This window comes from Agromyces sp. Y575 (assembly GCF_059445445.1).
This window is the reverse complement of sequence record NZ_JCAIUI010000003.1, coordinates 450,270-564,853: the sequence shown is the minus strand read 5'-3', so window position 1 is coordinate 564,853 and position 114,584 is coordinate 450,270. Positions and strand designations below refer to the sequence as shown.

Sequence of the window (114,584 nt, the reverse complement as noted above, 5' to 3'; positions counted from 1 at the left end):
CCGGCGACCGAGATCGCCGATGCGGGCTCGACGAAGATGCCGACCTCTGCGGAGAGGATGCGCTGCGCCTCGAGGATCTTGTCGTCGTCGATCGCGCCGAAGTAGCCGTCGGACTCGTCACGAGCCAGCAGGGCGAGCTCCCATGAGGCGGGGTTGCCGATGCGGATCGCGCTCGCGATGGTGTCGGGGTCCTTCACCGGCTCACCACGCACGATGGGTGCGGAACCCGAAGCCTGGAACCCGAACATACGCGGCAGTCGCGTCGCATTGCCGGCAGCGATATCTTCGCGGTATCCGCGGGTGTACGCGGTGTAGTTGCCCGCGTTGCCGACGGGCACGAAGTGGAAGTCGGGTGCATCCCCGAGCACCTCGACGACCTCGAATGCCGCAGTCTTCTGCCCCTCGATGCGGTCGTTGTTGACCGAGTTGACGAGGTGCACCGGATAGTTGTCGGCGAGATCGCGTGCGATGTCGAGGCACTCGTCGAAGTTGCCCTGCACCTGGATGAGCTGGGCGTTGTGCGCGATCGCCTGGCTCAGCTTGCCCATCGCGATCTTGCCCTCGGGCACGAGAACAGCCGCGGTGATGCCCGCGTGCGTCGCGTACGCAGCTGCCGACGCCGAGGTGTTGCCGGTCGACGCGCAGATGACGACCTTCGCGCCACGCTCGACGGCCTTCGTCACCGCCATCGTCATGCCGCGGTCTTTGAATGAGCCGGTTGGGTTCATGCCCTCGAACTTCACCCAGACGTCGGCCCCGGTGCGGGCCGACAGTGCCGGGGCGGGCAGGAGCGGCGTGCCGCCCTCGCCGAGGGTGACGACGGGAGTGGAGTCGGTGACGTCGAGCCGGTCGGCGTATTCGCGGATGACTCCGCGCCACTGACGAGAATTTGCCTTGGGGGTGGGCTGGTTCACTTACGTTCCTTCGACTCGGAGGACGGACGCGACGGATGCGACGACGGGGCTCTGGGCGAGGGCGGCGACGGTCTCGGCGAGCGCGGACTCCTTCGCCTCGTGCGTCCCGATGACCAGCGTAGCTCGCTCGGAGCCCTCGCTGACGGTCTGCTGCAACTGCTCGACGGAGACGCCGTGCTCGGCGAAGATGTGCGCGATCTGCTCGAGCACGCCCGGCTCGTCGGCGACCTCGAGCGTGATGGCGTAGCGGGTCGTGATGCGGCCGATGTCGAGCACCGGCAGTTCGGCGTGCGTCGATTCGGCCGTGCCGGGGCCGCCGATGACGTGGCGGCGGGCGATGGCGACGAGGTCGCCGAGCACTGCGGAAGCGGTCTGCACTCCCCCGGCACCTGCACCATAGAACATGAGCGGGCCGGCTGCGGATGCCTCGACGAACACGGCGTTGTTCGCGCCGTGCACCGCCGCGAGCGGGTGACTGCGCGGCACGAGGGCCGGGTAGACGCGCGCGGAGACGCCCTCTTCGCCGGTCTCGGCGTCGGTGAGGCGCTCGCAGATGGCGAGGAGCTTCACGACGTACCCGGCCCGTCGCGCGGAGTCGACCTGCTCGGCCGAGACACCCGTGATGCCCTCGCGGTGCACGGCCTCGACGGGCACGCTCGTGTGGAAGGCGAGGCTCGCGAGGATGGCGGCCTTCTGCGCCGCGTCGAACCCGCCGATGTCCGCAGTCGGGTCGGCTTCGGCGTAGCCGAGCTCGGTCGCGGTCGCGAGCGCGTCTTCGAGCGAGGCACCGGTCTGGTCCATGCGGTCGAGGATGAAGTTGGTCGTGCCGTTCACGATGCCGAGGATGCGTTCGACGCGGTCGCCGGCGAGGCTGTCGCGGAGCGGCCGGATGATCGGGATCGCCCCGGCGACGGCCGCTTCGTAGGAGAGCTGGGCACCCACCTGCTCGGCGGCGGCGAAGAGCTCTGGGCCGTGGTTGGCGAGCAGTGCCTTGTTGGCGGTCACGACGTCGGCGCCCGAGCCGATCGCCTGCAGCACGAGCGTGCGGGCCGGCTCGATGCCGCCCATGAGCTCGATGACGATGTCGGAGCCGAGGATGAGCGCGTCGGCGTCGGTCGTGAGCAGCTCGCGCGGCAGTTCGGCGTCGCGCTTGGCCTCGACGTCGCGCACGGCAATGCCGACGAGTTCGATGCGGGCGCCGATGCGCTGGGCGAGTTCATCGGAGTGCTCGAGCAGGAGGCGCGCCACCTGCGAACCGACCGAGCCAGCGCCGAGCAGGCCCACTCGAATGGAGCGGTACTCGATCATGCGGGGTTCCCTTCGGTGGCACGGTCGCCGGCGGCAGGGCCGCCGAGGGCATGGTCGTCGACGGCAGGGCCGCCGAGGGCATGGTCGTCGACGGCAGGGCCGCCGAGAGCACGGTCGACGGATGCATCGAGCCCCGCGTCGCGGGCGAGCAGCTGCTCTTCGGTCTCACCGTGCACGATGACACGAGCGCGCCCGTCACGCACGGCGACGACGGGTGGCCGGGGCACGTGGTTGTAGTTGGACGCGAGCGACCAGCAGTATGCGCCGGTCGCCGGCACGGCGAGCAGGTCGCCCGGGGCGACGTCTCCGGGCAAGTATTCGGCATCAACGACGATGTCGCCCGACTCGCAGTGCTTTCCCGCGACGCGCACGAGCGCCGGGGCCGCATCGGAAACCCGTGAGGCGATGCGAGCCGAGTACTCGGCGCCGTAGAGCGCGGTGCGGGCGTTGTCGCTCATGCCGCCGTCGACCGAGACGTAGTGACGCACGCCGCCTTCGATCGGTACGGGTTTGACGGTGCCCACGGTGTAGAGCGTGACGCCGGCGGGGCCGATGATCGAGCGGCCGGGCTCGAAGGCGAGCTTCGGCACGGGCACGTCGTGCTCGCGGCATCCGTTCGCGACCGCGCGCACGATGCCTGCGGCGATCTCCTCGATCGGCTCGGGCTCGTCGACGGAGGTGTAGGCGATGCCGAACCCGCCGCCGAGGTTCAACTCGGGCACCGGCGCGACCCGCGAGAGTTCGGCGTGCGCCGCGAGCAGGCGTTCGGCCGATTCGGCGAAGCCCGCCGAGTCGAATATCTGCGAGCCGATGTGGCAGTGCAACCCGAGGAAGTCGAGCGAGGCATGCGAGCGGATTCGGGTGCCGAGCTCGACCGCCCGGGCGAGGGAGACGCCGAACTTCTGGTCTTCATGGGCCGTCGCGAGGAACTCGTGCGTCGAGGCGTGCACCCCGCTGTTGACGCGGAGACGCACACGCTGCACCCGGCCCGCGCGTGCCGCGGCATCCGCGACCCGTTCGATCTCGACCTCGCTGTCGATGACGATGACCCCGACCCCGACGCCGACCGCGCGTTCGATCTCGGCGATCGACTTGTTGTTGCCGTGGAAGCCGAGACGCGCCGGATCGGCGCCCGCGGCGAGCGCGACCGCGAGCTCGCCGCCGGTGCACACATCGACCGCGAGGCCCTCGTCGGTGACCCAGCGCACGATCGCGCCCGAGAGGAACGCCTTTCCGGCGTAATAGACCGTCACAGTCGTGCCGATGGATGCCGCGGCGTCGTCGAACGCCCGCTTGATGCGCGCCGCGCGAGACCTCGCGTCGGCTTCGTCGACGACGTAGAGCGGCGTGCCGAACTCGACGGCGAGCGACGCGGCGTCGCGGCCGGCGATGACGAGCCCGCCGCCCCCGTCGCGGGCTGCGTTCGAGGGCCAGACCAGCGGCGCGAGCGCATTGGCGTCAGCGGGCACGCGGAGCCATCCGGGAACAGGTGCGGTGGATACCACGGGGAAACCTCACGGGACGGAGACGACGGCACGGATCGCTCGCGGCGAGCGAACCCGGATCGGTTCCTGAAGCCTGCAGTGCGCGCAGACCTTGTGGGTCGGCGTACCGCGAGTCTACCGAGGCTCGTATGCCGGGCCGAATCGACGACGCCCGGAGCTGCTCGACGCTACCCGCAGCTGCCGTGCTGCTCGAGGCTCTCGGCGTCGAGGGTGAGCCCGTCGGCCTGGAGCCCGATGATCGCGGTACCCGGCGTCACCGTGATCGACTCGAGCTGCACGCCGGCCGGCAACCGGTCGGCGACGCACACCTCGAGCGGGTCGCCGCCGAGCAGGCGATCGATCACGCCCGAGACGTCGATCGACGCGCCGCCGGCACCGACTTCGACCCCTGCGGGTTCGAGGAGCACCGAGTCGCCGGCCGCGATCGGCGCCGCCGTGATCTGGTAGCTGATCGGCACCCCGAAGAGCTCGAGCTCGCCCTCGTATCCGACTGTGCCGTCGCCGAGGCTGAACCCGGCCTCGATACCGGCGATGGAGACCAGCCGGTTGACCGACTCCTCATCGGCGGCGATCGTCGCCGTCAGGTGCTGCACCGGCGACTCGAAGTCCACCGGCAGGCCCTCGGCCACGACCGAGACATCGATGGGCGCACCGTCGACGTCCAGCTGCGGAGCGTCGAGCTCGACGCGCTCCATCGTGCCCGTCAAGTACTGGGCGATGATCGAGAACCCGCCGATCGTCACGTCGACGTCACCCTCGACGCCGTCGGGCAGAATCGACTCGATCTCTTCGGCGACGCGCTGTTCGGCGAGGTTCCGGGCGATGATGTCGGCGACGAGGAACAGCGCGATGAGGGCCACCAGCACCGCGGCCACGACGATCCATGCGCGGGCCGCACGACCGAGCGGCCGTCGGGTGCGTGCGGCAGGTACTCCGAGCGTCGCGGTACCGCTCGGATCGCGGTCGCCGCCGTTGTTCGCCATCTGCGCCTCCGGTTCGGGTTGGTCGGTCACATGCGCTCGGGGGCCGACACCCCGAGCAGATCGAGCCCGTTGCGGAGGACCTGCCCGGTCGCATCGTTCAGCCAGAGCCGCGTGTGGTGCAGCTCGCCGATCGGTTCTTCGCCGAGGGGAAGCACCCGGCAGTTGTCGTACCAGCGGTGGTAGAGGCCTGCGAGCTCTTCGATGTAGCGGGCGACGCGGTGCGGCTCGCGCAACTCGGCCGCCTGGGCCACGATGCGCGGGAAGTCCTGGAGGGCGCCGAGCAGCGCCGACTCAGTCTCGTGCGTCAACAGCTCGGGCGCGAACGACGAGCGATCGAGGCCGACGGATGCCGCATTGCGGTCGACCGCGCACGTGCGGGCATGCGCGTACTGCACGTAGAAGACGGGGTTGTCGTTCGTGCGGCGCTGCAGGATCTCGGGGTCGATCGTCAGCGGCGAGTCGGCGGGGTACCGGCCGAGCGTGTAACGCAGCGCGTCGGTGCCGAGCCAGGCCTGCAGGTCGTCGAGCTCGATGATGTTTCCGGCGCGCTTGGACAGCTTGGCGCCGTTGATCGAGACGAGCTGCCCGATGAGCACTTCGATGTCGCGCTCGGGGTCGTCGCCGGCGGCGCCCGCGAGGGCCTTCAGGCGGTGCACGTACCCATGGTGGTCGGCGCCGAGCAGGTAGATCTTGTGGTTGAAGCCGCGGTCGCCCTTGTCGAGGTAGTAGGCGGCGTCGGCCGCGAAGTAGGTGTAGACGCCGTTGCTGCGACGGACCACCCGGTCTTTGTCGTCGCCGAAGTCGGTCGTGCGCACCCATACTGCGCCGTCTTCGTCGAAGACGTGGCCTTGAGCGCGCAACCGCTCGACGGCCGTGTCGATGTCGGAGAGACCGTCGTCGCCCTTGACCTGCATGCGTCGCTCGCTCGTCCACACGTCGAAGTGCACGTTGAAGCGATCGAGCGAGGCGCGGATCTCGGCGAGCTGCAGCTCGTACGCGATCTCGGTGGCCGTGTGCAGCGCCACATCGTCGGCGAGCTCGAGCAGGTTCGGCTCGCGTTCGAGCACGCGCAGCGCCAGTTCGCCGATGTAGGCGCCCGGGTAGCCACCCTCAGGCGTCGGCTCGCCCTTCGCCGCCGCGAGCACCGAAGCCCCGAAGGTCTCCATCTGGTTGCCGGCGTCGTTGATGTAGTACTCGTTGGCGACCTCGGCACCGGCGGCCCGCAGCACGCGGCCGATGGAATCGCCGAGTGCTGCCCAGCGGGTGTGGCCGATGTGCAACGGCCCGGTCGGATTCGCCGAGACGAACTCGAGGTTGATGACGCTGCCCGCGAGCGAATCGCTGTGCCCGAACGACGGGCCGGCCTCGACGATCGTCTTGGCGAGCGCACCCGCGGCGGCGGCGTCGAGCCGGATGTTGATGAACCCCGGGCCCGCGACCTCGGCGCTCGCGACACCCTCGATCGCGGCGAGACCCGCGGCGAGTTCTGTGGCGATCTGGCGCGGGTTCGTGCCGAGCGGCTTCGCCACCCGCATCGCGATGCTCGAGGCCCAGTCGCCGTGCTCGCGGTTCTTCGGTCGCTCGAGCGTGACGTCGCCGGGCGCGAGCTCGAGCGCCACCTCGTCGCCCGCGGCACGACGTCGCTCGGCGAGGGCGAGGACGAGGTCGTACAGGGCACGCGAAAGATCGGCGGGAGTCACCCGCAAATCCTACCCGTCGCCATTGATAAGGTTCGTCACATGTCGCGCTCGTTCCAGCTGATCCGCACCCGCCCCGCCGCCGTCGTTCTCCTGGCCGTGGCATCCGTAATGCTGCTGAGCGGATGCACCGGCGAAAGCCCCGAACCCAGCGAGACTGCTGCACCCCCGACGACATCCGAGAGCCCGGTCGCCAGCGCCGAGCCGACCGAGACCGCGGCGCCGCTGGTGCCCTTCGAGATCGCGTGCGACGCGTTGCTCACCGCCGACCAGGTGTACGAGTTCAACCCGAACTACGGCGTCGCGCCCGACTTCGCCCCCTCGGGCGCCGGTGTCGTCGCCGTGGTCGACGAGGCGGGCACCGCGTGCGGCTGGCTGAACCAGACGAGCGGCGAGATCATCGAGATCGGTGTCGCGACTCCCCCGCCCGCCGCACTCGACGTCCACAAGAACGACGCGGCGATGGGCTCGAACCCCGTGCCCACCTACGGCACGCCGCCCGAGGTCGAGGGGTACTTCGGCCAGACCGCGGGCATCGGTCAGGCGCAGATCTTCACCGGCCCGTACTGGATCGTCATCGAGTCCACCGAACTCTTCGAACCCGGCGACGCGGGCCAGCTCGTCGCCGCCATGCTCGGGAATCTCCCCGCCGCCTGACGGCGGCGCACTCGCGATGAGATCGGCGCAGGGAACCCCGTCGTGGCTCGGCGCGGTCAACGACCGTGTCGGCCTCTCGGCTCTGCTCGACCACGGGCCGCTGACCCGCAACCGCATCTGCGAACTCGTCGGGGTCTCCAAGCCCACGGCCTCGATGATGATGTCCCGGCTGATCGCTGCAGGCGTCATCGAGGAACGCGGGCAGGTCGCCGGCAACCCCGGTCGCAGCGCCACGCTGTACGCCGCCCGCACCGACCGGCCGCTCGGCGTCGCGATCGCGATCGAGGCCGACGAGCTGCGGGCGTCGGTCGTCGACGCTGCCGGCGGCGAGCGCCCGGTGGTGCGCACAGTGCTGTCGCGCGACACCGCGAGCCGCGATGCCGTGCGCGAGGTCGACGCAGCGATCCGCGACGCGAGCGCCGCGGCCGGCACCGACCCGGCCGTCGTGCACTCCGTGTGCATCGGCACGGCCGGCTACGTCGATCCCGGCGAAGCGGGCACGCTCTTCAGCGAGACACTGCCGGGCTGGCCCGTCACCGGCTTGCGGCGCACCCTCGAGGCCGAGCTCGGCGTCGCGGCCTTCATCGAGAACGACGTGAACCTCGCCGCGATCGCCGAACGTGATGCAGGAGCGGGCGAAGGTCGGGACGTCTTCGCACTGCTCTGGCTCGGCAACGGTGTCGGCGCCTCGTTCGACGTGGCCGGCGACCTGCACCGCGGCAGTTTCGGCGGAGCGGGCGAGGTCGGCTTCCTGCCGCTCTCCGCCGCCGCGGCCGCACTCGACTCCCACGCCGTCACGAGCCAAGACCTCGCGGGCGCGGCGGCCGTTCGCCGCATCGCCGCCGCCCACGGCCTCGATGCGACCGACCACCGCTCGGCCCTGGAGGCCATCGCGGCGAGCGACGCCCGCGACGCGATCATCGAAGAGCTCGGCGAGCGCGTCGCCCACATCTCGCTGCCGCTGCTCGCGACTCTCGATCCTGGTCGGCTCGTACTCGCCGGGCCCACCGCGATCGTCGGTGGGCAACCGCTCGCAACGGCGGTGGAGCGGGGCATCCGTCGCCTCAGCCGCTGGTACCCCGAGGTCGTCGCGACCCGCATCGACCACGACCCCGTGCTGCACGGCGCACGTGCGTTCCTGACTGCGAAGGTGCGCGACGACCTGCTCGGCACGGTCGCCCGGCTCAGCATCTCCTGAGCCGCCAGAGCGCCCGCCCACGGGTCGGGACGCAGCGCTCGAAGTGGTAGTCTCTCTAGCTGTGCGCCTCCGTAGCTCAGGGGATAGAGCGCCGGTTTCCGGTACCGTAGGTCGGGGGTTCGAATCCCTCCGGGGGCACGTAGTGAGTGGTGGCACCGGCACTTCGAGCCGGTCGTCCATCACTTGAATCGAGAAGCCTCGGCCACCCACCGAGGCTTTTCTCGTCACGGCCCCCAACGAAACCGTCCACCCACTCGTCTGAACAGGTGACGGGGCGAACGCCGTCGTCGGGAGGAGCACGCGTGGGCGGGTCGTGGGACGCCGTGGCAACGTCGCTCGTCGTCGAGCGCGGCGATGCGCTCAGCCGCTACGCGTACCTGCTCACGGGAAGTGTCGACGACGCGGCCGACCTCGTGCAGGACGCCCTCGTTCGCACGTTCGGGCGCCCGCGCATGGCACTCACGCTTCCCCGTGCCGAGGCCTACGTGCGGCGGGCGATCCTGAACGCCGTCATCGACCGTTCGCGCCGCGACGGAACGTGGCGGCGCGTACGGCACCTCGCGCTCGCGCCGGTCTCCGTCGAGTCACCCGCCTCAGCGAGCGACGACCGGCTCGACCTCGCCGCCCGGGTGCGGCAGTTGGCGCCGCGCCAGGCGGCGTGCATCGTGCTGCGCTACTACGACGACCTGACGGTCGACGCGATCGCCGCGGTGCTCGGCATCAGCTCGGGCGCAGTCAAGCGGTACCTCAGCGACGGACTCACGGCCCTCTCCTCTGCGATCGATCCGGCGGGCGAGCGCACCGCGCGAACGGGAGGCAGTCATGTCGGCACCTGAGCGGAACGAAGCGGGCGAGCGCATCGGCGAGCGACTCACAGCCTCAGCGGATGCCGCGACGCCGCGCCCCATCGACGTCGACGCCGTGCTCGCGGCGAGCCGTGCACGCCGGCGCTCGCGGCGCACGGCGATCGCCGGCGGTGCAGCCGCGGTGGTGGTCGTGCTCGGCATCGGCGGTGTCGTGGTCGGCACTAGCGGGCTCGGCACGTCGACGACGGCCGGCGACTCGTCGCTCAGCGAGGCGCCGGCGGCCGCCACCGCACCCGAAACAGACATGGCGCCCGAGGTCGGCGGCGATTCGACGTCCGGCGACGCGCTCGGGCTGAAGCTCTCACCTCTCGAGAAGGTCAACCTGTGCGGCGCGCCCGTCGCAACGGCATCGGATGCCGCGGTGAGCCGGCTCACCGTGACCGTCGCCACCGTCGGGGCCGCCCCGGCCGGGGCATCCGTCGATGCACTGGTCACGGTGACCAACGCGGGCGAGACGCCGGTCAGCGGGCAGCTCGGGCTCTCCCCGGCGCTCACGGTCGCCGAGGCGGGCGTCACGGTGTGGCACACGAGCGGCGATTCCGACCCCGCGACCCGGTCGATCGAACTCGCACCGGGCGCGTCGATCGAACTCACGGGCACGTTCGAGACACGTCGCTGCTCGCCCGACGACGAGGTCGCCCCGACGTTGCCGGCCGACCTGCCCGCTCTCTCCCCCGGCGAATACGGGGTGAGCGCCGTCGTCATGTTCTCCGATCCGGTGGCGGGCGAGATCGACCACCTCGTCTCGCCGCCGACGGCGATCGTCGTCGGCTGAACCGGCCTGACCGGCCCGGGCCGTCGCCCGCGACGACGTCACCGGAACTCCGTCCTCCGTCGGCTGCTCGTTCGACCGTTCACGTTGATCGCCCCGGCCCGACATGGACGGGGCACGCAACGTCCCCATAGAATCGAGATCGTCCGCTCGGACGCTGAAAGGCACTGGTGCATGCGCGCAGTACGCAAATGGTCCGCGGCTCTCGCGATCGTCGCCGGGGCGGTGATCGGAGCAGGCGCCACCGGCATCGCATGGGCTGAAGACCCCGTCGCATTCGAAGCGGGCTCTCCCGTGGTCGACACCGTCGACGCCCTCGGCGGCGATACCGACGAGGTCGTGGCCGCACTCGACTCCGCCGCCGACCGCAGCGGTCGGCAGCTCTTCGTCGCCTACGTCAGCACCTTCACGAACCCCGCGACCGCTACGGCGTGGGCCGACGAAACCGCCATCGCCAACAACCTCGGCGCCGAAGACTACCTGCTCGCGGTCGCCGTCGACGGCGGCGCCTACTACCTCTCGGCGGCGAGTGACGCCGCACTCTCCGACGACGAACTCGACCGCATCAGCCTCGACGTCATCGAGCCGAAGCTCCGCGACGGCGACTGGGCGGGCGCGGCGATCGCGGGTGCCGACGCCATCGCCGGCGATTCCGGCGGCGGCGGATGGGGCTGGGGACTCGTCTGGTTCATCGTCATCGCCGCCGTCGTCATCGCGATCATCGCGATCGTGCTCGCCCGGCGCAAGAAGAAGCGTGCCTCGGGCACCGACGCCGGCCGAGTGCCGCTCCCCTCGATCGACGAGCTGCGCCGACAGGCCGGCAGCGCCCTCGTGCAGGCCGACGACGCAGTGAAGACGAGCGAGGAGGAACTCGGCTTCGCTGTCGCCTCCTACGGTGACGCCGCGACCGAGTCGTTCAAGACCGCCCTCGTCAGCGCGAAGGCCAAGCTCGCCGAAGCGTTCACACTGCAGCAGCAGCTCGACGATGCGACCCCCGACACCGACGAGCAGCGGCGCGAATGGTACGGCGGCATCATCAAGCTGGCCGACGAAGCCGACGCGCTCCTCGACGAACAGGCCGAGCAGTTCGACGAATTGCGCGCGCTCGAGCGCGACGCACCCGCGGCACTCGAGCGGGCGACGGCCGCCGCGACCGAGGCCGAAGCCGCGATTGCGCCGGCCGACCAGCGGCTCGCCGCACTCACGGCGCAGTACGCGGCATCCGCCATCGCACCTGTGACCGACAATCTCACGCAGGCGCAATCGCGCATCGGATTCGCCCGCGAGGCGCTCGCGGCCGCGAGCGCGGATCTCGCTGCGGGCGATGCCGCGCAGGCAGCCGTCAGCATCCGGGCCGCCGAAGAGGCCGTCGACCAGACCAAGCTGCTGACGGTCGCCGTCGAACGGTTGGCGGCAGATCTCGCCACCGCAGACAGCACTGTGGCGGCGGGCGTCGACGAGCTCGACCGCGACGTCGCAACGGCACGCGGACTCGCGAACGAGTCGGCGACGGCCGTCGCCGATCGGGTCGCCGCCGAGTCAGCCGCGATCCGAGCGGCGATCAGCGCTCCCGGGCGCGATCCCATCGCGTTGCAGGCACGGTTCGAGCAGGCCGACGGTGAGATCGACGCGACCATCCAGAGCGTTCGAGACGCTGCCGAGCAGGCCGCCCGCGCCCAAGCGCAACTCGGCCGGGCCCTCACGACCGCGCGATCCCAGGTGCAGGCGACCGAAGACTACCTCGTCGCCCGGCGCGGCGCGGTCGGCGCCGAGGCGCGCACGCGGCTCGCCGAGGCGGGCCGGCTGCTCGTCGAGGCCGAAGGAGCCGCAGCGACGAACCCCGCCGCCGCCCTCACTTCGGCCCAGCGGGCCGAACGCCTCGCATCCGAGGCCATGTCGTACGCGCAACGCGACGTCAACGGGTTCGGCGGCACCGGCGGCATGGGCGGCGGCTACGGCGGACCCACCGGTGGCGGCAGCTCCGGCGGCGACATCTTCGGTGCGGTGCTCGGCGGCATCCTCATCAATTCGGTTCTCGGCGGCGGCGGCGGCCGCCGAGGTGGCGGTTTCGGTGGCGGAGGCCGCTCCTCGGGCGGCTTCGGCGGCGGGCGGAGCAGCGGCCGCTCGGCAGGCAGCTTCGGCGGCTCCGCGACTCGTTCGCGGCGCGGAAGCGGGGGCCGATTCTGAGCCCCCTGACGCGCCGGAGCAAACCGCGCCAGAGCGCACGCTGAGTCCCCGACCGACCACGACCGTTACGACGGAACTTCGATCACCACGAAAGGAACGACCATGGCAAAACAGTCCATCTTCGGAAGGATCTCGCAGCTCGTGCGAGCCAACGTCAACAACCTCATCGACCAGGCGGAAGACCCGCAGTTGATGCTCGACCAGATGGTGCGCGACTTCACGAACGCGATCGCCGACGCCGAGGCCGCCATCGCCGAGACGATCGGCAATCTGCGTCTGCTCGAAGACGACCATCGCGAAGACGTCGAGGCCTCACGCGAGTGGGGCGAGAAGGCCGTCGCGGCGAGCCGCAAGGGGGACGAACTGCGCAGGGCGGGCGACCTTTCGGGTGCCGACAAGTTCGACAACCTCGCCAAGGTCGCCCTCAGTCGCCAGATCTCCTCAGAGAATGAGGCGAAGGCCGCAGAACCGCAGATTGCGGCGCAGACCGAGGTCGTCGACAAGCTGAAGGCCGGCCTGAACGGCATGAAGGAGAAGCTCGTCCAGCTGCAGAACAAGCGCTCCGAGCTCGTCGCCCGCTCGAAGACGGCCGCGGCCCAGAAGCAGGTGCACGACGCCGTCAAGTCGATCGACATCCTCGACCCGACGAGCGACATCGGTCGCTTCGAAGACAAGATCCGACGCGAGGAGGCCGTCGTTCGCGGACAGGCCGAGCTCGCCGCGTCGAGCCTCGACGCGCAGTTCAACGAGCTCGACGACCTCGGCGAGCTCTCCGAGGTCGACGCGCGCCTCGCCGCGCTGAAGGCCGGCGGCAGTTCGCAGGGCGCCATCGGCGGCTGAATGAACACCTCCGAGTGATCGGATGACACTTGGCCGTGTCGCGCTTGGTTCGCGCGGCACGGCCGTTTGCATGCGACTGCGGCGCCGCCGCGCGATACTGGAGGACATGCCAGCCACCTTCGTCGTCGTCCCCCTTTGGCAGGGGTCCGTCTCGTCCCGTGCCATGAGTCATGCCGACGGCGCGGACGCCATCCTCGGCGACCTGCCGGCATCGTCGACCATCGTCGTCGAAGTGCCGGTCGAAGCCGGTGAAGCCCTCGGCACGGGCGTGCTGCGCTACAGCACGCTCGTGCGGGTACGTGAACGCACAGCCGAAGCCCTCCGCCGAGTGCCTGACTGGGCGCTCACGATCGGCGGCGACTGCGGCGCCTCCCTCGCGTCGGTCACTCACGCCTCCGCGCGTGCAGGCGGCGACCTCGCGGTGCTCTGGCTCGACGCGCACCCCGACCTGAACACCCCCGAATCCTCGCCGTCCGGCGGGTTCGGCGGCATGACACTGCGTGCCATCGTCGGCGAGGGGGCCGAGGGTCTCGCGTTGGGTCCCGACACCCGTGTCGCTCCCGAGCGGCTCGTGCTCGGCGGCGTCCGCGCGATCGACGACGAAGAGCGCCGCTTCATCGACGCGCACGGCGTGTCGACGCTCACCGTGGAGGATCTCTCCGACCCCACGGTCGTGATCTCCGCGCTCGAAGCGACCGGCGCGTCGCAAGTGTTCGTGCACATCGATCTCGACGTGCTCGACCCTTCGGCGCTCGCCGGGCTCTCCTATCCGATGCCGTTCGGTATCGGTGCCACCGAGCTCGTGGCGCTCGTGCGCGCGGTCGTCGCCCGGTTCCCGCTCGCCGGCGCTGCGATCGCCGGCTTCGCCCCCGCATCGCCGCAGGCTGCCGACGACGACCTGCCGACGATCCTCCGCCTCGTGGCCGCGCTGACCTCTGGCGGAGCGGCCGAGCAACGCTGATTCCGGATGCCCCGGGGCGTCGTTCTGCCTAGGCTTGAGCCAGGCCGTCGGCGAGCGCCGGCACGCCGGAGGGGAACGGGATGGAACGCGAAGTCGACGTCATCGTCATCGGCGGAGGGCCGGTCGGAGAGAACGCGGCGGATCGAGCTCGAGCCGCAGGGCTCGAAGTCGTGCTCGTCGAACGAGAACTCGTGGGCGGCGAATGCTCCTACTGGGCGTGCGTTCCCTCGAAGACGCTGCTGCGAAGCGCCGCCGCACTGCGCGCGGCACAACGCGTCGGCGGCGCCAGGGAAGCGGTGACCGGGCTTCTCGATGTGTCGGCGGTGCTCGCCCGACGCGACTACTGGGTCTCCGACTGGAACGACCAGGGCGGTGCCGACTGGCTGGCGAGCGTCGACATCGGCCTCGAGCGCGGCCACGGCCGCCTCGACGGCGAACGTCGTGTCATCGTGGAACGTCCCGACGGCACCCGCATCACGCTCCTCGCCCGGCACGCGGTTATCGTGGCGACGGGATCGGACCCCGTCGTGCCACCGATCGACGGTCTGGCCGAAGCCCTCGCCTGGACGAGCCGCGAGGCAACGAGCGTCACCGATCCGCCCGCGCGACTCGCGATCATCGGCGGCGGCGTCGTCGCGGTCGAGATGGCGACCGCATACGCCGGATTCGGCACGGAGGTCACCGTGCTCGCCCGCAGCGGCCTGATCGGTGGCATGGAGCCGTTCGCCGGAGAGGCCGTCGCCGAAGGTCTGCGCGGGCTCGGGGCATCCGTTCGCCTCGGTGTGCAACCCTCGCGGGTCGAGCGCAATGATTCCGGCGAGGTCGTCATCACCCTCGACGACGGCGCGGTCGTGACGGCCGACGAAGTGCTCGTCGCCACCGGGCGCAAGCCCCGCACCGAGCAGCTCGGCCTCGAGACCGTCGGCCTCGAACCCGGCGCCTGGGTCGTCGTCGACGACACGATGCTCGCGGGCGGAGCGACCGGTAACGACGATGCGCCATGGCTCTACGCCGTGGGCGACATCAATCATCGGGCTCTGCTGACCCATCAGGGCAAGTATCAGGCGCGCGCGGTCGGCGACCTGATCACGGCGCGCGCGCTCGCACGGGAGCAGCAGACCGCGCCGTGGGGCGCGCACGTCGCGACCGCTGACCACTCCGCCGTGCCGCAGGTCGTGTTCGCCGAACCCGAGTGCGTGTCGGTCGGGCTCACGCTCGCCGCGGCCGAGCGCGAGAGGCGGCGTGTGCGCGTCGCCGACGTCTCGTTCGCCTCCGTCAGCGGTGCCGGCATCCTCGCCGACGACTACCGAGGTCAGGCACGACTCGTCGTCGACGCCGAACGCAACACGGTGGTCGGCGCGACCTTCGTCGGTCAAGACGTCGCAGAGCTGCTGCAGTCGGCGACCATCGCGATCGTCGGCGAGGTACCGATCGACCGGCTCTGGCACGCGGTGCCGGCCTTTCCGACGATGAGCGAGGTCTGGTTGCGATTGCTCGAAGCCCTCGGCAGGCCGGGGGCAGCGGATGTCGCGGATTCGGTGGATGCCGCGGCGTCGACGGACGCTGCAGCGACCGACGGCCCGATCGACGCATCGGAGGCGGCAGCGTGAGCGAGCCCGTCCTCCGCATCAGCCTCACGAGCTCGCCCATCAGTCGCCTCGGCTACTGGTGGGCGACCGCCGTCGGCTTCACCTGGGGCTTCATCTGGAGCACGGGTCCGATCGAGCGCAAGCACGGGCTCTTCATCTTCAGCGGCATGCCGAAGTGGACGTTCGGCCGTGGCGGCTCGTGCGTCGGCGGCTGCTATCTCACGAACCGCAACTCCGGCGACCGCGTGCTCGGTCACGAGGCAGTGCACAAGGAGCAGTGGCTGAAGTACGGGATGCTCTTCCCGCTGCTGTACCTCATCGCCGGGCGAGACCCCCTGAAGAACCGGTTCGAGATCGAAGCCGGGCTCGAGGCGGGCGGCTACCTGCCTACCCCTCGGCGCGGCCGAGCTTCCAGTACCCCATGAACGCGACGCGGCGACGGTCGACGCCGAGTCCCTTGACGAGATGCCGCCGAAGGGTCGTGATCGCCGAGGCCTCGCCCGCGAGCCAGGCGTAGAGTCCGCCGTCGTCGGCTGCCTCGGGCACCTCCCACACGACGTCCTCGTCGTCGAGCGCCGGCAGCTCACGAACCGCTGCGGGCGCGGCAGCCGGTACGGCGGCCGCGGCAGGTTCGGCGGCCACCCACGCGTCGGCCCACTCCGTGACCGCTGCCACGAGGCGAGCGCCGAACTCGACGCTCTGCTCGCCGCGCGGGAGCCAGTTCACCTCGACGCCGACCGGTGCGCGAAGCTCCAACGCGTCGTCGGCCTCGGGCACCTCGAGGAAGACCGCCCCGCGCGCATCGGCGGGCAGTTGCTCGAGAATCGCGCCCACCGCCGGAACGGCGGTCTCGTCACCGGCGATGAGGAGCGTGCGGGCGGCGCCCGGGTGCCACTCCCAGCCGCCCGACTCCTCGTCACTCGTGGCGTCGGGCGCGACGATCAGCATGCGGTCGTCGGGTCGGGCGCCAGCGATCCAGCGGGATGCAGGACCGCTGTCACCGTGGGCCACGAAGTCGACGTCGAGTTCGCCCGATTCGGGGCGAGCAGCGCGGATCGTGTACGTGCGGATCGGGTTGCGCCGCTCGTCGGGCAACGCCCGCCACGCGGCGTACCAGTCGGCCTCGATCGGCACCTCATCGAATCCGCTCGCCTCGAGGGGGAGCACGACCTTGATGCGTTGGTCGGGGCCGTCCCAGCCGAGCTCCCTGAGGTTGTCGGAGCGGAACGTCACGCGCGTGAAGTGCGGTGACATCCGCCTGATCTCACCGACCCGGGTGTCGAAGACGCGGTATCCGGACTTGGCCATGCGGGGTCTCTCCTGTCGAGTTCTCAGGCGGTGCGGCGCGAACGCCACAGCAGCCAGACGAAGTAGGGGGCGCCGACGATCGCCGTCAGCAGGCCGGCGGGCAGTTGGGCGGGGGCGATGAGCGTGCGGCCGAGAGTATCGGCGACGCACACGAGCAGCGCGCCGAGCAGTGCCGCGAGGGGCAGCACGAGGGCGTGACGCGAGCCCACGAGCGCCCGCGCCGCGTGCGGCGCGACGAGCCCGACGAAGCCGATGACGCCGACCGCCGCGACCGCCGTCGCCGCAAGTACGACGCTGACCGCGAGCAGACCGAGGCGTGCAGAACCGAGCCGCACGCCGAGAACGCGCGGCGTGTCGTCGTCGAAGGCCAGCAGGTCGAGCTCACGGCGGGCCGAGGCGAGCAGCGGCACCGAAGCGAGGATCACGAGCGCGAGCGGAATCAACTGCGGGAACGTTCGCCCGTACGTCGAGCCCGACAACCAGGTCAGTGCCTTGGCCCCGTTGTACGGGTCGGTCGCGATGATGAGCATCGAGGTGACGGCGCCCGCGGCTGCGGAGACGCCCAGCCCGATCAGGATGAGCCGCGTCGATGCGAGGCCGCCACGCATCGCGAGTCCGAAGACGATGAGGGCGGCGAGCGCCGCCCCGGCGAGGCCGCCGACCGTCACTCCGAGGAACGTCGCGAACGGCCAGAAGGTGATCACGACCACTGCGCCGACGCCCGCTCCCCCGGTGACGCCGAGGATCGCGGGTTCGGCGAGCGGGTTTCGCGAGACGGCCTGCACGACCGTACCCGCGAGCGCGAGCGCGGCGCCGGCGAGGATCGCCGCGGCGACGCGGGGAGCGCGGGTGTTCATCACGAACTCGACGAGCGGCCCGGCTTGGCCGGTGATCCAGTTGAGCACGTCGCCGCCGAGGAGCTTCGCGTCGCCGAGCAGGAGCGATACGAAGGCGAGCGCGAGGAGCAGCACTGCGGATGCCGCGATCACGAGCCCTCGACCACGCCGCGAGAGTCCGGCGCCGATCACGAAGCCGGTGCCGCTGTCCGACGATGCCCGAGCCCGCATCGCGAGCGCGATGAGGAAGACCGCGCCGAAGATCGTGGTGACGACGCCCGTCGGAACCTCCACTGCGGCCTGGCCGCCGAATGCGAGTCGCAACAGCACATCTGCACCGAGCACGACGATGACGCCCATCAGGGCGGCAGCGGGGATGAGCAGCACGTGCCGTTGCATGCCGGGCACCCGCACGGCGATGAGCCGAACGATCGCGGGTGCCGCGAGACCCACGAAGCCGATCGGCCCCGCGACGGTGACGGCGGCGGCCGAGAGCAGCACCGCGATCAGGATGCCGATGAGCCGCGTGCGACGCACCCGAACGCCGAGCACCGTGGCGGTGTCATCGCCGAGGGCGATGAGGTCGAACTGGCGGGCGAACAGGAAGAGGCCGGCGACGGCCAGCAGCACGACGGGTCCGAGCTGCAGCATCGGACCCATGCTCGTCTGGGCGAGGTTGCCGTTGCCCCAGGAGTAGAGCCCCTCGGTGCGTTCGGGGTAGAGCAGGATCAGCATCGTGGTGAGCGCCATGAGCGCCAGCGCGATGGCCGATCCGGCGAGCACGAGGCGCACCGTGCCCCCGCCGCGCCCACCGCCAGCCGAGAGCGCGAGCACGAGACCGGCCGCCGCGAGACCGCCGATGAAGGCGACGACCCCGCCGCCGACAACCGGCACCACGATGCCGAACGCTGCCACCGCGACGACGGCGAGATACGATCCGGCGTTCACCGCGAGGGTATCGGGCGAGGCGAGCACATTGCGTGAGACGCTCTGCATCACGAGCCCCGCGACGCCGAGCGCGACGCCCACCAGTACGCCGGCGGCGAGCCGAGGCATCCGCGAGGCGACGAGCACGGCTGCCGACTGATCGTCGGAACCGCCTCCGAGCAGTCCGAGCAGCTCAGGCAGCCCGACGCTCGCGGAGCCCTGCGTGACATGCACCGCCGCGAGCAGCGTCGCGATGACGAGGCCGACTGCGAGCAGGAGCACCGCGCCCAGGCGGGGCCGTGCGGCCCCGCCTGGCGCGGGAATCAACGATGCGGCCTGGTCAGCCGGCAAGGGTGGCGACGACGGCATCGATGTAGTCGTTCATCGACGAGGGGCCGCCGAACATCCAGACACCGTCGGGCAGGCGGTGCACCTTGCCACTCTGTACGAAGGGCAGCGACTGCCACACTGCGTTGCCGGCGAGCTCATTCTGGTACGGGTCGATGTCGCCGTTGGCGATGTAGAGGAACTCCACGTCGCCGACGCCGGTCAGGCCCTCGACGTCGGTGGTGTCGAGGCCGTAGTCGGCGTCACCCTCACCGGTCCAGGCGTTCTCGAGACCGAGTTCCTCGGCGACCGCGGCGAGCAGGGCACCCTCGGCGAACGGCCGGATCGAGACCTGACCGCCGCTGGGCCAGGCATCGCTCATCATGAACGGTGCGCCGGCGAGACCGGCGTCGGCGAGCGCCGCCGTGCCCTCTGCGAGCTTCTCCTGGAAACCGGCGAGCACCTCTTCACCCTCGGCCTCCTGACCGGTGGCGGTGGCGATGCGTTCGAGGTTCTTCTCCATCTGCCCGATGGGGTCCGAGGCGTCGGCGCCGCGCACCACGAGTACGGGCGCGAACTCCTCGATCTGGGCGATGACCGACTCCGACAGGTCGTTGGTGGTCAGCACGAGGTCGGGTGCGAGGCCCGCGACGGCGTCGACCGAGGGCTCACCGCGCATTCCGACATCCGTCACGCCCTCATCGAGGGGCTCCGACTTGACCCAGTCGCCATAGCCTTTGACATCGGCGACGCCGACGGGCATGACGCCGAGCGCGACCAGGTTCTCCGCGGTGTTCCATTCGAGCGCGACGATCTTCTCGGCCGGTGCCGCCAGTTCGATGTTCTCGCCGCGGTCATCGGTGATGACGATCGCGGCCTCGCCGCTCGCCTCACCGGCGTTCTCGGTGGTGCCGCAGCCGGTGAGCAGCAGCACGGATGCCGCGGCAATGGCGGTCAGGGCGATGGTCGGCCGATTCACGGCAGCTCTTCTCATGGTGTCCTTCGATGGGCGCGCGGGCATGGGAGTCCCACGCGCGGGGGTGGAGGGGTCGAGCCGACGCTAGGCGACGGCGAGTCGTTCGACGCGTTGACGGGTGTTGTACCGGCCGATGGGGCACGTTGTGATGCAGCCCCGGTCGTCGACCTCGACGTCGACGCGAATGCCGTAGGCCGAGCTCAGCACGTCGGAGACGAGCACCTGTGCGGGCGTGCCGACGGCGCGGATGCGGCCGGATTCGAGCAGCACCACCCGGTCGGCGACGGCAGCAGCCTGGTCGAGGTCGTGGAGCACGACGCCGATGGTCACACCGTGCTCGTCGGCGAGCTCGCGGATGAGGTCGAGGAGTTCGACCTGGTAGCGCAGGTCGAGGTAGGTGGTCGGCTCGTCGAGCAGGAGCACGCTCGTGTCTTGTGCGAGGCAGGAGGCGAGCCAGACACGCTGCATCTGCCCGCCCGAGAGCTGGTCGACGGGCTGGTCGGCGAATGCGGTGACGCCCGTGAGTTTCATGGCTCGGGCGACGATCTCGCCTCCTCCGGCGTCGCCGGCGATCCAGCGGCCGCGGTGCGGGTGACGCCCGAATTCCACGAGCTCGCGCACGGTGATGCCGCCCGGGGTGGGGCGGCTCTGGGCGAGCATCGTCACTCGGCGGGCGAAGTCGCGACCGTTCAATGTGGCGGCGTCGACGCCGTGCTCGAGGAGGTCGGCGGGTTCGGCGCCGGGCGCGCCTTCGCTGATCGTGTGACCGTTGTCGGCGGCGAGCAGCACCCGGCCGGCATCGGGCTGGTGAAGGCGGGCGAGGGCTCGAAGAAGCGTCGACTTGCCGCTGCCGTTCGGGCCGACGAGCGCGGTGACCTTGCCCGGTTCGAGGTGGATCTCCGCACCGTGCACGACTGGGGCACCGTTATAGGAGAGAGTGAGGTCGAGACCGAGCATGCCTCCACTATAGGTGAGGCTTACCTAAGCTCGTCAAGTCACGACACAACACTCGGTCAGGTCGCAGCCGGCGGGCTCACCAGATCGCCGGATGCCTCCCCGCGCGCCGCACCCGGCGCTCGAGTTGTGCGGCGAGCGCGAACAGCGTGGCCTCGCCGCCCGGGCGGCCGATGAGCTGCACACCCATCGGCACCCCCGCGTCGGTCTCGGACACGGGCACCGTGATCGCCGGCAGGCCTGCGACGTTGACGAACGAGGTGAACGGCGTGAACTGCACCTGCTGCGCGAAATTGTGTTCGCCGTCATCGGGGTCGTACCAGCCGACCGGCCTGGGCGTCATGGCGAGCGCCGGGGTGAGCACCGCGTCGAACGACGAGAACCGCCTGATCACGCGCTCTTCGAACGCCGTCAGCCACGAGAGCGCCTCCGCGAGCTCGCGCGCCGGAACCGCGCGGCCACGAGTCAGAAGCCAGCGGGTCAGCGGTTCGAGCAGCGCCTCGGCCTCGCCGTCGACGGGAATCGTGGCGGCACCCGCCTGCCAGATCGTGCGGAACGCGTCGGAGTACCCCGGCTCGGGTACGGGCGCCATCGCCTCGACGCCGTGCCCCAGCCCGTCGAGTGCCTCGATGCCGAGTTCCAGCGCCGCCCGGGCTTCCGGTGCAATGCCGATCTCGTACGCGTCGTCCCATGGCGAGTCGGTCATCACACCCACTTGGAAACGACCTTCGCCGCGAATGGCAGCACCGAGGTACGGCCCTTCGTCGCCCGGAGCCCGGACTGCGAAGCGATGCGCCGCCGGATAGCCCGTCGGCGCGATCAAGCCGTCGAGGAGGAGTGCGGCATCGGCGACGGTGCGAGCGATCGGGCCGGCCACGCTGAGCCCCGCAAGGCTCGTGAGCCCGGAACCGGCTGGCACGCGCCCGCGCGACGGCTTCACCCCGACGAGACCACAGGACGCCGCGGGGATGCGGATCGACCCGCCGCCGTCGGAGCCCGGCGCGAACGGCAGCATTCCGGATGCCACGGCTGCCGCCGCTCCCCCGCTCGAGCCCCCCGCGCCGAGCTCGAGCTGCCACGGGTTGCGCGTCGGCGGCGCGCTCAGGCTCTCGGTGTACGCCGGCAGCCCGAACTCGGGCGTCTGCGACTTGCCGAGACTCACGGCACCGGCCGCATCGACGGCCTGCACGAGCTCATCGGAGATGTCGGGCACGAAGTCGGCGAAGACCCGCGACCCGAACCGCACCGGCACCCGAGCCCTCTGGTACAGGTCTTTGTCGGCGAGCGGCAGACCCCAGAGCGGTGCAGCCTTCGGCACCTCGGCTTCGACCTGTCGCGCCCGCTCGAGTGCGGCCTCCGCCGTCACCGTCGCGAACGCACCCACCTCGGGGTTCAGCCGTTCGATGCGGCCGAGGTAGTGCTCGGCGAGTTCGACGGGCGAGATCTCACCCCCCTGCAGCAACTGGTGGAGTTCGAGAGCCGTGTAGTCGTGCAGCGCCGTCATGCTTCGAGCCTACGGCGATGCGCTGCGCGCCGGCACTAACGTGGGGCCATGCGCGCACGGGACGATTCGGCACGGCCGGGCACGGATGCGTCTGGAGCCGCCTCGAAGCTCAGCGCGTCGATCACAGCGCATCCGCTGGCCTGGGGCGCCGTATGGGCCGGCCTCATCGGCGCGATCATCGTCGTCGCTGCGTTGCTCGACTGGCCGACCTGGGCGTGGGCGCTGCTGCTCATCGTGCTGGTCGGACCGAGCCTCGTCGCCACGATCCTCGTGCTCCGAGCAACGCCGCGCGACCATCTCGCGCATCGTTCATCGGTCTTCGGGCACTTCTTCGCTCGCTACCTGACGCTCGTGCTCGCCTTCGTGGCGTGGTCGGGATCCGTCGTACTGGGCGCCGCGATCTCGACTTCCATCCAGCTCGCCGCCGAAGGCAAAGAAGACGAACTGACCGGAATCGGCTTCCAGGTGCTCGCGGCCCTGACCCCGGTCGCCGCCGGAGTGCTCTGGGCGGCACTCATCGTGCGCTGCTCGTGGTTCCTCGCGCGCCTGCGGGGCTGGCAGGAGGCTCCCGCGACGAGCGAAGTGCCGGTCGCGTTGCTCGGCGCCCGCCCGAGGCTCCGCCGGATCGTCATCGGCCTGGCCCACCCCGGCCTCCTGCTCGCGACCGGACTGGCCTCGGCGATGCTCGCGATGCTCGCCGCCGAGGTCGAGTTCACCGCCTTCACCTGAATCACGCCTTCATCTGAGCGACGCGGGCTCGCGGCATCCGCTCGCTATTTCAGTGTCTTCTGCATCAGGACCGTGCCGAGCCAGCGCTCGAACTTGAACCCGACGCGACCCATGCGGCCGATCTCCTCGAAGCCGAACTTCTCGTGCAGCGCGATCGACGCCTCTGCGCCCTGGTCGGCGATGACGGCGATCATCTCCTTGAGGCCCGCAGCCTTCGATCGCTCGATGAGGTCGGCGAGCAGCACCCGGCCGAGCCCCTTGCCGGATGCCGCGGGGCCGAGGTAGATCGAGTTCTCGACGGTGTATCGGTAGGCGCGCTTCTGCTTCCACGGCGAGACGAGCGCGTAGCCGAGCAACTGGCCGCTCGGCGACTCGGCGATGAGGAACGGCATGCCGAGCTTGGACAGGTAGGCGAACTTCGCCTTCCACTCCTTCAGCGTCATGGCGTCTTCGTCGAAGGTGACGGTCGAGTTGGCGACGTAGTAGTTGTAGATCTCGCGCACGGCCGGCAGGTCGGCTGCGCGCGCGTCGCGGAGCGAATACTCGAAGGGCGTCTCGGCCGGCAGCGGGGTACGAAGGTGGGGCGGCAGTACTCGGCGCTCCTGATATTCCTCTTCGAGCATGCCGCCCAGATTACTCGCGCCGTGTTACCGATGAGTTTCGCGGCCGAACGCCCGCGCTGACGCCTGCTCAGGCCGGCAGGCTCCAGTCGACAGGGTCTGCGCCCTGCGCCTCGAGCAGCGCGTTCGCCCGGCTGAACGGCTTGGACCCGAAGAATCCGCGTGACGCCGAGAGCGGGCTCGGGTGCACCGATTCGATGAACGGCGTGTCACCGAGCAGCGGTTTGAGGTTCTGCGCGTCGCGCCCCCAGAGGATCGCCACGAGCGGGGTGCCGCGCGCCACGAGGGTGCGGATCGCGTGTTCGGTGACCGCCTCCCACCCCTTTCCGCGATGCGAGGCCGGGGCGCCGGGCTGCACGGTGAGCACGCGATTGAGCAGCATCACGCCGTTCGCGCTCCAATGGGTGAGGTCGCCATGCGGCGGCGGCTCGACTCCGAGATCGTCGGCGAGCTCGCGGTAGATGTTCTGGAGGCTTCGAGGCACCGGTCGAACGTGCGGATCGACGGCGAAGGAGAGCCCGATCGGATGCCCCGGCGTGGGGTACGGATCCTGACCGACGATGAGCACCCGCACGTCGCCGAGCGGTGCGCCGAATGCGCGAAGCACCCGGTCGCCCGTCGGCAGGTAGCCGCGGCCGGCCGCGGTCTCGCCGCGCAGGAACTCGCCGAGGGCGGCGATCTTCGGCGCCACCGGTGCGAGGGCGGCAGCCCACTCGGGGTCGATGAGCCCCGTCGAGGCGAGTTCGTCGAGCGACTTGGCCATCTCAACCACCGGTCACGTCGCGGTTCTGTCGCGGCGCCCGGGTCGAATGGGCGGTCACGCCGCGCCGGCCGGAGCCTCGACGGGCGGCAGCGCCGACCACGGGAAGACGATCCAGTCGTCGGTGCGGCGATAGTCGATCCCGGTGTAGAACTCGACATTGATCGAACCGCACGCCTTCGTGCCGAGCGCATACGAGATCGCCCCCGCGAGCAGCAGCCCGCCGCGGGCGATGGCGATCACCACGTCGGGCTGGAAGCCCGACCGCAGTACGTCACCTGCGAGTGATCGCGCTGCGTCGCCGAACTCGTCCCAGGTAAGGATCTCGCGCTGAACGGCGTCGATTCCGTGCGCGGCGTCATTGGCATCGAAAGTCATGTCGTCAGGGTATCTGCCGCACGGCGGTGTCTTGCGGCCGAGCGGAAGCCGCGGCATCCGCTCGCTTCAGGCCTCGCGGTCGGCCGGAGGCTCGTCATCGTGGTGATGCGCCTCGCGAACCTGCCCGACGCGCTCGTTGATCAGCGAGATGATCGTCGCCGACGCGGTGCCGACGATCGCGACGCCGCCCGCCATGAGGAACACGGCGTAGAACCGGCCTTCGGCGGTGATCGGATACATATCGCCGTAGCCGACCGTGGCGACGGTGACGATCGCCCACCAGATCGAATCGCCGAACGTCGTGATGGTCGCACCGGGCGCGTTCCGCTCGGCCTGCAGGGTCGCAAGGGCGATGAAGTACACGAACACCACGGCGTAGCTGGCCGCGTAGATGACGATGTTGGTACGCACGGCGGCTCCGCTGCGTCGCTGCAGGTACGGCACCTGCCTCAGGAGTGAGAGCACGCGGAACGCACGGAACACGGGGACGATCGCGGAGAGGGCGTCGACAGGGTGCGTCCGCAGAAATGCCCAGCGCCCGCCGCGAGGCGTCAGCAGGATACGCACGACGATGTCGCCGACGAACACTACCCACGTGACGAAGAGCATCCAGAACAGCAGCGCGTCCGGGCCCCGAGGGATCCACGGCGCGAGCACGTAGACCGAGTACGCGACGATGAAGACCACGCCGAGCAAGACCAGCGGCACCGTCGTGCGACGCTCCCACGCGAGTCGTCGCGGGGCGGCCGGCTCGGGCTTCGGCGTCACGGCGCCTCCTCGCGCACGACCAGCGGCCCCTTCGTGAGTCGGTACGGAGCCGCCTGCGCAACGGGTTTCACGACGATGAGGTCGAGGTCGACGTGTCGTGGTTTCAGCACGGCGTCGGCGATGACCGCCGCAATGTCCTGCGCCACGAGTGGTTCGGGCACTTCGTCGTACACCGCATCGGCGCGGGCGCGGTCTCCGCCGAAGCGCACGAGTGCGAACTCGTCGGTCTTCACCATGCCCGGCGCGACCTCGATGACACGCAGGGGTTCGCCGTTCAGCTCGAGCCGCAGCACCTCGGTGAGCGCGTGTGCGGCGAACTTGGCGGCGTTGTACCCGCCGCCGCCGACGTAGGCGGTGTGTCCGGCGATCGAGGTGACGTTCACGATGTCGGCGACGCCGCGCTCGACGGCGCCCTTCCGCAGCAGCGGCAGCAGGGCGCTCGTCACCCGTTTCAGGGCGAGCACGTTGACATCGAGCATCCAGGCCCAGTCGTCGATGTCGGAGGCTTCGACCGAGTCGAGCCCCTTGGCGCCGCCCGCGTTGTTCACGAGGGCGTGAACGGGACCGGTCGCGGCGAGGTGGTCACGGAGGCGGTCGACGTCCGCTTGCTTCGTGAGGTCGGCCACGACGACGGATGCCCCGGTCTCGGCCTCGAGTGCCCGCAGGCGGTCTTCACGGCGGGCGACGCCGATGACGTTCCAGCCGGCGGCGCGGAACGCCCGCACGGTCGCCTCCCCGATGCCCGAACTCGCACCGGTCACGACCACCCGCAGTTCACTCATGCGCCCATTCTGCCGTGCCGACCCACGTTCCATCAGCTGTACCGGTCCGCGTTCCCTGAGCTGCGCCCGTCCCCGTTCCCTGAGCTGCGCCCGTCCCCGTTCCCTGAGCCCGTCGAAGGGCCCCGTTCCCTGAGCCCGTCGAAGGGCCCCGTTCCTTGAGCCCGTCGAAGGGCCCCGTTCCCTGAGCTGCGCCCGTCCCCGTTCCCTGAGCCCGTCGAAGGGCCCCGCCCGCCTCGCTTCGACAAGCTCGGCGGGCTGACCGACAATGGACTGATGCATACGAGGCCGCAGGCGACCCCGCACCGACGCAGACGTGTCCCTCTCTGGGACAACGCCCGGTGGATCGCGATCACCCTCGTGGTCATCGGCCATGGAATCCTGCCGCTCATCGGCGAGTCCGACAGCGCGTACAGCGTGTACCTGTTCATCTACTCGTTCCACGTGGCCGTCTTCGTGACGGTGAGCGGCTACTTCGCGAAGTCGGGCCCACCGAACGCCAGGGCCCTGCGCCAGATCCTCACCGACATCGTCTTCCCCTACATCATCTTCGAGACGATCTGGACGATCATCCGCTGGGTGCTCGGCGGCGAATTCACCCTCGACTTCACGACGGCATCGTGGACGCTCTGGTTCCTCATCGCCCTCGCTGTCTGGCGCATCGTGCTGCCCTACCTCGTGCTCCTGCGCTACCCGCTGCTCATCGCGATCGCGATCTCGATCGGTGCCGGCTACACCGAGACGATCGACTCGACCCTCGCCCTGTCGCGCACCCTCGGCATGTTGCCGTTCTTCGTCTTCGGCTGGAAACTGCGCCAATGGCAGCTGACCGGACGCTGGCTGGAACTCAGTTCGGGGGTGGCGTGGCGCTGGCGTGCCGGTGCGATCCTGCTCTTCGGCGCGACGCTCGCCCTGATGCCCGCCGCGATCGAGACGTGGCGAGACCTGAAGCTTCGCCGCTTCATGCTCTACGACGAGTCGTACCAGGCGATCGGGTACGACGAGCCGTGGTCGGGGGCCATCCGGCTCGGGTTGCTGCTATTCGCCATGGTGCTCGCGGTGGCCTTCCTCGTACTGATGCCGCGCAGCGCGCACTGGTTCACGCCGTTCGGCACGGCGACGATGTACATCTACCTGCTGCACACCTTCGTGCTGTTCCCATTCCGGGAGACCGGCCTGCTCGCCGGCGACCAGCCGTTCTGGGTGCTGCCGGCGATGATGGTCTTCTGTGTCGGCATCTCGATCGTGCTGTCGCTGAAACCCGTGCGCCGGATCTTCCGGCCGCTCGTCGAGCCGCGAGCCCGATGGTTGTTCCGGCCTGATGCGTCGACCGCGACGGGCACGATCGTGCTGCCGCCCGACCCCAACGACAAGTAGGCGCGTACCACGCGTGACGCCGTGTTGCACCGTCCGTTGCCCGCCGACCCGTGCCCGCCTAACGTGGGCTCGAAGCCGCGGCGGACCCGCGCGAGACGACTGAGGAGACTTCCATGAGCGACACCGCCGACTGGCGTTTCGAGACCAAGCAGGTGCACTCGGGCGCGGCGCCCGATCCTGTGACCAACGCGCGTGCAACGCCGATCTACCAGACCACCTCATACGTGTTCAACAGCGCAGAGCACGCGCAGAACCTGTTCGCGCTGGCGGAGTTCGGCAACATCTACACCCGCATCCAGAACCCCACGCAGGCCGTGGTCGAAGAGCGCCTCGCCGCGCTCGAGGGGGGCAGCGGCGCGCTCCTCGTGGCGTCGGGCCAGTCTGCGTCGACGTTCGCCGTGCTGAACATCGCCCAGGCGGGCGACCACATCGTCTCGTCGTCGTCGATCTACGGCGGCACCTACAACCTGTTCAAGTACACGCTCGCGAAACTCGGCATCGAGACGACCTTCGTCGAGAATCAAGACGATCCCGATGAGTGGCGCCGCGCCGTACGCCCGAACACGAAGCTCTTCTTCGCCGAGACGATCGGCAACCCGAAGATCAACATCCTCGACATCCGCCAGGTCTCCGACGTCGCGCACGAGTCGGGCGTTCCGCTCATCGTCGACAACACGATCGCGACGCCGTACCTGATCCGTCCGTTCGAGCACGGCGCCGACATCATCGTGCACTCGGCCACCAAGTTCCTCGGCGGCCACGGCACGGTCATCGGCGGCGTCATCGTCGACGGCGGCACGTTCGAGTGGTCGAAGAACGTCGAGAAGTTCCCGGGTCTGACCGAACCCGACCCTTCATATCACGGTGCGAGCTACACGGTCGCGGTCGGCGACGGCCTCGCCTACATCATCAAGGCGCGCGTGCAGCTGCTCCGCGACCTCGGCGCGGCCATCGCTCCGGCGAGCGCCTGGCAGCTCATCCAGGGCATCGAGACGCTGTCGCTGCGCATCGAGCGCCATGTGCAGAATGCGCAGGAGATCGCGGAGTGGCTCGACACGCACGCCGATGTCGCGAGCGTGAACTACTCGGGACTGCCCTCGAGCCCGTGGTACGCGGCGGCCAACACCTACGCCCCGAAGGGCGTCGGCGCGGTGCTCTCGTTCGAGCTCAAGGGTGGCGTGGGCGCCGGTCGGGCGCTCGTCGACAACCTCTCGCTCTTCAGCCACCTCGCGAACATCGGCGATGTGCGTTCCCTCGTCATCCACCCGGCGTCGACGACGCACTCGCAGCTGACTCCAGAGCAGCAGCTCACGAGCGGTGTGACGCCGGGGCTCGTGCGCCTGTCGGTCGGCATCGAGAACATCGACGACCTGAAGGCCGACCTCGAGGCGGGCTTCGCCGCCGCGCGTGCCGCCACCGAGGCCGCGCGCGTCTGAGCCACCACGACACACGACCTGCGGATGCCGCGAGCTCACGAGCTCGCGGCATCCGTCGTCTCGGCACGCTCCGATCACCGAGAGGTCGCAGATGGCGACCACGGCGTCGTCTCCGTCACCATCTGCGACCTCTCGACGACCTTCGACCTTCGACCTTCGACCTTCGAGACCGGCGTAACAAAGCACGCCGGGCCGCCCGCCTCGGCAAGAATCGAAGCATGGACTGGCAGACGACGGCTGACGCGGTGCCCGCGAGCATCGTCACCGAGGCGCGGGCTGCGTCGCTCGCCGGCCGGCCGCCCACGACCGGCGCCTGGCGTGAGGGCGACCCCGTCGGCGACCGGCGGTTCGTGAACATCGGCGATGTCGCGCTCGAATCCGGCCAGACGCTGCCGACCGCCCGCATCGCCTACGAGCAGTGGGGCACACTCTCGCCCGTACGCGACAACGCGATCCTCGTGCTGCACGCACTGACGGGCGACAGTCACGTGATCGGGTCGGCCGGCCCGGCGCATCCCAGCGCGGGCTGGTGGCCCGGAGTCGTCGGTCCAGGGCTCGCGATCGACACCGACCGTTGGTTCGTGGTCGCCCCGAACGTGCTCGGCGGGTGCCAGGGCTCAACGGGCCCGGCATCGCTCGCGCCCGATCGAGCCGAGTGGGGTCCCAGGTTCCCATTCCTGACGATCCGTGACCAGGTGCGTGCGCAGATCGCCTTCGCACGCGAACTCGGCATCGAGCGTTTCGCGGCCGTCGTCGGCGGCTCCATGGGCGCGATGCACGTGCTGGAGTGGGCGATCATGGCACCCGACTCCGTCGAGCGAATCGCCGTACTCGCAGCACCGGCTGCGACATCCGCCGATCAGATCGCATTGAACTCAGTGCAGATCGAGGCGATCCGCACCGACCCGGCGTTCCGCGGCGGCGAGTTCTACGACGCGCCCGACGGTGACGGCCCGACGCGAGGGCTCGCGCTGGCCCGTCGCATGGCGATGCTCAATTACCGCACCGCAGCCGAACTCAACCAGCGGTTCGAGCGCAGCTGGCAGTCCGACATCGACCCATTGGGTGGTGAGGGTCGCTTCGCCGTCGAGTCCTACCTCGACTTCCACGGCAACAAGTTCACCCGCCGCTTCGACGCGAACAGCTACATCGTGCTCACGCAGTCGATGAACTCGCACGATACCGGCCGAGGCCGGGGCGGGTCCGCCGCCGCACTCGCTCAGGTCGAGGCGCGAAGCCTCGTGCTCGGCGTCGACAGCGACCGCTATTTCCCGGTGGCCGGCCAGCGGGAGCTCGCGGCGGGTCTGCGACACGGCATCCACGGCGATGCCCCGGTGCTCATCTCCTCCGAGTACGGACACGACGCCTTCCTCATCGAAGACGAAGCTATCGGCGGTGCGCTCGGCGAGCTGCTCGCCTCGTAGATCGCCCTCAATCGAGGCGCCACTCACGCGCCGCAGCTCGACTCCGCTACTCTTCGAGAGTGACGGTGCCCGTTTCCACGGCCGCCGACCACGCCGAGGGGGTGTCATGAAACGCATCCACAAAGAACGCGACCGGCTGCTCCGGCGACTCGCGCAGGTCTCCGGGCTGAGCGGAGCGATCGGTGCGCTCGCCTGCCTCCTCGTTCCCGGAGCGACTTCGGGCATCGAGCTGGCGGTCGCAGCCCTCCTGAGCCTCGGCTCGGTCGTCTTCATCGCGCTGCACGCCGTGCGCGGCGCACTCGCCCCCGCGTTGGCCGCTGTGGCGTGCTCGATCGCCCTGATCAGCCTGCTCGGCGTCGCCCCGGTGCTCGACCCCGTGTCCGTCGCCGCGATGGCCATCACGGCCAGCATCACCGCCTCCTCGGTGGCCATTCCGCTCATCGTGCGGCCCGATGGTGCGTACATTGTGCTCGGTCTCGCCGCTGCGACCCTGATCGCGGTCGGTATCGTCGCGATCACCGGGCATCAAGTGATGACCGTGGCGATCGGCACGCTCATGGGATGGGCTGCGAATGCGTCGATCGGCATCTGGCTCGACCGCGCCATCGTGTCGGCGTCCGAACGCATCAACGAGGTCGGCCGCGCGCACGAGGCCGAGCGTCTCGCGAGCGAACTCGAATCGCAACAGCGTCAGGATGCACGGGTACTGCACGATACGGTGCTCGCGACGCTCAGCCTGTTGGCTCACTCCGGCGTCGGCGTCGGTGCCGCCGCGTTGCGCCAGCAGTCCGGCGACGATGCACGGCTGCTGAAGCAGTTGAGGCTCGGCGCACGAATCGACAGCGGATCGAACGCGATCTTCTCGCCCGAGTCCGACGACGACGCGCTCGGCATGACGTTCGAGTCCGTGCGTCAGCGCTTCGCTCGTATGGGCCTCGACGTGAACTGGCACGGAGCCGGCCGGCTCGTCCTCCCGCGCGACACGCTCGACGCGCTGCTCGGGGCCCTCGGCGAGTGCCTCGAGAATGTACGCCGGCACTCCGGCGTCGCCGAAGCGGATGTCACGGTGAGCGATGACGACCGAACAGTGCGCGCCATGGTGACCGACGCCGGCACCGGATTCGAACCCGAGGCCGTCGACGGTGCACGACTCGGCTACGCCGAATCGGTCGTCGGCCGGCTGGGCACCGTCGGCGGTCGCGCCCGCATCTTCTCCTCGCCCGGGTCGGGCACGACGGTGATGCTCGAGGTGCCGAAGCCATGAGCGACCCGCACATCGCCGCATCCACTTCCGGACGTCCCTTCCGTCGGCCGAGCCGCTCCGCGCGAGCCGCCGGCGATGTGCGAGAGAGCCATGGCGGCCGTCGACTCGCCATCGGCATCACGATCGCGTCGGGGCTCGTCATCGCCGGACATCTCGCGCACGCGGTGACGTTGGCCCCGCTCTTCCCACCCGGCCCCGGCCCATGGCTGGCGTGGCTCGCGCTCGGCATCGTCGTCGGCATCGGCGTGTTGTCGCGCGTGGTGTCGCGCAACTCGCCGCTTCCCGACTGGCTCTACGTCGTCCTTCTCATCGCGCTCATCGTTCCCGTGTGGCTCGACCTGAACGCCACCCAAGGCCTGCTGCACATCGGCGTGACCCCGACGGCCGCGGCCGCAGCCGGTGCCGTGCTCATGCCGGTGGCGGCGATCAAGGGCACGAGGATTCCGGTGCTGGCCGCCGGCGCGATCGCCGTCATCCTGGCCGCGGCGGCGCTGCTGCAGCTCGAGTCTGCCGGACACCACACCGTTACGGCCCTCGTCGTCGCGGCATCCGCTGTGCTGCCGGTCGTCATCGTGGCGTTGGCGATCGACGGCTTCCGCCGGCTCGTGCGCCGCGAACTCGACCTCTCACTCGTGCAGAGCACCGTCGCCACCCCTCGAACTGCGGTGGGCATGCGCGCCTCGGAAGAACTCGCTCAGCTCGACTTCGACGCCGAGACGCTGCTCGACGATGTCAGCTCGGGCCGCATCGCCATTCCGCTGCCGTCCGAGTCCGCGGAGCGCGCGGGCGACCTCGCGGCACGCCTGCGGGTGCGGCTCATCGAAGGCCGCAACGACACCTGGCTGCGTCACGCCGTCACCGAGTCCGCGTACCTCAGCAACCGGGTCACGGTCGATGATCCCGACGGGCTGGCAGGCCTACTCGCCCAAGACCAGCGAGACGGGCTGCTCCTGGCGCTGTGGTTGCTCGTCGGCGAGCAGCCGAAGGGTGCCGGCGAAGTCGCGACGCACATCACGTGCCGCGAACCGGTCGAGACCCCGGGCCTCGCTGCAGACCCCGACGCGCCTGATCTGCTCCTCTCGATCGAGGTCGCGGGTGTCAACCGGCGACGCGTGGATCCCGCAACGTGGGACGCACTCGGTAGTGTCGGTAGTCACGATGTCATTGCGGCACCCGAAACCTTCCGCATCGATGTCGACTGCCGGGTCGACCCGAACGTCTCAGCAGGAGTTCCGGTCGCCCGCGGGGCGACCCGTTCGAGGGGAAGCTGAATGGCCGACACCACCGCTCCACCGATTCGCCTGGCGATCGTCGACGATCACCGCATGCTCCTCGGAGCGCTCTCCGAATGGCTGCGCGGGGCGGCATCCGACATCGAACTCGTCGCCGCAGTGCCGTCGTGGTCCGAGTTGCTCGCGCATCCCGACTTTCCCGTCGACGTCGTGCTGCTCGACCTCGACCTGCGCGACAACATCCCGATCTCGCTGAAGCTCTCGATGCTGAAGTCCGCCGAAGTGCAGACGATGCTCATGAGCACCTACTCCGAGCCGGCCGTTGTGCGCGAGGCACTCAGTTCGGGGGCACTCGGCTACCTCGTCAAGTCCGAACCGGTCGAGACGATCATCGAGGCGATCCGTGCCGCACGCATCGGCGAGTCGTACCTCACCCCTGAACTCGAGCTCGCGCTCACCGAAGCGGGCACCGCACCGAAGCTCTCGGCGCAAGAGCGCCGGGTGATGGCGCTCTACGGCGCCGGCCAGCCCGTCAAGGCCGTGGCCTTCCAGCTCGGCATCTCCGAAGAGACCGCGAAAAGCTACCTCAAGCGCATCCGCGAGAAGTACCGGGCGACGGGCTACGACGTCGGAACGAAGGTGGCGCTGCGCAAACGCGCGATCCTCGACGGCATCCTGCTGCAATCCGACTGAGGTCGGCCCACCCACCGGCCGGTCGTCCCGCATCGGATGCCGCGGCATCCGACGCCCGTCGACGCCCTCTACAGTTCGACGGCCTCGATCGAGCCGGTCGCGTACGGAACGGCCACGCCGCGTCGGCCGCGAGCTCGGTCGAGCGCGAACGAGGCCACCGCGAGCAGCGCCCCTGCGATCGTGAGCACGAGACCGATCCAGATCGGGGCGACGTAGCCGAGCCCGCCGGCGATCGCGATGCCGCCGAGCAGGGCGCCCAGACTGTTGCCGATGTTCAGCGCCGAGTGGTTCAGCGCGGCGGCGATCGACTGGCTGTCGCGTGCGACATCCATGAGCCTCGCCTGGATCGTCGGTGAGAGTGCAGCTGATGCCCCGCCGACGAGCAGCACACCCGCGAACAGGCCGATCGGGCTGCCGGCAGTGAACCCGAGCAGCACGAGCGCGCCCGCGAGGATCGCGAAGAACAGGTACATCGAGCGGCGCACACTCCAATCGGCGAGCCGACCGCCTGCGATGTTGCCGATCGTCATTCCGACGCCGAAGGCGATGAGCACGACGGGCACGAGCTGCTCCGGCAGGCCGGCGACGTCGGTGGCGAGCGGCGCGACATAGCTGTAGACGGCGAAGAGTCCGCCGAAGCCGACGGCACCGATGCCGAGGGCGAACCACACCTGGGCGCGCGTGAACGCACGGAGTTCACGTCTCATCGTCGCGTGCGGGTCACCGGCCTGCCATGGCATCGCGACGAGCACCGCAACGAAGGTGAGGGCGAAGATCGCCGCGACCACGAGGTAGGCGATGCGCCACCCCGCTGCCTGCCCGAGCCACGTGATCGCCGGCACCCCGATCACGTTGGCGATCGTGAGACCCGAGAGCACGAACGCGACGCCCCTCGCCCGTTTGCCCGGCCCCATGAGGCTCGCGGCGACGAGGGAGGCGATGCCGAAGTACGCGCCGTGCGGCAGGGCGGCGACGAAGCGCGCGACGAGCACGAGCTCGAACGTCGGCAGCAGGGCAGAGGCGACCGTGCCGAGAGTGAAGGCGGTGAGCAGGGCGAGCAGCAGTCGCTTGCGCGGCCAGCGTGCTGCAGCGGCGGCGATCGTGGGCGCACCGACGACGACGCCGAGGGCGTAGGCGGAGATCATCCAGCCGGCGTTCGCATTCGCGTCGGCGGAGGACTGCGCGTAGAGCTCGGGCAGCAGGTCGTGTGCGATATTCGGCAGCAGGCCCATGGCAACGAACTCGGTGGAGCCGATGCCGAAGCCGCCGAGTGCGAGCGCGAGGAGCGCAAAACGAATACGGGCCGGCGACAACGTCGTCGGCCCGTCAGAGGAGCGGGTCACTCAGCGATTCTCGCACGAATCGAATCGATTCGACAGTCGGCGCCCAGGCGCGTTCGCCTTACGCGACGCCCGCGTCGTCGATCGCGGTTTCGAGCCGCTCGATCTTCGCGTCGAGCTCGCCGGAGTAGCCCGGTCGGATATCCGCCTTCAGCACGAGCGACACCCTCGATCCGTATTCGCCGACAGCCTCCGTCGCACGGCGGACGACGTCGAAGACTTCGTCCCATTCGCCTTCGAGCTCGGTGAACATCGAAGTCGTGCGGTTCGGGAGTCCCGATTCGCGAACGATCTTCACGGCCGCCGCGACGGCGTCGTGAACGGATCCATCGGCGTGACCCGTTCCGCTCGGCGCTACTGAGAATGCAACCAGCATGTTCGACTCCTTCAGTTGTTCACTCGTCGAGACCCATTCTCCCGCTCACCACGTCGACCGCACCCCGCACCGAGCGCGGTGCGCCGACCCGCCAGAGGGCTCGGATGCCCCAGGCCAGAAGCACTACGAGCAGCACCGACTTGGCCGTCAGCAGGAACACGAACGCCGGATTGGCGACCAGGAGCCATCCGTACCAGTACGGGTAGATGATGTGTGTGAAGAGCGCGATCGCGGCGGCGAGGATTGCGGGCACGGCGAAGCGCGCCGGCCGATACACCAGCCCCAGAATGACGGGTGCGGCGAGCCACGTCACGAACTGCGGCGACCCGACCTTGTTCGCGAGCATGAGCACGACGACGAGGCTGAGCGCGAGTGGCGGCAGCAGCAGTCCGAATGCGGCTCCGCGGCGAGCAGCCCGAACCCCGATCAACACGACGGCAAGCACACCGATCGCCATGATCGGAGTCGTGAGGGCCGCTGCGACATCCGCACCCGGCCCGTAGATCTGAAACGTCAGGATCTCGCGGTCGTACTCGATCGTCACGGTCTTCGACCCGGCGACGATCTGCCACAGCCAGGCGACCGCGAGCGGCGCCTCGATCTGGAGCCCACGGCCCGCCTGCTCGGCGATGAAGCCGACTGCGTTCGACCCGGCACCGGCGAGGAGACTGACCCCGAGGATGCCGACGCTCAGCGCGAATGCCGACGCGCCGACCTCGAGCCGCCGTCGGGCGGCGATCACGAGCGCTGCGACGAGCGCCGCCGGCCACACTTTCACCCAGGCGCCGATCGTGAGCAGCACGGCGGCCACTCGTGGGCGGCCCGCCGCCCAGAGCAGCCCCATGATCGCCAGCGGCACCGTGATCGCGTCGATGCGACCGAACGCGATGGGCCCGAGCAGCGCGAGGAATCCGAGCCACCACCAAGCCGCGAGCCGGCGAGGGCGCGAGAGTCGGGCGCGGCCGATGAGCACGCCGAACGCGATCGCATCGAGCACGGTGACGATCGTGAGCCAGGTGTGCGCGTAGACCGCCGATCCGAGGGCGAGCGCGGCCGCCATCGGCACGAAGGCGAGAATCGGATACACCCACGGCGCGTCGATGCCCATGCGCACCCAGCCGTGCGCGGCATTCTCCGCCCACAAACGATAGACAGCGGTCACATCGCCGAGGGGGTACCCGGGAGCCGTCAGGTTGAGCCAGATGAGCGCGAAGTGCACGATCGCGAAGGCGGTCCAGAGCGCGGCGCGAGTGCCGAGGAAGGAGCGAAGCGGGCTGGCGGATGTCGCGCGCTCGGCCCCATCCGTCATGGCAAGAGCCTAGCGGCGTCACATTCCGCCACGCGAACCCGCTCGTTCGCAAGCTGGCAGATGGCGGCACGACCATCGTGATGGCGACGCACGAGATGGCGTTCGCGCGAGACGTGGCCGATCGGGTCGTGTTCCTCGACGCCGGGCGCATCATCGAGGACGCACCGGCGACGGAATTCCTCGAGTCACCGCGCGAGGAGCGCACCCGCGAGTTCCTCACCCGATTCCGCAGCGCCGGAGCGTCAGCGGGAGAGCAGCGTGCCGACCACGCCGGGCACCGCGTGCGCGATGTCGAGCGCGGTGACGGGGCCGCCGGCGACGTCGGCGCTCGCGCGTCGCGCCGCCTCGCCGTGAACCCATGACGCCGTCGCGGCGAGCGCAGTGAGCGCCTCGGCGTCGTCAGCGAGTCGCTCGTGGTGCGTGGCGACGAGGGCGCCGAGGATGCCCCCGAGCACGTCGCCCGTGCCCGCCGACGCCAGCCAGTGCGTGGGCGCGGTGACCGTGTACCGATCGCCGTCGGGGTCGCAGATGTGCGTGACCGCGCCCTTGAGCAGTACGGCGACGCCGAGCTCTTTGGCGGCACGCTGGGCCCATTCCGCGGGCGCCTCGCGCACCTCGGCGACGCTCGTCTCGATCTCTCGCGCGGCGAGCAGCGCGGCGAGCTCACGTGCGTGGGGCGTGATCACCGTCGGCGCCGAGTGCGTGCCGACGAGATCGAGGGCGCCGGCATCGAGCACGACCGGCAGCCGTGAGGCGAGGGCGCCCTGCAGGTCGCCCAGCAGCATGAACGATCGACGACCCGCATCGATGCCGGAACCGATGAGCCAGGCCTGCACTCGTCCGGGGGTCGTCACGGTCTCGGGCCTGCGCGCGAGCACGGCCGTGCGTACGGCGCGAGGCCCGGTGTAGCGCACCATGCCGACGCCCGCCCTGTGGGCGGCCTCGACGGCGAGCACGGCGGCTCCGGGGTAGTCCGGTGATCCGGCGACGATGCCGAGCACGCCGCGCGAGTACTTGTCGTCGGCGGCGACGGGTGCAACGATCCACTCGGCCGCGTCGTCGGCGGTCCATTCCTGCCACGGCCTGTCCATGCTCCAACGATAGGTTGAGTGGGATGCCTCCGACAGTCACCGCACCGATCAGTCTCGCTCCCCGTGTCGTCGTCTTCGACTACGGGGAAGTCATCTCCCGCGAGCCGAGTGACGCCGACCGCGCCGCGCTCCTCGACCGGGCCGGCGTGCGCGCCGACCCCGAGCCGTTCTGGACCGCATATTGGGCCCACCGAGCGGATCTCGATCGCGGTACCGCGTCGATCGCCGAGTATTGGCAGGCGGTGGCCGCCGACCTGGGCGTCGAGTGGAGCGCGATCGACGTGCACGAGCTCTGGGCGATCGACCACCGCAGCTGGCTCTCGCTCGACCCAGATACGCTCGGCGTTCTGCACGCCCTGGCTGCGGGCGGCACTCGCCTCGCACTGCTCTCCAACGCCGGTGCCGACTTCTCGGGCTGGCTCCGTCACGGCTCCTTCTCCGAGCTCTTCGAGCAGGTCTTCGTCAGTGGCGAACTGAACGTCGCCAAGCCCGACGCGGCGATCTACGAGTACGTGATCGATGAGCTCGGCATCGCGGCATCCGACTTCGTGTTCATCGACAACCGGGCCGAGAACGTCGAGGGCGCCAAAGGGGTCGGCGGCGACGGGCACGTCTTCACGGATGCCGCGACGCTCGAGTCCTGGCTGCGAACTCTCGCCTAGCGGGAAGCGCGCTCCAGGCGCTGTCCGAGGGCGATGGTGTTGCCTTCGCTGTCGTCGAACCAGGCGGTGCGCATGCCGCCGTCCTCGATGACCCCGTTCTCGGTCTTCACACCCGGCAGGTCGTACTCGTTGAACGTGACGCCGCGCTCGCGCAGCGCGGTCATGTCGCGGTCGAGATCGTCGGTGTCGATGCCGAGCGCGGTGTTCTGGGCAGTGCCGGCGAACTGGGTCTCGTAGACGAGCACTGGCGTGCCGCCGATCTTCAGCATCACTCCCCCGGGTGAATCCTCCACCGGATCGAGGCCGAACACGTCCTTCCACCAGCGCTTCGCGCGCTCGAGGTCGGTGGCTGGCAGCACGGCGTATCCTTCTGCGGATTCAAACATGACGATACCTCGCCTCTCGGGTCATGCGGATTCTACGCTCGACGTCGAACGGCGGGCAGCCCCCGTCTGGGACCACCCGCCGCCGCACCGGCCGCGTGCGAGGGGCGGACACGAGCCGCGCCCGACGCTCACCTGCGTCGGGTCGCGTCCTGCACCTCGCCGACGAGCTCCTCGATGATGTCCTCGAGGAAGATGACTCCGGTCGTGGTGCCGTCTTCGTCGAAGGCCCGCGCCACGTGCGTGCCGAGCCGGCGCATCGTCGCGAGTGCGTCTTCGAGGTCGGTGCCGGCATAGATCGAGACGAGCCGGCGCACCCGCTTCGCCGGGATCGGGTCGTCGAACTCGTCGTCGTCGAGATCGATGACGTCTTTCAGGTGCACGTACCCGTCGGGCTCGCCCGCCGGGTCGAGGATCGGATAGCGGGAGAACCCGTGCCTGGCCACGGCCCGCTCGACGTCGGCCGGCGTGGCCGCGGGCGGCAGGCTCACGAGGCCACTGAGCGGCACCGCGACATCCTGCACTCGCTTCGTCGTGAACTCGAAGGCGGCCGAGAGGGTGCCGCTCGCGTCGTCGAGCACGCCCTCGCGGCGTGACTGGTCGACGATCGTCTGCACCTCCTCGAGCGTGAACGTGGAGTTCGCCTCGTTCTTCGGCTCGACCCCGAAGAGGCGCAGCACACCGTTGGCGGTGGCGTTCAGTGCGACGATGATCGGCCGGAAGATGCGGGCGAGGAAGACGAGCGGCGGCGCGAGCAGCAGCACGGCGCGGTCGGGGATAGAGAACGAGAGGTTCTTCGGCACCATCTCGCCGAAGACGACGTGCAGGTAGGAGACGAGCACGAGCGTCACGATGAACGCGATCGTCGAGACGACCTCGACCGACCAGCCGGTGAGGTGCAGGGGCACCTCGAGCAGGTGGTGGATCGCCGGCTCCGACACGTTCAGGATCAGCAGCGAGCAGATCGTGATGCCGAGCTGGCTCATCGCGAGCATCAGCGTGGCATGCTCCATCGCCCACAGTGCCGTCTTCGCGCTGCGCTTTCCCTGCTCGGCGAGCGGCTCGATCTGCGAGCGCCGCGCCGAGATGACCGCGAACTCCGCGCCGACGAAGAAGGCGTTGGCGATGAGCAGCACCACGAGCCATGCGATTCCAGCCCAGTCGCTCATCGGTCACCACCTTCCACTTCGTCGGCGTCGGGCAGCGGCGTCGGCACGAATCGAACGCGGTCGATGCGCCGACCGTCGAGTCGCTGCACGGCGAGGGTGCCATCGTCGATGAGCACCTCGTCGCCGACCACGGGCAGTCGCCCGAGCTCGGCCATGACGAATCCGGCCACGGTCTCGTAGTCGCCGTTCTCGGGCACGCGGATGCCAGTGCGTTCGAGCAGTTCGTCAGGTCGCAGTATTCCGGGGAAGCTGATGACATCGCCGCGGTGCACGATGCCGGCACGAGTGCGATCGTGCTCGTCTGCCACCTCGCCGACGAGCTCCTCGACGAGGTCTTCGAGGGTGGCGACGCCCGCGGTGCCGCCGTACTCGTCGACGACGACGGCCATCTGGTAGCCCCGCCCGCGGAGCTCACCGAGAAGTGCGTCGAGCTTCATGGTCTCGGGCACTCTGAGCGCCTCCGACTGCAACGCCGATGCGGGAACGTCGCGCCGCTTCTCTCGCGGCACGGCCACCGCCTGCTTCACGTGCACGAGGCCGACGACGTCATCGAGGTTCTCGTCGTAGACCGGGAACCTGGAGTAGCCCGTCTGACGTGCGAGCTCGAGCACGGCCTCCGCCGGCTGCTGGCGTTGCACCGCGGCGACAGCGGGGCGCGGGGTCATGACGTCGGATGCATCGTGATCGGCGAAGCGCAGGGTGCGGCCGAGGAGGGTCGCAGTGTCCTGTTCCAGCAGCCCGGCGCTCGCGGAGCGGCGCACGAGCGAGGAGAGCTCTTCAGCTGAACGTGCACCCGAGAGCTCTTCCTTGGGTTCGATGCCGAAGGCGCGCAGGATTCCATTCGCGCTGCCGTTCAAGAGCGAGATCGCCGGACGGAACACCCATGAGAACGCGGTCTGGAACGGCATCACGATGACGGCTGTCTGCCTCGGGAGCGCGAGCGCGAAGTTCTTGGGAACGAGCTCGCCGATCACCATCGACAGGAGCGTCGCGACGACGATCGCCGTCGTCGCCCCGACCGGACGCACGAGCGCCTCGGGGAGTCCGACGGCTGCGAGCGGGCCCGCGAGCAGCGAGGAGATCGCGGGTTCCATCGTGTAACCGGTGAGGAGGGTCGTCAGCGTGATGCCGAGCTGGGCGCTCGAGAGGTGCGTCGACGTGATCTTCAGCGCCGAGATCGTGAGGCTGAGCTTCGTCTCACCTCGCGCGCGCCGTGCTTCGAGGTCAGCCCGATCGAGATTGACGAGGGCGAACTCACTGGCAACGAACAAGCCCGTGCCGATCGTGAGGAGGAGTCCGATGCCGAGGAGTATCCACTCAGACATCGCCACCTCCCCGAGCAGTCACGGGCGAGGGTCTATGGCCGGGAGTGTTCGCAGAGGGAGGATCGTCCATTGTCCGCCCAGTATACCGGCGAGACCCGTGCGATCACCGAGCGGTAGCCCAGGCGTCACATCGGTGGTCCCACGCCGGATCGGCTGCGCGAGTACTTCGAATTGATGCGACATGGCACCGCAGCGTTGCGAGTCGGACGAGCGCGCCGCGGCCGCTGTCCACAGTCCGACGGGTCACCTCACCAACTGACCGGCAGCGCCTTGCCCTCCTCGTACCCTGCGGCGGACTGGATGCCGACGAGCGCGCGGTCGCGGAACTCTTCGATGGTGCGGGCGCCGGCGTACGTGAACGAGCTGCGCACGCCCGAGGTGATCATGTCGAGCAGGTCTTCGATCGACGGCCGCAACGGGTCGAGGTAGATCGCCGACGAGGAGATCCCCTCGGCGAAGAGCTCCTTGCGGGCGAGCTCGTACGGCGAGAGCCGATCGAACCGCTCGCGCACGGCCTTCGTCGATGCCATGCCCCAGCTCTCTTTGAAGAGGCGCCCGGACGCATCGCGCCGCAGCGTGCCCGGCGCCTCGATCGTGCCCGCGAACCACGAGCCGATCATGACCGACGCCGCGCCCGCCGCCAACGCGAGCGCGACATCGCGCGGGTAGCGAACGCCGCCATCGGCCCAGACCTTCGCGCCGAGCTCGCGAGCGGCCGCAGCCGTCTCGAGCACCGCCGAGAACTGGGGCCGGCCGACCGCGGTCATCATCCGGGTCGTGCACATCGCGCCCGGGCCGACACCGACCTTCAGCACGTCGGCGCCCGCATCGACGAGGTCGGCGACCGCGCCGGCGGTGACGATGTTGCCGGCGACGATCGGCACGTCGAGGCCGAGGTCCCGCACGATCGACACCGCCCGGATCATGCCCTCCTGGTGCCCGTGCGCGGTATCGATCACGAGCATGTCGACGCCCGCCGCAGCGAGCGCAGTCGCCTTCGCAGCGACGTCGCCGTTGATGCCGACCGCGGCGGCCACGCGAAGTCGCCCGTCGGCGTCGACGTTGGCATCGTAGATCGTGCCGCGCAGGGCGCTGCGGCGGCTCAACGTGCCCACGACCCGGCCATGCTCGAGCACGGGGGCGAAGTCGACACCGGCATCGACCATCAGATCGAACGCCCGCCTCGGGGTCGCCACGTCGTCGGCGTCGAGCGAGGCCAGCCCGCCATGCACCAGGTCGCCGAGCCGGGCGTCGGGCAGCGCGGTCGCGAGCCGGTCGGCCGGGATGCATCCGACGTACGCCCCACGGGAATCGTGCAGCACGATGCCGTGGCCGGCGACGGGCGGCAACGCGGCGAGAGCGTCGGCGGCGGTGGCATCCGGGCTGAAATCATGCGGGGTGTCGAAGCGGGGCGACTGGTGCTTCACCCAACGGATCGCCTCGTCGAGGTCTTGCAGGTGCAGGTCTTGCGGCAGCACGCCGAGACCGCCACGGCGAGCGAGCGTGGCCGCGAGCCGCGGCCCGGTGATCGAGTTCATGTTCGCCGAGACGATCGGCACGGATGCCCCCGAGCCGTCGTCGGGCGCGAGCGACACGTCGAGGCGGCTCGTCACTCCGGAGCGACTCGGCACGAGGAACACGTCCGAGTAGGTGAGGTCGTGACTGGGTGTCGTCCGGTAGAACTCCATGCCGCCACGCTACCGCCGCCACGGGCCGTGCGGGCGAGTGCTCTCGGCCGCGCGCAGGGGTTTAGGCTTGTGTAGGTGATCCGGCACGGCCCGCGTGCTCGTGGCGCGATCGCCGCTGCAGGTATTCCAGCATCAACGGAGAGAGTGGGCGAGAGGCTGTGTCGAGCCAATTGACCGGGTCAGGATCCGACGAGACGACGTCGGGCGAATACGGAGCCAATGAGTGGCTCGTCGACGAGATGTACGAGAAGTTCGTCGTCGATCCCGAGTCGGTCGACAAAACCTGGTGGCCGGTGCTCGAGCACTACCGCCAGGTGAAGACCGGCGCCGGCGACCCGTCGACCACCGCACCGACGACGGATGCCACGGCATCCGCGCCGCCCGCCGAGGTCACCGCCCCTGCGGCATCCGCACCACCGGCCGCCGCCCCTGCGGCATCCGCACCACCGGCCGCCGCCCCTGCGGCATCCGCACCACCGGCCGCCGCCCCTGCACCCGCGACTCCGGCGGTCGAGCCGCCTCCGGCCACCGCCCCCGTGCCTGTCATCGGGCAGACCTCCGCGGCGCGCACGACCTCGGTCGCCCCGCGTACCCAGCCCGTTCCCGCTGATGTGCCGGTCACGAGCCCGCAGCCGATCATCGCCGAGGCACCGCACGAAGACGAAGTCCTTCCGCTCAAGGGCATGTCGAAAGCCCTCGCCGCGAACATGGACGCATCGCTCACCGTGCCGACCGCCACAAGCGTGCGCACCATCCCTGCGAAGCTCGTGATCGACAACCGCATCGTGATCAACAACCACCTGCGGCGCTCGCGCGGCGGCAAGATCTCGTTCACGCACCTCATCGGCTGGGCGCTCATCCAGGCGCTCAAGGAGTTCCCGAGCCAGAACGTCTTCTACTCCGAGATCGATGGCAAGCCGAGCCTCGTCAGGCCCGCTCACATCGGACTCGGCATCGCGATCGACATTCCGAAGCCCGACGGCTCCCGGGCGTTGCTCGTGCCCGCGATCAAGCGCGCCGAGACGATGACGTTCAACGAGTATCTCGCCGCCTACGAAGACCTCGTGCAGCGTGCCCGTCAGAACAAGCTGAAGGCCGACGACTTCTCGGGCGCGACCATCTCGCTCACCAACCCGGGCGGCATCGGCACGGTGCACTCGGTGCCGCGGCTCATGAAGGGCCAGGGCTGCATCATCGGCGCAGGCGCGCTGGAGTACCCGGCCGAGTTCCAGGGCTCGAGCGAGAAGACGCTCGCCCACCTCGCGATCGGCAAGACGATCACGCTCACCTCGACCTACGACCACCGCGTGATCCAGGGCGCGGGTTCCGGCGAGTTCCTGAAGAAGGTGCACGAGCTCCTCATCGGCCAGCGAGGCTTCTACGAGGGTCTCTTCTCGGCGCTGCGGCTGCCGTACGAGCCGATCCGTTGGGCACCCGACATCTCGGTCGACATCGCGAGCGCGATCGACAAGACGGCCCGCGTGCAGGAACTCATCAACGCGTTCCGCGTGCGCGGTCACCTCATGGCCGACATCGACCCGCTCGAGTACGTGCAGCGTTCGCACCCCGACCTCGACATCGCCAGCCACGGGCTCACCTTCTGGGACCTCGACCGCGAGTTCGTCACCGGCGGCTTCGGTGAGAAGCGCACGGCACTGCTGCGCGACATCCTCGGCGTGCTGCGCGACTCGTACTGCCGCACGATCGGCATCGAGTACATGCACATCCAAGACCCCGTGCAGCGCAAGTGGATCCAAGACCAGGTCGAGCGCAGCTACGAGAAGCCGACCCACGACGAGCAGATGCGCATCATGGGCAAGCTCAATGAAGCCGAGGCATTCGAGACGTTCCTGCAGACGAAGTACGTCGGCCAGAAACGGTTCAGCCTCGAGGGTGGCGAGTCCGTCATCCCGCTCCTCGACGAGATCCTGCAGGGCGCTGCGAAAGAGGGCCTCGACGAGGTCGCCATCGGCATGGCGCACCGCGGGCGCCTCAACGTGCTCACCAACATCGCCGGCAAGACCTACGGCCAGGTGTTCCGCGAGTTCGAGGGCACCCAGCACTCGAAGGGCTTCTCCGGCTCCGGTGATGTGAAGTACCACCTCGGCACGCAGGGCACCTTCACCGCCGACGACGGCCACCAGATCCCCGTCTCCCTCGCGGCGAACCCCTCGCACCTCGAAGCCGTCGACGGCGTGCTCGAGGGCATCGTGCGGGCAAAGCAAGACAGAAAGCCCATCGGCACGTTCTCGACCCTGCCGATCCTCGTGCACGGCGATGCGGCCATGGCCGGCCAGGGTGTCGTGCTCGAGACGATGCAGATGTCGCAGCTGCGCGGGTTCCGCACGGGCGGCACGATCCACGTCGTCGTGAACAACCAGGTCGGCTTCACCACGGTGCCGGGCGATGCACGCTCGTCGATCTATTCGACGGATGTCGCGAAGACGATCCAGGCTCCGATCTTCCACGTGAACGGCGATGACCCCGAGTCCGTCGTTCGTGTGGCCGAGCTCGCGTTCCGCTACCGGCAGGAGTTCAAGCGCGACGTCGTCATCGACCTCGTCTGCTTCCGCCGCCGCGGCCACAACGAGGGCGACGATCCCTCGATGACCCAGCCCCTCATGTACAACCTCATCGAGGCCAAGCGCTCGGTGCGCAAGCTCTACACCGAAGCACTCGTCGGCCGTGGCGACATCACCGAGGCGGAATACGAAGACGCCCACCGCGACTTCCAAGACCGTTTGGAGCGTGCCTTCGCCGAGACGCATGCCGCGCAGACCGGGGCGATCCAGATCATCGGTGCGACCGAGACCACCAAGCCGGTCGAGCCGGTCACCGGCGAACTCGAGACCACCGGCGTCTCGACCGAGGTCGTGCACGCCATCGGCGATGCGTTCAACAACAAGCCCTCGGGCTTCACGGTGCACCCGAAGATCCAGCAGTTGCTCACGAAGCGCCTCGACATGAGCCGCAACGGCAAGATCGACTGGGGCTTCGGCGAACTGCTCGCGCTCGGCTCGCTCCTCCTCGAGGGCACCCCGGTGCGCCTCTCCGGCCAAGACGCCCGGCGAGGCACCTTCGTGCAGCGCCATGCGGTGCTGCACGATCGTGCGAACGGCCAGGAGTGGCTCCCGCTGCAGAATCTCTCCGACAACCAGGCGCGCTTCTGGATCTACGACGCACTGCTCTCCGAGTACGCGACGATGGGCTTCGAATACGGCTACTCCGTCGAGCGGGCCGACGCGCTCGTGCTGTGGGAGGCGCAGTTCGGCGACTTCGCCAACGGCGCGCAGACCATCATCGACGAGTTCATCTCGTCGGCAGAGCAGAAGTGGGGCCAGCGCTCGAGCGTCGTGCTCCTGCTCCCCCACGGCTATGAAGGCCAAGGGCCCGACCACTCGAGCGCCCGCATCGAGCGGTACCTGCAGCTCTGCGCCGAGAACAACATGACGGTGGCCCGGCCATCGACGCCGGCGTCGTACTTCCACCTGTTGCGTCGTCAGGCGTACGCCCGCCCCCGCCGGCCGCTCGTCGTGTTCACGCCGAAGGCGATGCTTCGCCTCCGTGGCGCGACGAGCGAGGTCGCCGAGTTCACGCAGGGCAGGTTCGAGCCGGTGATCGACGATGCACGCATCGCCGATAAGGCCGCGGTCAAGCGCGTGGTGTTCGTCTCGGGCAAGATCTACTACGACTTGATCACCGAGCTCGACAAGCAGCAGAACACGGAAGTCGCGGTGGTGCGTCTCGAGCAGCTCTACCCGCTGCCAGCCGAGGCGTTGAAAGACGTCGCCGATTCCTACCCGAACGCCGAGCTGATGTGGGCACAAGACGAGCCCGAGAATCAGGGTGTGTGGCCCTACTTCATCATCGAGACGAACAAGCTCGGGTCGCGCGCCGTCTCGGTCGTCGCCCGCGCAGCAGCGGCGTCGCCTGCGACCGGCTCCGCGAAGCGGCACGCCACCGAGCAGGCCGAACTCGTGCGCCACGCGACGACGATCTAACCACGACACGAACGAACGAAGCGAGCGGATGCCCCGGGGCATCCGCTCGCTTCGTCAGTGACGCTGGTCTCAGCGCATGCCGCGTGCCAGCTTGCTCGGCCACCAGATGGCGCGTCCGATGTCGTACGCGAGCGCGGGCACGAGCAGGGTGCGCACGAGGAACGTGTCGAGCAGCACCCCGAACGCGACGATGAACGAGATCTGCGCGAGGAAGAGGATCGGCAGCACCCCCAGCGCTGCGAACGTCGCCGCGAGCACGAGACCCGCCGAGGTGATCACTCCGCCCGTCAGCCGGACGCCGCGCACGATGCCCGCCCGCGTACCGAACCGCATCGACTCCTCCCGCACCCGCGTCATCAGGAAGATGTTGTAGTCGACTCCCAGCGCGACGAGGAACACGAACCCGAACAACGGCACCGAAGGGTCGGCGCCCGGGAAGTGGAAGACGTGTTCGAACACGAGCGCCGACACCCCGAGCGCCGCCGCGAACGACAACACGACGCTGCCGACCAGGATGAGCGGCGCGACGATCGAGCGCAGCAGCAGCATGAGGATCACGAGGATCGCCGCGAGCACGAGCGGGATGACGAGGGTGCGGTCTGCGATCGCCGCGGTGTTCGTGTCGAGCGCCACCGCCGTCTGCCCGCCGACGAGCACCTCGGTATCGACCTCGTCGAGGCTCTCGCGGAGCTGCTCGACGGTCGCCTCGGCCTCGAGCGAGTCCGACGGGTCGGTGAGGGTCACTTGGAGCTGCACATCGCCGTCGACGACCGTCGGGGCGGGCGCAGGGGTTCCAGGCGGGCCGAACGCCTGGATGCCGTCGCTCGTGACGGGCGCGGTGCCGGCTGGCGAGTCGGCGCTCACCACGGCGACGGAGTCCACGCCGGAGGTGTCGAGCGCGACATCCGTCATCTGCTGCAGCTCGTCCTGTGGGCCGATCACGATCGCCGGTGTGCCCGATCCCGCGGGAAAATGCTCGCCCAGTAGCGCTTGGCCGTCGCGAGCCTGCGACTCACCGAGCACGAACTCACTCGAGGCGACACCGCCTGCATCGAGCTGCACGAGGCCGAGCGACATGACGCCGAGCGACAGCACCGAGACGATCCAGACAGTGCGGGGGCGCTTCGAGACGAGCCGGCCGACGCCCGCCCAGATGCCGCGATCCGGCAGATCCACTTCATCGGGAGCCGAGGCATCGTGCACGCCGGCCGCGTGCCGGGCGTGCGCCTCGACATCATCGCCGATGTGGGCGACGCGGCGAGGCCAGAACGCCGCCCGGCCCGCCCAGAGCAGCAGCGCCGGCAACAGGGTCAGCGCGGCGAGGAGCGCGAAGACGATGCCGATCGCCGCGACCGGTCCGAGGATCTTGTTCGAGGTGAGCTCGCTCACGAGCAGGATGAGGAGGCCGACGATCACCGTGCCGCCCGAGGCCACGATCGGCTCCCACGAGCCCTTCAGCGCCGCCCACGTGGCATCCCACTTGCGTTCGTAGCTGGTGAGGGTCTCCCGATACCGGGAGATGTAGAGCAGCGCGTAGTCGGTGGCGGCGCCGATCACGAGGATGAACAGGATTCCCTGCGTCTGCCCTGAGAGAAGAATGATGTCGGCTCGCGCAAGTGCGACGACCGTGAACACCGACGCGCACAGCGCGGTGAGGCTCGTGAAGAGCACGATGACCGGCAGCAGTGGCGATCGGTAGACGACGATGAGGATGATGAACACCGCAGCGAGGGCGACGGCCAGGAGCAGCCCGTCGATGCCGCTGAACGCGCCAGCGATATCGGCGCTGAATCCTGCGGGCCCCGTGATGGCGGCCGTCGTGCCGTCGATGGCATGCTCGTCGAGCACGGTGCGCAGCTCTGCGACGATCTCGGCGGGCTTCGCACCATCTTCGACCTGCTCGATCGGGATGACCATCTGGGCCGCGTTGCCGTCGTCCGACGGCAGCACCGGCGAGGCACCTTCGGCGTTCACGCCTTCGACCGCGAGCAGCTCGTCACGGAGTTCGTCGATCGCCGAGAGCTGCGCCTCGTCGAGTTCCTGATCGCCCGCGACCACGACGATCGCCGGTAGCTCATCGGTGTCGCGGAACCCCTCTTGCAACTCGGTGACCTCGGTGGCCTCGGCCGACGAGGGTAGGAACTGCGCCTGGTCGTTCGTCGAGACGTCGCTCAGCCCGCCGAAGGCGGCGCCGCCCGCGCCGAACAGCGCGAGCCAGACGAGAATGAGGGTCGTGGGAATGAGCACGCGCAACCACGTGGGCACGCGTCGCTTCGAAGGCGGGGCGGAATTCTCGATCACACCGTCGACGTTACAGATCGACCTGCACACGCGCATCGAACGAACGATTGAATGCGCGCCGGATCCGGGCGGAACCGACGAGGATCAGACGACCGGTTCGTGCGAGGACTGGAACAACCGGATGCGCTCCAAGACGAGCACGCGCAGCTCAGCCGGTGCGCTCTCGCGGCATGCCCGCTGCACGACCTCGGTGATCGCCACGCCGACGCGCAGTTCAGCCTGGCAGTCGGCGCAGTTCTCGACGTGCTCACGGATGTCGGTGGCATCCGCGCCACGCAATTCATGGTGCAGATATTCTTCGAGTTCAGCCCTGGCCTTGTCGCAGCCGCAATCAGTCATCGTGAGCTCCTCGGCATGTTCTGCCTCTTGGGCATGCTCTGCCTCCTGGTGGGTGACGCCGGCTCGCCCGCAGCGAAACCCTGTTCGCGGGCGTAGTCGGCGAGGGACTCGCGGAGCAGGCGCCTGCCACGGTGCAGACGGCTCATCACGGTCCCGATGGGGGTGTTCATCATGTCGGCGATCTCCTGATAGGAGAACCCCTCGACGTCGGCGAAGTACACGGCGAGACGGAAGTCCTCCGGCAGCGCCTGCAGCGCGTCTTTCACCGCACTGTCGGGCAGGTGGTCGATCGCCTCGGCCTCTGCTGAGCGGCTCGCGCGAGCGGTCGTCGATTCGGCGCCGCCGAGCTGCCAGTCTTCGAGGTCGTCGATCGTGCCCTGGTACGGCTCGCGCTGCTTCTTGCGATAGCTGTTGATGAAGGTGTTCGTGAGGATGCGGTACAGCCATGCCTTCAGGTTCGTACCCTGCGTGAACTGCCCGAACGCTGCGAACGCCTTCACGAACGTCTCTTGCACGAGGTCTTGCGCGTCGGCAGGATTCTTCGTCATGCGAAGCGCTGCGCCATAGAGCTGGTCGATGAACGGCAGCGCCTGTTCCTCGAAGAGTTCACCGACCGGCCGGGCGGCCTCCGCGGTCTCGGGGTCGGTCGGCGTTGCGTCGATCTGGTCGGCAGTCATCACCGGCCATCTTAGATCGTCAACCGCAGCGACCGTCTTGCGTTCGAGCACTCCAACCGACACGTGCACCATCTCCTTCCGCGTTTCCTGACGCTACTGTTGGTAACCGATGCAGATTTCGAGGTATTCCGCACCCGAGTTCGATCCGTACGGCGAAGCGAGGCAGACCGAGACGGATGACGGGTGGCGCGCGCCACTCGCCATCGCTCCGCTCGCCTCGGTGCTGGCCCTACCGGGGTCCAAGTCGCTCACCAATCGCGAGCTCGTGCTGGCCGCACTGGCCGACGGGCCTTCTACGCTTCGCGCTCCTCTTTGGTCTCGTGACAGTGAGCTCATGATCGAGGGTCTGCGCGCGTTCGGCACCGGATTCGAACGTCTCGCGGGCAGCGGCGGCTTCGGTGACGATCTGCGGGTCACTCCCGCGACCGAGCTGCTCGGTTCGACGACGATCGACTGCGGTCTCGCCGGCACGGTCATGCGATTCCTGCCCCCGGTCGCAGCACTCGCGCTCGGCCCGACGACGTTCGACGGCGACGAGGGAGCCCGACGACGACCGATGAGCGCATCGATCCATGCCCTGCAGGCCCTCGGCGTCGACCTCGACGACGACAGGCGCGGCGCCCTGCCCTTCACGGTGCACGGCACCGGACGCGTCGAGGGCGGCGCCCTCGCGATCGACGCGAGCGCCTCGAGCCAGTTCGTGTCGGGTCTCCTGCTCTCGGCTGCACGCTTCGAGCAGGGGCTCGATCTCACTCATACAGGCGATCGACTGCCGAGCATGCCGCACATCGAGATGACCATCGAGACACTGCGCGCGCGCGGAGTCGACGTGCTGAGCCCGGAACCCGGGCACTGGCTCGTCTCCCCCGGCTCCATCCGCGCGATCGATGTGGACATCGAGCCCGACCTGTCCAACGCCGCACCGTTCCTCATCGCCGCACTCGTCGCCGGAGGCTCGGTGACGATCACCGGCTGGCCCGCCGAGACGACGCAAGTGGGTGCCCAGCTCGCTGAGCTCCTGCCTCGCTTCGGAGCGAGAGTCGAACGCGACGGCGACCGGCTCACCGTGCACGCCCCGCCACTCGGCAGCGACGGTCGCCGAGGCATCCGCGGCGTCGAGCTCGACCTGTCCGAGGCCGGCGAACTCGCACCGAATCTCGTTGCGCTCGCCGCCCTTGCCGACGCACCATCGACGATCCTCGGCATCGGGCACATCCGCCACCACGAGACCGACCGTCTCGCCGCCCTCGCCGCCGAGATCAACGGACTCGGCGGCATGGTCACCGAACTCGACGACGGACTGCGCATCGAGCCGGCGCCCCTCCACGGCGGCCCGTGGCGCGCCTACGCCGATCACCGCATGGCCACGACCGGTGCGATCCTCGGCCTCGCCGTGCCCGGCGTCGTCGTCGACGACATCGCGTCGACCGGCAAGACCCTCCCCCAGTTCACCGCCCTCTGGGAACAGATGCTGGCATGACCTGGTGGAGCGCCGACGACGACGAGGACGAGGAACCTGAGTTCGACGAGTCCGACGTGCGCGTGCGGCCCAGCCGCCGCGGCAGCCGTCCCCGCACCAAGCAGCGCCCAGAGCATGCCGACGCCGTGAACGGCATGGTGATCGGCGTCGACCGAGGCCGCTACAGCGTGCTCATCGACGAGAACGGCCCCACCGAACGTGTGATCACCGCGGCGCGGGCGAGCGAACTGCGTCGCAAGTCGGTCGTCACCGGCGATCACGTCGATCTCGTCGGCGATACGTCGGGCGAACCCGGCACACTGTCGCGCATCGTTCGTGTCGGTGAGCGCACGACTCTGCTCCGCCGCAGTGCCGACGACACCGACGAAGTCGAGCGGGTCATCGTCGCCAACGCCGACCAGATGCTCATCGTCGTCGCCGCGGCGAACCCCGAACCTCGCATCCGATTGCTCGATCGCTACCTCGTGGCGGCGTTCGACGCCGGCATCCGGCCGCTGCTCGTCGTCACGAAGACCGACCTCGCCGATCCCGAGGAGTTCCTGCGGAACTTCGCCGGTCTCGACCTGCCGGTCTTCCTGAGCGGAGAGGACCAGATGCCGCTCGGCGACATCGCACACGTGCTCGTCGGCCACCGCACCGTCTTCGTCGGTCACTCGGGGGTCGGCAAGTCCACCCTGGTGAACGCGCTCGTGCCGAGCGCTCAACGGGCCACGGGGCGGGTCAATGTCGTCACCGGCCGAGGTCGGCACACCTCCTCCTCGACCGTCTGGCTCCGGTTCGACGCCGCCGACCTCCCCGGGAGCGACGAGCTCGATACCACCGGCGGCACCGGCTGGGTCATCGACACCCCGGGTGTGCGGTCGTTCGGACTCGGCCACGTCGATCGCGCGAACATCCTGCGCGCCTTCACCGATCTCGATCGCATCGCCGAGCGCTGTCCCCGCGGGTGCACGCACCTGCCCGACGCGCCCGACTGCGCCATCGTCGAGGCCGTCGAGGCCGGCGAGCTCGGCGAGACCGGGCCGGCTCGTCTCGAGTCGCTGCAGCGCCTGCTCACCACCTTCGCCGGCGGCACCGCCTCCTGACCCCGCACGTCTCGGCGCCGTGGTTGATTCCGACTCCGGCAAGGCGCGAGTTCGCGGCATCCGTCGATCTGCCTACCATGGAGGCATGACCGATGCTCGACTCGCCCCCGGCGACCTCGCTCCAGATTTCACCCTGCTCGACCAGAACGGCGAACCGGTCACCCTCTCGGCCCTGCGCGGCTCGAAGGTGGTGCTGTACTTCTACCCCGCGGCGATGACCCCGGGTTGCACCACCGAGGCGTGCGACTTTCGCGACAACCTGAACTCCTTCGCGAGCGCCGGCATCCGGGTGCTCGGCGTCTCGAAAGACGAGGTCGCCAAACTGGCCGCGTTCGCCGAACGCGACCACCTCACGTACACGCTGCTCTCCGATGCCGACCTCGCCGTGCAGCAGGCGTACGGCGTGTGGGGCGAGAAGTCCCTCTACGGCAAGATCATCGTCGGCTCCATCAGGTCGACGTTCGTGATCGGCGAAGACGGCCGCATCGAGCGGGCGTTCTACAACGTCAAGGCCACCGGACACGTGGCGCGCCTGCGTCGCGAGCTCGGCCTCGACGGCTGAGCCCTGGTCAGGCCTCCGAACGCTCCTCGGGGCGCGAATAGGCGAGACGCACGGGCGCCCACAACAGCAGGCCGATCACCGTGATCGCAGGCACCAGCAGCGCCCAACCGACATCCGGTCGAGCGAAGAGGCCCTGGAACGCGCCGACCGCGACCGACATCTGCAGAATCTGCCAGACGATCGCTGCTGCGCGCGACCACGGCGCCCGCCGGAGTGAGGCGAAGGCGACGGCCACCACCCAGATCGCGCCGATCGCGACGAGCACGAGCAACGCAATCGCCGTCGCGTACGACGACGGCTGCAACGAGAGCAGGTCGATGATGAGCCAGATCACGAGTGCGGTCATCGCGAACGCCTCGAGGAACAGCATGATGCTCACCACTGCAAGTGCGCCTCGCACTCCGCCTCGAGGTCGAGCAGCGGATGCCGCACCGTCGTGTAGCACGTTCTGCCCGCCGTCGTCGCGCCGATTCACAGGGTTATCCCATACACAGCTATTGATTCGATCTCTCCGCTATGCGACCCTTTATGAGGCCGAATTGATGCTCACAGGGACGTGAGCCGATCAGTCACTGATCCTACTTCCCGAGATTCGGCTTTCCCCCAAGCAGCAGCCGGATTCGGCAAGCGCAATCGTGCGCGTCTGCAATCGAAGTACACCCGCAAGGAGCATCTCCATGGATTGGCGCGACAAGGCTGCCTGCCTCACAGCAGACCCGGAACTCTTCTTCCCGGTCGGCAACACGGGTCCCGCCGTCGACCAGATCGAGAAGGCGAAGGCCGTCTGCGGCCGCTGCACGGTCACGGAAATCTGCCTGCAGTACGCACTCGAGACGGGTCAGGACTCGGGCGTCTGGGGAGGCCTCAGCGAAGACGAGCGCCGCGCCCTGAAGCGCCGCGCTGCGCGCGCACGTCGCGCATCGTGAGGCGCTCTCGGCCACGCGTGGCGCGCAGCGACACGCCTGGCCGAGAAAGGCGACAGCCGTAGCTCTCGCGGCGCGTGAGCACCGCGAAGCGTACGCGGCAGACGCCGAACCCTCCCCTACACCGCCGCGATCCAGCGCAACGGCACGTCGATCGTCACTTCGGTGCCGCGACCGACGACCGTATGCCAGTCGATCGTGCCTCCGAGCTCGCCCTGAATCAGGGTGCGCACGATCTGCGTGCCGAGTCCTTCGCCGACCTTGCCTTCGGGCAGGCCCGACCCGGTATCGCGCACCTGCACGGTGAGCGTCGTCGGCGACCGATCGGCGGTGATCTCGACGTCACCCTCCTGGCCGGCGAGACCATGCTCGACCGCGTTGGTGACGAGCTCCGTGAGCGCGAGCGCGAGCGGCGTGGCGTACTCGCTCGGCAGTACGCCGAACGACCCTGAGCGCTTCGGATGCGCCGTCGTGTTGTGCGCCGAAGCGACCTCGGCGACGAGTAGCAGGGCACGGTCGAAGACGGCATCGAAGTCGACGTTCTGCGTGAGTCCTTCTGAGAGGGTGTCGTGCACCACAGCGATCGCGCCGACACGGCGCATGGCCTGCGTGAGCGCCTCGCGCGCCTCGTCGGAGTGCGTGCGACGGGCTTGGATGCGCAGCAGCGACGCGACCGTCTGGAGGTTGTTCTTCACCCGATGATGGATCTCGCGGATCGTCGCGTCTTTGGTGATGAGCTCCTGCTCCTGGTGGCGGAGCTCGGTGACGTCCCGGCTCAGCACGATGGCGCCGATGCGCTCACCGTGGTGGCGGATCGGGATGGCGCGCACCGACACGGTGACTCCGCGCGATTCGACGTCGGTGCGCCACGGTGCCCGGCCGGTGACGACGAGCGGCAACGACTCATCGACGACGAGCTTGCCGGCGAGGAGCCGCGTGGTCACTTCGGCGAGAGACTCGCCCTCGAGCTCGTCATCGAAGCCCATGCGGTTGAAAGCGGAGAGCGCGTTCGGGCTCGCGAACGTCGTGATGCCATCGACATCGAGCCGGATGAGGCCGTCTGAGGCGCGCGGCGCACCTCTGCGCGGCCCTGTCGGCGCGCCCAGGTCGGGGAAGTCGCCCGACGCGATCATCTGGAAGAGCTCTTCAGCGCACTCGTTGAACGTGACCTCCTGCCGGCTCGGCGTTCGCGTGGCGCCGAGGTTCGTGTGCCGCGTGATCACGGCCACGGGGTTGGGTGCGACAGCAGTACCGGCGGTCGTGAGGCGCCGCATCACCGGCACGGCGCGCACGCGAGTCGGCATCTCTTCGTACCAGTCGGGGGCGGACGAGTCGACGATGCGTGCGCTCGAATACGCCTGGCCGACGAGTTCACGCCACTGCGGCTTGATCTGCTGGCCGACGAAGTCGCGGTAGAACAGGGTCGCCGCACTCGACGGTCGAGCGTGCGCCACTGCGACGAAGCCATCGTCGCTGGATGGCACCCAGAGCACGATGTCGGCGAAGGCGAGGTCGGCGAGCAACTGCAGGTCACCGACGAGCATGTGCAGCCAATCGACGTCGGGCTGACTGCTGCGGCCCTGGGCGAGGACGAGATCACTGAGGGTCGACACAGCACCAGCGTAATGCCCGGACTCCGGTCAGCTTGTTGCAGCCCGCCGCAACGCCGGAAACGCGAAACTCCTGCGGCGCGCCTGCGGTACCGGCAAGAGGCTCTCGAGCGCATACTCGCGAATGGAGGCGCGCAGCGGCGAGCGCGGTGCCGCGTCACGCAGTGTGCGTGCGGTGAGGATCGCGGCATCCGTCGCCTTGGCATCGTGCGGCAGCAGTGTCGCGTCGGAGAGCCCACCGAAGCGGCGCAGCGTCTGGCGCACCTGCGCGTGCGCGTCGATGCCGAGCGCACTGGTGCGCACCCGATTCACGACGACGTCGATGCGCTCCGGATCGACGTGGTCGATGAGTTCGCCGTGCCCGCGAAGCAAGCGGGAGAGCCCGACCGGGTCGGCCAAGCCGACGGCGACCACTCGGTCGGCGGCGGCGAGAGCTGCGAACGTCGCGGCGTTGCGTCGCGGAGCGAACTGGTCGCTCGTGAGTTCTTCGTCGTGCTCGAGGCTGAACCCGGTGTCGACGATGACGTACTCGACCCACGCGCGCATCGCGCCGATCGCCGCGGTCACCCGCTCGCGCGAGAGTTCGGGCCAACGGCTCGGACCGACGAGGCCGGTGAAGACGTTGAACGCCGCGCGTGGCACCGAGTAGCGCTGGGCGATGCGTTCGAGCTCGGCGCGGTCGAGCGCATCGCCGCCGGCGAGCCGGCACGCCGAGGCGAACCCGGGGGCCTCGTCGAGCAACCCGAGCGTCGGCGCGATCGCACCACCATAGGGGTCGGCGTCGACGAGTGCGACGGTGTGCCCTGCAGCGGCGATCTCGGCTGCGAGATTCACGGCGAGTGTGCTGCGTCCGGGCGCGCCACCGGGGCCCCAGACGGCGATGACCGAAGCTGTGCGGTCGTTCCTCGACCGAGGATCGCCGACGCGCGACGGCACCGGCACTCCCCCGCTCACGATCATTTCGATCTCCGGCCAGGGTGCAGCGCTGTCGATCACCTCGTGCAACCCCAGTTGTGCGGCCTCAGCGCGCTCGGCGTCGCTACCGGCCAGTGCAACCAGACGAATGCCCCGCTCGTCGCACGCGGTCAGCAGCTGCTCGCTCAGCGTGCCGCGGCCTGCGCCGACGAGCACGACTTCAGGAGCCAACAGGTCGAGGCTATCGACGAGGTCGCGCCATCCGACGAGCCGGGCGACGATCGTGTGGCCGTGCTCGACGACGTCGGCGAGGATACGGTCTTCCGTCGTGCTGTCGAGGGCGAGGGCGAGGCGCGCCATCTCACTCGCCTGCCGAGCGGGCGGGCACGAGATCGATCGCGTCGCTTGCGGCGAGCGCCTCGAGAAGCGCCGCCACCTTCTCTCGGGGAATCAGGAGCTCGACCGAGACGCCGCCGGACGAGACCATGCCCTCGCTCTCGATGATGCCGGCGATCTCGGCGCCCGAAACGAGCACCGCGGGCGGCTCGAATCCGCCGCCCTCGACCTGCTTCGCGGTCCAGACGTCGACTCGTGCACCGGCGGCGATTCCGGCGGGAAGGGCCCCACGGCTCGGCACCACGACGGTGGCCAACCCCGTGCGGTCGGCATCGTCGACCGCGGATTCGGGCACGAGCTCGCCGGCGGTCACGGTGCGCGCCACGACGAGCCCGACGGCGGGGATTTCGCCGACTTCGAGGTACTGGCCGGCGGTCGTGCCGAGCCGCACGGACTCGGTGGTGAGGTCATCAGCGTGGATGCGCGTGCCCGGCGTCATCGTGTCGCGGGCGACATAGACATCGACGCCGTCGTCGAGGCCGGTCACGAGGGCGGAGACCCCGAGGGTGGAACCCGCGATGAGCACGATCCCGATGATGAGGCGCGGGTCGAGACGCAGCGCTCCCCGCTCCCCGCGTTCCTGACGACGTGCCATCGTGTTGGTTCCTTCCGCTCTGCGCGTGTCGCGCCGGGGTCTATCGTCGCCCGAACCCGCGAGATTGGCTGGAAGTTATCCACAGCCGCCCCGACCAGCCCGCTTCCGGTCGATAATCGAAGACATGACCTCTCCAGGTTCGGGCGACGAGATCGGCCGCTTCCTCACGCTCGCAGACGCCGCCGAGATCCTCGCCGTCGATGTGACGGCCGTTGACAACCTGGTCCGCTCCGGCGAGCTGCCCGCGATTCGTATCGGCACGGCCGGTCCATGGCGCATCGAGCGCGTACAACTCGAGGTCTGGATCGAGCTCCAATACGAAGAGACGCGTCGGCACTCGGCGTGGAATCAGGGCGAGTTCGCGAACATCGCCGAGCTCTCCGGGGCACGCAGCGGGCGCCTTCGGCCCGTCGACTGAACGGGCGGCCGCGTCAGCAGAAGTCGATGAGCAGCACGCGCGCGAGCGGCACTATGCGATAGCCGTGCACCGCGTGCTCGCGTCGCGGTGCGCCGGGTTCGTGCAATGCGAGGTCGATGTGGTCGCGCGCGACCCGGTCGATCGTGCCATGCGTCTGGCCATCGAGCGTGCTCACTCGCACCGCCGTGCGGCGGCGGCACAGGTCGCGCAGCACGAAGGGCATTCCGATGCGTTCTGCGAGGCGAGCGGATGCCTCGGGCACCGACTCGAGGCTGGGCTCCAGTTGCTCGCGGGTGGGCAGCACCGCGGCGATCGCGGCTATCGGCACAACGCATTGGGCACCCGACTGCCCGGACTCGATCGATCGCCCGCTCACCCAATCGCGACCGAACACCTGGGGCCGCAATGCGATCGTTCGACCACCATGGAGCTCGATCCTGACGAACGCAGCGGGATCATCGGACTCCGATCGGGCGATCGCAGCCAGCCGATCCCGAAGTGTCAGCCGTCCGAGTCGCAGCCGTTCCTCTTCGATCGCGAGCGCGCGTTCCTCGTCACGCTGGTCGTGGTCGATCTGCGACTCGAGATCATCGAACAACAGGTCCCAACGCATGCAGAGACGCTATCGTGCGTCGCGCCATGACGGGAACGTTTTCCACAGGCGAGGAAAACTCTTGACACGGTTTCGCCGCCTGATTACGGTTCACTCAGGGAACACCCGATGTCCCCCACACGGGGGTGTACCCGTCGCCCGATCGCACGTCAGGCGAGCCCTCCTCCCCCCTGGAGCACAGATGACCGCACGCGACGCGATCGCCACCCGAACCGCCGTGATCCGAGGATCCGCCGCGCAGTTCCTCGACGATGACGACGAGTACTTCGCCCGCCAGCCCGCCCGCCGCACCGAGCTGCCCGATCCCGAGCCGTTGCTTCGCAACCTGACCCACTGCGTGATCGAGGCGCTCGGCGGCGCTCGCGACCTCGAACAGCTCGCGAGGTGGGTCAACGACGACGTCTACCGCAACCTCTCCAAGCGGGTGGTGCTCGCCGCCCGCGCACGCAGGGTCAAGGGACAATCGCCGCAACGGCCCGCGTTCTCCGTCGGACGCGTACTCATGTGCGAGCCCGCCGACGGCGTGGTCGAGGCGGTCATCATGGTGCATCAGAAGGCGAGGTCCAGGGCGGTCGCCATCCGCATCGAGGGCTTCGACCAGCGTTGGCGCGCGAGCGCCATCAGCGTGCTCTGACCCGAGACACCTGAGCACGCGCACGCCTGAGCACGCGCACGCCTGAGCGCACCTGCAGCGGACCCCGCTCACGCGAGACCCCGGTCGGGTGCAACGCACCTGACCGGGGTTTCAGCGGTGGGTTCAGCGACCCTTGCGGTCTTGAGCCCGGCGCTCCGCGCGATTCTGCGGTGCCACTTCGCCGCCCGTGCGCTGGCCGAATGCGCCGCGCGACTCTTCGGCAGCGGGCGCCTGACTCTCCGCGACGGCCCGACGTGCGCGTTGCGTCGCCGCCTGCTGCACCTGTCCGCGCTCATTGCGCACCTCGACGCCGCCGGCATCGCTCGGTGCCGAATAGCTGAGCTTGTCGACGGTCGCGCCCTGGCGGCCGAGGCCCTTCGCTTCGATCTTGGCTCCAGCGCCTGCCTGCGGCGCGACCTCGACCTCGAGGTTGAAGAGGAAGCCGACCGTCTCTTCGCGGATCGAGCCCATCATCTGCTGGAACATGGCATAGCCCTCGCGCTGATACTCCACGAGAGGGTCGCGCTGCGCCATGGCGCGCAGGCCGATGCCGTCTTTCAGGTAGTCCATCTCGTAGAGGTGGTCGCGCCAGCGACGGTCGATGACCGAGAGCACGACACGACGTTCGAGTTCGCGCATCGCGGGCGAGCCGAGCTGCTGCTCGCGCCGGGAGTAGGCCATCTTCGCGTCGGAGAGAATCTCTCGGCGGATGAAGTCGCGGTTCACGCGACCCTTCTCGCCTGCCTCGGCGACGACCTCGTCGATCGTGATGCCGATCGGATAGAGCGTCTTGAGTTCAGTCCAGAGCGCGTCGAAGTCCCACTCGTCGGGGTTGCCTTCGGCAGTGTGGGTGTCGAGCACCTCGTCGATGACGTCTTCGAGGAACCGCTGCGTGCGCTCGTGCAGGTCGTCGCCCTCGAGGATGTGACGGCGGTCGCTGTAGATGGCCTCGCGCTGGCGGTTCAGCACGTCGTCGTACTTCAGCACATTCTTGCGGATCTCGGCGTTCCGGGCTTCGACTTGAGATTGCGCAGATCGAATGGCGCGCGAGACGACCTTCGACTCGATGGCGACATCGTCGGGCACTCCGCGCGACATGAGGCTCTCGGCGGCACCGGCGTTGAAGAGTCGCATGAGGTCGTCGGTGAGCGAGAGGTAGAAGCGGCTTTCGCCGGGGTCACCCTGACGGCCCGAGCGACCACGCAGCTGGTTGTCGATGCGGCGCGATTCGTGACGCTCGGTACCGAGAACGTAGAGCCCGCCGGCGCTGAGCACCTTCGCGGCTTCGACCCCGACCTCGCCCTTGACCTTCTCGAACACCGTGTCCCACTCGGCTTCGTACTCGTCGGGGGTGTCGACCGGGCTGAGGCCGCGCTCGTGCATGAGCTGCACGGCGATGAACTCGGCATTGCCGCCCAACATGACGTCGGTGCCGCGACCGGCCATGTTCGTCGCGACCGTGACGGCGCCGTGCCGGCCCGCCTGCGCGACGATCGCGGCCTCACGCGCGTGGTTCTTCGCGTTCAGCACCTCGTGCCGCACGCCCTTCTTGGCGAGGAGTCGGGAGAGGTATTCGCTCTTCTCCACGCTCGTCGTGCCGACGAGCACGGGCTGGCCCTGCTTGTGGCGTTCCACGATGTCTTCGACGACCTGCGCGAACTTCGCCTCCTCGTTCTTGTAGACGAGGTCGGGCTGGTCGAGGCGCACCATCGGCTTGTTGGTGGGGATCGCCACGACGCCCAGCTTGTAGGTAGCCATGAACTCGGATGCCTCGGTCTCGGCGGTACCGGTCATACCCGAGAGCTTGCCGTAGAGGCGGAAGTAGTTCTGCAGCGTGACGGTGGCGAGAGTCTGGTTCTCGGCCTTGACCTGCACTCCCTCTTTCGCCTCGATCGCCTGGTGGATGCCCTCGTTGTAGCGACGCCCGACGAGGATTCGGCCGGTGTGCTCGTCGACGATCAGCACCTCGCCGTTCATCACGACGTAGTCCTTGTCGCGCTTGAACAGGGCGTTGGCCTTGATGGAGTTGTTCAGGAACGAGATCAGCGGCGTGTTCGCCGACTCGTAGAGGTTGTCGATGCCGAGGTAGTCTTCGACCTTCTCGATGCCAGGCTCGAGCACGCCGACGGTGCGCTTCTTCTCGTCGACCTCGTAGTCTTCGCCCGCCACGAGTCGCTTCGCGAGATTCGCGAACTCGGTGAACCACCGGTTCGCCTCGCCCGAAGCGGGGCCCGAGATGATGAGCGGCGTGCGAGCCTCGTCGATGAGGATCGAGTCGACCTCGTCGACGATCGCGAAGTGGTGGCCGCGCTGCACCATGTCGCTCGACTGCCAGGCCATGTTGTCGCGCAGGTAGTCGAAGCCGAACTCGTTGTTCGTGCCGTAGGTGATGTCGGCCGTGTACTGCTCGCGTCGCACTTGCGGGTTCTGGCCGGCCACGATGCACCCGGTGGTCATGCCGAGGGCGCGGAACACACGGCCCATGAGTTCGGACTGATAGCTCGCGAGGAAGTCGTTGACCGTGACGATGTGCACGCCACGGCTGGTGAGCGCGTTGAGGTACGCGGCGGTGGTCGCGACGAGGGTCTTGCCCTCACCGGTCTTCATCTCGGCGATGTTGCCGAGGTGCAGGGCCGCCCCGCCCATGAGCTGCACATCGAAGTGGCGGAGACCGAGGGTGCGCCGACTCGCTTCGCGCACCGCTGCGAACGCCTCGGGCAGCAGGTCGTCGAGCGATTCGCCGTTCGCGTAGCGCTCGCGGAGCTCGACCGTCTCGTTCCGCAATTCGTCGTCACTGAGCGACTGGAATCCGTCTTCGAGGGCGTTGATCGCCGCTGCGTAGTTCTCCAGCCGCTTGAGGGTGCGGCCCTCACCGACGCGGAGGACCTTTTCCAGAATCGAAGCCACGAATGTTCTCCTGTTGTTGTTGGGCGCAGGGCCTCGGGTTGAGCCCCGGGCACGCCCGTTGCCGCCGTGCAGACGGCCATCATAGCCATGCTAGCGGTGAACGAGCCGGGTCTCACTGAGCTGCCGGAGGCTCCGCCCGTCACGTTCACCGAGCTCGTCGAAGTGAACACGACGGCACCGGGCCGCCCATCGCGCTCACTGAGCGTGTCGAAGGGATCGCGGCCGCGCCGGTCTGCTCGCTTCGACAGGCTCAGTGAGCAAACCCGCTCAGCGAGCAAACCCGCTCAGCGAGCAAACCCGCTCAGCGAGCGGATGTCACGCGCTGGCGCGCTGCAACTCGACCGGAGAGGTCGATGGCGCCCGCTCCTCGGCGCGTTCGTCGAGTCCGATGAGTCCGTAGTCCCACCCCTTGCGCCGGTAGACGACGCTGGGACGCCCCGACTCCGCATCGACGAACAGATAGAAGTCGTGACCGACGAGCTCCATGAAGTACAGCGCGTCGTCGACGGTCATCGGCGTGGAGGCGAACACCTTTCGGCGGATCACGACGGGGCAATACACCTCGTCTTCCTCGACGTGCGGCTCGTTCTCGTCGACAACGGGGATGCTGCCCGTGCGCACCTGCTCGAGCACTTCGGACGCTGCGGCCTGCACACCGACGTCGGAGAATCCGACATCGGTCGCCTCACGAAGCGAGGTCGGCCGTCGGGACCCGCCGCGGTGTACTTTGCGGCGGTCCTTCGCCCGTCGGATGCGCTCGAGCAACCGCCCGAGCGCGACGTCGAACGCCGCATACTTGTCGGATCCGTCTGCCTCGGCGCGGACCACTGGCCCTTTGCCGACGAGAGTGAGTTCGACGCGGTCGGGGCCTGGGTTGCCGTTCTTCTCGTTGTGACGGCTGAGCTTCACGTCGAGTGAGATCGCGCGCTCGGCCAGATGCGTCACCTTCTCGGCCTTCTCCGCCGCATAGGCGCGGAATCGGTCCGTGATTCCCAGGTTTCGTCCGACGATGTTAAGTTCCATGACGACCTCCGTTCACCGACGTGTCACCCGGTTCTGAAGGGTGGATCGACCACGCCTGTCCTGCCACCGTAGCCCCCTTGTACGGCAATGTCACGGCGTGTTTCCCGTGAGGTTCCTGCACGCCGCGGGAACCTCCGCGGTGTCTCGGCGAGCACCGCGACCGCGACAGTCTCACCCCCCGCCGCGGTGAGCACGCGCACCGCTTCGGTGAGGGTGGACCCGGTCGTGACGATGTCGTCGACGAGGAGGAATCGGCGTCCAGTGAGGTCGGCGCCAGCGCCGCCGGCCTCCGTCGCCGCGGCGAGGATCGTTGGCCGGCGACCGCGGACCGCGAGCCCACCCGCTGCATTCCGACGCCGGGAATCGGCGTCGAGGCCGGCCTGGTCGACACGTTCCCGAGCAAGCTTCAGCACGCGCGACGAGCGGATGCCGCATCGCTCGAGCAGCACGTCGATGGGCACGTACCCGCGCGCGCGCCGCGCAGCAGGCGACGACGGAATCGTGCACACCTCGATCGGCGAGCCGGCGGGAACTTCGGCGAGGGCGGCGAGGATCGCACCGCGCAGGGCGGGGGCGAGCGCCCACGCAGCATCCGTTCGCGCACCGTCTTTGAACGCGCCGATCACTGCGGCAGCCACTCCCGCGTACTCGAGGCCCGCCCACCCCCTCAGCGCGTCTCGCTCGACCCGCCGAGGCGCAGGGACGAGTGCGAGAGCACACACGGCGCACACGCTGCGGTCGGGCGCGCCGCAGCCCGAGCACGTGACCGGCAGCAGAATCGCGAGTGCGTCGCGCACCGCGGCCTCCACGAGCCCCGCGAAGCGTGATTCCGCCTGGCGCGGCGCGGGCTCGTGGTGCATCGCAACACCCTGGCGGGTCCGGAAGAGGCGTGCGCGCGCGCCCGCAGAGTTCGGGCGACGATCGTGCGTACGGTCGCTGTGGAGGACGAGTCGACTCAGTCGGGCTGCTGCGCTGCGATGAGAGTGATGCCGCTGGCCCGTGGTTGCCAGCCGACACCGCTGCGCGCAACGAGCACATCATCGGCGGTCAGCACTCGCAGCTCGGATTCGCTGTTGCCGCCGACGATCGAGCGACCGCCCTCGGGCCCCTCGCTGATCGCTGCGAAGCCTCCGAGCTCTTGGATCACCATCTGTGTGCCGCCGCCCGGCAGTTCCGTGAGGGAGGCGACGGTGCGGTCGTCGAGCCAGGCCACGTCGAGGGGGGTGCCTTGGGCATCCGCAAGGCCGAGGATCGGGCCGAGCGCGATCGGCGTGCCCGAGGCGTCGCGCTGGATCGCGACGGCCACGAAGTGCGTACTCGCCCCGTCGCCGAGGAGCGCGATGAGTCGGGTGGAGTCGCGCGACACCTCGATCGCGGCGATCGAGGAACCGCTCCACGGCACCGGCATCTGCACGCCATCGCTCGGCTCGTCTGCTGGGTACCAGATGAGCTGGTCGGGGGAATCCGTCGGCACCGACCAGACGATGCCTTCGCCGTCGATCGAGGGCACCACGAGCCCCTCACGCGGATCGAGGCGCACAGGCTCCTCGCCTGCGCGCACGACCCAGACGCCCTCGGCGTTGCGCACTGCGGCCGCCTCGCCGCCGACGCCGAGCGAGACTCCGGTGGGCAGAAGCAGGTCGACCTGCGGCGAGATGCCCGGAATCTGTTCGATACCCTCCCCCGACGTCGCGAGATGGCCGAAGGTTGTGCCGTCGGAGACCGCCGGCAGAGGATCCACCGATGGGTTCACGACCGGAACCGGTGAGAGCTCGGGAACGTCTTGCTCGGCACCGTTCAGCGAGAGGGTGACGGAGTCGACGTTCCGCACACCGTCGAGGCTCTCCTCGAGCTGCAGATGCATGCGTTGCACGGTGACGAGGTCGTCGAAGGTCGCTCCGGCGAGGTCGACGCTCGCCACACGACCGCTGATGGGCACCGATGCCGGGTCGAGTCGCACGCCCTCGGGGAATGAAGAGACCACGCCCGGCGCGAGCCATGCGGCCGGCCCAGCGAGCAGCGCACGCACGATGCTCGTCTGTGCCGAGTCCCGCCCCGCGAACCAGCGCAGGTCGGGCACGAGGTAGTCGTACTGCGGGTCGAAGAAATAGAGCGCGTAGTCGCGGAAGACCTGGGTGAAGGTCGTCTCGTCGAGCAGCAGGCCCTGCGGCGCCGACGAGATTCGCCACTGCCCGTCGATCTGTTCGAAGTTGTACGGGAGCGGAATCGGCGACGTCGACTCCGACACGACGTACTGCCCGGACTCGGAGAGCGATGCCGCGGGAGTGGCTTCGACGACCATCGACGTCTCGCCGGTGACCACGAATTCACGATCGGCGAGGACGTCGATCGTGGCCCCGGCGGCCCGCCATTCGTCCGCGAAGGCGGTCGTGAGGAACTGGCGCGCCACCTGGTAGTTGTTGTTGGGGCTCGCCGCAGCCGCAAGGAACCCATCGAGGATCTGCTGCTGCGTCGCATCCTTCGCCGGCGGCGCCGCAATCGTGTCGAGCTCGAGCGGCTCCTCGACGGGTGCCGGATCGCCCGCATTCACGCCGCCGGAACTCGGAATCGAGACGCACCCGGCGAGCAACACCGCCACGGCGAGGGCCGCGGATACCGCGAACACACGTCTACGCATCGCGCACCTCCTGCTCTGCGACATCCGTCTCGACCGCGGTCTCGGTCTCGACCGCGGCATCGGGGGCGACCGCACGTACGACACCGGTTGCCGGCGGCCCCGTCGCATCGATGTCATCGGGTTCGAGCGGCAGCGGGGACTCGACGGCCCCGAGATCAGCGTCGGCCGTGCGAGGCAGCGTGAGCCGGAACACGGTGCCCGAGCCGCGCCTCGACCAGACTTCGAGCGAGCCGCCATGGGCGACGGCGTCTTCGAGGGCGATGGCGAGTCCGAGACCGGTGCCGCCGATCGTGCGAGTGCGACTCGGGTCGGCCCGCCAGAACCGGTCGAACACCCGCGCGGCTTCATCGGCGGTCATGCCGTGACCGTAATCGCGCACCGAGAGGGCGATGGCCGACTCGTTGCTGTCGACGGCGACGACGATCGGCCGCCCCTCGCCGTGCTCGATGGCGTTGCCGAGGAGGTTGCGCACGATACGGCGGATGCGGCGCGGGTCGACGCGCGCATCGAGATGGCCGCCGGGGGCGTCCAGCCGCAGCTCGCTGCCGCGGCTGCGGGCGAGTTCGTGCATCGACTCGATCGCGTCGCCCGCGAGGTGCACGAGGTTCGTCGGCTCGGTCTCGAGTTCGACCGAACCCGCGTCGTAGCGACTGATCTCGAGCAGGTCGGCGAGAAGCGTCTCGAACCGTTCGGTCTGCGTGTGCAGCAGCTCGACGGTGCGCGAGGTCGGGCCGGGAAAATCGTCGCGCTGACCGTAGAGCACGTCGCCCGCGAGCCGGATCGTCGTGAGCGGCGTGCGCAGCTCGTGAGAGACATCCGAGACGAATCGCTGCTGCATCACAGAGAGTTCCGCGAGCTCGCGAATGCGGGCCTGCAGGCTGTCGGCCATGCCGTTGAACGAGGCCGCGAGCGTCGCCAACTCGTCTTCGCCCTTCTCGGGCATGCGCACGCCGAGATCGCCGGCCGCGAGCCGCCGGCTCGTCGCCGCCGTCGAACGGATCGGCTCGATCACCCAGCGCACGACGAGCAGGGTGATCGCGCTGAGCAGCAGGAGCAGCGCTGCGGCGCCGATGAGGCCGACGAGCTGCATGAACGCGAGCGTCTTTTGCGCTGCGGCGAAGTTGTACCCGATGTAGAGCTCGTACGCTCCGGCGGCCGGCACCACGATCGTGCTGCCGACGACGACGCCGGGATCGTCGGCGCCGTCGTCGTCCTCGAGCGCGACCGACTGCCAGTACTGACCGCCTTCATCGCCCTGCACCCGTTCGCGCAACTCGGGTGTGATGACGCCCGCGAGACTCGGCGCGATTCGGGTGGGCGGGGCGCTCGAATTCGGCACCTCGTCTGGATGACGGAAGTAGGCGATCGACGCGCTGCCCGACACGCTCCGTACCGTGCGTACGACGTCTCCCATCACGGCCTGCAACGACGCCGGATCCAGATCGGTGGCCTCCGACCCTTCGAGGATCTGCTGGGCCGCGACGGTCGCGTCGTTGGCGTCTTTGAGGGCCCCCTCGAGCTGCGCCTGGAAGAGGTTCGAGGCGATGCTGAACGAGATGTAGATGCCGATCACGAAGATCGCGAGCGACGAGAGGGCGAGCGTGATGATGACCGTGCGAAACTGCAGCGAGCGCCGCCAGAGCTCGGTCACCTGGCGGGGCAGAGCTGCGACGCGACGCCCCGCGTCACGCCACGAGCCGGCGCTGAGGAGCGCCGGGGACTCTGCCTGCGACATCCGCTCGCCTAGGTGGTCGGGCCGGCTCGGTAGCCGACGCCGCGCACGGTCATGACGATGCGCGGGTTGTCGGGGTCGTGCTCGACCTTCGCGCGAAGGCGCTGCACGTGCACGTTCACGAGGCGCGTGTCGGCCTTGTAGTGATAACCCCACACCTGCTCGAGCAGCATCTCGCGGGTGAACACCTGCTGCGGCTTCGAGGCGAGGGTGAGGAGCAGGTCGAACTCCAGCGGTGTGAGATTGATGCGGGTCTCACCGCGGCGTACCTCATGCCCGGCCGCATCGATCGTGAGATCGCCGATGCGGAGCGTCGCGGCCACCGGTTCGGGTGCCGGGCGCAGGCGCGTGCGGATGCGGGCGACGAGCTCTTTCGGATTGAAGGGCTTGACCATGTAGTCGTCGGCGCCCGACTCGAGCCCCTTCACCACGTCGGCGGTGTCGGTCTTCGCCGTCAGCATGATGATGGGCGTGCCCGACTCGGCGCGGATGCGCCCGCACACCTCGATGCCGTCGATGCCCGGCAGCATGAGATCGAGCAGCACGAGGTCGGGCTTCGATTCGCGGAACGCGGCGAGCGCGCCGGTGCCGTCGGCGCAGAAGTAGGGCTCGAAGCCCTCGGTGCGCAGCACGATGCCGATCATCTCGGCGAGGGCCGTGTCGTCATCGACGACGAGTACGCGTGGAGTCATCCGTTCATTCCTGTCAGCACCGCCGGGTCACGGTCGAAACCAGTGCGTCAAGCGTAGTCGGTCGCGGCTGGGAGGGTATCCGGGGCCCTGTGGACAGGCATCATCATGCCCGTGGAATGTGCGAGCATTGTGGGGAATCCGCCGGAAGGAGCCGCAATTGGTGTCAGACCACGACTGGCAGGCGCCCGGCGGTGCTCCCGCACAGCCCCCGGTGCCAGATGCCCAGAACCCGTCGTACGGGCAGGCGCCCGCGTTCCCGCCGCCACAGCCGCCCGCGGCATCCGCCGGTCCATATCCAGGTGCGCCGCCCTCGCCGCAGGCGCCGTTCGGAGCCCCGTTCGGCTGGACGCCGCCGCCGAAGCCCGGGCTCCTGCCCCTGCGCCCGCTCGGTTTCGGCACCCTGCTCTGGGCGCCGTTCCGGGTGCTGCGACGCAACCCGGCCGCGACGTTCGGCACGGGTCTCGTCGTTCAGCTGGTCTCGGTCGTCGCGACGCTCGCGGTCGTACTGCCGTTCGCGATGCTCGGCTTCACCCGCATCGAGGGGGCGTCGTCCGAAGACGTCGACGCCGTGCTCTCGGGCGCCGTGGGCGGCTTCATCCTGCTGATGCTCGTGCCGGTCGTGCTGTCGCTCGTCGCGAGCGCCTTCCTGCAGGGCGTGATGGTCGTCGAGGTCGCCAGCGGCACGCTCGGCGAACGACTCGGCTTCGGTGCGCTCTGGAAGCGGGCGGCGAAGCGCATCTGGCCGTTGCTCGGCTGGACGGCGATCGTGACGGGCGCGGTTCTCCTCGTGGTCGCAGTGTTCGTCGTAGTCATCGTGGTCGCGGCGCTCACCGACCCGTTCACCCTGATCATGGCGATACTCGTCGTGCTGTTCGCCGCACTCGGCCTCGTCGTCCTCGCCGCTTGGCTCGGCACGAAGCTCTCGCTCGTGCCGAGCGTCATCGTGCTCGAGGGTGCCGGCATCGGCACCGCCATGCGTCGTTCCTGGCGCCTGACCGACGGCTACTTCTGGCGCACCTTCGGCACACTGCTGCTCGTCGGGTTCATCCTGAACCTCGCCTCCCAAGTCGTCGTGCAGCCGGTGTCGCTCGTCGGCACGATCCTCGCCGCAGTGATCGATCCGACCGGCAGCGGCGCAGCCGTCGCGATCACGGTCGTGACGACGGTCGTGACCGTCATCCTCTCGCTGTTGATCGGCGCCATCACCGCGGTCGTGCAGGCCTCGCTCGTCGCCGTCATCTACATCGACCTGCGCATGCGCAAAGAAGCCCTCGATCTCGAACTCGTGCGGCATGTCGAACAGCGTGACGCCGGGTCGCCCGTGACCGATCCCTACCGCGCACCCGCACCCGCGCCCGCCGCGCCGGTGGGCACCGCACCAGCTCCGCCGTGGTCTTGACCCTGTTCCGCGGCACGCCCATCGACCCCGACGCGCCCGAGGCGCGTCGGTGGCTCGAAGACGAACTCGCCAAGCCCGAGTACCAAGCGGCGAAGCCGAGTCCCTTCGATCTCTTGATGCAGGCGATCCGCGACTGGTTCCTCGGGCTCTTCGACGGCGCCACTGGGTTGCCCGCGCCGATCCTCACGCTGCTGATCGTGCTGCTGGTGATCGCGGTGGTGGTGGTCGGCATCCTCGTGTTCGGGCTTCCGCGGCTGCGACGCCGACGCCGGAGCGAGGTGCCGCTCTTCGACGACCACGATCTGCGCGACCTCGAGACATTGCGGCGGGCGGCCGCCGCAGCTGCCTCGGCAGGCGACTGGCCCCTCGCCATCGAGGAGCGATTCCGCGCGCTCGTGCGGGGTCTCGTCGAGCGCGAGGTCGTCACGGTGCATCCCGGCACGACGGCGAGGGGGTTCGCGGATGCCTCGGCACGCCCCTTCCCCGAGTTCGGAACGCAGCTGCGTGCAGCCGCCGCAGACTTCGATGGCGTGCGCTATCTCGGCCGCGCCGGCTCGCCCGAGGACTACGAGCGACTGAGTGTGCTCGAGCGAGACATCTCGGGTGCCCGTCCGGCGAGCGCCGTCCAAGTGGCATCCGACACCGATGACGGCACCGAGACCGGCACCGGTGACCGCGAAGCCGCCGGGGTCTCTCGATGAGGGCCTCCGTGGCCGACGCGCCTGCGCCCGCGTCTGTGCCCCCGTCTGCGCCAACAAGCACGGTGCCACCGAGCACGGCGCCCGCCGTGACCCCCACGGTTCGTGCTTTCGTGCGGCACCGTCGGGCCTGGATCGTGATCGCCGCCGTGCTCGTGCTCGGCGCGCTACTCGTGATCGCGATCCAGGGTGGTGCCCGCCAGCCGGGCTCGCCGCTCGCCGCCGACAACCCGGCCCCCGCGGGCGCGAAGGCGCTCGTCGAGGTGCTACGCGGCCACGGCGTCACGGTGCTCGAGGCGCGGTCGCTCGAGCCCGCCCTCGACGCAGCCACTGCCGGTGCGACGGTGATGTTGTACGACGAATACGGCATCCTCGACGATCGACGACTTGCCGAACTCGCCGACGCGGCCGACCGTCTGGTCATCGTCGAGCCCGGGTTCACGGCACTCGAGACGCTCGCACCGGGTGTGCGCCTCGCCGGTGCGGCGAGCGGCCCCATCGACGACGTCGACTGCGATCTCGGCCCTGCCGCGCGCGCCGAGTCGCTTTCAGACGGGCAACGGCTGCTCACGATCGACGATGAGGCTGCCGACGCCGGGTGGCAGGGCTGCTTCCGCGACGGCGAGTTCGGTTTCGCCGTCGCGGCCGGTCCCGGCCCGAGCGGCGGCGGCGGCGAGATCACGATCGTCGGCGCCACAACGGTCTTCGCGAACGAGACGATCACCCAGGCGGGCAACGCGGCGCTCGCGATCGGGCTCGCCGGGGCATCCGATGACCTCGTCTGGTACCTGCCGGGCCCCGGTGACGCCGACTCGGCCGACGCCCCCACGATCGGTGAGCTGACGCCCGGTTGGGTGAGCCCCGTCATGGTGCTCGCCATCATCGTGGTGATCGTCGCCGGCATCTGGCGCGGTCGCCGCTTCGGTCCGCTCGTCGTCGAGAACCTTCCCGTGCACGTGCCCGCAGGTGAGACGAGCGCAGGTCGGGCGCGCCTCTACGCGCGCACCGCTGCACGAACCCACGCACTCGACCAATTGCGAATCGGCACGATCCGCCGCATCGCGCTGGCGCTGCGGCTCCCCCGTTCGGCCGATGTCGACCAGGTGACGGATGCCGCAGCGCGCGCGACCGGCCGCGACGAGGCATCCGTGCGGCGACTGCTCGTCGACGCCGATCCGATGCACGACCGCGAGCTCGTCGACCTCGCCGGCGCGCTCGCCCGGCTGGAGTCCGACGTGCACCGCACCCTCGACCCGCATGCTTCGCGCCCTGAGCCCGTCGAAGGTGGCGCACGCGCTTCGACAAGCTCAGCGAACGACGCAAGCTCAGCGAACGATGCAAGCTCAGCGAGCGATGCTCAGACAACCGACCCCACAGGAAGGCTCCCATGACCGACCCCACCTTCGCTCCGACCGGCGCAGCGACCGACGATGAGCTCCGCGCCGCGCTCAACCGCGTGCGCACCGAGGTCGGCAAGGCCGTCGTCGGCCAAGACGGCGCCGTCACCGGCCTCATCATCGCCCTGCTCACGCGCGGCCACGTGCTGCTCGAAGGTGTGCCGGGCGTCGCCAAGACGTTGCTCGTGCGCACCCTGAGCCGCACCCTGCAGCTCGACACGAGACGCCTGCAGTTCACCCCCGACCTCATGCCGGGCGACGTCACCGGCTCACTCGCGTACGACCCGCGTTCCGGTGAGTTCGCGTTCCGCGAGGGGCCCGTGTTCACGAACATCCTGCTCGCCGACGAGATCAACCGCACGCCGCCGAAGACGCAGTCCGCACTGCTCGAGGCGATGGAGGAGCGCCAGGTCTCCGCCGACGGCGTGACCCGGCCTCTCCCCGACCCGTTCATGGTCGCCGCGACCCAGAACCCGATCGAGTACGAAGGCACCTACTCGCTGCCCGAGGCGCAGCTCGACCGGTTCCTGCTGAAGCTCGTGCTCGACGTGCCCGAGCGAGTCGACGAGCTGAAGCTCCTCCGCCGCCATGCCGACGGCTTCGATCCGCATGACCTCGCCGCGGCGGGCGTCACCCCGGTGCTGGGCGCGGCCGAACTCGCAGCGGCTCGCGCCGCGGCATCCGCTGTTCGCGTCGAAGACGACGTGCTCGGTTACCTCGTCGACCTGGCGCGAGCCACTCGCCGAAGCCCGTCGATGCGGCTCGGTGTGAGCCCGCGAGGCACGACGGGCCTGCTCGCCGCCTCGAAGGCGTGGGCGTGGCTCACCGGCTACGAGTCACTCACGCCCGACCACGTGCAGGCGATGCTGCTGCCCGTGTGGCGCCATCGCGTGCAACTGCGGCCCGAGGCAGAGCTCGAGGGCGTCTCGGTCGATGCCGTGCTGGCGTCGATCGTGCAACAAGTGCAGGTGCCGCTCTGATATGACACGGATCTGATATGACACTGACCGGTCGGTTCGCACTGCTCGTGGCGCTCGGCGTCGTGCCCGTCGTCGTCGCTGGTGTCGTCGGCGCGCCCGAGGCGTGGATCGCGCTGCTCGGTTGGCTCGCACTCGTCATCGGCGCCGGCGTGCTCGACCTGTCGCTCGCTGCATCGCCTCGACGGGTGGCGCTGCACCGTGATCTGCCCGATCGCGTGCGGCTGGGCGAGCGGATCACCGCGTCGCTCAGCGTCGAGAATCTGGGGCAACGGATGCTCCGGGCGACGGTGCGTGACGGATGGGAGCCATCGGCCGGGGTCACCGGCTCCAATCGTTCGCCACTGCGAGTGCCGCCAGGCGAACGTCGACGTGTCTCCCTGGAGCTCACACCATGGCGTCGCGGCGACCGGCGCACCGAGCAGGTCACGATCCGCTCGGCCGGCCCCCTCGGCCTGTGGTCGCGGCAGGCCACGCTCGCCGCTCCGGGCCGTGTGCGGGTACTGCCGCCGTTCCACTCGCGCGTGCACCTGCCATCGCGGCTCACTCGCCTGCGCGAACTCGACGGGCGCACGCCGCTTCTCATCCGCGGGCAGGGCACCGAGTTCGACTCGATCCGCGAGTACGTGCGCGGCGACGACGTGCGCTCGATCGACTGGCGGGCGACCGCTCGGCACGCCGACCCCGAGGTGCCGGGCAATATGCGGCTCATGGTCCGCACCTGGCGCCCCGAGCGCGATCGCCGCATCGTCATCGTCGCCGACACCTCGCGCACCGCCGCCGCACGCATCGCCGACGAACCGCGGCTCGACACGGCGTTCGAGGCGTCGCTACTGCTCGCCGCCCTCGCCTCCCACGCCGGCGACCGGGTCGACTTCCTCGCGTGGGACCGCCGACTTCGCGGACGCGTGCACGGGGCGAGCGGGCCGGAACTGCTCGCCCGCATGGTCGACGCCATGGCCGGCATCGACGCCGAGCTGATCGAGGCGGACTGGGCTTCCGTTCCGAGTCAGGTGCGACGCATCACGAGCCAGCACGCCCTCGTCGTGCTGCTCACCGCGGCGGACTCGCCGGGCAGCGCCCGCGGGCTGCTCTCGGTGCTGCCGCAGTTGACCGGGCGGCACACGGTGATCGTGGCTTCCGTCGCCGACCCTGCACTCATCGACGCGAGCCGCACACGCGACGACCTCGAGCAGGTGTACGCGGCGGCGGCGGCCGAACGCGGCCTCCTCGACGGCGAGCGCGTGGGCGCCGCCATCCGCCGACTCGGCGCGCTCACCGTCACAGCCGCCCCGCATGAGCTGCCGCCGGCCCTTGCCGACCTCTACCTCGATCTGAAGGCGTCAGGGCGCCTCTGAGGCCAGGGTGACGTCGCGCGTCACCGAATGCCGCCGCGTTTCGTCGCGCGTCGCGATGTTTCCCCCACGCTCAGCGGATTCTCAACATTTGCGCGCGGTTCACCGACGGCGACGATCGGGGTCGCTATCGTCACAGCAGGCGCTGCCGGGGGGTCGCGCCATCATTCGACTTCCCATTGCAGGAAAGGAACTCCCGTGTCTGACACCGCAGTTGTCGTCGAGGCCCCCTCGACCGCGCAGAAACTCACCGCCGAACTCCTCGGCACCTTCATGCTCGTCTTCGGCGTGGTCGGCGCGGTCGTCTTCGCCGCGGGCTTCGCGGGCGGCGAAGGAGGCCTGAACATCGGATTCCTCGGCGTTTCCCTCGCCCTCGGTCTCTCCGTGGTCGTCGGTGCGTATGCCTTCGGTCCGTTCTCGGGCGGGCACTTCAACCCCGCAGTGAGCATCGGTCTCGCCGTCGCCGGCCGATTCTCGTGGCGAGAGGTCGGACCGTACATCGCCGTGCAGATCGTCGGCGGCATCCTCGCGTCGAGCCTGCTGCTCGCGATCCTGTCGGCCGGCCCGAAGTTCGACATCATCATCTTCACCGGCGCATCGACCGGCTACGACGAGCTCTCGCCCGGCGGTTACGGCCTGTGGTCGGTCTTCCTCATCGAGACGATCGCCACGGCCGTCTTCCTCTTCGTGATCCTCGGCGTCACGGGCGCTCGCGCCGCCGCCGGTTTCGCCCCGCTCGCGATCGGGCTCACCCTGACGCTGCTCGCCCTCGTCGCGATCCCCGTCTCGAACGCCTCGTTCAACCCGGCGCGCTCCATCGCCACCGCGCTCTATGGCGGCGGCATCGCCTGGAGCCAGCTGTGGGTCTCGATCGTCGCACCGATCCTCGGCGCGATCATCGCCGGCGCGATCTACAAGGTCGTCTTCGACCGAACAAAGCAGCTCACGGCGTAGTTCGCGCGTAGTCCGCACCGCGATGGCGGATGTCCCACGGGGCATCCGCCATTCGTCATCTCAAGCGACTCGTCACGACGGCCACGACCGCGCGCACGACGGCCACCACCGGTTTCATGTGCAGCTATTCAGGAGCGGAGAGGTGTCGCCGACTCCCAGAGAACCTCCCGCGACGCGACACGCACTCCGCTCCTGAATTGCTGCACACGTTCAGACGCGGGCGCCGCCAAAAGGGTGCCGCAGACGGCGAAGCGGATGCCGCGGCATCCGCTCGATCAGCCGGCGACGATGCGCCGCGCGCCCGCGTCGAACTCGACGAGATCACCGGTCTCGCCCGCGAGATGGGCCCGCCGTCCGAGCACCAACATGTACGCGAGGAAGCCGCCGAGGGCCGCCACTCCGATGCCGATCTTCACCGGCCACGGCCACGGGGCGGGAGTCACGAACCCCTCGATGAGCCCAGAGACGAAGAGGAAGAACACGAGCCCGATCGCGACGCTGAACAACGACCGCGCATCTTCGGCGAGTGCGACGCCACGCGGGCGCGCCCCTGGCGCGACCCAGGCCCAGAAGATGCGGAGCCCGGCCGCTGCTGCGACGAAGACGCACGTGAGCTCGAGCAGCCCGTGCGGTGCGATGTAGAGGAAGAAGGTGTCTGCCTCGTCGTAGGCGAACATGATCGCCGCAGTGATGCCGAGGTTCTGCGCGTTCTGCAGCACGACCCACGGCACCCAGACACCGAGAATGCCGAAGGCGACGCATTGCGCGGCGATCCATGCGTTGTTCGTCCACACCGCGCCGGCGAACGACGCAGCCGGATTCTCGGAGTAGTAGGCGACGAACCCCTCTTCGGCGAGCTGACGGAACTCGGACTCACTGCCGAGGGACGCCAGCACGCGCGGGTCTGCGCCGATCCACCAGGCGTAGAGGGCCGCGACGGCGACCGTCACGAGTGCCACGGCCAGGGTCAGCCAACGCAACCGGTACAGGGCTGCCGGCAGGCTCACGACAGCGAAGCGCGTGAACTGGCGCAGGGGGTTCTCGGGTGCGCCGGTGAACGCCAGCCGGGCGCGCGCGAGCGAGACCGACAATCGGTCGCCGAGCGCCGTCGAGCCGGCCGTCGTCTGCACGAGCGAGAGGTCGGATGCCGCGCCCTGATAGCGCTCGATGAGCTCATCGGTCTCGGGGCCGGCGAGCCGGCGGCGGCGTGCGAGCGCGTCAAGCCTCTGCCAGTCATCGTGACGAGCGGAGGCGAGTGCGTCGAGGTCCATCTGCTTGAATACTACCCATGCCCCAAGCCCCCGCCGTCGCACACCGCGTCGCCCGATTCGACAACGAGGGCGTGCTCACGGGTGAGGCCGTCGCACTCGATGTACGCCCCGCGAGCGCGCTGATCCGTGCCGGTGGAGCGGCGATCGATGTGCTCGTCTCTGTGCTGCTCTTCCTCGGCCTGCTGCTCGCGCTGGCGGGGCTCGGCATCGATGAGACCGGGTTCCAAGCCATCCTGATCGCGGGCATCGTGATCTGCATCGTCATCGTGCCGACCGCTGTCGAGACCGCGACACGGGGCCGCTCTCTCGGCAAGCTCGCGCTGGGCCTTCGAGTGGTGCGCGACGACGGCGGGGCGATCGGGTTCCGGCACGCGTTCATCCGTGCCCTCACCGGTGTTGTCGAGATCTACATGACGTTCGGCGGCCTGGCGGTGCTCGTCGGATTCCTGAACTCCTCATCGAAGCGGCTCGGCGACCTCCTGGCCGGCACCCATGCGCAGGTCGAGCGGGTGCCGAAGCTCCCCTCGACCGCCTTCGGCGTGCCCGCCGAGCTCGTCGGCTGGGCGGCGATCGCCGACGTCGGGCGCCTGCCCGACCCGCTGGCGCGCCGCGTCGCCGCGTTCTTCACGAACGCCGGGCACCTCGTTCCCGAGAGCCGCGCGCGCGTCGCGGCCTCGCTCGCCATCGAGGTCGCTCCGTTCGTCTCCCCCGTGCCCGATGCCTCGCCCGAGCTGTTCCTCGCGGGCGTCGCCGCCCTCCGGCGCGAGCGCGACGCCGCGGCGATCGCGCTCGAGGATGCACGCATGGCAGCGCTCGCCCCGGTGCTCACGGCGAACCCGACCGGGTTTCCAGAGCGCTGACGAGGTCGTCGGCCGAGTAGGCGCGCCAGCGCCGTATCGAGACCACGTGACAGGCCTCGATACGCTCCTGCGTCGCTACTCGACCAGCGGGTGTGGGCTCAGTAGCGGTACTGGTCGACCTTGTACGGACCCTCGACGGGCACGCCGATGTACGCGGCCTGCTCGGGCGAGAGCTCGGTGAGCTCCACGCCGAGCGAGTCGAGGTGCAGTCGCGCGACCTTCTCGTCGAGGTGCTTCGGCAGCACGTACACACCCACGGGGTACTGCTCGGGGCGAGCCCAGAGTTCGATCTGGGCGAGCACCTGGTTGGTGAACGAGTTGGACATGACGAACGAAGGATGCCCCGTCGCATTGCCGAGGTTCATGAGCCGCCCCTCGGAGAGCACGAGGATCGAACGCCCGCTCGGCAGCCGCCACTCGTGCACCTGCGGCTTGATCTCGATGCGCTCGGCGCCGGCGAGGGACTCGAGGCCGGCCATGTCGATCTCGTTGTCGAAGTGTCCGACGTTCGCGACGATCGCGAGGTGCTTCATGCCGAGCATGTGCTCGACCCGGATCACGTCTTTGTTACCGGTGCAGGTGACGAAGATGTCGACCTCGCCGATGACGTCGGCGAGACGGGCGACCTGGTAGCCGTCCATCGCAGCCTGCAGTGCGCAGATCGGGTCGACCTCGGCGACGATGACCCGAGCGCCCTGCCCACGCAGGGCTTCTGCGGCGCCCTTGCCCACGTCGCCGTAGCCGACGACGAACGCGACCTTGCCGCCCATGAGCACGTCGGTGGCGCGGTTCAGCCCGTCGGGCAGCGAGTGACGGATGCCGTACTTGTTGTCGAACTTCGACTTCGTGACGGAGTCGTTGACGTTGATCGCCGGGAAGAGCAGCTCGCCCTTCGCGTGCAGCTCGTACAGGCGGTGCACGCCGGTCGTGGTCTCTTCGGTGACACCTTGGAGCTCGGCCGCGATGCGGGTCCAGCGGTCGGTGCTGAGCTCGAGCGAACGGCGCAGCGTGTCGAGCACGACGCGGAACTCGTGACTCGCGTCATCCGCCGCCGCCGGCACGACGCCCGCGGCCTCGAAGTCACGGCCGTGGTGCACGAGCATCGTCGCGTCGCCGCCGTCGTCGAGGATCATGTTCGGGCCGATCCAGTCCGCATCAGATGCCGCGGCCTCGGCCGACCAGTCGAAGATGCGGTTAGTGCACCACCAGTACTCCTCGAGCGACTCGCCCTTCCAGGCGTAGACCGGCACGCCCGCGGGCGCGTCGACAGTGCCCTCGGGGCCGACGACGACCGCCGCGGCGGCCTCGTCTTGCGTGGAGAAGATGTTGCAGCTCGCCCAGCGCACCTGCGCGCCGAGCGCGACGAGCGTTTCGATGAGTACCGCGGTCTGCACGGTCATGTGCAGGCTGCCGGCGATACGGGCACCGGCGAGCGGCTTCGACGCGCCGAACTCCGTGCGGAGGGCCATCAGGCCGGGCATCTCGTTCTCGGCGAGCCGCAGCTGATGCCTGCCTGCTTCGGCGAGTGAGAGGTCGGCGACCTTGAATGGGAGGGCGGTGGTCGCAGGCAGCGTCGTCATGCGCCCATTCTGCCAGTTCGCCCCGCCCCGCGCTCGCTGAGCTTGTCGAAGGGGACACCCCTTCGACGAAGATTCGCTCGCTGAGCCTGTCGAAGCGGTGTCCCCTTCGACAGGCTCAGGGAGCAGTAGCAAGCTCAGGGAGCAGTAGCTCGCTCGGCGAGCGGCGCCGGCGTCAGTCGCGAATGAGCGCAAGCACCTCGTCGCGGACGGCCTCCATCGTCGCGGCGTCAGCACCCTCGACGTTCAGGCGCAGCAACGACTCGGTGTTCGAGGGCCGCACGTTGAACCACCAGAACGACTCGTCGCCGCCCGTCGTGCCGATGACGGTGAGTCCGTCGAGCTCATCGAACTCGGCCCGACCGGTGAATGCCTCGACGATGCGCGTGTAGGCGGAGGGCACGTCTTCGACGACCGAGTTGATCTCGCCCGACAGCGAGTAGGGCGTGAAGCGCGTCGACATCTCGGAGAGCGGGCCCTGCTGGGTGCCGAACTCGGCGAGCACATGCATTGCCGCGAGCATGCCGTTGTCGGCGCCCCAGAAATCGCGGAAGTAGTAGTGAGCCGAGTGCTCGCCGCCGAAGACGGCGCCGGTCTGCCTCATCTGGTCTTTGATGAGCGAATGCCCGACCCGGGTGCGCACCGGAGTCGCCCCCGCCTGCTCGATCACCTCGGGCACGAACCGCGAGGTGATGAGGTTGTGGATGACCGCGACATCCGTCTCGCCTGCCGCATGCACGCGAGCGATCTCGCGAAGCGCGACGATCGCGGCCACCGCCGACGGGTTCACGGCACCGCCCTGCTCGTCGACGACGAAGCAGCGGTCGGCGTCGCCGTCGAAGGCGAGGCCGAGGTCGGCGCCGTGCTCGACGACGGCGCGCTGCAGGTCGACGAGGTTGGCCGGTTCGAGCGGGTTGGCCTCGTGGTTCGGGAAGGTGCCGTCGAGTTCGAAGTAGAGCGGCACGATCTCGAGGGGCAGCTCGGGGAGGCCGGCGGCCGTGCCGAGCACGGCGGGCACGGTGAGCCCGCCCATGCCGTTGCCGGCGTCGACGACGATCTTCAGCGGTCGGATGCTGCTGAGGTTGACGAGCGATCGCAGGTACGCCGCATAGTCGGCGAGCACGTCGACGGTCGAGACCGAGCCGGGCGACTCGACCGAGGAGATGCCCTGCTCGAGGTATTCGACCGCTCGGTCACGGATGGCCGCGAGCCCCGTGTCGCGCGAAATGCCCTGGGCACCTGCCCGTGAGAACTTGATGCCGTTGTACGCGGCGGGGTTGTGGCTCGCCGTGAACATCGCGGCGGGCGCGTCGAGGGAGCCCGACGCGAAATAGCTCTCGTCGGTCGAGCACAGCCCGATCGAGACGACGTCGGCGCCGCGAGCGACTGCGCCGCGAGCGAAGGCTTCAGCGAACCCCGGCGAGGAGTCTCGCATGTCGTGGCCGACGACGACTCGGCCGCCGCCCGCGCCGACCTCGTCGACGAAAGCAGCGGCGAGCGCCTCGACGGTCTCTGAGGTGAGCCCGTCGCCGACGATTCCGCGAACGTCGTAGGCCTTCACGATCGCGTCGAGGCGCGCGCGAGCGTCGGATGATGCAGCGGGATTCATGCCTTGAAACCTACCTCACCGAGGCTGACGTGCCGCACGATCTGCCATCCCACAGGCGCCGAGGTGCGTGCGGTGTGGCGCGCGCAGAGGTCGTAACCGTGCGGCTCTCTGGTCAGTGCGAGCGGGCCGAGTACGGCCATGGAATCGGCGTAGTCGAAGGTCATCGTGGCGACCGCTTCTGCGGCGCATGCGGTGCGCGAACAACGTCTCATGGCTCCCCCAGAGTAGCGAGCGCCACGGCCGATCGCAGCCAACGACTCAGTACGATGGAGGGTATGCCCCGATCCCGTCGTGTCGCCTCCGAGCCGCGCTCGCCTCGACGGCTCGCCCGAGATCGCCATGGGCGCGGTCTCCGCTCGGCGGTCACCGGACCGCACCTTCCGATGCTGCACAACAGGCTCGACGAGTTCGAGCTCACCGTCGGCACGACTGCAGCGTATCTGCGCGGCCTCTGGCCCGAGCTCGAGGGCGTCGTCTTCGAGGTGGCGCAAGGCCCCGCCGAGGCGATCCACGAAGATCACATCGATCGGTGGAAGGTCTTCCACGACGAACGCCGCATCGTGTTCTTCCGGCTGCCGATCGTGCGTTTCCTGCGCCTCCAGGAGGGTGAGGAGCGCGAGGAGAAGCTCCTCATCGAGAGTTGCGTCTTCCGCGCGATCGCCGATCTACTCGGCAAAGACCCGTGGGAGCTTGCTCCGGGTCGTTACCGGCACCTCTGAGGGCTTCGCTCCCTGAGCTGGGGTTTCGCTCCCTGAGCCCGTCGAAGGGGACCCGCTTCGACAGGCTCAGCGAACTTCGACAAGTTCAGCGAGCGCTTCTTACCGTGGGAACACGCGGATCGGCGAATCCAACGGCCCCGGCGGCTGCACGCCGAATGAGGCGAGTTCTCCTTCGCCGGAGAACGACACCGAGGCGTGCACCCCCTGCACGCCGGTCAGGGTGACGATCTCGCCGGCCTCGACGTCGACGGATTCTGCCGAACCGGCATCGATCGTGACCGCCAGGGTCTCCCCGTCGATCGTGTACTGCACCTCGGCGATCTCGCCACTCGCGTTGGCCAGGTGCAACGTCGGCGCCGGCCCCTCGGGCACCGCGACGACCGCGTCCTCCAGGAGCGGCGTCGTCGCGACCGTCCAGGCCAGGTCGACGGATGCCGCGGCGTCCGTCTCGCCCGGCAGGGTCACCGCGACCGGGCTGCCGGTCGTCGCGCGTGCTGCAGCCACGATCGGACCGTCGGCGTCGAGCCTGATCGTGTACGCCCCCGCATCGAGTACTCCGAGCGGCACGTCGAGCGCGCGCCCGGGCTGCAACGTCACCTCGATCGTGGCGCCGACCGCACCGGACTCGGGCATGATGCCGATCGACACGTCGACGGGTTCGTCGCCGGTCGCGAGGAGCCGCACCGCCGGGTGGTCATCGCCTTCGGCGTGATCGTCGGCCGGATCGACGCCGCCCGCTTCGGCCACGACGAAGCCGGGGATGATCTGGCTGTTGGCCGGCGTCGCGACGGAGCCCGTGAACTCGACGCCCGCCGGCGCCAGGCCATCGACGGCGGACTGCTCGAGAGCCGCGGCGATCATGCCGCCCGTGCTCGTGACGTGCACGACCGGCGAGGTCAGGTTGGGTGCGATCCCGGCGAGCGAGACCACCCTCTGGGTGCCCGCGGGAACGATGATGCCGAGCGCCGACCCGGCCTCGACCGCACCTGTCTCACCGATCACTCGCACATCGACGGTGGCAGCGACGTCGGTGGGATTGGCCAGCGACACGAGGCTGGTCCGTCCGAGCGTCGTCGCGCCGGCCACGAGCCATGATTCCGCGCTCGCCTCGGCGCACGCCGTTGCCGCGAACCCGGCGACCGTCTCGGTGTCGGCGGACTGCGATTGCGCTGCGGCCATCATGCCGGCGTCGACCGTTCCCGGTTCGACGGAGATCGCCAAGGGCGTGCCATCCCGGTCGGCCCGCGGGTTGCCCGGCGCGGCGAGTGGGGTCTCGGTGATCTCGGCGTCATCGGGGTCGGCGCCCGGGGTCAGGTCGGCCGAGCCGATCGACGATGCGGTCGTCGCGGCGGCAGCGTCGTCGGCGAGGGTGAGCAACGGGCCCGGGCAGACACGCTGCTGCAGACTCTCCGCAGGCTGAACGACGAGCGACGGCGGATCGACCCGATGGTCCGGCCACGGCACCAGGGCCGCGGCGGCGAGTGCGGCCGCGGCGATCGCAGCGGCTGCGAGGAATCCGACGGCACGGCCGCCGATGCGGGCGATGGTGCGACTAACGGGCATCGTCGTCCCCCTTCGGCTCGGTGGGCTCGGTGGGTTCGTCAGGCTCTGTTGCTTCGTCAGGCTCTGTTGCTTCGTCAGGCTCTGTTGCTTCGTCAGGCTCTGTTGGTTCGTCAGGCTCTGCCGAGTCTGACGAGTCGGCGGGCTCAGCGGGTGCCGCAGGTTCGGACGGCTCGTCGGTGGGTTCGACCGATTCAGTCCGCTCGGGCTCCCCTCGGACGTCGGCGGCCTTGCCCGGGTCTGAGCTGTCGGTGTCGGCTTCCTCCGCAGCACCGGCACCGCCATCGGCACCGGCATCGGCACCGGCATCGGCATCGGACGCCGCAGCATCCCCTGCTTCTGCCTCTGCCTCTGCCTCCGCCGCGTCGGTCGGTGGTGCCGATCGCGGTTTCCGCCTACGTCGGCGCACGGGCCTCCGGTCGGCTTCACGGCCGACGCCGGTCGGAATCGACAGCAGCAGGGTCGCGCCGAGCACGATGAGTTGCACCGCGGTGATAACGCCGGCGAGCGCGCCGCCCGCACCGGGCGGGATCTGGGCCGCCGGGGCATCCGGCTCGGCCGCGCTGAATCGCCAGAGCGTGCCGAAGTCGGTCTCGCCCACCGCGACCAGCGCCGCGTTGCCGTCGAGGGCGGTGCGCGCCCTGGTGGCGGTCGATTCGGCGTCGCGGTCATCGCCGACCGGCGGGGTCAGCAGCACGAACGACACGCCGAATTCGCGGATCGCGGCATCGGAGTCGAACCCGCTCCGGGAAGCGAGGTTGCCCGCGATCGTGGCCAACTCACGCTCCGCTTCGCTCATTCCCACACGAGTCTGTTCGAGCGTCGACTGCTCGTCGAGCGTCGTACCCGCGCCGTGTTCGAGCGTCGCCCTGATGCTGCCGTCGTCTTCGGGCTGGATGCGCAAGGTGGTGACGCGAGGGTCGGTCTCGGCCTCGGCTCCGACGAATGCAGGCAGCGTGCGCTCAGCGGCGGGCTCGATCGCCGTCGACGCGGTGGCGATGCCGAGCCCCGTCGGCAGCACCGCGACGACGGCGCACGCGGCGACGAGCCAGCCGAGCAGCGCACCGCCGCGGCGCACGGCGCTGAGGGCGATGACGGCCGCCATGATGAACCCGAGCCAGGCGAGGCTGAGGCCGGCTCCGGTCCAGAGCTGCACGGCTTCGGGGCCGGCGACCGCAAGCGCGAGATGGGCGGCGGCGACAGCGGTCGCGAACCCCAGCAGAGCGGTTCCGAGGCTGAGCACCGCGCCGCGGATACCGGGCGCGAGCACGGCCGCCAGCGCGGCGAGGAGCAGCGGCAGCACGAGGAGCGTGACGAGCAGCTTCGGATCGACGGATGCCGCGTCGCCGAGGAAGGCGCCCCAACCGCCCCACGGCGCACCGGGGAAGCCGAGCGCGAGCTGCCACACCGACGGCGCCGTGCTGCCCACCGGCACACCGGGATCGGCGAGCAGGGCGAGCGGCGTCCCCCGCCCGAGCTGTTCGATGACGAGCGGCGCAGCGAGCACGGCGGCCGGCAGCGGGAGCGCAGCGAGGCGCACCGCGGCACGCCCGCTCACTGCAAGGCTCACGAGCCACGCGACGAGCAGCGCTGGTGCGAGACTCGGCGCGGACGCCACCACCGCGGCGAACAGGAGGGAGGCCGTGGCGGCTGCCGCCCACGACGTGGCAGCACCGAACACTGCGAAGGCGAGCCAGCCCAGCAGCACGTGCGCGAGCACGGCACCCGGACGGCCGTCGCCGAGCGCGACGAGCAGCGGCGGGGCGAGTCCCCACACGAGTGCGGCCACAGCACGCACCGAGCCGCGTTCGGTCAGCCTCGATGCGGCGAACCACGCGCCGAGGGTCGCGACAGGCACAGCGAGCAACCAGAGCAGCACGAGTCCGAACGATGGCGCCCAGAACGCGAGCGAACCCAGCACGGCGAGCACTCCCGCGAAGGGGTCGGCGGCGCCGACGAAGCCGGCACCGATGTCGCGCCATCCGTAGGCCGCATTGCGCCACAGCTCGCCGAGACCGTTCGAAAGCGGGAGGATTCCGCCGCCGCTGAGCCCTCGGGCGCCGAGCAACCAGGTGAACAGGGCGACGGATGCCGCGACCGACGCCAGCAGCACCCAGCCGCCGCCCGTGCCGAGGAACTGCAGCTCGTGCTTTCGACCGCGCGCACGCGCGCGTCGCGCTTCCGCGGCATGCTGACGACGCCGCCGCACCTCGTCGGGCTGCATACGCAATGGGGCGATCGCCGACCAGCCGACGGTGCGTGCCGCCTTGAGCCGGCGCCGGGCGCGGGCAACGCGCATGCCGGAGAACATCGTGCCGAGTGCTGCCGAGAACTCCCCTGGGATCGCCCCCGGCGACTTCACGAGGAGCAGCCTGATCGAGCGGATGATCGCCAGCGGCAGGAAGCTCAGCCAGTGCACTGGCACCGCCGCCGCGGGTGCGTACACGAGCCGACGATGCAGGGCGGCAGCTCGCGCGGCCCGGATGCGCCGCCGGGTCGCACGGGCCCGCGGGTCGGCGGGCGGCCCTGCGACCCCGTCGCCGGCGAACAGCACGAGTGCTTCGGGCACCACGGAGACGCGGTGCCCGGCCAGTCGAGCGCGGATCGAGAAGTCGAGCGCATCGTCGACGGTCGGCAGCGCCGGATCGAAGCCGTCGAGCGAACGCCAGACCGAGTGGCGAACGAGGAGCGCGGCCGGGTCGAGCCCGAGCACGTCGCTCAGTCCGTCGTGCTGTCCCTGGTCGAGCTCGTCCGAGACGAGCGACACGCTTCGCCCGAACCGCGTGATCGTGCGACCGAATGTCGCGATGCGATCGGGGTCGTCCCATTCGCGCAGCTTCGGCCCCGCGATCGCGACGGACTTCGCCGTCTCGAGCGTGGCGACGAGCCGTTCGAGCGCGTCGGGCGCGGGCGCCGTGTCCTCCGCGAGGAGCCAGAGCGCATCGGCATCCGATGTCGGCGCCTCGAGGACCCGCTCGGCGGCGCGGACCGCCTCGCCGAACGAGAGTCGCTGCGAGAGTTCGATGACGTGGGTGGGTGAGGCCGCTGCGACGAGCTCGCGCGCCTCGGCATCTGCTTCGGTGAGCACGACGACGAATGCGTCGGGTGTGCGGCGCTGGGATCGAATCGCTTCGAGCGAGCGCGCGAGGTGGTCGCCGCCGAGATGTGCGACGAGGACGGCGGTGACTCTGGGGAACATCGGGGTCAGCCTAAGCGGCTCGCGCCGCGGCATCCGTCACCGCACCGGGCGTGCCTCGAAACCGCGAGACGAATGTCGAGCGGGTTGAGGAGGCGCCCCAGCGCCGTCTCGAAACACCCACGAATGTCGAGCGGGTTGAGGAGGCGCCCCAGCGCCGTCTCGAACACGGCGCGAGCGCGGAGCCTGCCGAGGCAGACTCCGCGACTCAGACCGCTCGCTTACGGAGTTTGCGACGCTCGCGTTCGGAGAGCCCGCCCCAGATGCCGAAGCGCTCGTCGTTGCCGAGCGCGTACTCGAGGCACTGGTTTCGTACCTCGCATCCGGTGCAGATCTTCTTCGCGTCCCTCGTCGATCCGCCCTTTTCAGGGAAGAACGCTTCAGGATCGGTTTGCGCGCATAGCGCGTCGCTCTGCCATGCCAGTTGATTGTCATCGTCTGTGACCGGACGAACCCCCGGAACGCCCAGCCTTACCGGATCGATGAACCAATCGTCAGGTACTCCAGAACGATATTCAGGATTGCCCATATCGTCTCCCACCCAGTTGTACCGACCACCCAGAAGGTGTGTCAGGACCAATTACACCGGTGTAATTCGCGAGAGTCAAGTCGCAGATCGTAAACCCTCAAGCGGCGATCGAGGCTTCATCACGATCTCGACACGCCGGGTGTTGGTCATACGTTATGAATCGGATGCCGCGCGGCGGGCATGCCACGCACTCTCGACCATCTCGGCGAGCGTGTGGCGCATGCGCCAATCGAGGTCGCGAGCGGCGAGTTCACCCGACGCGACGATACGGGCAGGGTCACCCGCGCGACGCGGCGCGACCTCGGGCGTGAAGCCGATGCCGGTGACCTCGGCGACCGCCCGCATGATCTCGCCCACCGAGACGCCGTCACCCGACCCGAGGTTGTAGACGGTCTCGAGGGGCTCACCGCCGTCGAGGCGGCGCGCAGCGACGACATGGGCTTCCGCGAGATCGGCGACGTGGATGTAGTCGCGCACGCACGTGCCGTCTGGAGTCGGATAGTCATCTCCGTTGATGCGGGGGGTGCGGCCGTCGAGGAGGGCATCGAAGACGAGCGGGAAGAGATTGTGGGGGCTCACGTCGAAGACATCGGGCGTACCCGAGCCGACGACATTGAAGTAGCGCAGGCTCGTGTGCGCGAGGCCGCGCGCTCTCGCCTGGTCGGCGAGCAGCCATTCGCCGATGAGCTTCGATTCGCCGTATGGCGACTGCGGCTGCTTCGGGGTCGACTCGGTCACGAGGTCGACGTCGGGTGTTCCGTATACGGCAGCGCTCGAGGAGAAGACGATGCGGTCGACGCCTTTCGCCTCCATCGCGGCGAGCAGGGTCGCGGTGCCGGTGACGTTCTGCTGGTAGGTGTGCAGCGGGCGGTCGACCGAGACCCCGGCGTACTTGAAGCCGGCGAGATGCACGACCCCCTGCACGTCGTAGCGGTCGATCGCACGTTCCACTGCACTTCCGTCGAGGATGCTGCCGTGCACGAAGGGCGTTTCGGCGGGGATGAACTCATGCTTTCCGGTCGACAGGTCGTCGAGCACGACGGCTCCGATGCCCTGGGCCTCGAATGCGCGCACGACGTGCGCTCCGATGTATCCCGCGCCCCCGGTGACCAGCCAGCTCATGTTCCCGCCTTCCGGCGACGGAACCTCCGCGCCGGAATGATCGTATCCGGCGGGTCAGGCTTGGCGTGTCGGCTGGTGTTCGATGTGACGGGCGCGGTCGCGGATCTCGGGGCGACCGTAGCCATCGGTGTCGAGGCGGAGCACGGTGGCGAGGACACCCCAGATGGCGAGTCCCGCAAGGACGAGGAGGATGATTGTGGTCATGGCAGTAAATCTATGACTTGTTAGATCCTGCCGACAGTGGCAGAATAGCCATCAAACGTTCGATTTCTGCCAACCCGGAGGCATCCGTTGCTTCAGACCATCGCCTGCATCGCCATCCCGCAGATGGCCCCGTTCGAGTTCGGCGTGATCTGCGAGGTGTTCGGCATCGATCGCAGCGACACCGATGGTCCGACGTTCGACTTCCACGTCGTGGCCGCAGACCCCGGCCCCATCCCGACGAAGCTCGGTTTCGACGTCGTCGTGCACGAGGGCCTCGAGTTCGCCCGCAACGCCGACCTCATCGCCATTCCGGCCGCGCTCATCGATGCTCCGGTCGACGAACGCATCTCCGAGTTGCTGCGCGACGCCGTCGAGCGCGGCGCCTGGGTGCTCTCCGTCTGCTCGGGCGCCTTCACCCTCGGCCGCGCCGGCGTGCTCGACGGCCGCCGTGCCACCACCCACTGGATGTACACCGACCGGATGGCCGCGATGTTCCCCCGCACCGAGGTCGACGCCGATGTGCTCTTCGTGCAAGACGACAAGGTCGTCACCGGTGCCGGCACTGCAGCTGGAATCGACGCCGCCCTGCATATCGTGCGTACCGAGCTCGGCGCGAGCGCAGCCAACATGATCGCCCGGCGCATGGTGGTGCCGCCGCAACGCGACGGGGGGCAGTCGCAGTTCATCCAGACTCCGGTTGCCGAGTGCCGCAGCGACTCGTTCGCCAAGATCACCGAGTGGATGGTCGAGCACCTCGACGAGGATCTGACCGTCGACCTGCTGGCCCGCAAGGCCCTGATGTCGCCGCGCACCTTCGCGCGCCGGTTCCGGGCCGAGACCGGCACCACGCCCAACGCGTGGCTCAATCGTCAGCGACTGCTGCGCGCCCAGCAGCTGCTCGAAGAGACGTCGTTCACCCTGGAGGAGATCGCGCGTGACACCGGCTTCGGCGCCGCCGCCGTCATGCGCCACCACTTCGTGAAGGTACTGCAGACGACGCCGACGGCGTACCGCCGCCTCTTCGGCGTGCGCGTCGCCTCCTGACGTCAGGCCGCCGGGGACCCTGTCGTCGCGATCCAGGCGATGCCATGGCCGGTGACCTCGAGCACGCCCTCGTCGGGGGTGATGTAGACCGATTCGCCGCGAGCGAGTCGCGCCGCGGCACCCGTCGCGCCGCGCAGCGTGACGCCCTCACCTTCGACGAGGGCGATCGCCGGGCCGTCGATCGTGACGCGCGCGGCATCCGCGCCCGGCTCGACCCGGTAGAGCACGAAATCGGGCACATCGGGGCGGAATACGGAAACCCCGGGTGAGACCTCGACGGGTTCGAGCAGCGGGGGCGCGATGGGCGTGAAGTCCAGCACCTCGATCAGCTCGGTGACATCGATGTGCTTCGGCGTGAGACCGCCGCGCAGCACATTGTCACTCGCCGCCATGAGCTCGATGCCGAGGCCGTCGAGGTAGGCGTGGATGTTGCCCGCCGCCAGGTAGAGCGCCTCGCCGCGCACGAGCCGCACGCGGTTCAGCAGCAGTGAGATGACGACACCAGGGTCGCCAGGGTAGGCCTCGGCGAGTGCCGCAACCGTCTCGAACGAGAGCGCATACGGCGAAGTGAGCGCGAGTTCCGATGCGGCGAGCGCCGTGACCCGTTCGATCACCCACGAGGCCTCTCCCGTGTCGCCGCCGCGCCCGTCGCGCAGCAACCACTCGACCGTGTCGCGCAGCGGGTGCGCACCCGACAGGTGTGCGGCGAGCAGGTCGAGCGAGCCCGGTTCCGGCGCGGGCGTCGCGGCATCCGCTGCTCGGAGCACTTCGAGCACGCCGCGCACCTCATCGAGCGGGCGGAACCCCGAGAGGGCGTCGAAGGTGTCACTCACCGCGACGATGAGCTCGGGCTTGTGGAACTCGTCTTTGTAGTTACGGTCGTAGGCCGTGATCGGCACACCGTCGGCCTCTTCGAGCGCGAAGCCCGCACGAGCCTGCTCCGGCGTCGGGTGAGCCTGCAACGACAGCGGCCCGGCCGCGGCGAGGAGCTTCAAGAGAAACGGCAGCCGCGCACCCTGCTTCGCAAACCTCGCACCGAGGGCCGTCTCAGGATCGGCGGCGATCCATGCGGCCAGGTCGTCCTGACCGACGGATGCCGCATCGAGCACCCGAGCCGGCGAGCCCGGGTGCGCCCCGAGCCAGAGCTCCGCTTCAGGGCCGCCCGACGCCTCCGTGCCGCGGAAACCCGCGATCGCCGTCGTGGAGCCCCAGGCGTAGTCACGGGGGGTGTTGCCGATCGCCACAAACATGCTCGGGAGTTCCTCTCGGTCGTTTGGGTCAAAACTACCAACGCGGCAGGCCGTAGCGGGGTCGCGGCATAGGCTCGAAGCACCCGACGACATATTGGAGCTGTCATGACCTTCGAGCCTCTCGCGAGCGATTTCTACGCCTACGAGTCCCTCCTCAGCGACCGGGAGAAGGAGGCGCTCGCCGACCTGCGCGCCTGGCTCGAAGCCGACGTGAAGCCGATCATCGGCGGCTACTGGGAGCGCGCCGAGTTCCCGATGCAGATCGTGAAGCCGCTCGCCGACCTCGGCACGCTCTCCTACAACTGGGAGGAGACGAAGCCGTTCGAGAACTCGGCCGTCTTCCGCGGCTTCGTGGCCCTCGAACTCGCCCGCGTCGACCCGTCGGTCGCGACCTTCGTCGGGGTGCAGAACGGTCTCGCCACCGGCACGATCAGCGTGTGCGGCTCGAAGGAGCAGCGCGACGAGTGGATTCCGAAGCTCGCGAGCGGCGAGATCATCGGCGCCTTCGGCCTCACCGAGCCGCTCTCGGGTTCCGACTCTGCGCAGGGCCTGCGCACGACCGCGCGGCGCGAGGGCGACACCTGGGTGATCAACGGCTCCAAGCGCTGGATCGGCAACGCCACCTTCTCGGACATCACGATCATCTGGGCGAAAGACGTCGCCGACGACCAGGTCAAGGGCTTCATCGTGCCGACCTCGACGCCCGGGTACAGCGCTACCAAGATCGAGGGCAAGATCAGCCTCCGCGCCGTGCAGAACGCCGACATCACGCTCGAGAACGTCGTCGTGCCCGAGTCGCTCCGTCTGGCGAACGCGCACTCGTTCCGCGACACCGCGAGCGTCTTGCGCCTCACCCGTGCCGAGGTCGCATGGGCCGCGGTCGGCACAGCCGTCGGCGCCTACGAAGCCGCCGTGAAGTACGCCGGCGAGCGCGTGCAGTTCGGCAAGACCATCGGCTCCCATCAGCTGATCCAAGACCTGCTCGTCAAATGCCTCGGCAACATCACCGCCTCGCTCGGCATGGTCGTGCGGGTCTCCGAGATGCTCGACCGCGGCGAGCAGCGCGACGAGCACTCGGCACTCGCGAAGGCGTATACGACGGCGCGCATGCGCGAGACCGTTGCTTGGGCGCGTGAGGTGGTCGGTGGCAACGGCATCACCCTCGAATACGACGTCGCCCGATTCTTCGCCGACGCCGAGGCGCTCTACTCCTACGAGGGCACGCGCGAGATGAACACTCTCATCGTCGGGCGCAAGATCACCGGCAAGGCCGCGTTCGTCTGACCGGACGGCCTCCGCTCCCTGAGCGTTGTCGAAGGGAGCTCAGCGCGCTTGACAAACTCCGCTTCGACGAGCTCAGCGAGCTCAGCGAGCGTCATCCGATCGCAACGCGCCGCGCGATAGCCTGTACCCCATGATCACCGCCCGACGACGCTGGATCGGTGCGTTCGCGACATTCGCGCTGTTCACGTTGCTCGCCGGCCAGTTCTGGCGGAACCTCCTCGGGTGGTGGGGCTTCGGCGTCGTGGCCGCCCTCGTACTCATCGGCGCGGTCGCGCTCATCGTGCAGGTGCGCCCTGCGTGGACCTGGCGCCGGGTGCCGAAGTCGACGCTCGTGTTCGTGCTGCTGGCAACCCTGTCGATCGCCTGGTCCTTCTACCCCGGCGCGTCGGCGCTCGGGGTGGGCATCACCCTCGCAACGACCCTCACCGCCATCGCACTCGTGCTGTGCCTGAACTGGACGCAGTTCGTGCGAAGCCTCAGCGGGGCGATCAAGTGGGTGCTCGGCCTCTCACTCGTATTCGAGCTCTGGGTCGCGATCTTCGTCGGCAGGCCGCTGCTGCCGAACTTCCCCGACTTCACCGCCGAGGCCGGTGACAAGATTCCGATGGCGTACTACTGGTCGCGCGGCCTGCTCTTCGCGGGCGGCCCGATCGAGGGCATCGTTGCGAACCGAAACCTACTCGGCATGGTCGCCCTTCTCGGACTCATCGTCTTCGGCGCGATGCTCGCCGCCGGCAGCGTTCGGCGTGCATCCGGTACGGGTTGGCTCGTCGTCGCCGGTGCGGTGATGCTCCTCACCCGCTCGGCGACAGTACTGCTCGTCGGCGTGCTCGTCGCCGTCGCACTCGGGTTCGCCCTGTGGGCCCGGCGAGCCGGCCCCGATCGCCGGGCCGGCGTCTACTGGGCGGCCGGCGGCGCGCTCGCGGCATCCGTAGGTCTGCTCGTCGTGTTCTGGGGCCGACTGCTCGAGTTCTTCGGAAAGAGTGAAGACCTCACCGGCAGGTTCGACATCTGGAACGCGGTCATCGGCCTCGCGAGCGAGCGCCCGTGGTTCGGCTGGGGGTGGGTCGGCTACTGGGTGCCGTGGGTCGAGCCTTTCGACGGTCTCGCCGTACGCAGGGGCGTGCAGTACCTGCAGGCGCACAACGCGTGGCTCGACGTGTGGATGCAGCTCGGCATCATCGGCCTGCTCGCATTCGCATCCATCGTCATCGGGGCGCTGTGGCGTTCATGGTTCCTCGCCGTCGATCGGCCGATGGATGCCGCGGGACGACCGCTCCCCCATTCGGCCGCAGCCCTCGTGCCGCTGCTCGTGCTGGTCGCTCTCATCGGCCAGAGCCTCGCAGAGAGTCGAATCCTCATCGAGAGCGGGTGGGTGCTGCTCATCGCGATCGCCTGGTCGACCAAACGGCGGCAGTGGGAACATGAGCCGCTCCCGGCAGAGCCGCTGCCACTCCCTTTCCCTGAGCCCGTCGAAGGGCGCCCCCACTTCGACAAGCTCAGCGGGCAGTGACGATGACTCCCGACCCTCGAGTTGCCCGAGCTGCTGTCGCCGTGCGCGAGTTCACGGGCTCGGCGCGTTTCGCGCAGGCTCTGACTCTGCTCGCAGTCGGCCTCGCCTTCTCGACGCACGCGGTGCGCAGCCTCATCGGCACCCCCGGGCTCCTGACCGCGATCGCAGGCCTCCTGGTCCTCTGCGCCGCGTCGCTCGTCGCGCGCTGGCGGGCGGTCGAGTGGTACGGCATCCTCCCGCTCACGATCCTCGTCTTCATCGGCTGGTGCGCGGCATCCGTGATCTGGAGCAATCTGCCCGCGCTCGACTCGATCGCCCGCGTCGCCTACCTCATCGCCTTCGCGTTCGTCGGTGTCCACATCGCGCTCATGCGCGACACGATCCAGATCGTGCGCGCGTTCGGCGATGTCATGCGCGTGCTGCTCGGTGTGTCGCTCGCCCTCGAGGTGATGTCGGGCATCATCCTCGACCTGCCGATCAAGGTGCTCGGCATCCAGGGCGATATCGCGTCTTTCGGTCCGATCCAGGGCATCTTCGGCTCGCGCAATCTGCTCGGTTTCGTCGCGCTCATCGCGTTGCTCACTTTCGTCGTGGAGTGGCGCACGAAGATCGTGCAGCGCGGCCGTGCGATCGCCTCGCTCTCGCTCTCGGGCGTGTGCCTCGTCTTCTCGGGTTCCCCGACGACCTGGTTCGCGCTCGGTGCGGCTCTGCTGGCTCTCGCCGCACTGTACGGACTGCGGCGCGCCTCGGCGCCGACGAGGTGGCGGTGGCAGATCACCCTGCTCGTCAGCGGCGTGGTGGCGCTCGTGACCGCGTGGATCTTCCGCATCCGCATCATCGAGTTGCTCGACGCGCGCGGCGAGTTCGACGTGCGTCTCGATGTATGGCGGGAGCTCTCCCGCTACCTGAACCTCAACCCTCTGCAGGGCTGGGGCTGGGTCGGTTCATGGCCGGACTCGCCTCCCTACACGTGGATCGAACAGGCCACCGGGCGACCGCAATCGTCGGCGCTGAATGCCTACATCGATGTGTACTTCCAAGTCGGAGTCATCGGGGCGCTGCTCTTCATCGCGCTCCTCGGCGTCGCGCTCGTGCGGGCATGGCTGCTCGCATCGACCCGCCGGAGCGTCGTCTACGTGTGGCCGGCGCTCATGCTCGTGGCGATCGCGGTCACCTCCTTCGCCGAGAGCTTCGCCCTCGTCGAGGGAGGCTGGATGCTGCTCGTGGTGTGTGCGGTGAAAGCTGCGCGGGACATGAGCTGGCGGGATGCGCTGGCGGCCGGGCGTCCCCCGGTGCCGGTGGAGTGACGGCAAGCGACGCTGCCGGCTGCTGAGATTCCCAGGCTGCGCGAACCGGCGATGATGTGCGACGATCGACCAGAGCAACGAGGAGGTGCCATGAGCCTGGACGACCAGACGACATCCGCATCCGGATATACCGAGTGGAAGGGATGGGGTGCCGCCGATTTCGGACGGATGGCACGCGGCGACGCCGACTACTTCTCGCGCGAGACTCGTGAGACCGCGCGCCGGAGGCCGATCGAGCGGGTGCTCGAGATCGGGTACGGCAATGGAGTCTTCCTGAGCTACTGCCGTTCGCGGGGCTGGAACGTCACCGGCACCGAACTGCTCCCTGAACTCATCGAGATCGCGCGTGCTGCCGGTTTCGACGCGTACCCGGCCGATGAGCTCCAGCACCTGCCCGACGGCGAATTCGATCTCATCGTCGCCCTCGATGTCTTCGAGCACATCCCGGCCGACCAGAGCATCGAATTCCTGAAGACCATCGGGGACAAGCTTCGCGACGACGGCAGCATTCTGCTGCGCTATCCGAATGCCGACAGCTGGCTGGGCAACCCGTTCCAGTACGGGGATGCGACACACGTGAATGCCATCGGTGCGCTGAAAATGGAGTACTACGCACGGGAGGCGAACCTCGAGATCCTCAGAATGCGCGCCACGAAACGCCGCGCCTTCCGTACCTCGCTCATTCACGGACTGCACGCTTACACAGCAGGTGTACTCGTCAAGGGAGTGGCCGCCGCCGCGAAGGTCTTGTACTTCCCGAACGTGCGGGTCGTGCTTTCGTCATCAAACGTGGTGGCACTCTTGCGAAAGAGCGAACTCCGGCATCCCCTGCCTTGACGGGTTCGGCGCCGAACCAGCTCACTCGCAGGTCAAGCCACGGCTCCCGCGTCGAGCCTCAGACCGGCTGCACCAGGTCTCGAAGGACGTCCTGCAAGCCGAGACCGCACGTGTCGTACCTGCCCGAACGCCACTCTCGCCAGACAGCGGGCACGCGCCGCAACCGCGAACTCGGAAGAGACGCACGCGCGCGCTCGTGAGCAAGTTTCGCCTCGATGTGAGCGACTCTGACTGCAGTCAGCGCGGGGCGAAACGACGACGCCCACGACGCGAGCTGCGTGGCACGCAGGAGCAATCGCGCGTTTCGCTCACGGCGGGGCTCGCGCAAGCGCTTCAGCTTCCCCGCTGCCGACAACGACGACGCGCCGATCTGATTACCTCCGTGCTGCCGATAGTCCGTGAGTTGCTCCTCGACCAGGTCGATCCCGTCGGTGGCGGCAGCGACCACAGCCAGCCATTCGTCGTGCACCCAGGCGGATGGGAAGGGCATGGCCCGCCGCGCGAGCGACGTGCGGAGCATCGTGGTGGCGCCGGTGACGATGTTGCGACGCATCAGCAACGAGAACGCGTCGCCGTCGTGCACTCGCTCGATCTCGCTCTCGCCGACCCCCAGCGCCTGGAACAGGGTCTCGCCGGTCGGCGCGCCGCGCTCATCGATCAATCGTGCGTCGCCGTGCAGGAGCTGGAGCGCCGGTCGTCGCGCGAACTCGGTGACGTAGCGCTCGATGCGTGATGGATGCCAGATGTCATCCTGATCGCACAGTGCGATGAGCTCACCGGCGCATGCGGCGATCGCCTGCTCGAAATTCGCAGTGACACCGAGCGGTGCCGCATTCCTCATGATCCGGAGGTCGGGTCGCGGGCCGCTCCCGGCCGCCATCCAATCGGAAACCGTCCGCTCCACGATCTCGACGGTGCCGTCGGTCGAGGCGTCATCGGACACCACGATCTCTGCGACGCCCGCGGTTTGCGCGAGGATGCTCTGCACCTGCTCCGCGATGAAGCGCGCGCCGTTGTGGGTGCACAAGGCGACAGAGACGCGTGCTGTCGCCGCGGCCGCGTTCACGAGAACACCACCGACGGTTGCACCGATGACGTACGCATCAGGAGTCCGCGCGAAGGAGCTCGAGGTCATGGTCGACCATGAGACCCACGAGTTGTGTGAAATCGACGCTCGGCTTCCACCCGAGAGCACGCAGACGAGTCGGATCACCGACGAGTTCCTTCGGATCTGCAGGGCGGTAGAACGCCGGATCGATGAAGACGAACTCGTGCCAGTCTTCGATGCCGACATGTCGGAAGGCGGTGTCGACGAAATCGCGCACGCTGTGCGAACTCCCGGTCGCCACGATGTAGTCATCGGCCGACGGCGCACGCGCGATGCGAACCATGGCATCGACGTAGTCTGGGGCGAAGCCCCAGTCGCGATGCACGTCGATATTGCCCAACGCGAGACGGTCCGACAGACCGAGTGCGATTCGGGCGACTTCGTGCGATATCTTGCGCGCGACGAACGATTGCGGCCGCAGAGGCGACTCGTGGTTGTACAAGATGGCGGTGCTTGCGAACATGCCTCGTTGCCGGTACACCCCGGTCATCTCGTGCGCGAACGACTTCGCCGCCCCGTAGGGCGTCACCGGCTTTCGCGGGGTGGACTCGTTCTGCGGCACGGTCGACGCGTCTCCGAATATCTCGGCGCTCGAGGCCTGCAGGAATCGGACGGGCACACCAGAACGTTCCTCGAGCTTCCATGCCGCATCGAGAATACGGATCGGCCCAACGCCGAGCACGTCCGCTGACTCGGCGGGATACTCCCACGAATGCGCGACGGAGGTGTTGCCAGCAAGGTTGTAGATGTGCGTCGGGACGATCTCGTCGATCGTCCGTACGAGCCCCGCCCCGTCACCCAGATCGCACACGTGGGGCGTCACCGTCGGGAACTCGGCCGACAACCGATCGGCGCCCGACCATGAGTGGCACATGCCGTGCACTTCGTGACCCTCATCGATCAGGCGGCGAACGAGGTAGGTTCCGTCCTGACCGTTCGCGCCGGTCACGAGCACGCGCTCGGAGTTCACGGCCCTCATGCCTTCCTCCGTGCTGCGTCCGCGTAGGCGGTCAGGTGCACGTCGCGGCACTTCTCCCAGGTGAACGACCGGGCCTGGTCGACGCCCAGTGGGGCGAGTCGTGGCGCCTGCGCGAATGCTTCCTCGATGCCGGCCGCGATCGACTCCGGCGATCGCGGCTCGAAGAGGATCGCGGCGTCTCCGACCACCTCGGGCAGGGAACCAGCGTTGGAGACCGCCACGGGGCATCCGGATGCCATCGCCTCGAGCGGCGGAAGGCCGAAGCCCTCGTAGAGACTCGGGAACGCGAGCGCTCGCGCTCGCCGGTACAGGTCCCTGAGTTCCTCGTCGGAGACGAGGCCGCGTCGGTCGACCCAGGCGGGGAGTTCGCCGAGGGTATCGAGTGCACCGCCCGTGAGAACGAGTCGCATCTCGGGATGATCTCTTCGCACGATGCGCATCGCGTCGATCAGGCGAGCGTGGTTCTTGTGCGCCCATCCCCGTGCGGGATAGAGGACGAAGTCCTCGCGTGCTCCGAGGTTCGGCGTGAACCGTGTGGTGTCGACGCCGAGGTGGGCGACGTGGATGCGCTCGGCGTCGACCCCGAGGAGTTCGACCATCCGCCGCTTCGCGAAGTGGCTGATCGTGATGACGGCGTCTGCTCGCTTGGCGAACCCTTCGTACGCCATCCGGCGGTACCCCAGCTCTGCCTTGCTGAACATCTGGGGAAGCTCGAGGTGCTGCACATCGAGCAGAGACTGCACGGATGCCTGTGTGCGAGCCGGTCTCGGCGCCGGGACGGTGAACGGGTAGTGCACCACGTCGGCGTCCGACATCATTCGACGGAGTTCGCCCGTGCGACGCGTCAACGTCACCACGGTGCGCAACCGCTCGGCGCTCGACCCGCCGCCTTGGAGACCGGTCACGACACGCTCGGGTAGTCCGCCGCCGAGTCCCTGAGCCGCTTCTGGGATGAAGGCGGTCGCCGAAACCTCGTCTGTCGCGGCGAGTTGACGCGTCAGAGCCCGCGCGTACGTCTCACTGCCGCCCATACCCCCAGGCACGACCGTCAGCATCGAGAGGGCGATCTCGAGTCGTGGGTTCTCCGGCCCCCCGCGCATCACGCGAACTGTACGCGATCGATCCAATGGGTGCCGCTCGCGTCGAGTGCCGCGACGTCGGCATCAACCATGATGCGCGCGAGTTCGGGGGTCAAGGTCTTCGGAACCCAGCCGAGGAGGTTCTTGGCCTTCTCTGCGCTGCCGACGAGGGCGTCGACCTCAGTCGGACGCAGATAGCGCTCATCGAAGCGCACGTACTTCTCCCAGTCGAGGCCGACGTGCTCGAACGAGAGTTGGAGGAAGTCGCGCACCGTGTAGTTCGTGCCGGTCGCGACCACGTAGTCGGTCGGCTCGTCGTGCTGCAGCATTCGCCACATCGCCTCGACGTACTCCGGTGCATAGCCCCAGTCGCGCACGGAATCGAGGTTGCCCATGTAGAGCTCTGTCTGGGTCCCGGCCGCGATCCGAGCGACCGCACGGGTGATCTTGCGTGTGACGAACGTGTCACCACGTCGTGGCGATTCGTGGTTGAACAGAATGCCATTGACCGCGAACATCCCATAGGCCTCGCGATAGTTGCGCGTGATCCAATACGAGTAGACCTTGGCGACACCGTACGGCGAGCGCGGGTAGAAGGGCGTGTCCTCGTCTTGGGGCGGCGGCGTCGCGCCGAACATCTCGGAGCTGCTCGCCTGGTAGAAGCGGCAGTGCAATCCGGTCATCCGAATCGCCTCGAGCAGTCGCGTCGAGCCGAGTCCAGTTGCGTCGCCGGTGTACTCGGGCTCGTCGAAACTGACGCGAACATGAGACTGGGCCGCGAGGTTGTACACCTCGTCGGGTCGGATCTGGTCGAGCAGCGTGACGAGCCGGGATCCGTCGGTGAGGTCGCCGTAGTGGAGGAAGAGCCGAGCGCCGGACTCGTGCGGGTCCTGGTAGATGTGATCGATGCGACTCGTGTTGATGGTCGACGAACGTCGGATCAGACCGTGCACCTCGTAGCCCTTCGCGAGCAGGAGCTCTGCGAGGTAGCTGCCGTCCTGTCCCGTGATGCCGGTGACAAGGGCACGCTTGGGCTGCGATTCGGTCATGTGTTTACTTCTCCACGAGGTTGGTCGGCACGGGTCGGCCCGGCTGGCAAGAGCGCGATCAGCTTAGCGCAGGGCCGCGGAACGGTCGTTCAGCCGACTTGTGCGACCGCGGCGTCGGCGAGCAGCTGACGCGCGCGATTGCTCACACGTCGTGCCGCGAAGGCGGACGCCCACCGGATCGGCATATTCCAGATCGGGCTCAGCGGCCGGAGCCAAGCCGGAAGATGCCGGCGCTTGACTGCTTCCGACTCGCTGCTGGATTTCTTTCGACCCGCGACGGTCAATGAATCAGGGTGCCAGCGGAAGGCGGAGACGGACTGCCGCGTGAAGACGAACGAGCCGTAGTCCCGGAGCTTCAGGAAGGCGTCGAGATCCATCGCGTACTTGAGCGACGGATCGAAGCCGTCGATGTCGACGAGGGCGTCGAGCCGGATCATGGTTCCGGGGTGAGGGATCAGGTCCGGCCCCCAGGGCAACAGGAACTGGGCGAGCTTCCCGGCGTTGCTCGTCGCGATCGTGGTGCCGTTGGGGTCGATGTAGTCGCAGCCGCCATACGCCAGCACCGCGTCGGGCGCCTGGTCGAGCAGGGCCTTGAGCCTCGCGAGGCCCCCGGGGCGGAACAGGTCGTCGTCGCCGATCCATGCGTAGAAGCGCTCCACGGTGCGCTCGGCGAGGCCGCGGTTGATGGCATTCGAGATCCCGGTCTTCGGATCGGCTACGACGACGGCGCCGGCCTCCTCAGCCATGCGCCGCGCCTCGACGGCCTCGTCGGGCAGGATGACGACGAGCGTCAGCGCGACCGTCTCGCGCTGCTGCTCGATCGTCGCGAGCGTGAGGGACAGCATCTCGATGCGGTCGCCAAGTGTGGGAAGGATGACGAGCACGTCGGGTTGAGGCATGAACACGTACTTTCGACCGGGTGGCAGTTGTTACCATGCAGGGACGAGAGAATGCCCGCCCCGCGCGGATTCTCATGGCGGACGATGAGTTGAGTCCGAAGAACCACGAGCTCAAGCGAGTATAACGAGAATGAATTCCAACCAACCATTGGACAGAGACGCGCGCGTCTACATCGCCGGCCATCGAGGCATGGTCGGATCTGCCATCTGGCGCCTGTTCGAGGCCGAAGGCTTCACCAACCTGTTCGGCGCGACATCTGCGGAGGTCGACCTCCGTGACCGCGACGCGGTGTTCGACTATGTCTCGAACATCGATCCCGACGTCGTCATCGATGCGGCCGCACGAGTCGGCGGCATCCAAGCGAACAATACCTACCCGGCCTCGTTCCTCAGCGACAACCTGCAGATTCAGGTGAATCTCATGGATGCGGCCAACGCTGCCGACGTCGACAGGCTGCTCTTTCTGGGTTCTTCGTGCATCTACCCGAAGTTCGCCGAACAGCCGATCAAAGAGAGCTCGCTGCTCACCGGCGAGTTGGAGCCGACGAACGACGCGTATGCGATCGCGAAGATCGCAGGCATCATGCAGGTGCAGGCGGTTCGGCGTCAGTTCGGGCGGCGATGGATCTCGGCCATGCCCACGAACCTCTACGGCCCGGGCGACAACTTCCACCCCGAGAACTCGCACGTGCTCCCGGCTCTCATGCGTCGACTGCACGAGGCGAAGTCGACCGGCGCAGATGACGTCGTCATCTGGGGCACGGGAACGCCGCTGCGCGAGTTCCTGTATGTCGAAGATCTCGCGCAAGCGTCGCTGTTCCTCCTCGAGAACTACGACTCCCCCGAGACCATCAACGTCGGCGTCGGGAAGGATGCGACCATTCGTGAGATCGCCGAGCGCGTCGCCGAGACGGTCGGGTACACGGGCAGCCTTTCCCAAGACACCTCGAAGCCCGACGGTACTCCTCGGAAGCTCCTCGACGTCGGCCGCATCAACGAGCTCGGCTGGTCTGCACAGACGACGCTTCGCGACGGGCTCGAGCGGACCTACGAGTGGTACCAGGCGCATCACGACACCCTGCGCAACAAGTGATGATCACGCCCGCCAGCGCGCTCGAGCAGACGTTGATCGTGATGCCCGCGTTGAACGAGGAGGAAGCGGTCGGGCAGGTCGTCGCAGAGGTCTTCGCGAAACTCCCCGGCGTCACCGTCGTGGTCGTCGACGACGGCTCGGCGGATGCCACAGCGCAGGTCGCGGCCTCGGCGGGGGCGATCGTCATCAGCCTCCCGTTCAATCTTGGCGTCGGCGGCGCCATGCGAGTCGGCTTCAAGTACGCGCTCGCGAACAAGTTCAGTTATGTCGTCCAAGTGGACTCCGATGGCCAGCATGACCCGGCCGGTGTTCCGGCACTGCTCGCCGAGCTCCAGACAGGCGCAGACGTCGCGCTCGGGGCACGATTCGCCGGAGAAGGCGACTACGCGGCACGTGGGCCCCGCCGCTGGGCGATGAACGTCCTGGCCTCGACGATCAGCCGACTCGCGGGTACCCGACTGACCGATACGACCTCCGGGTTCAGAGCGTCGGGCCCGCGGGCCATCGACCTGTTCGCGCGGCATTATCCGGCGGAGTACCTCGGCGACACGATCGAATCGCTCGTGATCGCGCTCCGCGCCGGCTGCACAGTACGACAGGTACCCGTCGCAATGCGCGCACGCGCGGGCGGCGTTCCGTCGCACAATCCGATCAAGGCGACGGCATACCTCGGCCGAGCCGGCATGGCCCTGCTCGTCGCGCTCATTCGGCCGAAAGCCGAGCTGACAGAGAGGGCCATCCTCACGTGAGTGTCGCCAGCTATATTCTCGGAATCCTCGCCGCCCTCCTCACCCTCGGGGTCGTCATCGAGATGCTCCGACGACGGCGCCTCCGAGAGCGTCACGCAGTGTGGTGGTTGATCGCCGGCACACTCGCGCTCATCATCGGCATCTTCCCCAGTGTGCTCGAGTGGGCATCCCAGATGGTCGGCGTCGAGATTCCCACCAATCTCGTGTTCTTCGTGAGCCTGGTCGTGCTCTTCCTGGTGTGCGTTCAGCACTCTGCAGAGCTCACGCGGCTCGAAGACAAGGTTCGGATCCTCGCCGAGGAGTCGGCGCTCACGGAGCTCCGCGTCTCGCGGCTCGAGTCCGTCGACGACGGTTCCAAGTGACGGACGGCGGCCCGCCCACTCGATGAAGCGAGCAGGGCGGGCTCGCTCCGGCTCACCGACCGGCGGCGCCGCGACGGACCAGCAGGTAACCGCCCAGATGCACGGCAAGTCCGCTCAACGGTCCGATCCACAACGCGAGCAGTGATCGCTCGGTCACATCGAGCGGGACGAGCAGTAGCCCGACCGTGACGAGAGCCGCTGTCACCCAACCAGCGGTGAACAGGAGATGGTGCCCGGCGGCGAGAACGAACGGCCCCGTCGCGCAGAGCGACGCGACCGCCGCCGCTGAGGCCACGAGCGACGCCAGGACGGCTGGTGGGAGTACGAAGCCGGCATCGAAGAACGTCGTGAGGGCCCATTCGCCGAAGAGCCATGCTGCCAGGGCCAGCACACCCGCTCCCACAGCGACGATGCCGATGATCACGGACAACTGACGTCCAGCCGTCTCGGGACTCGCCCGGAATCGTACGATCAGGTAGCTCTGCAAGGCGAGTACGACGACGACGATCGGAGCCCGCGTCAGGTTCGACGCGAAGACGATCGCCGCGACGGCCTGCGACGAGTCCGCCCCCGATGTTGCGCTCAGGAACAGCGGGAACCCGCTGATGAGGATTCCGGTTGCCGCCGCACCGATGACCGTATGGCCGACGTTGCGCACCAGCCCCCTGTATCCGACGTCGAGTCGGAACCTTCCGACGACCTGACGTCGCACGAGTGGCCAGACGATTGCCGGAGCGATGACGAACGGCGCCGCGATCGCCCATGCGATCACCGTCATATCGGATGTCACGAGGAGCGTCGCGGAGACCAGGACGAGTCGAAGCACACCGTCGAGGATGACGAGGATCGCAATTGGCCGCCACAGCCGCAATCCGTACAAGGTCCCCGCCAGCACAGCGAGTACGACGTAGGCCGCGAGGCCGACCGCCAATGGCCACACGAGGCTCCACGCGCCCGCCCCGAAGACCAGCGGTCCCCACAGGATGGCGGAGAGAACGAGAGCGGCGAAGACCACAGCGGCCGCACCCACTGCGAAGTTCCGTGCGATGGGGCTGGTCGAGGCCGTGTCCGTCGCATTCGTCGCTCGGGTCACCTCCTGTTGGACGCCCGAAGCCGCGCTGATCATGAGATAGAGCGCAGACCAGAAGACCGCGAACGGCGCGTATCCGGCCGGCCCGAGTTGTGCGCCCGCGAAGGCGGTGAGCACATAACCTGCGCCACCGCCGATCGCAGTGGCGACGAGGATCTGGACGGCACCGCTCGCTGTACCGCGGGACCTCTCAGGCATCCGTTTCCCTTCCACGCCCGATGGTCGTGCGATCTCAGAGTGGCGATCCCGCTCACGCCTCGTAAGTCGCGCTCGCCTCGCAGCAACTTTAGTCGTACGCGGACGGAGCTCGACGGCGCAGAGGACCGGCAGGAGGCGAGGAGGTGCGCTGCAGGAGGCGGGCGCACCAGAGGCTTCGGCGCACCGTACACTGTGAGTCGCCCAGCGCTCGCCAACCGCTGCCTCGAATCACGAAACAGGAACGATGAGCCCCCCTCCAGCCACTCTCGCCCCCGCCTCGCCTCGCCGACCAGTCAGGGTGTTCCTCCTCTCGTTCGCGACGCTTCTCGTCGCGATGACCGCTTGGAACCTCGCGTCTCCGATCGCTTCGGCTCCCGATGAGCCGTCCCATTTCATCCGGGCGGCCGCGGTCGTACGCGGGCAGGTCTCGACGGGTGCGTGGGCAGAGAACCCGTCGATGACGAGCGCCGAGGTGCCCGCGTCTGTCGCGCAGACGCACGAGATGACGTGCTACGCGTTTCGTCCCGAGATCTCAGCTGCCTGCATCGCACCGGTCGAGGGTGATCCGAACCGCATGGTGACGACGGGCACGACTGCCGGCGTCAACAGCCCTGTCTACTATGCGATCGTCGGACTCCCGAGCCTGTTCATGGACGGGCTGCCGGCCCTCTACGCCATGAGGGTACTGAGTTCGATCCTCTGCGCCGCCGCCCTGGCGCTGATGTTCTCGCAGCTTTCGCGTCTGACCACGTCGCGTTGGTCGATCATCGCGGGCTACGTCGCCGTCACGCCGATGGTGCTCTACCTGTCGGGGTCGTTGAATCCGAACGGACTCGAAGTCGCCGCAGCGGGCGCACTCTTCGCATCGCTCGTGGCGACTCTCCGAGTCCCGAGCGGAAGATGGGCGCTCCGCGGTCAGGGTCTCGCGATCGTCGTCTCGGCAGCGTTGCTGCTCAGTACGCGGAGCATCGCATCCCTCTGGGTGCTGATCATCGTCGGGGCCGCGTTCGCTCTCGCGGACGGGGTCGTCGTTCGAGGGCTTCTGCGACGCCCCGCAATCTGGGTGGCCGCGGCGGCAGCGGCACTCGCAGCGTTTGCGACCGCGGCCTGGTACACGATTCCCGTCGCGGGCGGCGGGCAGACGTTCGCCGGGTCCGGGACGAATCCGATTCTCGCCTTCGTCACGATGCTGTCCGACACCTTCGACTTCGCCGACGACTACGTCGGGTGGTTCGGGTGGGTCGACACCCCGTCGCCGTCCTACAGCCTCGTAGTGTGGTTCGCAGCCATGGCTGCCTTGGTCGTGTACGCAATCGCACACGCGGATCGACACGGGCGGATCGTGGTGCTCTCGCTCCTCGTCGTCTTCGTCCTCGCACCGGCGATCATCCAAGCCGCTCTCGTCGCGACATCCGGGTACATCTGGCAGGGCAGGTACATGCTCGCCATCCTGCTCGTCCTGCTTGTCGCGTGCGGGATGGTCATCGACGGGAAGGAGGGCGCTGCGCCGATCGCGCCACCCGCCCTTCGCCGCACGATGCTGATCGGGATGGTCCTGCTCTCGGTCGGCCACATCACCTCGTTCGTCTGGGTGCTTCGCCGTTACGTCGTGAGCATGGCCGGCTCGCCTCGCGATCTGCTGCTCGCCCCTGCATGGCAGCCGCCGCTCGGCTGGATCGGGCTGAGCGGATGCTTCGCTGCCGCGGTGATCGTCGCCGGCTGGGCCGTATATCGGTGGATCGTCACGGAACGGGTGGTCGAATCCGACCTCTCCGCTGAGACGGTCGTCGAGGCGGGCGCTCGGCAACTAGCGTGACCCGAAGATAGACTTTCCGGGCATCTCGCTCGGCGTGGATGACGACCGACCCGTTGAGGAGCCATGATCCAGTCCGCACCGCATCCCGATGCACACACAGCCGCGGCTCACGTAGCGACGCGTTGGCGGACTTTCGGCGTCGCCTTCCTCGCGATCCTCCTGCCCATGCTCATCTGGACGCTCGCATCTCCACTGATGTCCGCCCCCGACGAACCGTCGCATGCGATCAGGGCAGCGGCCGTCGTGCGAGGCGAGGTCACCAACGGACCTTGGTCGGAAGCCCCCGCGTTGATGGCAGCCAATGTGCCTGCGGGTATCGCGCATGCGCACTTCATCGCCTGCTTCGCGTTCGAACCCGAGGTATCCGCGGATTGTCCGGAGACATTCACCGGCGACCCGACCGAGATCGTCGAAACCGGCACGTCGGCCGGCGTGAACTCCCCCGTGTACTACGCCATCGTGGGCCTTCCGTCCCTCTTCCTGAACGGCGATGTGGCGCTGTACGGCATGCGAGTGGTCAACGCGCTGTTGTGCGCAGCACTCCTCGCGGTGATGGTCATGCAATTGCGGACCCTCCCGTCGTCGCGATGGGCGATCCTCGCATCAACGGTCTCCATCACGCCGATGGTGCTGTTCCTGGGGGGAGCGATCAATCCGAACGGCGTCGAGGTTGCCGCGGCAGGAGCATTGTTCGCAACGCTGGTCGTCACCTTCAGGACGCACTCCAACCGCGCGCTGCTCTGGGAGCGAGCAGCAACGACGGTGGTCGCGACGACGCTGCTGCTCAGCACACGGAACATCGCGCTGCTGTGGGTGCTCGTGATCGTCGCGGCAGCCTTCATCGTCTCGCGTGGCGCACTGCTCATCGCGTTGCTCCGACGACCTGCGACCTGGGTCACCGTCGGGGCAGCCGCGTTGGCAACGGTGTTCACACTTGCGTGGTATCTCCGGAACCCGACGGCGTCGACGGCAGCGACGAACAGCCTCCCACCCCGTGAGGCCGCCGCGACGACGTTCGCCCGTACGCTCGACTTCGGCCAGGCATGGGTCGGCTTGTTCGGCTGGGTCGACACCCCGGCTCACTCACTCGCGATCGCCGCCTGGTCCCTCGCGATCGGGGCGATCGCGATATCGGCGATCGTGTGGTGTCGACCCCGCTTCCGATGGATGCTGGCCCTCTTCCTGGCCGTCATCGTGTTGACGCCGCCCATCACGGCGGCCGCGGTCGCGTCCCAGCTCGGCTACATCTGGCAGGGCAGGTACACGCTCGCGATGGTGCTGTGCCTGATCGTCGCCTGCGGTATGGCACTCGATGATCGGTTCCCGAAACCGTTCTCGCGCTACTGGTACCGCCCCGTCGTCGTGCTTCTCTGGGTCTTGGCTGCTGCGCACGTCGCCACGTTCGTCAGCATGCTGCGGCGGTACGTGACCGGAGTCGACGGCACGGTCGTCGGATTCCTCGTCGACCCGCAGTGGCAACCACCGGGCACCTGGATCGGTTTGACCGTGGTCTTCGCACTGGTCGTCGCTGCGGGCACCCTGCTCGCTGTGCGCACGGCGGCGCCGCGAGAAGTCACGGTGCAGTCAGCCGCGACGCCGGTGAACCCACCCGTCTAAGGCTGTACGGCCAGCCACACGGACTCGACGATGCTCTCGATCGTACGCGAGGCGCGCCATCCGATGACCTCGTTGATTCGGTCGGGAGAGGCGACGACCCAGGCCGGATCACCGACCCGACGTGCTCGGATCTCGGGACGGAGGTCGATGCCGGTGACCTCGCCGACGATACGGATCACGTCGCGGACGCTCGTGCCCACTCCGGTTCCGACATTGAAGACGTCGTGTCCCGTCACCATGGTGTCGAGGTGATCGAGCGCCGCGATATGCGCTTCGGCGAGGTCGAGCACGTGCACGTAGTCGCGCACGCACGTGCCGTCGGGCGTGGGATAGTCGTCGCCGAAGATCTGCGGATGGCCGCCGTTGCGGATGCTCTCGAAGACCTTCGGGATGAGGTTGCTCGCCCCCCGATCAGCCAACACGTGATTGGCCGCACCGCCGACGTTGAAGTACCGCAGACTCACGGCGCGCAAGCCGAACGACCGCGAACACCCCGAAATGAGTTGCTCGCCGTGGAGCTTCGTCTCGCCGTATGGATTCACGGGCCGGGTCGAGTCGTTCTCGGTGATGGCCGAGCCTTCGGTGAGGCCGTACACAGCGGCCGACGAGGAGAAGACCAATCTGTCGACGCCGGCGGACTCCATCGCCTGCACGAGTGAGACGAGGCCGCCCACGTTCTCTGCGTAATACCACGCGGGGCGAGCGACCGATTCCGCGACATCCTTCCGGGCGGCGAAATGCATCACCGCCTCGATGCCCTCGGCCTCCAGCAGCGCGGCCACCTGCGACGCGGCATCCGGACCGGTCAGGGAGATTCTGTGCGCCTCGCCACCCTCGAGCCGTTGGCTGAGCCCCGAACTGAGGTCGTCGACCACCACGACGTGGTCGCCCCGCTCGCGGAGCAGGTGAACGACATGGCCGCCGATGTATCCGGCGCCCCCGGTGACAAGTATTCGCACCATGAAAGCATACGGTTCGGGTGGCAGACCATCAGCGGAACCCGCGGTGCCACCCTCAACTAGACTGGGTCGTCGCGCCACACGGCGCGACGGGAATGAATGAGGAGAACGCGAACGCATGAGAATCGCCGTCGTCGCACTGGGAAAGATCGGCCTTCCACTCGCTGTGCAGTTCGCATCGAAGGGCCATCAGGTCATCGGCGTCGACGTCAACGCTGCGACCGTCGATCTCATCAACCGGGGTATCGTGCCGTTCCCCGGTGAGGCGCACCTCGACGAGATGCTGACGCAGGCCGTCTCGGCCGGCACGCTGCGCGCGACGACCGACTACGCCGAGGCGATCCCCGATGCCGACGCCGTCGTGCTCGTCGTGCCACTGTTCGTCGATGACGAAGCACGACCCGACTTCGCCTGGATGGATGCCGCGACCCGTTCGCTCGCCGAGCACCTCGCTCCGGGCACCCTGGTGTCGTTCGAGACCACGCTGCCGGTCGGCACCACGAGATCCCGCTGGAAGCCGATGCTCGAAGAAGTATCGGGCCTCACCGAGGGCGTCGACTTCCACCTCGTCTTCTCGCCGGAGCGCGTGCTCACGGGCCGGGTCTTCGCGGACCTGCGAAAATATCCGAAGCTCATCGGCGGGCTGAGCCCAGAGGGCGCGACTCGCGCCGTGGAGTTCTACGAGCAGGTACTCGACTTCGACGAACGCGACGACCTGGCGAAGCCGAATGGCGTCTGGGACCTCGGTTCAGCCGAAGCGGCCGAACTGGCGAAGCTGGCCGAGACGACGTACCGCGACGTCAACATCGGCCTGGCAAATCAGTTCGCTCGTTTCGCCGAGACCGCCGGCATCGACATCTACGAAGTCATCGAGGCCTCGAACTCACAGCCGTTCAGCCACATCCACCGCCCCGGCATCGCGGTCGGCGGGCACTGCATCCCCGTGTATCCGCGCCTGTACCTCTGGAACGACCCGCACGCGACGATCGTCAGCGCAGCCCGCGCAGCAAACGCCGACATGCCGAACCACGCGGTCACGATGCTCGAGGGAGCTCTCGGGGATCTGCGCGATCTCCGCGTCGTCGTGCTCGGTGCCGCCTACCGCGGCGGAGTGAAGGAGACCGCGTTCTCAGGCGTCTTCCCGCTCGTCGAGGGTCTTCGCGCGCGCGGCGCTCACGTGCTCGTTCACGATCCCCTGTACACGGCCAGCGAGCTCGAGGGCCTCGGATTCCAGCCGTACGCGTTCGGCACAGAAGTGGATGCGGCGATCATTCACACCGATCACGCCGACTACCGCGCTCTGACACCGGCCGATCTCCCCGGCATCCGGGCGCTCATCGACGGTCGCCGCGTGACGGACGCCGCGGCATGGGAGGGCGTCATCCACCGCGTCATCGGCCGACCAGCCTGAGCGACGTCTGCCGACCGAAGCTCACTTCAGGTCGCGCGTCGCATCGTCGACTTCGGCGCGAGCGAGCGTGATCTCCCGCGCGAGCTGGGTGAGCTTGCGGTTCATCACGACATTGCGCCGGTATGCGCTCGCCACCGTCACGAGGAATGCGAGCACGAGGGCGTACAGCAGAAGATCGGAGCCGCGGCCGACGCCGATGAGGTTCGCGAGCCAGGTGAGCCATTGCGGAAAAATGATCGACACGATCGCGACGATCACGAAGCCGAGCATGAACAGCCTGCGCAGGGCGAGGTGACTGTCGCCGCCGGCTGGACGCGCAAGGAAGATGCCGACCACGATCACGCCGGCAACGAGAAGGATCTGGATCCACATGAGCTACCGAACCAGCAGGTCGACGAGGATGTTCACAGAGTTCAGCACGGATTGGCCCTTCGCCTTGGAATAGTCGGTGTAGAGCAACTCGACCGGGTACTCCCGCCACGGCAACTTCGTGCGCCCGAGCTTCAGCACGATCTCTGTCGCGTGCGCCATCCGATCCTGGTTCAGCTCGATCATCCGCACCGCGTCGCCTCGGATGACCCGCAGACCGTTGTGCGCGTCGGTCAGCCGCAACCCGGTCGTGAGGTTCGTGACCCAGACCGCTGTCTTGAGGATCACGCGCTTGACGATGCCAGGATCGGTGCGAGCGTCGAGGAAGCGCGACCCGAACACGATGGCCAGGTCCTCGGCTTTCGCGAGGTCGAGCATCTCGAGCACGTCTTCGAGCCGGTGCTGACCGTCGGCATCGAACGTCACGACCCAGTGTGCCTCAGGCTTCGTCGCGACGTAGGCGAATCCGGTCTGGAGGGCTGCGCCCTGGCCGAGATTGATGGGGTGGTGCAGCACGCGGGCTCCGGCGGCAGCTGCAACAGCGGCGCTGCCATCGGTGCTGCCGTCGTCGATGCAGATGACGTGGTCGAAGGAGGAGAGGAGGCCACGCACGACGTCGCCGATGACGGATGCCTCGTTGTAGAGCGGAACCACGAGCCACGTGTCTTCCGCGTGCCGTCGGGGGTTCGCGGCCGGCGGCGTCGGAGATGGCTGCATACGTCCATTCTTGCAGAACGCGGTACGCTGATCGGCAGTGCCTCGTACGGCCGTACCCCCCAGGAGCATCATTTGAACACGAGATCCGGCGTGCGGATCGTCGACTCAGCCGACGTCGCCGACGACACGAAGATCGGCGAGGGCAGTTCGATCTGGCACCTTGCGCAGGTGCGCGAGGGTGCAGTCCTCGGAGCGCATTGCGTCATCGGCCGCGGCGCCTACATCGGCACTGGCGTCACGCTCGGCGACAACTGCAAGGTGCAGAACTATGCTCTCGTCTACGAGCCGGCGACGCTCGCTGACGGCGTCTTCATCGGTCCAGGTGTCGTGCTCACGAACGACACCTATCCTCGTGCGGTGAACCCCGACGGGAGCCTCAAGAGCGCCGATGACTGGGAGCACGTCGGCGTTGACATCGCGACCGGGGCATCCGTCGGAGCTCGCGCTGTCTGCATCGCCCCCGTGCGCATCGGAGCGTGGTCGACGGTCGCGGCAGGGTCAGTGGTGACCCGCGATGTGCCCGACTTCGCCCTCGTCGCCGGTGTCCCTGCTCGCCGTATCGGATGGGTCGGGCGCTCGGGCCGTCGCCTCGAGGAGTCCGACGGCATGTGGATCTGCCCTGACACGAACTCGCGCTATGTCGAGCGCGATGGAAGCCTCTTGGAGCTGAACGATGACGAATGAATTCATTCCCCCGGCGAGACCGATCATCGGTGACGAAGAACGCGCAGCAGTCGATCGTGTGATGCGCAGCGGCATGGTCGCGCAAGGTCCCGAGGTCGCGGCGTTCGAAGAGGAGTTCTCACGCCACTTCGTCCAGGGACTCCCGACGGTCGCCGTCAACTCCGGCACCTCCGGCCTGCATCTGGGCCTCCTCGCCGCGGGTATCGGCCCCGGCGACGAGGTCATCGTGCCCTCGTTCACGTTCGCCGCCACCGGCAACTCGGTCGCGCTCACGGGCGCCACACCCGTATTCGCCGACATCGAGCCCGCAACGTTCTCGCTCGATCCCGCTTCGGTCGAGGCATCCATCACGCCGCGCACCAAGGCGATCATGCCTGTGCACCTCTACGGCCACCCCGCCAAGATGGCCGAACTCGGTGCGATTGCCGAGAATCACGGGCTCATGATCTTCGAAGACGCCGCCCAGGCGCACGGGGCGTCGCTCGGCGGTCGCCCGGTCGGCACGTTCGGGCGCTTCGCGATGTTCAGCCTCTACCCGACGAAGAACATGACGAGCGGCGAGGGCGGCATGGTCACGACCGACACGCCCGAGCTCGCGCGCCAGGTACGGCTGTTGCGCAACCAGGGCATGGAGCGGCAGTACGAGAACGAGGTCATCGGCTTCAACGCCCGCATGACCGACATCCACGCGGCGATTGGTCGCGTGCAGCTGACCAAGGTGAATGCCTGGACCGAACAGCGCCGCGGGAGCGCCGCCTTCCTCGACGCGAACCTCGAAGGCGTCGTCGTGCCGCCCGTTGCAGAGAGCGCGGTGCACGTCTACCACCAGTACACGATCCGGGTCATCGACGATCGTGACGGGTTCGTCGCAGCTCTCAAGAACGAGCACCAGGTCGGCAGCGGTGTGTACTACCCGATCCCCAATCACCGACTGCCGTCGCTTGCGCCGTACGCGCCGGGACTCGAGCTGCCCGAGACCGAGATCGCGGCGCGCGAGGTCGTGTCGCTGCCGGTGCATCCATCGCTCAGCGATCGCGATCTCGAGCGGATCGTGAACGCTGTGAATACCCTCGCAGGAGCAGGCGCCTGATGGCCGCGCTGCGCGCCGGCCTCCTCGGCGTCGGCATGATGGGGCGGCACCACGCGCGGGTGCTGCGCGAGGTCGACGGTGTCGAGCTCGTCGCGATCGCCGACCCGGGTGGAGATCCGCACGGCGTCGCAGGCGAACTCCCGATTCTTCCCGATATCGACGCATTGATCGAGGCGGGCATTGACATCGCGGTGGTCGCGGTGCCGACGCGATTCCACGAGGACGCTGCGCTGAAGCTCGCGACCGCCGGCGTGCATACCCTCGTCGAGAAACCGATCGCGCACTCGATCGAAGCCGGTCAGCGCATGGTAGATGCATTCGCGAACGCCCGTCTCGTAGGTGCCGTCGGACATATCGAACGCTTCAACCCGGCGCTGCAGGAGTTGCGACGCCGGATCGAGGCCGGAGACGTCGGCGAGGTGTATCAGATCGCGACGCGCCGGCAGGGACCGTTCCCGTCACGGATCGCCGATGTCGGTGTCGCCAAAGACCTGGCATCGCACGACGTCGATCTCACGGCGTGGGTCGCGCAGAGCTCGTACGCGACGATCTGGGCTCAGACGACGTTCAAGAGCGGCCGCGAACACGAAGACATGATCGCGATGACCGGTCGCCTCCAGAACGGAGTCATCGTCAATCACCTCGTGAACTGGCTGAGCCCCATGAAGGAACGGGTCACGATCGTCACGGGTGAGAAGGGAGCCTTCGTCGCCGACACGTCGACGGGCGACCTCACGTTCTACGCGAACGGCACGATTCCGGTCGAATGGGAGTCCATGACCGTCTTCCGAGGCGTCTCCGAGGGAAATGTGACCCGCTACGCCTTTCCGAAGCGCGAACCGCTTCGCGTCGAGCACGAGGCGTTCCGCGATGCGGTGCTCGGCAAGCCGAGCGATGTCGTCACGATGGAGCAGGGTCTGCGCACGCTCGCGGTCGTCGAGTCCGCCCTCGATGCGGCACGCGCCGCGGATTCCCTCGCCCTCTAGCGATGCGCATTTCGCTCGTCACTCGCATCTACATCCCCGAGCCCGCGGCCGCCTCGTTCCGTCTCGCTGCACTGGCACGATCACTCGGGAACGGCGGCGACGAGGTTCTCGTGCTCACAACGCTGGCACCACCCGCGTTGCGGGCGGTGCGGGCACCTGTCGTCCACGGAATCCGCGTGCGCCGTGCTCGAGTGCTCCGTGATCGAACCGGGAACGTTCGTGGATATCTTCAGTACCTGAGCTTCGACGTGCCCGCGTTCTTCCGTGTGCTGTTCTCTCAACGCACCGATTTGGTCGTCGTCGAGCCACCACCCACGACCGGGTTCTTCGTACGGATCGCGTGCGCGCTCCGCCGCACCCCATACGTCTACTACGCCGCCGATATCTGGTCGGATGGGGCTGAGTCGACGAACGCGCCACGCTTCGTCATCGCGGCGGTGCGGTGGCTTGAGCGGCGGGCCCTGCGCGGCGCTTCCGCGGTGATCGCAGTCACCGACGGCGTTGCAGAGAAGGTGCGTTCGCTGGCGCCCGGGGCACGCGTGACCGTGGTACCCAACGGAATAGACACCGATGTCTTCACCCCTGACGGCGAACGTCTGGACGACGCGCCGTGGGGCGTCTACGCCGGCACGACGAGCGAATGGCAGGGTGCGGACATCTTCATCCGCGCGATGCCCCAGGTACTGGACGCCCTGCCCGACGCCTCGATCGCGTTCGTGGGACAGGGAAGCGCCTGGGCCGCACTACGGGAGCTCGCGGCCGAAATAGCGCCCGACGCGGTGCGCTTCATCGACCCGGTACCGCCCGCGCAAGCTGCGATCTGGCTGCGATCGGCCCGCGCAGGACTGGTGAGCCTCAAGCCCGGACAAGGCTACGACTTCGCACTGCCGACCAAGGTGTACGCGTCGACGGCGTGTGGTACGCCGGTGGTGTTCGCCGGAGTCGGCGCCGGCGCCGACTTGGTCGAGCGCACGGGCATCGGCCGACGAGCCGCGTACAACGTCGACGCCACTG

102 protein-coding genes, 1 tRNA gene and 1 pseudogene (2 of these 104 cut by a window edge) are annotated in these 114,584 nt (G+C 68.7%); 48 read left to right on the top strand and 56 right to left on the bottom strand.

Annotated elements, in window-relative coordinates; translation table 11 throughout:
* The 5 genes from thrC to AC1C2U_RS14710 form a co-directional block, all read right to left on the bottom strand.
* Positions 1–914, bottom strand: partial view of a threonine synthase gene (gene thrC, locus AC1C2U_RS14730; RefSeq protein ID WP_495362508.1) — the 5' portion only. The gene continues 184 nt to the left of window position 1, outside the view; only the first 914 of its 1,098 coding nucleotides appear in the window; the start codon lies at positions 912–914; its stop codon lies off the left edge, out of view.
* A complete protein-coding gene (locus tag AC1C2U_RS14725; RefSeq protein WP_495362507.1) occupies positions 915–2,222 on the bottom strand; it encodes a homoserine dehydrogenase in 1,308 nt (435 codons plus the stop codon). It abuts the gene before it with no gap.
* Positions 2,219–3,727 (bottom strand): diaminopimelate decarboxylase, encoded by a 1,509-nt coding sequence (gene lysA, locus AC1C2U_RS14720; RefSeq protein ID WP_495362506.1) that lies wholly within the window; start codon positions 3,725–3,727, stop codon positions 2,219–2,221. Before lysA ends, AC1C2U_RS14725 begins: the two co-directional genes overlap by 4 nt.
* Before the next feature lie 167 nt (positions 3,728–3,894).
* Positions 3,895–4,740 (bottom strand): LmeA family phospholipid-binding protein, encoded by an 846-nt coding sequence (locus AC1C2U_RS14715; protein WP_495362505.1) that lies wholly within the window; start codon positions 4,738–4,740, stop codon positions 3,895–3,897.
* On the bottom strand, positions 4,737–6,410 hold the full coding sequence (locus AC1C2U_RS14710) for an arginine--tRNA ligase (RefSeq protein WP_495362504.1): 1,674 nt from the start codon (positions 6,408–6,410) through the stop codon (positions 4,737–4,739). The genes AC1C2U_RS14715 and AC1C2U_RS14710 overlap by 4 nt, the downstream gene beginning before the upstream one ends.
* 39 nt (positions 6,411–6,449) lie before the next feature.
* On the opposite strand from AC1C2U_RS14710, the gene AC1C2U_RS14705 reads away from it, so the two are divergent.
* From AC1C2U_RS14705 to AC1C2U_RS14660, 10 genes are all read left to right on the top strand, one after another.
* Positions 6,450–7,064, top strand: a complete 615-nt coding sequence (locus AC1C2U_RS14705) for an iron ABC transporter ATP-binding protein (protein ID WP_495362503.1) — start codon at positions 6,450–6,452, stop codon at positions 7,062–7,064.
* Between the two features lie 16 nt (positions 7,065–7,080).
* Positions 7,081–8,262 carry an ROK family protein gene (locus AC1C2U_RS14700; RefSeq protein WP_495362502.1) on the top strand — a complete coding sequence of 394 codons (1,182 nt, stop codon included), beginning with the start codon at positions 7,081–7,083 and terminating at the stop codon, positions 8,260–8,262.
* A gap of 65 nt (positions 8,263–8,327) precedes the next feature.
* A tRNA-Arg gene (locus tag AC1C2U_RS14695) sits at positions 8,328–8,400 on the top strand.
* 164 nt (positions 8,401–8,564) lie between these two features.
* A complete protein-coding gene (locus tag AC1C2U_RS14690; RefSeq protein ID WP_495362501.1) occupies positions 8,565–9,098 on the top strand; it encodes a sigma-70 family RNA polymerase sigma factor in 534 nt (177 codons plus the stop codon).
* Entirely contained in the window at positions 9,085–9,903 is an 819-nt protein-coding gene (locus tag AC1C2U_RS14685; RefSeq protein ID WP_495362500.1) for a hypothetical protein, read from the top strand. Before AC1C2U_RS14690 ends, AC1C2U_RS14685 begins: the two co-directional genes overlap by 14 nt.
* Positions 9,904–10,074: 171 nt before the next feature.
* Positions 10,075–12,087 carry a TPM domain-containing protein gene (locus AC1C2U_RS14680; protein ID WP_495362499.1) on the top strand — a complete coding sequence of 671 codons (2,013 nt, stop codon included), beginning with the start codon at positions 10,075–10,077 and terminating at the stop codon, positions 12,085–12,087.
* A 102-nt stretch (positions 12,088–12,189) separates the two neighbouring features.
* Positions 12,190–12,927, top strand: a complete 738-nt coding sequence (locus AC1C2U_RS14675; RefSeq protein ID WP_495362498.1) for a PspA/IM30 family protein — start codon at positions 12,190–12,192, stop codon at positions 12,925–12,927.
* A 106-nt stretch (positions 12,928–13,033) separates the two neighbouring features.
* A complete protein-coding gene (locus AC1C2U_RS14670; RefSeq protein WP_495362497.1) occupies positions 13,034–13,888 on the top strand; it encodes an arginase family protein in 855 nt (284 codons plus the stop codon).
* A gap of 80 nt (positions 13,889–13,968) precedes the next feature.
* Entirely contained in the window at positions 13,969–15,498 is a 1,530-nt protein-coding gene (locus AC1C2U_RS14665) for a dihydrolipoyl dehydrogenase family protein (protein ID WP_495362496.1), read from the top strand.
* Positions 15,495–15,902, top strand: a complete 408-nt coding sequence (locus AC1C2U_RS14660; protein ID WP_495362495.1) for a Fe-S oxidoreductase — start codon at positions 15,495–15,497, stop codon at positions 15,900–15,902. Before AC1C2U_RS14665 ends, AC1C2U_RS14660 begins: the two co-directional genes overlap by 4 nt.
* Here the strand turns inward: AC1C2U_RS14660 and AC1C2U_RS14655 are convergent.
* From AC1C2U_RS14655 to AC1C2U_RS14635, 5 genes are all read right to left on the bottom strand, one after another.
* Entirely contained in the window at positions 15,865–16,785 is a 921-nt protein-coding gene (locus AC1C2U_RS14655) for a siderophore-interacting protein (protein ID WP_495362494.1), read from the bottom strand. The genes AC1C2U_RS14660 and AC1C2U_RS14655 overlap by 38 nt on opposite strands.
* Positions 16,786–16,808: 23 nt before the next feature.
* Positions 16,809–18,917 carry an iron ABC transporter permease gene (locus tag AC1C2U_RS14650; protein WP_495362493.1) on the bottom strand — a complete coding sequence of 703 codons (2,109 nt, stop codon included), beginning with the start codon at positions 18,915–18,917 and terminating at the stop codon, positions 16,809–16,811.
* On the bottom strand, positions 18,889–19,854 hold the full coding sequence (locus AC1C2U_RS14645; protein ID WP_495362492.1) for an iron-siderophore ABC transporter substrate-binding protein: 966 nt from the start codon (positions 19,852–19,854) through the stop codon (positions 18,889–18,891). The genes AC1C2U_RS14650 and AC1C2U_RS14645 overlap by 29 nt, the downstream gene beginning before the upstream one ends.
* An 81-nt stretch (positions 19,855–19,935) precedes the next feature.
* Positions 19,936–20,808, bottom strand: a complete 873-nt coding sequence (locus AC1C2U_RS14640; protein ID WP_495362491.1) for an ABC transporter ATP-binding protein — start codon at positions 20,806–20,808, stop codon at positions 19,936–19,938.
* Positions 20,809–20,884: 76 nt separating this feature from the next.
* Positions 20,885–22,309, bottom strand: a complete 1,425-nt coding sequence (locus tag AC1C2U_RS14635; protein ID WP_495362490.1) for an amidase — start codon at positions 22,307–22,309, stop codon at positions 20,885–20,887.
* 48 nt (positions 22,310–22,357) lie between these two features.
* Here AC1C2U_RS14635 and AC1C2U_RS14630 point away from each other — a divergent pair, with 48 nt between their 5' ends.
* Entirely contained in the window at positions 22,358–23,038 is a 681-nt protein-coding gene (locus tag AC1C2U_RS14630; protein ID WP_495362489.1) for a hypothetical protein, read from the top strand.
* A 44-nt stretch (positions 23,039–23,082) separates the two neighbouring features.
* Here AC1C2U_RS14630 and AC1C2U_RS14625 read toward each other — a convergent pair whose 3' ends face one another.
* From AC1C2U_RS14625 to AC1C2U_RS14605, 5 genes are all read right to left on the bottom strand, one after another.
* Entirely contained in the window at positions 23,083–23,661 is a 579-nt protein-coding gene (locus tag AC1C2U_RS14625; RefSeq protein WP_495362487.1) for a GNAT family N-acetyltransferase, read from the bottom strand.
* A 67-nt stretch (positions 23,662–23,728) separates the two neighbouring features.
* Entirely contained in the window at positions 23,729–24,421 is a 693-nt protein-coding gene (locus AC1C2U_RS14620; RefSeq protein ID WP_495362486.1) for a uracil-DNA glycosylase, read from the bottom strand.
* 54 nt (positions 24,422–24,475) lie between these two features.
* Complete coding sequence (locus AC1C2U_RS14615) at positions 24,476–24,796, bottom strand: phosphoribosyltransferase (RefSeq protein WP_495362485.1); 321 nt, start codon at positions 24,794–24,796, stop codon at positions 24,476–24,478.
* 66 nt (positions 24,797–24,862) lie between these two features.
* The gene (locus tag AC1C2U_RS14610) at positions 24,863–25,564 is read right to left on the bottom strand and encodes a potassium channel family protein (protein ID WP_495362484.1); all 702 of its coding nucleotides are present in this window, start codon (positions 25,562–25,564) and stop codon (positions 24,863–24,865) included.
* Positions 25,561–26,346, bottom strand: coding sequence for an SDR family NAD(P)-dependent oxidoreductase (locus tag AC1C2U_RS14605; protein ID WP_495362483.1), 786 nt, complete (start codon positions 26,344–26,346; stop codon positions 25,561–25,563). The genes AC1C2U_RS14610 and AC1C2U_RS14605 overlap by 4 nt, the downstream gene beginning before the upstream one ends.
* 273 nt (positions 26,347–26,619) lie before the next feature.
* On the opposite strand from AC1C2U_RS14605, the gene AC1C2U_RS14600 reads away from it, so the two are divergent.
* From AC1C2U_RS14600 to AC1C2U_RS14575, 6 genes and pseudogenes are all read left to right on the top strand, one after another.
* Positions 26,620–27,720: an acyltransferase family protein gene (locus AC1C2U_RS14600; RefSeq protein WP_495362482.1), complete on the top strand. Its 1,101-nt coding sequence runs from the start codon at positions 26,620–26,622 to the stop codon at positions 27,718–27,720.
* A 110-nt stretch (positions 27,721–27,830) separates the two neighbouring features.
* Positions 27,831–29,156 (top strand): annotated as a pseudogene (locus AC1C2U_RS14595) (bifunctional o-acetylhomoserine/o-acetylserine sulfhydrylase); the annotation flags it as partial.
* Positions 29,157–29,374: 218 nt separating this feature from the next.
* A complete protein-coding gene (gene metX, locus AC1C2U_RS14590; protein ID WP_495362481.1) occupies positions 29,375–30,580 on the top strand; it encodes a homoserine O-acetyltransferase MetX in 1,206 nt (401 codons plus the stop codon).
* Positions 30,581–30,686: 106 nt separating this feature from the next.
* Complete coding sequence (locus AC1C2U_RS14585) at positions 30,687–31,844, top strand: sensor histidine kinase (protein ID WP_495362480.1); 1,158 nt, start codon at positions 30,687–30,689, stop codon at positions 31,842–31,844.
* The gene (locus tag AC1C2U_RS14580; RefSeq protein ID WP_495362479.1) at positions 31,841–33,115 is read left to right on the top strand and encodes a hypothetical protein; all 1,275 of its coding nucleotides are present in this window, start codon (positions 31,841–31,843) and stop codon (positions 33,113–33,115) included. The genes AC1C2U_RS14585 and AC1C2U_RS14580 overlap by 4 nt, the downstream gene beginning before the upstream one ends.
* Positions 33,116–33,769 carry a response regulator gene (locus AC1C2U_RS14575; protein ID WP_495362478.1) on the top strand — a complete coding sequence of 218 codons (654 nt, stop codon included), beginning with the start codon at positions 33,116–33,118 and terminating at the stop codon, positions 33,767–33,769.
* Positions 33,770–33,837: 68 nt separating this feature from the next.
* Here the strand turns inward: AC1C2U_RS14575 and AC1C2U_RS14570 are convergent, their stop codons facing one another.
* The 4 genes from AC1C2U_RS14570 to AC1C2U_RS14555 form a co-directional block, all read right to left on the bottom strand.
* Positions 33,838–35,112, bottom strand: a complete 1,275-nt coding sequence (locus AC1C2U_RS14570; protein WP_495362477.1) for an MFS transporter — start codon at positions 35,110–35,112, stop codon at positions 33,838–33,840.
* A 58-nt stretch (positions 35,113–35,170) separates the two neighbouring features.
* Positions 35,171–35,485 carry a thiamine-binding protein gene (locus AC1C2U_RS14565; RefSeq protein WP_495362476.1) on the bottom strand — a complete coding sequence of 105 codons (315 nt, stop codon included), beginning with the start codon at positions 35,483–35,485 and terminating at the stop codon, positions 35,171–35,173.
* Positions 35,486–35,504: 19 nt separating this feature from the next.
* Entirely contained in the window at positions 35,505–36,794 is a 1,290-nt protein-coding gene (locus AC1C2U_RS14560) for a hypothetical protein (RefSeq protein ID WP_495362475.1), read from the bottom strand.
* A 242-nt stretch (positions 36,795–37,036) separates the two neighbouring features.
* Positions 37,037–37,885 (bottom strand): ADP-dependent NAD(P)H-hydrate dehydratase, encoded by an 849-nt coding sequence (locus AC1C2U_RS14555; RefSeq protein WP_495362474.1) that lies wholly within the window; start codon positions 37,883–37,885, stop codon positions 37,037–37,039.
* A 23-nt stretch (positions 37,886–37,908) separates the two neighbouring features.
* On the opposite strand from AC1C2U_RS14555, the gene AC1C2U_RS14550 reads away from it, so the two are divergent.
* The gene (locus AC1C2U_RS14550; protein WP_495362473.1) at positions 37,909–38,547 is read left to right on the top strand and encodes an HAD family hydrolase; all 639 of its coding nucleotides are present in this window, start codon (positions 37,909–37,911) and stop codon (positions 38,545–38,547) included.
* Here AC1C2U_RS14550 and AC1C2U_RS14545 read toward each other — a convergent pair.
* From AC1C2U_RS14545 to guaB1, 4 genes are all read right to left on the bottom strand, one after another.
* Complete coding sequence (locus tag AC1C2U_RS14545) at positions 38,544–38,906, bottom strand: VOC family protein (protein WP_495362472.1); 363 nt, start codon at positions 38,904–38,906, stop codon at positions 38,544–38,546. The genes AC1C2U_RS14550 and AC1C2U_RS14545 overlap by 4 nt on opposite strands.
* A 155-nt stretch (positions 38,907–39,061) precedes the next feature.
* Entirely contained in the window at positions 39,062–40,099 is a 1,038-nt protein-coding gene (locus AC1C2U_RS14540; RefSeq protein WP_495362471.1) for a hemolysin family protein, read from the bottom strand.
* Positions 40,096–41,424, bottom strand: a complete 1,329-nt coding sequence (locus AC1C2U_RS14535; RefSeq protein WP_495362470.1) for a hemolysin family protein — start codon at positions 41,422–41,424, stop codon at positions 40,096–40,098. Before AC1C2U_RS14535 ends, AC1C2U_RS14540 begins: the two co-directional genes overlap by 4 nt.
* 248 nt (positions 41,425–41,672) lie before the next feature.
* Positions 41,673–43,112, bottom strand: a complete 1,440-nt coding sequence (gene guaB1 / locus AC1C2U_RS14530) for a GMP reductase (protein WP_495362469.1) — start codon at positions 43,110–43,112, stop codon at positions 41,673–41,675.
* A gap of 158 nt (positions 43,113–43,270) precedes the next feature.
* On the opposite strand from guaB1, the gene AC1C2U_RS14525 reads away from it, so the two are divergent.
* Positions 43,271–47,113 (top strand): multifunctional oxoglutarate decarboxylase/oxoglutarate dehydrogenase thiamine pyrophosphate-binding subunit/dihydrolipoyllysine-residue succinyltransferase subunit, encoded by a 3,843-nt coding sequence (locus tag AC1C2U_RS14525; RefSeq protein ID WP_495362468.1) that lies wholly within the window; start codon positions 43,271–43,273, stop codon positions 47,111–47,113.
* Between the two features lie 69 nt (positions 47,114–47,182).
* On the opposite strand, the gene AC1C2U_RS14520 is transcribed toward AC1C2U_RS14525, so the two are convergent.
* From AC1C2U_RS14520 to AC1C2U_RS14510, 3 genes are all read right to left on the bottom strand, one after another.
* Positions 47,183–49,414: an MMPL family transporter gene (locus tag AC1C2U_RS14520; protein ID WP_495362467.1), complete on the bottom strand. Its 2,232-nt coding sequence runs from the start codon at positions 49,412–49,414 to the stop codon at positions 47,183–47,185.
* A gap of 84 nt (positions 49,415–49,498) precedes the next feature.
* Positions 49,499–49,753, bottom strand: coding sequence for a zf-HC2 domain-containing protein (locus tag AC1C2U_RS14515; protein ID WP_495362466.1), 255 nt, complete (start codon positions 49,751–49,753; stop codon positions 49,499–49,501).
* Complete coding sequence (locus AC1C2U_RS14510) at positions 49,750–50,430, bottom strand: sigma-70 family RNA polymerase sigma factor (RefSeq protein ID WP_495362754.1); 681 nt, start codon at positions 50,428–50,430, stop codon at positions 49,750–49,752. The genes AC1C2U_RS14515 and AC1C2U_RS14510 overlap by 4 nt, the downstream gene beginning before the upstream one ends.
* A gap of 109 nt (positions 50,431–50,539) precedes the next feature.
* Between AC1C2U_RS14510 and aroA the strand changes: the two genes are divergently transcribed.
* The 3 genes from aroA (at position 50,540) to bcp (ending at position 53,557) form a co-directional block, all read left to right on the top strand.
* Positions 50,540–51,910, top strand: coding sequence for a 3-phosphoshikimate 1-carboxyvinyltransferase (aroA, locus tag AC1C2U_RS14505; RefSeq protein ID WP_495362465.1), 1,371 nt, complete (start codon positions 50,540–50,542; stop codon positions 51,908–51,910).
* Positions 51,907–52,995, top strand: a complete 1,089-nt coding sequence (gene rsgA, locus AC1C2U_RS14500) for a ribosome small subunit-dependent GTPase A (protein ID WP_495362464.1) — start codon at positions 51,907–51,909, stop codon at positions 52,993–52,995. Before aroA ends, rsgA begins: the two co-directional genes overlap by 4 nt.
* Positions 52,996–53,080: 85 nt before the next feature.
* Positions 53,081–53,557, top strand: a complete 477-nt coding sequence (gene bcp / locus AC1C2U_RS14495; RefSeq protein WP_495362463.1) for a thioredoxin-dependent thiol peroxidase — start codon at positions 53,081–53,083, stop codon at positions 53,555–53,557.
* Between the two features lie 7 nt (positions 53,558–53,564).
* On the opposite strand, the gene AC1C2U_RS14490 is transcribed toward bcp, so the two are convergent.
* Positions 53,565–54,032, bottom strand: a complete 468-nt coding sequence (locus tag AC1C2U_RS14490) for a hypothetical protein (protein ID WP_495362462.1) — start codon at positions 54,030–54,032, stop codon at positions 53,565–53,567.
* Positions 54,033–54,234: 202 nt separating this feature from the next.
* Here AC1C2U_RS14490 and AC1C2U_RS14485 point away from each other — a divergent pair, with 202 nt between their 5' ends.
* Positions 54,235–54,483 carry a WhiB family transcriptional regulator gene (locus AC1C2U_RS14485; RefSeq protein WP_022881603.1) on the top strand — a complete coding sequence of 83 codons (249 nt, stop codon included), beginning with the start codon at positions 54,235–54,237 and terminating at the stop codon, positions 54,481–54,483.
* A gap of 116 nt (positions 54,484–54,599) precedes the next feature.
* Here the strand turns inward: AC1C2U_RS14485 and AC1C2U_RS14480 are convergent, their stop codons facing one another.
* Genes AC1C2U_RS14480 through AC1C2U_RS14470 form a run of 3 tightly spaced genes read right to left on the bottom strand, consistent with a single transcriptional unit; the run spans position 54,600 to position 57,996 of the window.
* Positions 54,600–56,093: a sensor histidine kinase gene (locus AC1C2U_RS14480; RefSeq protein WP_495362461.1), complete on the bottom strand. Its 1,494-nt coding sequence runs from the start codon at positions 56,091–56,093 to the stop codon at positions 54,600–54,602.
* A gap of 27 nt (positions 56,094–56,120) precedes the next feature.
* Entirely contained in the window at positions 56,121–57,365 is a 1,245-nt protein-coding gene (locus AC1C2U_RS14475) for a CpaE/TadZ family protein (RefSeq protein WP_495362460.1), read from the bottom strand.
* 1 nt (position 57,366) lies between these two features.
* On the bottom strand, positions 57,367–57,996 hold the full coding sequence (locus tag AC1C2U_RS14470; protein ID WP_495362459.1) for an SAF domain-containing protein: 630 nt from the start codon (positions 57,994–57,996) through the stop codon (positions 57,367–57,369).
* Positions 57,997–58,120: 124 nt separating this feature from the next.
* Here AC1C2U_RS14470 and AC1C2U_RS14465 point away from each other — a divergent pair, with 124 nt between their 5' ends.
* Positions 58,121–58,414, top strand: coding sequence for a helix-turn-helix domain-containing protein (locus AC1C2U_RS14465; RefSeq protein ID WP_495362458.1), 294 nt, complete (start codon positions 58,121–58,123; stop codon positions 58,412–58,414).
* Between the two features lie 13 nt (positions 58,415–58,427).
* Here the strand turns inward: AC1C2U_RS14465 and AC1C2U_RS14460 are convergent, their stop codons facing one another.
* On the bottom strand, positions 58,428–59,027 hold the full coding sequence (locus AC1C2U_RS14460; RefSeq protein WP_495362457.1) for a hypothetical protein: 600 nt from the start codon (positions 59,025–59,027) through the stop codon (positions 58,428–58,430).
* A gap of 181 nt (positions 59,028–59,208) precedes the next feature.
* Here AC1C2U_RS14460 and AC1C2U_RS14455 point away from each other — a divergent pair, with 181 nt between their 5' ends.
* Positions 59,209–59,661: an Rv3235 family protein gene (locus AC1C2U_RS14455; RefSeq protein ID WP_495362456.1), complete on the top strand. Its 453-nt coding sequence runs from the start codon at positions 59,209–59,211 to the stop codon at positions 59,659–59,661.
* A 123-nt stretch (positions 59,662–59,784) separates the two neighbouring features.
* On the opposite strand, the gene secA is transcribed toward AC1C2U_RS14455, so the two are convergent.
* From secA to mtrA, 6 genes are all read right to left on the bottom strand, one after another.
* Positions 59,785–62,568, bottom strand: coding sequence for a preprotein translocase subunit SecA (secA, locus tag AC1C2U_RS14450; RefSeq protein ID WP_495362455.1), 2,784 nt, complete (start codon positions 62,566–62,568; stop codon positions 59,785–59,787).
* Between the two features lie 315 nt (positions 62,569–62,883).
* Positions 62,884–63,591, bottom strand: coding sequence for a ribosome hibernation-promoting factor, HPF/YfiA family (gene hpf, locus AC1C2U_RS14445; RefSeq protein WP_495362454.1), 708 nt, complete (start codon positions 63,589–63,591; stop codon positions 62,884–62,886).
* A 23-nt stretch (positions 63,592–63,614) separates the two neighbouring features.
* A complete protein-coding gene (locus tag AC1C2U_RS14440) occupies positions 63,615–64,451 on the bottom strand; it encodes a ComF family protein (protein WP_495362453.1) in 837 nt (278 codons plus the stop codon).
* Positions 64,452–64,546: 95 nt separating this feature from the next.
* Positions 64,547–66,229 carry an LpqB family beta-propeller domain-containing protein gene (locus tag AC1C2U_RS14435; RefSeq protein WP_495362452.1) on the bottom strand — a complete coding sequence of 561 codons (1,683 nt, stop codon included), beginning with the start codon at positions 66,227–66,229 and terminating at the stop codon, positions 64,547–64,549.
* Entirely contained in the window at positions 66,222–67,964 is a 1,743-nt protein-coding gene (mtrB, locus tag AC1C2U_RS14430; RefSeq protein WP_495362451.1) for an MtrAB system histidine kinase MtrB, read from the bottom strand. Before mtrB ends, AC1C2U_RS14435 begins: the two co-directional genes overlap by 8 nt.
* A gap of 8 nt (positions 67,965–67,972) precedes the next feature.
* Positions 67,973–68,653, bottom strand: coding sequence for an MtrAB system response regulator MtrA (gene mtrA / locus AC1C2U_RS14425; RefSeq protein WP_495362450.1), 681 nt, complete (start codon positions 68,651–68,653; stop codon positions 67,973–67,975).
* A 160-nt stretch (positions 68,654–68,813) separates the two neighbouring features.
* Here mtrA and AC1C2U_RS14420 point away from each other — a divergent pair, with 160 nt between their 5' ends.
* The 6 genes from AC1C2U_RS14420 (at position 68,814) to aqpZ (ending at position 75,433) form a co-directional block, all read left to right on the top strand.
* Entirely contained in the window at positions 68,814–70,052 is a 1,239-nt protein-coding gene (locus AC1C2U_RS14420) for a DUF7847 domain-containing protein (protein ID WP_495362449.1), read from the top strand.
* A complete protein-coding gene (locus AC1C2U_RS14415) occupies positions 70,043–70,753 on the top strand; it encodes a DUF4129 domain-containing protein (protein ID WP_495362448.1) in 711 nt (236 codons plus the stop codon). The genes AC1C2U_RS14420 and AC1C2U_RS14415 overlap by 10 nt, the downstream gene beginning before the upstream one ends.
* Before the next feature lie 86 nt (positions 70,754–70,839).
* On the top strand, positions 70,840–72,141 hold the full coding sequence (locus tag AC1C2U_RS14410) for a DUF4350 domain-containing protein (RefSeq protein WP_495362447.1): 1,302 nt from the start codon (positions 70,840–70,842) through the stop codon (positions 72,139–72,141).
* Positions 72,138–73,127, top strand: a complete 990-nt coding sequence (locus AC1C2U_RS14405; RefSeq protein WP_495362446.1) for an AAA family ATPase — start codon at positions 72,138–72,140, stop codon at positions 73,125–73,127. The genes AC1C2U_RS14410 and AC1C2U_RS14405 overlap by 4 nt, the downstream gene beginning before the upstream one ends.
* 17 nt (positions 73,128–73,144) lie before the next feature.
* Positions 73,145–74,482 (top strand): DUF58 domain-containing protein, encoded by a 1,338-nt coding sequence (locus AC1C2U_RS14400; protein WP_495362445.1) that lies wholly within the window; start codon positions 73,145–73,147, stop codon positions 74,480–74,482.
* Positions 74,483–74,677: 195 nt separating this feature from the next.
* Positions 74,678–75,433, top strand: coding sequence for an aquaporin Z (gene aqpZ / locus AC1C2U_RS14395; protein ID WP_495362444.1), 756 nt, complete (start codon positions 74,678–74,680; stop codon positions 75,431–75,433).
* A gap of 275 nt (positions 75,434–75,708) precedes the next feature.
* Here aqpZ and AC1C2U_RS14390 read toward each other — a convergent pair whose 3' ends face one another.
* Entirely contained in the window at positions 75,709–76,704 is a 996-nt protein-coding gene (locus AC1C2U_RS14390; RefSeq protein WP_495362443.1) for a stage II sporulation protein M, read from the bottom strand.
* Between the two features lie 17 nt (positions 76,705–76,721).
* On the opposite strand from AC1C2U_RS14390, the gene AC1C2U_RS14385 reads away from it, so the two are divergent.
* On the top strand, positions 76,722–77,564 hold the full coding sequence (locus tag AC1C2U_RS14385; RefSeq protein WP_495362442.1) for an RDD family protein: 843 nt from the start codon (positions 76,722–76,724) through the stop codon (positions 77,562–77,564).
* 98 nt (positions 77,565–77,662) lie between these two features.
* On the opposite strand, the gene ahcY is transcribed toward AC1C2U_RS14385, so the two are convergent.
* The 3 genes from ahcY to AC1C2U_RS14370 form a co-directional block, all read right to left on the bottom strand.
* Positions 77,663–79,144, bottom strand: a complete 1,482-nt coding sequence (ahcY, locus tag AC1C2U_RS14380) for an adenosylhomocysteinase (protein ID WP_495362441.1) — start codon at positions 79,142–79,144, stop codon at positions 77,663–77,665.
* 172 nt (positions 79,145–79,316) lie between these two features.
* Positions 79,317–80,750, bottom strand: a complete 1,434-nt coding sequence (locus AC1C2U_RS14375) for a phosphomannomutase/phosphoglucomutase (protein ID WP_495362440.1) — start codon at positions 80,748–80,750, stop codon at positions 79,317–79,319.
* Positions 80,747–80,962 carry a DUF3499 family protein gene (locus AC1C2U_RS14370; RefSeq protein ID WP_495350785.1) on the bottom strand — a complete coding sequence of 72 codons (216 nt, stop codon included), beginning with the start codon at positions 80,960–80,962 and terminating at the stop codon, positions 80,747–80,749. Before AC1C2U_RS14370 ends, AC1C2U_RS14375 begins: the two co-directional genes overlap by 4 nt.
* 63 nt (positions 80,963–81,025) lie before the next feature.
* Between AC1C2U_RS14370 and AC1C2U_RS14365 the strand changes: the two genes are divergently transcribed.
* On the top strand, positions 81,026–81,469 hold the full coding sequence (locus tag AC1C2U_RS14365) for a hypothetical protein (RefSeq protein WP_495362439.1): 444 nt from the start codon (positions 81,026–81,028) through the stop codon (positions 81,467–81,469).
* Positions 81,470–81,568: 99 nt separating this feature from the next.
* Here the strand turns inward: AC1C2U_RS14365 and AC1C2U_RS14360 are convergent, their stop codons facing one another.
* The 5 genes from AC1C2U_RS14360 to AC1C2U_RS14340 form a co-directional block, all read right to left on the bottom strand.
* Positions 81,569–83,032 carry a DUF5719 family protein gene (locus AC1C2U_RS14360; RefSeq protein ID WP_495362438.1) on the bottom strand — a complete coding sequence of 488 codons (1,464 nt, stop codon included), beginning with the start codon at positions 83,030–83,032 and terminating at the stop codon, positions 81,569–81,571.
* Positions 83,022–86,228, bottom strand: coding sequence for a glycosyltransferase family 2 protein (locus AC1C2U_RS14355; RefSeq protein WP_495362437.1), 3,207 nt, complete (start codon positions 86,226–86,228; stop codon positions 83,022–83,024). The genes AC1C2U_RS14360 and AC1C2U_RS14355 overlap by 11 nt, the downstream gene beginning before the upstream one ends.
* A gap of 205 nt (positions 86,229–86,433) precedes the next feature.
* Entirely contained in the window at positions 86,434–86,754 is a 321-nt protein-coding gene (locus AC1C2U_RS14350) for a WhiB family transcriptional regulator (protein ID WP_495362436.1), read from the bottom strand.
* A gap of 153 nt (positions 86,755–86,907) precedes the next feature.
* Positions 86,908–87,876, bottom strand: a complete 969-nt coding sequence (gene galE / locus AC1C2U_RS14345; RefSeq protein WP_495362435.1) for a UDP-glucose 4-epimerase GalE — start codon at positions 87,874–87,876, stop codon at positions 86,908–86,910.
* Positions 87,877–87,930: 54 nt separating this feature from the next.
* The gene (locus tag AC1C2U_RS14340) at positions 87,931–88,080 is read right to left on the bottom strand and encodes a hypothetical protein (RefSeq protein WP_495362434.1); all 150 of its coding nucleotides are present in this window, start codon (positions 88,078–88,080) and stop codon (positions 87,931–87,933) included.
* Positions 88,081–88,167: 87 nt separating this feature from the next.
* Between AC1C2U_RS14340 and AC1C2U_RS14335 the strand changes: the two genes are divergently transcribed.
* The gene (locus AC1C2U_RS14335; protein WP_495362433.1) at positions 88,168–89,124 is read left to right on the top strand and encodes a GlxA family transcriptional regulator; all 957 of its coding nucleotides are present in this window, start codon (positions 88,168–88,170) and stop codon (positions 89,122–89,124) included.
* Between the two features lie 2 nt (positions 89,125–89,126).
* Here the strand turns inward: AC1C2U_RS14335 and manA are convergent, their stop codons facing one another.
* Entirely contained in the window at positions 89,127–90,374 is a 1,248-nt protein-coding gene (gene manA / locus AC1C2U_RS14330) for a mannose-6-phosphate isomerase, class I (protein WP_495362432.1), read from the bottom strand.
* 105 nt (positions 90,375–90,479) lie between these two features.
* On the opposite strand from manA, the gene AC1C2U_RS14325 reads away from it, so the two are divergent.
* The 4 genes from AC1C2U_RS14325 (at position 90,480) to AC1C2U_RS14310 (ending at position 95,315) form a co-directional block, all read left to right on the top strand.
* Positions 90,480–91,658 carry an acyl-CoA dehydrogenase family protein gene (locus tag AC1C2U_RS14325; protein ID WP_495362431.1) on the top strand — a complete coding sequence of 393 codons (1,179 nt, stop codon included), beginning with the start codon at positions 90,480–90,482 and terminating at the stop codon, positions 91,656–91,658.
* 130 nt (positions 91,659–91,788) lie between these two features.
* Positions 91,789–93,171 (top strand): O-antigen ligase family protein, encoded by a 1,383-nt coding sequence (locus AC1C2U_RS14320; RefSeq protein WP_495362430.1) that lies wholly within the window; start codon positions 91,789–91,791, stop codon positions 93,169–93,171.
* Between the two features lie 2 nt (positions 93,172–93,173).
* Positions 93,174–94,478, top strand: a complete 1,305-nt coding sequence (locus AC1C2U_RS14315) for an O-antigen ligase family protein (RefSeq protein ID WP_495362429.1) — start codon at positions 93,174–93,176, stop codon at positions 94,476–94,478.
* A gap of 90 nt (positions 94,479–94,568) precedes the next feature.
* On the top strand, positions 94,569–95,315 hold the full coding sequence (locus AC1C2U_RS14310) for a class I SAM-dependent methyltransferase (protein WP_495362428.1): 747 nt from the start codon (positions 94,569–94,571) through the stop codon (positions 95,313–95,315).
* Positions 95,316–95,373: 58 nt separating this feature from the next.
* On the opposite strand, the gene AC1C2U_RS14305 is transcribed toward AC1C2U_RS14310, so the two are convergent.
* The 5 genes from AC1C2U_RS14305 to AC1C2U_RS14285 form a co-directional block, all read right to left on the bottom strand.
* Positions 95,374–96,450 carry a glycosyltransferase family 2 protein gene (locus AC1C2U_RS14305; protein WP_495362427.1) on the bottom strand — a complete coding sequence of 359 codons (1,077 nt, stop codon included), beginning with the start codon at positions 96,448–96,450 and terminating at the stop codon, positions 95,374–95,376.
* The gene (locus AC1C2U_RS14300; RefSeq protein WP_495362426.1) at positions 96,419–97,402 is read right to left on the bottom strand and encodes a GDP-mannose 4,6-dehydratase; all 984 of its coding nucleotides are present in this window, start codon (positions 97,400–97,402) and stop codon (positions 96,419–96,421) included. Before AC1C2U_RS14300 ends, AC1C2U_RS14305 begins: the two co-directional genes overlap by 32 nt.
* Complete coding sequence (locus AC1C2U_RS14295; protein ID WP_495362425.1) at positions 97,399–98,502, bottom strand: glycosyltransferase family 4 protein; 1,104 nt, start codon at positions 98,500–98,502, stop codon at positions 97,399–97,401. The genes AC1C2U_RS14300 and AC1C2U_RS14295 overlap by 4 nt, the downstream gene beginning before the upstream one ends.
* The gene (gene gmd, locus AC1C2U_RS14290; RefSeq protein WP_495362424.1) at positions 98,502–99,530 is read right to left on the bottom strand and encodes a GDP-mannose 4,6-dehydratase; all 1,029 of its coding nucleotides are present in this window, start codon (positions 99,528–99,530) and stop codon (positions 98,502–98,504) included. The genes AC1C2U_RS14295 and gmd overlap by 1 nt, the downstream gene beginning before the upstream one ends.
* 89 nt (positions 99,531–99,619) lie before the next feature.
* Positions 99,620–100,429, bottom strand: coding sequence for a glycosyltransferase family protein (locus AC1C2U_RS14285; RefSeq protein ID WP_495362423.1), 810 nt, complete (start codon positions 100,427–100,429; stop codon positions 99,620–99,622).
* A 130-nt stretch (positions 100,430–100,559) separates the two neighbouring features.
* Between AC1C2U_RS14285 and AC1C2U_RS14280 the strand changes: the two genes are divergently transcribed.
* From AC1C2U_RS14280 to AC1C2U_RS14270, 3 genes are read left to right on the top strand one after another with little or no spacing between them, the layout of a single operon-like run.
* On the top strand, positions 100,560–101,522 hold the full coding sequence (locus AC1C2U_RS14280) for a GDP-L-fucose synthase family protein (RefSeq protein WP_495362422.1): 963 nt from the start codon (positions 100,560–100,562) through the stop codon (positions 101,520–101,522).
* Positions 101,522–102,271, top strand: coding sequence for a glycosyltransferase family 2 protein (locus tag AC1C2U_RS14275; protein WP_495362421.1), 750 nt, complete (start codon positions 101,522–101,524; stop codon positions 102,269–102,271). Before AC1C2U_RS14280 ends, AC1C2U_RS14275 begins: the two co-directional genes overlap by 1 nt.
* On the top strand, positions 102,268–102,633 hold the full coding sequence (locus AC1C2U_RS14270; RefSeq protein ID WP_495362420.1) for a DUF2304 family protein: 366 nt from the start codon (positions 102,268–102,270) through the stop codon (positions 102,631–102,633). The genes AC1C2U_RS14275 and AC1C2U_RS14270 overlap by 4 nt, the downstream gene beginning before the upstream one ends.
* A 52-nt stretch (positions 102,634–102,685) precedes the next feature.
* Here AC1C2U_RS14270 and AC1C2U_RS14265 read toward each other — a convergent pair whose 3' ends face one another.
* Positions 102,686–103,921 (bottom strand): hypothetical protein, encoded by a 1,236-nt coding sequence (locus tag AC1C2U_RS14265; RefSeq protein WP_495362419.1) that lies wholly within the window; start codon positions 103,919–103,921, stop codon positions 102,686–102,688.
* A 244-nt stretch (positions 103,922–104,165) separates the two neighbouring features.
* On the opposite strand from AC1C2U_RS14265, the gene AC1C2U_RS14260 reads away from it, so the two are divergent.
* Positions 104,166–105,737, top strand: coding sequence for a DUF2142 domain-containing protein (locus tag AC1C2U_RS14260; RefSeq protein ID WP_495362418.1), 1,572 nt, complete (start codon positions 104,166–104,168; stop codon positions 105,735–105,737).
* A 63-nt stretch (positions 105,738–105,800) separates the two neighbouring features.
* Entirely contained in the window at positions 105,801–107,354 is a 1,554-nt protein-coding gene (locus AC1C2U_RS14255) for a DUF2142 domain-containing protein (RefSeq protein WP_495362417.1), read from the top strand.
* Here the strand turns inward: AC1C2U_RS14255 and galE (AC1C2U_RS14250) are convergent.
* Positions 107,351–108,316 carry a UDP-glucose 4-epimerase GalE gene (galE, locus tag AC1C2U_RS14250; protein WP_495362416.1) on the bottom strand — a complete coding sequence of 322 codons (966 nt, stop codon included), beginning with the start codon at positions 108,314–108,316 and terminating at the stop codon, positions 107,351–107,353. The genes AC1C2U_RS14255 and galE (AC1C2U_RS14250) overlap by 4 nt on opposite strands.
* A gap of 115 nt (positions 108,317–108,431) precedes the next feature.
* On the opposite strand from galE (AC1C2U_RS14250), the gene AC1C2U_RS14245 reads away from it, so the two are divergent.
* The gene (locus tag AC1C2U_RS14245; protein ID WP_495362415.1) at positions 108,432–109,724 is read left to right on the top strand and encodes a nucleotide sugar dehydrogenase; all 1,293 of its coding nucleotides are present in this window, start codon (positions 108,432–108,434) and stop codon (positions 109,722–109,724) included.
* Positions 109,725–109,745: 21 nt separating this feature from the next.
* Here the strand turns inward: AC1C2U_RS14245 and AC1C2U_RS14240 are convergent, their stop codons facing one another.
* A complete protein-coding gene (locus AC1C2U_RS14240; protein ID WP_495362414.1) occupies positions 109,746–110,096 on the bottom strand; it encodes a DUF2304 domain-containing protein in 351 nt (116 codons plus the stop codon).
* A gap of 3 nt (positions 110,097–110,099) precedes the next feature.
* A complete protein-coding gene (locus tag AC1C2U_RS14235) occupies positions 110,100–110,810 on the bottom strand; it encodes a glycosyltransferase family 2 protein (protein WP_495362413.1) in 711 nt (236 codons plus the stop codon).
* A gap of 72 nt (positions 110,811–110,882) precedes the next feature.
* Here AC1C2U_RS14235 and AC1C2U_RS14230 point away from each other — a divergent pair, with 72 nt between their 5' ends.
* The 4 genes in view from AC1C2U_RS14230 to AC1C2U_RS14215 are tightly spaced (at most 2 nt apart) and all read left to right on the top strand, a layout consistent with a single transcriptional unit that may run on beyond the window.
* Positions 110,883–111,494 carry an acyltransferase gene (locus tag AC1C2U_RS14230; RefSeq protein WP_495362412.1) on the top strand — a complete coding sequence of 204 codons (612 nt, stop codon included), beginning with the start codon at positions 110,883–110,885 and terminating at the stop codon, positions 111,492–111,494.
* On the top strand, positions 111,484–112,584 hold the full coding sequence (locus AC1C2U_RS14225) for a DegT/DnrJ/EryC1/StrS family aminotransferase (protein ID WP_495362411.1): 1,101 nt from the start codon (positions 111,484–111,486) through the stop codon (positions 112,582–112,584). The genes AC1C2U_RS14230 and AC1C2U_RS14225 overlap by 11 nt, the downstream gene beginning before the upstream one ends.
* Positions 112,584–113,570, top strand: a complete 987-nt coding sequence (locus AC1C2U_RS14220) for a Gfo/Idh/MocA family oxidoreductase (RefSeq protein ID WP_495362410.1) — start codon at positions 112,584–112,586, stop codon at positions 113,568–113,570. Before AC1C2U_RS14225 ends, AC1C2U_RS14220 begins: the two co-directional genes overlap by 1 nt.
* 2 nt (positions 113,571–113,572) lie before the next feature.
* Positions 113,573–114,584, top strand: partial view of a glycosyltransferase family 4 protein gene (locus AC1C2U_RS14215; RefSeq protein WP_495362409.1) — the 5' portion only. 140 nt of this gene lie beyond the right edge of the window; only the first 1,012 of its 1,152 coding nucleotides appear in the window; it begins with the start codon at positions 113,573–113,575; its stop codon lies beyond the right edge, outside the window.

Coding starts and splice junctions, on each gene's coding strand:
- AC1C2U_RS14725 (WP_495362507.1), bottom strand. CDS start 2,222: ATGATCGAGTACCGCTCCATTCGAGTGGGCCTGCTCGGCGCTGGCTCG.
- AC1C2U_RS14705 (WP_495362503.1), top strand. CDS start 6,450: ATGTCGCGCTCGTTCCAGCTGATCCGCACCCGCCCCGCCGCCGTCGTT.
- AC1C2U_RS14700 (WP_495362502.1), top strand. CDS start 7,081: ATGAGATCGGCGCAGGGAACCCCGTCGTGGCTCGGCGCGGTCAACGAC.
- AC1C2U_RS14685 (WP_495362500.1), top strand. CDS start 9,085: ATGTCGGCACCTGAGCGGAACGAAGCGGGCGAGCGCATCGGCGAGCGA.
- AC1C2U_RS14680 (WP_495362499.1), top strand. CDS start 10,075: ATGCGCGCAGTACGCAAATGGTCCGCGGCTCTCGCGATCGTCGCCGGG.
- AC1C2U_RS14675 (WP_495362498.1), top strand. CDS start 12,190: ATGGCAAAACAGTCCATCTTCGGAAGGATCTCGCAGCTCGTGCGAGCC.
- AC1C2U_RS14670 (WP_495362497.1), top strand. CDS start 13,034: ATGCCAGCCACCTTCGTCGTCGTCCCCCTTTGGCAGGGGTCCGTCTCG.
- AC1C2U_RS14665 (WP_495362496.1), top strand. CDS start 13,969: ATGGAACGCGAAGTCGACGTCATCGTCATCGGCGGAGGGCCGGTCGGA.
- AC1C2U_RS14655 (WP_495362494.1), bottom strand. CDS start 16,785: ATGGCCAAGTCCGGATACCGCGTCTTCGACACCCGGGTCGGTGAGATC.
- AC1C2U_RS14650 (WP_495362493.1), bottom strand. CDS start 18,917: ATGCCGTCGTCGCCACCCTTGCCGGCTGACCAGGCCGCATCGTTGATT.
- AC1C2U_RS14640 (WP_495362491.1), bottom strand. CDS start 20,808: ATGCTCGGTCTCGACCTCACTCTCTCCTATAACGGTGCCCCAGTCGTG.
- AC1C2U_RS14635 (WP_495362490.1), bottom strand. CDS start 22,309: ATGACGGCGCTGCACGACTACACGGCTCTCGAACTCCACCAGTTGCTG.
- AC1C2U_RS14630 (WP_495362489.1), top strand. CDS start 22,358: ATGCGCGCACGGGACGATTCGGCACGGCCGGGCACGGATGCGTCTGGA.
- AC1C2U_RS14625 (WP_495362487.1), bottom strand. CDS start 23,661: ATGCTCGAAGAGGAATATCAGGAGCGCCGAGTACTGCCGCCCCACCTT.
- AC1C2U_RS14620 (WP_495362486.1), bottom strand. CDS start 24,421: ATGGCCAAGTCGCTCGACGAACTCGCCTCGACGGGGCTCATCGACCCC.
- AC1C2U_RS14615 (WP_495362485.1), bottom strand. CDS start 24,796: ATGACTTTCGATGCCAATGACGCCGCGCACGGAATCGACGCCGTTCAG.
- AC1C2U_RS14605 (WP_495362483.1), bottom strand. CDS start 26,346: ATGAGTGAACTGCGGGTGGTCGTGACCGGTGCGAGTTCGGGCATCGGG.
- AC1C2U_RS14600 (WP_495362482.1), top strand. CDS start 26,620: ATGCATACGAGGCCGCAGGCGACCCCGCACCGACGCAGACGTGTCCCT.
- metX (WP_495362481.1), top strand. CDS start 29,375: ATGGACTGGCAGACGACGGCTGACGCGGTGCCCGCGAGCATCGTCACC.
- AC1C2U_RS14585 (WP_495362480.1), top strand. CDS start 30,687: ATGAAACGCATCCACAAAGAACGCGACCGGCTGCTCCGGCGACTCGCG.
- AC1C2U_RS14580 (WP_495362479.1), top strand. CDS start 31,841: ATGAGCGACCCGCACATCGCCGCATCCACTTCCGGACGTCCCTTCCGT.
- AC1C2U_RS14575 (WP_495362478.1), top strand. CDS start 33,116: ATGGCCGACACCACCGCTCCACCGATTCGCCTGGCGATCGTCGACGAT.
- AC1C2U_RS14565 (WP_495362476.1), bottom strand. CDS start 35,485: ATGCTGGTTGCATTCTCAGTAGCGCCGAGCGGAACGGGTCACGCCGAT.
- AC1C2U_RS14560 (WP_495362475.1), bottom strand. CDS start 36,794: ATGACGGATGGGGCCGAGCGCGCGACATCCGCCAGCCCGCTTCGCTCC.
- AC1C2U_RS14555 (WP_495362474.1), bottom strand. CDS start 37,885: ATGGACAGGCCGTGGCAGGAATGGACCGCCGACGACGCGGCCGAGTGG.
- AC1C2U_RS14550 (WP_495362473.1), top strand. CDS start 37,909: ATGCCTCCGACAGTCACCGCACCGATCAGTCTCGCTCCCCGTGTCGTC.
- AC1C2U_RS14540 (WP_495362471.1), bottom strand. CDS start 40,099: ATGAGCGACTGGGCTGGAATCGCATGGCTCGTGGTGCTGCTCATCGCC.
- AC1C2U_RS14535 (WP_495362470.1), bottom strand. CDS start 41,424: ATGTCTGAGTGGATACTCCTCGGCATCGGACTCCTCCTCACGATCGGC.
- guaB1 (WP_495362469.1), bottom strand. CDS start 43,112: ATGGAGTTCTACCGGACGACACCCAGTCACGACCTCACCTACTCGGAC.
- AC1C2U_RS14515 (WP_495362466.1), bottom strand. CDS start 49,753: ATGACTGATTGCGGCTGCGACAAGGCCAGGGCTGAACTCGAAGAATAT.
- AC1C2U_RS14510 (WP_495362754.1), bottom strand. CDS start 50,430: ATGACTGCCGACCAGATCGACGCAACGCCGACCGACCCCGAGACCGCG.
- aroA (WP_495362465.1), top strand. CDS start 50,540: ATGCAGATTTCGAGGTATTCCGCACCCGAGTTCGATCCGTACGGCGAA.
- rsgA (WP_495362464.1), top strand. CDS start 51,907: ATGACCTGGTGGAGCGCCGACGACGACGAGGACGAGGAACCTGAGTTC.
- bcp (WP_495362463.1), top strand. CDS start 53,081: ATGACCGATGCTCGACTCGCCCCCGGCGACCTCGCTCCAGATTTCACC.
- AC1C2U_RS14485 (WP_022881603.1), top strand. CDS start 54,235: ATGGATTGGCGCGACAAGGCTGCCTGCCTCACAGCAGACCCGGAACTC.
- AC1C2U_RS14475 (WP_495362460.1), bottom strand. CDS start 57,365: ATGGCGCGCCTCGCCCTCGCCCTCGACAGCACGACGGAAGACCGTATC.
- AC1C2U_RS14470 (WP_495362459.1), bottom strand. CDS start 57,996: ATGGCACGTCGTCAGGAACGCGGGGAGCGGGGAGCGCTGCGTCTCGAC.
- AC1C2U_RS14465 (WP_495362458.1), top strand. CDS start 58,121: ATGACCTCTCCAGGTTCGGGCGACGAGATCGGCCGCTTCCTCACGCTC.
- AC1C2U_RS14460 (WP_495362457.1), bottom strand. CDS start 59,027: ATGCGTTGGGACCTGTTGTTCGATGATCTCGAGTCGCAGATCGACCAC.
- AC1C2U_RS14455 (WP_495362456.1), top strand. CDS start 59,209: ATGACCGCACGCGACGCGATCGCCACCCGAACCGCCGTGATCCGAGGA.
- hpf (WP_495362454.1), bottom strand. CDS start 63,591: ATGGAACTTAACATCGTCGGACGAAACCTGGGAATCACGGACCGATTC.
- AC1C2U_RS14440 (WP_495362453.1), bottom strand. CDS start 64,451: ATGCACCACGAGCCCGCGCCGCGCCAGGCGGAATCACGCTTCGCGGGG.
- AC1C2U_RS14435 (WP_495362452.1), bottom strand. CDS start 66,229: ATGCGTAGACGTGTGTTCGCGGTATCCGCGGCCCTCGCCGTGGCGGTG.
- mtrB (WP_495362451.1), bottom strand. CDS start 67,964: ATGTCGCAGGCAGAGTCCCCGGCGCTCCTCAGCGCCGGCTCGTGGCGT.
- mtrA (WP_495362450.1), bottom strand. CDS start 68,653: ATGACTCCACGCGTACTCGTCGTCGATGACGACACGGCCCTCGCCGAG.
- AC1C2U_RS14405 (WP_495362446.1), top strand. CDS start 72,138: ATGACCGACCCCACCTTCGCTCCGACCGGCGCAGCGACCGACGATGAG.
- AC1C2U_RS14400 (WP_495362445.1), top strand. CDS start 73,145: ATGACACTGACCGGTCGGTTCGCACTGCTCGTGGCGCTCGGCGTCGTG.
- AC1C2U_RS14390 (WP_495362443.1), bottom strand. CDS start 76,704: ATGGACCTCGACGCACTCGCCTCCGCTCGTCACGATGACTGGCAGAGG.
- AC1C2U_RS14385 (WP_495362442.1), top strand. CDS start 76,722: ATGCCCCAAGCCCCCGCCGTCGCACACCGCGTCGCCCGATTCGACAAC.
- ahcY (WP_495362441.1), bottom strand. CDS start 79,144: ATGACGACGCTGCCTGCGACCACCGCCCTCCCATTCAAGGTCGCCGAC.
- AC1C2U_RS14375 (WP_495362440.1), bottom strand. CDS start 80,750: ATGAATCCCGCTGCATCATCCGACGCTCGCGCGCGCCTCGACGCGATC.
- AC1C2U_RS14370 (WP_495350785.1), bottom strand. CDS start 80,962: ATGAGACGTTGTTCGCGCACCGCATGCGCCGCAGAAGCGGTCGCCACG.
- AC1C2U_RS14365 (WP_495362439.1), top strand. CDS start 81,026: ATGCCCCGATCCCGTCGTGTCGCCTCCGAGCCGCGCTCGCCTCGACGG.
- AC1C2U_RS14360 (WP_495362438.1), bottom strand. CDS start 83,032: ATGCCCGTTAGTCGCACCATCGCCCGCATCGGCGGCCGTGCCGTCGGA.
- AC1C2U_RS14355 (WP_495362437.1), bottom strand. CDS start 86,228: ATGTTCCCCAGAGTCACCGCCGTCCTCGTCGCACATCTCGGCGGCGAC.
- AC1C2U_RS14350 (WP_495362436.1), bottom strand. CDS start 86,754: ATGGGCAATCCTGAATATCGTTCTGGAGTACCTGACGATTGGTTCATC.
- galE (WP_495362435.1), bottom strand. CDS start 87,876: ATGAGCTGGCTGGTCACCGGGGGCGCGGGATACATCGGAGCGCACGTC.
- AC1C2U_RS14340 (WP_495362434.1), bottom strand. CDS start 88,080: ATGACCACAATCATCCTCCTCGTCCTTGCGGGACTCGCCATCTGGGGT.
- manA (WP_495362432.1), bottom strand. CDS start 90,374: ATGTTTGTGGCGATCGGCAACACCCCCCGTGACTACGCCTGGGGCTCC.
- AC1C2U_RS14325 (WP_495362431.1), top strand. CDS start 90,480: ATGACCTTCGAGCCTCTCGCGAGCGATTTCTACGCCTACGAGTCCCTC.
- AC1C2U_RS14320 (WP_495362430.1), top strand. CDS start 91,789: ATGATCACCGCCCGACGACGCTGGATCGGTGCGTTCGCGACATTCGCG.
- AC1C2U_RS14315 (WP_495362429.1), top strand. CDS start 93,174: ATGACTCCCGACCCTCGAGTTGCCCGAGCTGCTGTCGCCGTGCGCGAG.
- AC1C2U_RS14310 (WP_495362428.1), top strand. CDS start 94,569: ATGAGCCTGGACGACCAGACGACATCCGCATCCGGATATACCGAGTGG.
- AC1C2U_RS14305 (WP_495362427.1), bottom strand. CDS start 96,450: ATGACCTCGAGCTCCTTCGCGCGGACTCCTGATGCGTACGTCATCGGT.
- AC1C2U_RS14300 (WP_495362426.1), bottom strand. CDS start 97,402: ATGAGGGCCGTGAACTCCGAGCGCGTGCTCGTGACCGGCGCGAACGGT.
- AC1C2U_RS14295 (WP_495362425.1), bottom strand. CDS start 98,502: ATGCGCGGGGGGCCGGAGAACCCACGACTCGAGATCGCCCTCTCGATG.
- gmd (WP_495362424.1), bottom strand. CDS start 99,530: ATGACCGAATCGCAGCCCAAGCGTGCCCTTGTCACCGGCATCACGGGA.
- AC1C2U_RS14285 (WP_495362423.1), bottom strand. CDS start 100,429: ATGCCTCAACCCGACGTGCTCGTCATCCTTCCCACACTTGGCGACCGC.
- AC1C2U_RS14280 (WP_495362422.1), top strand. CDS start 100,560: ATGAATTCCAACCAACCATTGGACAGAGACGCGCGCGTCTACATCGCC.
- AC1C2U_RS14275 (WP_495362421.1), top strand. CDS start 101,522: ATGATCACGCCCGCCAGCGCGCTCGAGCAGACGTTGATCGTGATGCCC.
- AC1C2U_RS14265 (WP_495362419.1), bottom strand. CDS start 103,921: ATGCCTGAGAGGTCCCGCGGTACAGCGAGCGGTGCCGTCCAGATCCTC.
- AC1C2U_RS14260 (WP_495362418.1), top strand. CDS start 104,166: ATGAGCCCCCCTCCAGCCACTCTCGCCCCCGCCTCGCCTCGCCGACCA.
- AC1C2U_RS14255 (WP_495362417.1), top strand. CDS start 105,801: ATGATCCAGTCCGCACCGCATCCCGATGCACACACAGCCGCGGCTCAC.
- galE (WP_495362416.1), bottom strand. CDS start 108,316: ATGGTGCGAATACTTGTCACCGGGGGCGCCGGATACATCGGCGGCCAT.
- AC1C2U_RS14245 (WP_495362415.1), top strand. CDS start 108,432: ATGAGAATCGCCGTCGTCGCACTGGGAAAGATCGGCCTTCCACTCGCT.
- AC1C2U_RS14240 (WP_495362414.1), bottom strand. CDS start 110,096: ATGTGGATCCAGATCCTTCTCGTTGCCGGCGTGATCGTGGTCGGCATC.
- AC1C2U_RS14235 (WP_495362413.1), bottom strand. CDS start 110,810: ATGCAGCCATCTCCGACGCCGCCGGCCGCGAACCCCCGACGGCACGCG.
- AC1C2U_RS14225 (WP_495362411.1), top strand. CDS start 111,484: ATGACGAATGAATTCATTCCCCCGGCGAGACCGATCATCGGTGACGAA.
- AC1C2U_RS14220 (WP_495362410.1), top strand. CDS start 112,584: ATGGCCGCGCTGCGCGCCGGCCTCCTCGGCGTCGGCATGATGGGGCGG.